The following is a 115,343-nucleotide window of genomic DNA, read 5'->3' as shown; positions in this document are numbered from 1 at the left end:
TTCGTCAAGGACTGCATTATCGGTAAGACGCTCAGCGTGGAACAACTGGAAGAGGAAGGATTCAAGGGCATATTCGTAGCTTCCGGAGCAGGACTGCCCAACTTTATGAATATCCCCGGCGAGAACTCCATCAATATCCTCTCGTCCAATGAATACCTGACCCGTGTCAATCTGATGGATGCCGCCAGTGAAGACTCCGATACTCCGGTTCCTTTCGGCAAATGCGTAGCCGTGATAGGTGGTGGAAATACAGCCATGGACTCCGTACGTACCGCACGCCGTCTCGGTGCAGAGCGTGCCATGATTATCTACCGTCGTTCGGAAGAAGAAATGCCGGCACGTATCGAGGAGGTGAAACATGCCAAGGAAGAAGGTGTAGAATTCCTGACCCTCCACAACCCAATCGAATACATTGCCGACGAACAAGGAAAAGTGAAACAAGTGGTGCTTCAGAAAATGGAACTGGGTGAACCGGATGCCAGCGGACGCCGCAGTCCCGTACCCATTCCCGGAGCCACGGAAACCATCGACATCGACCTTGCCATCGTCAGCGTAGGTGTATCTCCCAACCCGATTGTCCCAAGCTCCATCAAGGGATTGGAATTGGGCCGGAAGGGAACGATTGCCGTCAATGATAACATGCAGTCGTCCATCCCGACCATCTTTGCCGGAGGCGACATTGTCCGCGGAGGTGCCACCGTAATCCTTGCCATGGGAGACGGACGAAAGGCAGCAGCAGCGATGAACGAGCAGCTAAAAAAATAAGAATCTGTCATGAAAGGTGGAGACATACGAACTCCACCTTTTTTATTCTACTACAACCTCTCCCTCTACTTTCCCCTTCTAGCATACAATTTAAATATTTCAAGAATATGAAACGTATTTATCTATCCCTCCTTCCCTGTCTGGCTTACCTATTGGCAAGCGCCCAAGAGCCCCTAAACGGGGATTCCCTTGCCTCAGACTTTCGGTATCTGGTAAAAGAACTGGCAGCAACCCATCCCGACCCTTACAGCGGCTTCGGAGGAAAAGTATTCTTCTACGAACAAGCTTTCCATCTGGAGAACGAGTTACGCCGGACTCCCGGTACGAAACAGACCTTTTTTGACAAGGTAAGCATTTTCCTATCCAATCTGCAAGACGGACATACCTACCTTTTACCTCCCACAGCCAATCAACAAGCAAATCAGCGTTACCTGGCACTGGAAGTACGCACCATCCCCGACGGCATTATACTTCAAGGAATCCCTGAAACGTACAAAGACTTGTTAGGTAGCCGTATCACAACCATCAACGGAGATTCTTTAGAAGAGGTACTGGCCCGCACTGCCGCTATCCAAGCCAGTGAAAACCTATATGACCGTTATGCCAATCTATGCAGGTCCATGCCTACGGAACATTTCTTGAGACAGCTTTTCCCTGAAATGAAAGACAACCTTCACCTCTCACTTCTTACTCCCGACGGCAAATCAAGAGGATTAACCCTTCCCTTATTGTCAAGGCAGGAAGTGCAAAACACACCCATGCAACACAATAACAGTTGGAAAGCTTATACAGACAAACAACTGGCCTATCAGTTCATAGACAACGACAAGCAAATAATGCTCATCAATATCAACAGTATCATGGCACGGGATAATTTTGAGTATATGCAAAAACAAGGGCTGAAAGATTTATACCGGCAAATAGGATTCTATTATCGGGATATCCTGAAACAAGATATGCCCGCCGATACCCTGCAAGCCATTCGGCAACTCCCGTCCCTTTCCGAAGTTTTCGCCCATATGCTGAAAGAGATGAAGAAGGAAGCCTCCTCCACCCTCATCATAGATTTGCGCAACAATAGCGGTGGCTGGACTCCAATTGTCCTACCCACACTTTACCAACTGTTCGGCGACCACTTCCTGCAAACGGATATGGATATAGAATTCTATCGTATCATCTCTCCCCTCTACATGCAAAAACTACAGACAAACTTACAGGATTTCAACCAAGCATACGGAACAGACTATGCCTACGGTGACTACACTTTTAGTACGGACGAAGCAGACACCACAAACATAGAACAGCGACGGACCGACTTCATCAAGAACTGTATGTCCAGTGTGCCGGAAGAACTGAGAAAGCAACAAGGAAAGGCGCTCTATACTCCGGAACACATTTACGTCATTACCAACGAACGTACCTTCAGTGCAGCTTTCCACTACACTTTCTATCTGTGGAAAATGGGTGCTACCCTTGTAGGAATACCCAGCGGACAAGCCCCCAATACCTACATGGAACAAACCTTATTCCGGCTACCCTATACCGGTATGCAAGGCTCTATCTCCAACTCCATACAAATATGCTTTCCGGGCAAAGACCGGTGTGCCCACACACTTTATCCAGACTTGATGCCCACCTATCAGGATTACCAAAGATATAATTTCGATGTCCAAACTGAGATTCTGTATTTACTCGACAAGATTAAATCGGCTCCTCATTCTCATACGAACCCTGCGGAGAAGAATCAGAAGTAAAACAAAGCCCCGTTTACAAATAAATTGCAAACAGGGCTTTATTTCCATATTTCAATAAAGAGACTACTTCACCACCTTGTTCGTTGCCGGGTCGGGGAAAATCACCGTCGGCTTGAACGACTTGGCTTCTTCAAAGTCCATCAGCGCGTAGGACATGATAATAACGATGTCATCAGGTTGCACCTTGCGGGCTGCCGCACCGTTCAGGCAAATTTTGCCAGAGCCACGCTCGCCTTTAATAATGTAGGTTTCAAAACGTTCACCGTTATTATTGTCGGCTATATACACCTTCTCGCCGGCAATCATGTTGGCGGCATCCATCAAATCTTCATCAATCGTAATGCTTCCCATATAGTTCAGGTTCGCTTCCGTGACGCGGGCACAATGGATTTTCGACTTCAACACTTCAATCATCATATCTTTATAAATTACGAATTACTAATTATAAATTACAAGGCAGCAGGCTCTTTGTACTTGATATTATCAATCAGACGAACTTCCCCACAGAATACTGTGATGCAACCCACAGCATAAGAAGTTTCCTCCCAATCGGTAATCTTCTGTAAGGTATTGCCATCCACCAGCTCAAAGTATTCCAAACGCAATCCGGGGGCGGCTGCGATGGTGTCTTCCACAAACTTCTGTGTCTCAGCTACCGTATGTGAAGCTCCAAAGGTACGACTTTCAAATAAAGTCTGCGAAATTTTCAGTGCATTTTTACGTTCTTCGGCAGATAAACGGGCATTGCGACTGCTCAGAGCCAACCCGTCTTCCTCACGCACAATCGGACACCCTACAATTTCCAAAGGATATTTCATCTGGCGGACCATCTCGCGAATAATTGCCAGCTGCTGGAAATCTTTCTCGCCAAAGTAGGCACGATCCGGCTGCACAGCATCAAACAGTTTGCTCACAATCTGGCAGACACCGTTAAAATGTCCCGGACGGAATGCTCCTTCCATCACTGTGTCCAGCGGCGCATAGCTGAAACGGCGGGCATCCGGTTCCGGATACATCTCCTCCACTGAAGGTGCAAAGACAAATGCCGCTCCACACTCCTCCAGCAAACGGCAATCAGCCTCCGGCGTACGGGGATATTTCACTAAATCATTCTTGTCATTAAACTGGGTCGGATTTACAAAAACGCTTACTACGGCAGCGTCATTTTCTGCCACACAACGTTTCACCAATGAGGCATGACCGGCATGCAAAGCACCCATCGTAGGCACCAGACCTACCTTCTTTCCCTGGGCTCTCAAAGCCGAAAGTCCGGCCTGCAAGTCCTTGATAGTATGTACTATTTCCATTTTAATTGGTTATATAATAACTTGGTTGTTCGCAAAAGCGGTGCAAAATAAACCATTATTTAGCATATAAAGAAGAAATATCGCAAATTAATGCAAAACTCAGTACACTTTCCGGCAATTCCAGAAGCAGCTGTCTCACTGAATAACAAGCAGTTAACAATTCATAAGGAATTATAGACGGGCTCCGTTTGCTTTATTGCCCGATTTTTTTTATATCTTTGCAGAATAATTGAGAACATTGTTATTATGACAAAGGCGAACAAGGTTTTATTTATAACCCAAGAAATTACCCCTTACGTTTCAGAATCCGAAATGTCCCTCGTAGGCAGAAACCTACCTCAGGCTATTCAAGAAAAAGGCAGAGAAATCAGAACGTTTATGCCCAAATGGGGAAATATCAACGAACGCAGAAACCAGCTGCATGAGGTGATACGACTCTCCGGCATGAACCTCATCATTGACGATACCGATCACCCGCTCATCATCAAGGTTGCCTCTATCCAGTCTGCACGTATGCAAGTATACTTCATCGACAACGATGACTACTTCCAGAACCGCTTGCAGGTAACAGACGAAAATGGTGAAGAGTATGAAGACAATGATGCCCGTGCCATCTTCTATGCCCGCGGCGTACTGGAAACGGTGAAGAAACTGCGTTGGTGTCCCGACATCATCCACTGCCACGGCTGGATGACCGCTTTAGCGCCTCTGTACATCAAAAAAGTCTATAAAGACGAACCTTCCTTCAGAGATGCCAAGGTCATATTTTCCCTTTATGAAAATGACTTCAAACAACCTTTCCACGCAGACTTCTCTAACAAGCTATTGTTGAAAGGCATCGCCAAGAAAGATATTGCAGGATTGAAGGAACCCATTGACTACACAGCACTTTGCAAACTGGCTGCTGACTTCTCCGACGGCATTATCCAGCAAAGCGAACACGTCAATGAGGAAGTACTGAACTATGCCCGCGAATCCGGAAAACCGGTATTGGAATATCAATCTCCCGAGAACTTTGCTGAAGCCTGCAATGACTTCTACGACAAGGTATGGGAAACAGAACAAAAATAAAATCGATTTAGACAGTTAAAACTATGAAAATAAGATACCTGGGAACATTGCTTTTGGCAGTCCTGACTTTCTTTGGATGCGATGACAACACCGGAACATTAGGTCTGGGTATGTTGCCCGATTCTGACGGCATGTCAGCGCATACTACTACTTTTAATGTAACAACACGTTCATTTGCCGTTGATTCTGTATTTGCCAAAACGAGTACCGGCTATATAGGCAAGTTTTCCGACCCGGAATTCGGTTATTACGAAACAAGTTTCCTTACGGAGCTGAACTGTACGGAAAACTTCTCCCTTCCGGAAGTGTATAAAGTGACCGAACGGGACAGTGAAGGAAATCCAATCAAGGCAACTGGTACAATGACTGCCGACTCGGTAGTTTCAGTGCAACTTGCAGTCTATTATTCCAGTTGGTTCGGCGACTCCCTGAATGCATGCCGGATGAGTATCTATGAATTGGACAAGAAGCTGGACAAAAATCGCTATACCAATATCAATCCGGAAGAGTACTACAACAAGTACGACCCCAAGTCCCTGCTCGGACGTAAGGCTTATTCAGCTTTCGATACGTCTGTTCCGGACTCTGTGAGATTTGAAAAAGACAATAACGGTTATTACACTTTCTATCCCAATGTGACGTTCCCATTGGACAAGAAAACTTTCGGCGAAGACAGAATATTGAAGGTTTATCGCGAGCATCCCGAATACTTTAAAGACGCCGCAACTTTCATAGACAAGATTTTCAAAGGAGTATATGTAAAGAGCGATTACGGAGATGGAACCATCCTCTATGTGGATTATGTGGCTTTAAATATGCAATTCCGTTTCCACCACGTAAATGATACTACCGGTGTAGCACTGAAGAAAAAAGATGGTACAGACTCTTTGTTCTATAGCATGCAGACTGTATTTGCCTCTACCAAAGAGGTTATCCAGGCAAACCAGTTCATGAATTCTGATTTGATAAAGGAAAAGGCTGCCGAACCCCAACACACTTATATCAAATCTCCTGCCGGTATCTTCACCGAAGCTATCATGCCATACGATTCAATATACAACAAACTGACCAATGACACCCTGAATGCCGTGAAGCTGACTTTCACGAATTACAATATAAACAGTGACTACGAATATAGCATGAGTGCTCCCAATGACGTGCTGTTGATACGTAAACAGGACTTGAAGAGCTTCTTTGAAGAGAACAAAGTCAGGGATAATATTACCTCATTTACAACCACCCACAATGCATTTGCTACTAATCAATATGTATTCAGCAACATAGCCCGTTTGGTTACCACTTGCATCAACGAAAAACAAGCTGCCAAGAAAGCCGCCAAAGACAAAGCCGGCAGTTCTTGGAATGAGACAGAGTGGGAGAAAACTTGGAACAAAGAAAATGAAGACTGGGATAAGGTATTGCTGATTCCGGTTTCCATTACCTATGACAACAGTACAAGTAGTAGCGGTAACAAAACCATGACCGGTATCCAAAACGACCTTAAGCCGGGATATGCCAAACTAAAAGGCGGCCCGAAAGAGAATGCAAAAGGTGAAGTGGAATCTCCGCTGAAAATAGAAGTTACATACACCAGTTTCAACAAGTAACTGACAGATATTCCATAAAAAAGCCTTCCACTCATTGTTGAGCGGAAGGCTTTTTTGATTGATGGGACAAGCTGCCGATATTATTCAGCAGCCTTTTTAGTTGTTTTCTTTGCGGCAGGCTTTTTGGCAGGAGCCTTGGTCTTTGCCGGTTTTTCTGCGGCAGATTTAGCTGTAGCCTTGCTCTCTTTCTTTTCTGCAGCCTTTATCTTCTCTAACTTGGCCTGTGCTTTCTCCAATTCCTTATGCAGTTCCTCTATCTCGGCACCTTGGTTCTGGATAGTGGTCAGCAATGCATTCAGTTCTTCATTATCTATATCCACCGGATAGAGAGAATCGACACGTTTGATAAAGTCACCAAGAATATTCATATAATTGGTAAAAGCATCAAAAGGAGATTCATAAATGCCACGGTTCAAACCGACACCGCTTTGCTTGGTAGTCATGAAACGGAAGTTGTTACTTGCCTGCAGATAATCCCAGTCTTGCTTGATACGGCGGTCATCACAGAGATGGACACGTTCGGCAACACTATACAGCTTGTTGAATGCTTCACGCTGCATCACATTACCCAGCCAACAGCTGGTATCTCTTTCTTCGTCCACCCAAGACATCGGGTATGGAACATCCAACTGGGAAACAGATTTCAGTTTGGTAACGATTTCCGTCGGTGTGGAGAAAGTAATCCCCTTTTCCTTGGCACAGTATGGAAGAGCCTTCAGGAATTCCAGAATATTGGAAGACAACGGCTGTGCCATACCCAGAGCAGAGAGTTCCATAAAGACATTGATGACCTGCTCTTCCTGCGGCAGAGCGTCAATCCAGTTGATGTACTTGTCGGCAAACAAAGGATACTCGTTCCACTCGGAGTTGGAGAAGCGCAGGCTGATGTCGTCAGACAGCTTAAAATCACGCAACAGTAACTTCAAGTTAGGATTCATAGAGCAATGGTATACATAGTGCGGACTCTTCCAACCCAGAACATGCTTGGCTCCTTCCGTCAGCATACCCTTGAATCCCAAAGCTGCCACCATCGCACCAATCTCATCATTATAAATCAGGCTGGAATTACGGAACACCTTCGGCGCCTTACCGAACATTTGCTTCATCTTAGCGCTCTGACGCATCACCTCTTCCTTGAAGCAATCCTCGTTGGCCAGAGAAGAAAGGCCATGGGAATAAGGCTCGGCAAGGAACTCACAGCAACCGGTATCATTCAGCTGGTGCAACAAGTCGATGACAGCCGGTGCATATATTTCCAACTGCTCCAGCGCAACCCCCGAGATGGAGAAAGCCACTTTAAACGCACCTCCGGAATTCTTCACCATTTCAATCAAGGTGTTCAATGCCGGGATATAAGAGCGTTCGGCTACATCATTGATACTGGTTTCATTGGCATAATCATCGTAGTAATAATGATCGGTACCTATATCAAAGAAACGGTAACGTTTCAGATGAATGATTTGATGTATTTCAAAATAAAGACAGATAGTTCTCATTTCTATTATTGTTTTTGTTATTTACCATAGTTTCTTAACACATCCTCGTAGAGGGCGCGGATTCTCAAGCCTACTTTTTCCCACGTGATTCCATCCACTTCTTTCCTGCCTTCCTCCTGCAGATATTGGAAGAGAGCGGGATTAGTGCAGAGGGAATAAATGGCATCGGCCATTGCATGAATGTCCCAATAATCGGTCTTAATGACCTTATCAAGAATTTCACCGCATCCCGACTGCTTGGAAATGATGGAAGGAGTCCCACACTGCATGGCTTCCAGCGGAGCGATACCGAAAGGCTCGGAAACGGAAGGCATAACGAATACATCACTGTTCTTGTAAACCTCATATACCTGCTTTCCCTTCATGAAGCCCGGGAAGTGGAACCGGTCGGCGATGCCCCGCTCGGCTGCCAGATTAATCATGGCATCCATCATATCTCCCGAACCGGCCATAACAAAGCGGATGTTGCGGGCACGCTGCAATACCAGCGAAGCTGCTTCCACAAAGTATTCCGGTCCCTTCTGCATGGTGATACGGCCCAGGAATGTCACAATCTTCTCTTTGGAATGGTCGGGACGTGGAATGTCCTGGTATTCCTGCGAGAGAGGATAGACGGCATTGTGCATGGCAAACACCTTCTTGGGGTTCTGATGGTACTGCTCAATAACCGTGCGGCGGGTCAGTTCGGACACGCACATGATGCAGTCGGCATAATCCATACCGTTCTTCTCCATAGAATAGACGGTAGGATTGACTTTTCCACGTGAACGGTCAAAGTCAGTAGCATGGACATGGATGCAGAGCGGCTTTCCGCTCACCATCTTGGCATGCACTCCGGCGGGATACGTCAGCCAGTCGTGGGCATGAATAATATCAAATTCCTGCTGGCGAGCCACTACTCCGGCAATCACCGAGAAGTTGTTTATCTCTTCGTGCAGGTTGCCGGGATAACCGCCGGCAAAGTCCATGCAGCCTATGTCATTGACGTGCATATAAGAGAAATCCGAATAGATATGGTCACGAAAAGAATAATAATCTTCCGGCGTCATGTTGCGCGTCAGCCTCGACTTCAAATAATTGTAATCGACATCACGCCACACGATAGGCACCTGGTTCATGCCCACTATCTTCAAGAAGTCCTCTTCTTCGCCCGTCGGCTTGGGCATGCAGAAAGTAGTTTCCACATCACCCTGCAAACTTAATCCCTTAGTTATTCCATAAGAAGCAACCGCAAGACCACCATATATTTTGGGAGGAAATTCCCATCCAAACATTAAAACTTTCATCTTCGTTCCTCCTATTATAAATTATACTTAGACAATAACTTCAAGATACGCAGGATTTCCGCCGTATTCATGGCAAATGACACCGCCCCTCTTCCAACAAACGGAGGATTACCATCGAAGAGTTCGGGCAATGCGCCAATACAGTGGGAAGTCATTTCATCTTCCATACCGATGAGGTATCTCTCTACAAACGACACGCCACTCACTTTATAGATACGCAGATATGCTTCCATGTAGAAACCCATCAGCCACGGCCATGCCGTACCCTGATGATAGGCATAATCTCTTTGAATCTGAGGACCTACATAATTCGGATTGTATCCGCCACTCTTGGGGCTCAGTGTACGCAAGCCCTTCGGAGTCAACAGTTCTTTCGTCACAATATCAAGCACCTGTTTCTTCTGGGCCCTATCCAACGGAGAATAGTCAAAGGCAACGGTAAATATCATGTTGGGACGTACGCTCCAGTCCATCATATAACCATCCACATAGTCGAACAGATAGCCATACTCATTGCGGAAGACGTCTACGAAAGACTTTCCGGTGATTTCTGCCTGAGCGTCCAGTGTATCGGCAAGAATTTCATTGCCCCCCTCCCGAACCATATCGGCTACAAAACGCAGGGCATTGTACCACAGTGCATTCACTTCTACAATGTAGCCCGTACGTGGAATAACCGGGCGGCCATTGGCGGTAGAGTTCATCCAGGTAACCGCTTTCTCGGTGCCATTGGTATACAACAGTCCGTTTTCGTGCAGGAAGAGATTGTCATGCCTGCGTTCATGGATATAGTCAACAATCTCCTCGAGAAGATTACCGTACATCTGCCGGCAATTTTCACGCGAAGTCTCCTTGGCATACTGCTGTAAAGCCCAGACAGCCCACAGCAGCACATCCGGATGCTCCATCTCGTATATCTTATAGGAGGAAGGTTCTCCATTGATAAACTCACGGATAGCCTTTTCGGCTGTTTTCATCACGTCTTCAAATTCATCTTGCTCGCCTAAGGCCAAAGTAAGACCCGGCAGGGAGATGAACAAGTCACGGGCGCGACACTTGAACCAAGGATAGCCTGCAAGCACATAATGCTCCTCCCCCTGCTTGTTGTGAAACTGGTGCGCCGAGTTTTTCAGACAGTGGTAAAAACTGTCACGCGGAGTGCGGTCGGCCACCTCGGACTCAAAAGTCTGCTTCAGCTTGCGGGGAGAAATCTCGGAGATACCGGCGGAGAAGACAACGCTTTCCCCTTTCTTTATATCCACTTCAAAATATCCCGGCACATAAAGGTCTTCGTTGAAGTCATATCCGCGTTCCTGTTCTTTGGGATACTCGATACCACGATACCAGTCAGGCTGGAAGTGGAACTCATTCTTTTTGTTGAGCTGCATGAACAACTCCGGATAACCGGGATACATGCAGGTTTTAATGCCATTCTCTACCAACTGGTAGTCGCGGCTTGCCTGCGCATTTTCGTGCGTGTACTCGCGCACACTGCGGAATGCCAGGAAAGGGCGGAAACGAAGTGTGGTTGCCGAATGGGCATCGACCAAGGTATAACGAATCAGAATCCGATTTTCATGGTGTACGAAAATCTTTTCCTTACGAAGGATGACGCCTCCTACACGATAGGTAGTTGTGGGGATATTTTCACAGTCAAACTCTCGGATATACTTGTGCCCGTTAGGACTGAAGTGGTTTCCTTGATACTTATGCAACCCCAGGTTGAACTCCGCACCGTGCTGAATTACAGTTTCATCCAAAGAAGACAGCAGCACATGGTTTTCATCATCGAGGTTGGGGACCGGTATCACCAACAGACCGTGATATTTGCGTGTGTTACAATCTACAATTGTTGTACAATGATAGGCTCCCGACCTATTCGTCCGCAATATCTCCCTTGGCAAAGATTCTTGCAGATTAATCATCAGGGTCTTGTCAAATCGTAAATAACTCATAGTTGTGCATTATTTAAAGGTTAATTATTTCGGTATATGCGCTACAAGCCATGTAGCGATGCCCAAAAATACGAATTAAAGCTTATAGGCAAAATAAAAAGTCAGTTTTTTTTCGGTTTTCGTCAAATATTCCGTAGTATTGTACAAAAATAGCAATCACTGTACGAAATATGAAGCATGATATACGCAGAATGGCATTGGCGGCGGTTATACCCCTATTCCTGCTATTCATTTTATACATTTTAAAGTTTTTGGAGACAGGCATGGATTGGAACTTCACACGACTGGGAGTATATCCGATGGAACAGCGGGGCGTGTTCGGAATTTTCGCACATCCACTGGTACACAGCAGTTTCAAGCATCTGTTCGCCAATACGATTCCACTCTTTTTCCTGATGTGGTGTCTGTTCTATTTCTACCGGCATATAGCCCCCTACATCTTCTTTGCCATTTGGATAGGATGCGGTGCGCTTACCTTTCTTATAGGGAAACCGGGATGGCATATCGGAGCCAGCGGCATCATATACGGACTGGCTTTTTTTCTGTTCTTCAGCGGCATTCTGCGCAAACATGTACCGCTTATCGCCATTTCACTGTTGATAACGTTCCTATATGGCGGCCTGGTATGGAATATGTTCCCACAATTTGCCAAAGCCACCACTTCCTGGGAAGGACACCTTAGCGGAGCCATAGCAGGCACGCTATGCGCCATAGGCTTTATGGAATACGGTCCCCAACGGCCCGATCCGTTTGCCGGAGAGGAAGACGAAGAGGAAGACGAAGATGAGGAAAACAATGAGGATGAGGACGATAAGAAGGAAGAGGAGAAGGATGAGGATTCGTCTACAAGGATTGAATAGCACGTTTAAGAAACAATAAAAAAAACAAAAAGAGGGGCAAAGAGTTTACAGTACACCTTGATAATATCTACTTTTGTTTCAAAACAAGAAGAAAAAGCATTATGAATACAATGTTTGATACATTACTGCAACTGCCACTCTTTCAAGGACTCGCACAAGAAGACTTTACCAATATCCTGGGGAAAGTCAAGCTGAGCTTTACAAAGCATAAAGCCGGCGAAGTTATCGTGAAAGCCGGTGACACATGCAGTCAACTGATATTCGTATTGAAAGGTGAAATCTCCTCATGTACTTCATCTGCGAATACATCATACAGCTCCACGGAATATTTTCAGGCACCTTATGTCATCGAGCCACAATCTCTGTTCGGGATGAGCACCTCCTACGTCTCGGCCTATACCGCCCAAACCGAGACCCACACAGTGAGCATCAGCAAGGCTTTCGTCATGAGCGAATTGTTCAAATATGACATATTCCGCCTGAATTACATGAATATCATCAGCAACCGCGCCCAAAGCCTAAACAGCCGTCTTTGGGCAGAAAGCACCGACAACCTTGAGAAACGTATCGGCAACTTTATCCTGACACATATCGAACGTCCGTCAGGCAGGAAAATACTGAAAATAAAAATGGAAGAATTGGCTCAGGTGGTCAATGATACCCGTATGGGAGTATCAAGAGCGTTGAACAGCATGCAGGAGAAAGGCCTGCTCGAACTGCACAGAGGCGAGATGATGATTCCCGACGCAGAAAAGCTCTTATAGGCCACCTGAACCGAGATTTCCTACAACACCTTGTCTATCGCTTTCTTTATCAAGGCTTCCATCACTTTATACCCTTCTAGAGTGGGGTGTACCCCATCCCGGGTATACGAGGAGTTCAGAGCCTTATTGTCGCCTTCCACCATCTCACTGTAATAGTCGACATAAGGAATCTTGTTTTCCTGGGCATACTTCCGGATTCTGGCATTCAGCTGCATTATCTTTTGCGGAGCATCCTTCACCGAAGGATTCCAGCCAAAGGCAGCGGCAGGCAACACAGACGTCAAAATCACCTTTATCTTATTGGCCCGTGCCAGCTCTACCATAGACACTATATTTCCAAAAGTGTATTCTTCATTATAAGCGCCTGCATTTTCCGCAATGTCATTGGTACCTGCATTTATCACGACCAGCGCCGGAGCAAGCTTGATGACATCTTCGCGAAAACGGAGCAGGAAATGGGAAGAAGTCTGCCCGCCTATACCACGGCCCACATAACCGTTGTCTTCAAAGAAAGCGGCATCGTTTGCCACCCATCCTTCCGTGATGGAGTTGCCCATAAAAACCACCCGGTCCTTCTGTTTTCCCTTCCGTACCAGTTCCTTGTTTGCCTCTGCATAGCGTTTCAAATTTCCCCAGTCCTGCTTCTGTGCGTCAGAGGCTACCCAGGGGATGCACAAAAAGACAGCAATCATACATAAAAGTTTCATTGTTCTATTCTTTGTTGTTTTGTTATAAAAAAAACAGCCCCACCGTTTTTAAGGTGAGGCTATCATTATCATTGGTCAATCTCACTCCCACTCGATAGTCGCATTGGGTTTCGGAGACATATCATAACAAACGCGATTGACGGTTTTCACTTCCTTGAGAATACGGTCGGTAATCTTCATTAGGATGGGCCAGTCCACCGGCTCAATGGTAGCGGTCATGGCATCCACTGTGTTGACGGCACGGATAATGACGGGCCAGTCGAACGAACGTGCATTGTCGCGTACACCCACAGATTTGAAATCGGGCACCACAGTGAAATACTGCCATACCTTCTTATCCAGGCCTGCCAGTTGGAATTCCTCACGCAGAATGGCATCCGACTCGCGTACAGCCTCCAAGCGGTCACGGGTAATGGCTCCCAGACAACGTACTCCCAATCCGGGACCGGGGAACGGCTGACGGTAAACCATCTCGTACGGCAATCCAAGCTCTACACCGCATGCACGTACTTCGTCCTTGAACAGCTGGCGCAACGGCTCCACCAATTCAAACTGCAAATCCTCGGGCAGACCGCCTACGTTGTGATGAGACTTCACCATCTTGGCTGTTTTTGTGCCACTCTCTACAATATCGGGATAGATGGTACCTTGTCCCAGGAAGTCGATACCGTCCAGCTTGCGGGCTTCTTCCTCAAAGACACGGATAAACTCTCCGCCGATAATCTTGCGCTTTTCTTCCGGGTCAGCCACGTTTTCCAGCTTGGAGAGGAAACGGTCTGTAGCATCCACGTATATCAAGTTAGCTTTCAGCTCCTTGCCAAAGATTTCCACCACGGCTTCCGATTCGCCCTTACGCATCAGTCCGTGGTTCACGTGTACGCAAACCAGCTTGTCTCCGATGGCTTTCAGCAGCAAAGCGGCCACCACGGAGCTATCCACACCACCGGACAGTGCCAGCAGCACCTTACGGTCGCCCACCTGACGACGTATCAACTCCACCTGGTCGTTGACGAAATTCGTCATGTTCCAGTTCGCCTCAGCCTTGCAAGTATCGAATACGAAAGATTTCACAGCCTCCTTGATGGCTTCCACATCATCCGTAAACTGCGGCAGCTTCACTTCGCACAGCGCCTTGTCGTGTCCGGCAGCCATTACGGGGAATCCCGCTTCGTAAATCTCGGGCAACACGTCGATGGACACCCCGTCAACCACATTGTTGGGGCCGCCGTTGATGATGATGCCTTTCACATTCGGCAAGGCCTTCAGTTCGGCGGCAGTAATGTCGTGCGGGTAGATTTCGCTATATACTCCCAACGCACGAATCGCCCGGGCAAGCACTGTGTTCTCATGGCTTCCCAAATCCAGAATCACAATCATATCCTGCTTCATTCTTCTATATTGTTTTTAAGTTAATAATTTCAGTAGGTCTTATTCCCATTCTATTGTGCTGGGTGGTTTTGAAGAGATGTCATAGGTCACGCGGTTCACACCTTTCACCTTATTTATAATGTCGTTGGACACCTTACCCAGGAATTCGTAGGGCAGATGCGCCCAGTCGGCTGTCATGGCATCGGTGGAAGTGACGGCACGCAAGGCCACTGCACGTTCATAGGTGCGTTCGTCGCCCATCACGCCCACACTCTGTACGGGCAGAAGAATGACGCCCGCCTGCCAGACCTGATGGTAGAGCGATGTCTCGTTGCCGTCGGCATCCTGCACTTTCCAGTCACGCAAGCCCTGAATGAAAATATCGTCGGCTTCCTGCAAAGTATGCACCTTCTCCGGTGTTATATCCCCCAGGATGCGGACAGCCAGTCCCGGACCGGGGAAAGGATGACGGGTAATCAAATGTTCGGGCATTCCCAATTCGCGTCCCACGCGGCGTACTTCGTCCTTGAACAGCCACTGCAACGGTTCGCACAGACGGAGGTTCATCTCCTCGGGCAGACCGCCCACGTTGTGATGGCTCTTGATGGTCTTGCCCGTAATGTTTAGGCTCTCGATGCGGTCGGGATAAATGGTGCCTTGTGCCAACCAACGGGCATCGGTTATCTTGTGCGCTTCGGCATCGAAGACCTCGATAAAATCGCGGCCGATGATTTTACGCTTTTGCTCAGGCTCGGTCACTCCCTCCAAATCCTTGAAGAACTTCTCGCTGGCATCCACGCCAATCACGTTCAGTCCCAGGCATTCGTAGTCGTGCATCACATTCTTGAACTCATTCTTGCGAAGCAGTCCGTGGTCCACAAAGATACAGGTCAAGTTCTTGCCAATGGCACGATGCAGCAACACGGCGGCTACCGAAGAATCCACACCGCCACTCAGTCCCAGGATAACTCGGTCGTTGCCAAGCTGCTCCTTCAGTTCGGCCACAGTAGTATCTACAAACGATGCGGCGCTCCAGCTCTGGCTGCAACCGCATACGTCCACCACGAAGTTGCGCAGCATCTGCGTACCGTCCTCGCTATGAAATACTTCCGGATGGAACTGCACTCCCCACATCTCCTCGCCGGACACCTGGTAAGCAGCAATCGCTACCTTGTCCGTAGAAGCTATAATCTTGAAGTTGTCGGGAATGGCTGTAATCGTGTCTCCATGGCTCATCCATACTTGGGTATTCTTCCTTACCCCTTTGAAAAGGACATTCTCCGAATCGAAAGAACCGAGATGGGCACGTCCGTACTCGCGGGTTCCTGCCGGCTCCACCCGTCCACCGTTGCTGTAGGAGATAAACTGCGCACCGTAGCAGATACCCAGAATGGGGTATTTCCCACGAATCCCGCTCAAATCTACCTTGAATGCACTCTTATCATAAACAGAAAAGGGGCTACCCGAAAGGATAACTCCTTTTACACTCTCATCTCCGTATGGAAATTTGTTGTAAGGTACAATCTCGCAATAGACATTCAATTCGCGCAGCCGGCGGCCGATGAGCTGCGTGGTTTGCGAACCGAAATCAAGAATAATAATCTTCTCTTGCATATAAATCCGTATAGACTTTAATAAATGATTTGCAAAAGTAGAAAAAGTAAAGGAATTATCAGGGATAATGTGACAGAAAAACGTTTTTTTACTAAAAACAGCTTTAATTTCAGGCTAGAACTATCCACAAGGATACTAAAAGCTATTCTTACTACAACCGTGCTGTTTTCTTACCACAGCTATGCAACTTGCTTACCACAGCAATGTTATTTTCTTACCACGGCTGTGGTAAGATTACTGCTTAGTATAAAAAGGGACAGTTTCCGGCGGTACCGGGGAGAGTTAAATGCATTAGGGAATGTATCAAAAGCCATGAACGCTTTCATCATGTTATAATATTAGGCGCGGAATTCTAAGACCTACGCAAGTTTCCTGTGCAAAAACTTGTGTAGGTCTTAGAATTCCGCGCCTAAAAAAAGCGTCAAGAGGGTTTTGACATCCCTATGAAGTTCCGCTTCGATATTACTTTTCTTTCAGCAAATCACGGATTTCGGTCAGCAGCACCTCTTCCTTGCTCGGGGCAGGGGGAGCCGGAGGAGCGGCAGGCGCCTCTTCTTTCTTCTTTTCAGTCAGCTTGGTCAACAACTTTATGAACATGAAGATAGAGAATGCTATAATCAGGAAGTCGAAGGTGACCTGCAAGAAATTACCGTAATTCAGGGTCACGGCAGCAATTTCTTTTCCGTCCACCATTTCGGCAGGTTTCAGCACCCACTTCAAGTCTGTAAAGTTGACACCGCCCACCAGCAGCCCGATAGGAGGCATAATCACATCTGCCACAATGGAGGAGACGATTTTTCCGAATGCCCCACCGATAATCACACCGACGGCCATGTCTATCACATTGCCCTTCATGGCAAAAGCCTTAAATTCCTGTAAAAATGAACTTTTTCCCATCTTTTCAATTATTTAATTATGATTTTGGTTACGAATATAAAAACATTTTCTTACTTTTGCACCGCAAATCAGAAAGAATTGCAATTAGTAAGCGAAAGTTTATTTTTAAACATTATAAAACCCTTAAAAGTTTAAACAAAATGATTAAAGTAGGTATTAATGGATTCGGACGTATCGGACGTTTCGTATTCCGCGCTGCAATGAAGAGAAACGATATTCAGATCGTAGGTATCAACGACCTTTGCCCGGTAGATTACTTGGCTTACATGCTGAAGTATGACACTATGCACGGCCAGTTCGACGGTACTATCGAAGCTGATGTTGAAAACAGCAAGCTGATCGTTAACGGTCAGGCTATCCGCATCACTGCAGAAAGAAACCCGGCTGACTTGAAATGGAACGAAGTAGAGGCAGAATACGTTGTTGAATCTACTGGCTTGTTCTTGAGCAAAGACAAAGCTCAAGCTCACATCGAAGCCGGCGCAAAATATGTTGTAATGTCTGCACCTTCTAAGGACGACACTCCGATGTTCGTTTGCGGTGTTAACGAAAAGACTTACGTTAAGGGTACTCAATTCGTATCTAACGCTTCTTGTACTACCAACTGCTTGGCTCCTATCGCTAAGGTATTGAACGACAAATGGGGTATCACTGACGGTTTGATGACTACTGTTCACTCTACAACTGCTACTCAGAAGACAGTTGACGGTCCTTCTATGAAAGACTGGAGAGGTGGTCGTGCTGCTTCCGGCAACATTATCCCGTCTTCTACCGGTGCTGCTAAGGCTGTAGGTAAAGTTATCCCGGCATTGAACGGCAAACTGACTGGTATGTCTATGCGTGTTCCGACTTTGGACGTATCTGTAGTTGACTTGACAGTTAACTTGGCTAAGCCCGCTACTTACGCTGAAATCTGCGCTGCCATGAAGGAAGCTTCTGAAGGCGAATTGAAGGGTGTTCTGGGTTACACTGAAGATGCAGTTGTTTCTTCTGACTTCTTGGGTGACACTCGCACTTCTATCTTCGACGCTAAGGCTGGTATCGCTTTGACTGATACTTTCGTTAAGGTTGTATCTTGGTATGATAACGAAATCGGTTATTCTAATAAGGTTCTTGACTTGATTGCTCACATGGCATCAGTTAACTGCTAATATACAGTTAGAAAATAATAAAAAATAGGTGACTTCTGCAGAAGTCGCCTATTTTTTTTGCAATTTTGCAGCTAGTTCGTTTTTTATCAGACCCTTTAAACATGATGAAGATTATACTAACTCTAATATTGCTTTGCTTTATGAACACTATATCGTCTCAAAATCCTTTTTTTGAAACATACTCCACGCTGCACGGCACTGTCCCGTTCGACAAGATTAAGACCGGAGATTACGTACCCGCCATCCGCGAAGGCATCCGCCGCCAAAATGCGGAAATAGAGGCCATCATCCGCAATCCGGAAGTCCCGACATTTGCCAACACAGTGTTGGCCTACGAGAAGTCCGGTGAGATGCTCCACCGTGTCAGCACTGTATTCGGCAATCTGCTCAGTGCCGAAACGGACGATGACCTACAGGAACTGGCCAAAGAAATCATGCCGATGATGAGCGAGCATGAAAACAACATCAGCCTGAACGAAGAGCTGTTTGCACGTATCAAAGCTGTTTACGAACAGCAAGACAAAGAAACATTGAGCCCGGAACAGCACAAACTGCTGGAAGACATTTATAACGGCTTTGTACGCAACGGTGCCAACCTCCTGGGAGAAGATAAGGAGAAATACCGGGCTTTATGCAAAGAGCTCAGCCTGCTGACGCTGCAGTTCAGCGAAAACAACCTGAAAGAAACGAACGACTACAAGCTTGTCATCACCGACAAGTCACAACTGGCCGGGCTGCCCGAGAGCGCGGTAGAAGCCGCTGCAGAGACAGCCGGGGAAAAAGGCGTCGAAGGCTGGGTATTCACCCTGCAGGCTCCCAGCTATGGCCCTTTTCTGACCTACGCAGACAGCCGTGACCTGCGCCGTGAGCTATATATGGCCTACAATACGAAGTGTACGCATGACAACGCCAGCAATAACCTGGAAATTGTAAAGAAACTGGCCAATGTCCGTATGGAGATTGCCCAACTCCTAGGCTATGACAACTTCGCCGAATACAACCTCCAGAAGCGCATGGCACAAAACAGTGAGTCCGTGTATAAGCTGCTGGACCAACTGCTGGAGGCTTACACGCCTACCGCCAAACAAGAATATGCAGAAGTGCAAGCCCTGGCACGCCAAGCGGAAGGAGAAGACTTCGTCCTGATGCCGTGGGACTGGGCGTACTATTCCCATAAACTGAAAGACCGGAAGTTCAATATCGACGATGAGCTGCTCCGCCCTTACTTTGAGCTGAACAACGTGAAGCAAGGCGTATTCGGCCTGGCAACCAGGCTGTATGGCATCACCTTCAAGAAGAATCCGGATATTCCCGTTTATCATAAGGATGTGGATGCCTACGAAGTCTTCGACAAAGACGGGAAATTCCTTGCCGTGTTCTATACCGACTTCCACCCCAGAGCAGGCAAGCGCTCGGGAGCCTGGATGACCAGCTACAAGGAACAGTGGATTGACGAAAAGACCGGTGAGAACAGCCGTCCCCACATATCCATTGTGATGAACTTCACCAAACCGACACAGGACAAACCTGCTTTGTTGACCTTCGGCGAGGTAGAAACCTTCCTGCACGAATTCGGACACAGCCTGCATGGTATGTTTGCCAATTCCACCTACGGAAGCCTAAGCGGGACCAATGTGTATTGGGACTTTGTGGAACTCCCCTCCCAATTCATGGAGAACTTTGCCATCGAAAAGGAATTCCTGCATACGTTTGCCCGCCATTACCAAACCGGAGAACTGATACCGGACGAACTGGTACAGCGCATTGTGGATTCCTCCAACTTCAACGCGGCATACGCCTGCCTCCGCCAGGTTAGCTTCGGCCTGCTCGATATGGCTTGGTACACACGTAACACCCCGTTTGAAGGTGACGTGAAAGCCTATGAAAAGAAGGCTTGGGAAAAAGCACAGATTCTGCCTTCTGTGGCAGAAACCTGCATGAGCACACAATTCTCCCATATCTTTGCCGGAGGATATTCTGCCGGATACTATAGTTATAAATGGGCAGAGGTGCTGGATGCAGATGCTTTCTCGCTATTCAAGCAGACGGGCATCTTCAACCCGGAGACTGCCGCCTCCTTCCGAGAGAATATCCTTTCCAAAGGCGGAACGGAACATCCGATGACGCTCTATAAACGCTTCCGCGGACAAGAGCCTACAATCGACGCATTATTAATCAGAAATGGAATAAAGAAATGAAGAGACTTATAAGGAACATCTTTTGCATGTTGCTCATGTTTTCGCTGCTCCCCCTGCTAAGCGGTTGCGACAACGAGGACGATGTTATCGGAATATTCACCGGGAAGACATGGAAGCTCAGCCGACTCACCAATAAAGGCAGCAATGCCCAATTCTATCCAAACCTTTGGAACAACAATGAGGAAGAGATGAAGAAGAGTCTGGACAAGCTATATAATCAGAAAAGCACCTTCACCCTCAATTTTGAAGGTACTGAACTGGATGGAGAACTGATGGGCACCACCGTCAACGGACAAGGCATCAACTCAAGCGTCAACGGCACTTGGAAAGCCGACGGAGCTTCAGGCTCGCTCAGCATCAGTGTGAAGGTTACGGGGGCTGCAGAAAGCGATGCACTGGCCAAGGCATTCATCTCCGGATTGCAAAACGTGTACAAGTATGAAGGGGATGCCAATTCACTGACCCTCTATTTTAAAGACGGACCGACAACCAGAGTCATGGGATTCACCCCGCAACGATAAAGCATAAATATGATGGACGATTCTACAAAAGACAAACAAGAAGCATTGGATAGGCGTTATATACGTATGGCAAGCATTTGGGCCGAAAATTCGTATTGCCAACGCCGCCAGGTCGGTGTACTGATTGTAAAAGACAAGATGATTATCTCTGACGGCTACAACGGTACCCCTTCCGGTTTTGAGAATGTATGCGAAGATGAGAATAACGTCACCAAACCATACGTGCTCCATGCCGAAGCAAACGCCATTACCAAAATAGCCCGTTCAAACAACAGCAGTAACGGTGCCACCATGTACGTCACTGCCTCCCCCTGCATAGAATGCTCCAAACTGATTATCCAGGCAGGCATCAAACGGGTAGTCTACTCCGAGAAATACCGCCTGGAAGATGGTATCGAACTTTTGAAACGGGCAGGCATCGAGGTAGTGTTTATTTCAATGGATAATGAAAAGTTGAAAATGGAAAGTTGAAAGTTGCATGCGCAGCCAAATAGTCAATTGTAAATAGTCTAATAGTAAATAAACATCATGAGTACAAAAAATACTTCCCGCTTTATGCCGCTCATCATCGCAATCAGCGTAGTCGCGGGAATCCTTATCGGAACGTTTTATGCCAGGCATTTTGCCGGTAATAAACTGGGAATCATCAATAGCTCGTCCAACAAGCTGAATGCCTTGCTGCGTGTTATTGATGACCAGTATGTGGATACCGTCAACATGACCGATTTGGTAGAGAAGGCCATGCCACAGATATTGGCGGAACTCGACCCCCACTCCACCTACATCCCCGCACAGAAGCTGGAAGAGGTAAACTCCGAACTTGAAGGCAGCTTCAGCGGTATAGGCATCCAGTTCACTATTCAAGAAGACACGATACACGTAAACAGCGTGATTCCCGGCGGACCGTCCGAGAAAGTGGGCCTGATGGCAGGCGACCGCATTGTGATGGTCAACGACAGTCTTTTTGCAGGCAAAGGTCTGACAAACGAAAAGGCCATGCGCAACCTGAAAGGTCCGAAAGGAAGCCAAGTGAAGTTAGGCGTCAAGCGTGCCACGGAAAAGGAGTTGCTCGACTTCACCATCACACGCGGTGACATCCCGCAAAACACCATTGACGCAGCCTATATGCTCGACGATGACTACGGATATATACAAATCAGCAAATTCGGACGTACCACACACGTGGAGCTGCTGAATGCGATTGCCCAACTGAGCCACGAGAAGTGCAAAGGCCTGATTATCGACCTGCGCGACAATACCGGAGGATACATGGAAGCCGCCACACGCATGGTGAACGAATTCCTGCCAGAAGGGAAGTTGATTGTATATACCCACGGCCGCAAATATCCCCGCATGGAGGAATATGCCAACGGTACCGGCAGTTGCCAGAAGCTGCCGCTGGTGGTATTGGTAAACGAGAGTTCCGCTTCGGCCAGCGAAATCTTTGCGGGCGCCATTCAGGACAATGACCGCGGAACCATTGTAGGACGCCGTTCCTTCGGCAAGGGACTCGTACAGCAACCCATCGACTTCAGTGACGGTTCCGCCATCCGCCTGACCATTGCCCGCTATTATACCCCATCGGGCCGTTGCATCCAGCGCCCCTACGAGAACGGCAAGGACAGTAAATACGAAATGGACTGGATTACCCGTTACGAACACGGCGAGTTCTTCTCCAAAGACAGCATCAAACTGGACGAAAACCTGCGTTACTCTACCGGCTTGGGCAGACCCGTATACGGCGGCGGTGGCATTATGCCGGACGTATTCGTTCCGCAAGACACCACCGGAGTATCTTCTTACCTGATAGAAGTGAGCAACAAGGGATTGATTCTGCAATTCAGCTTCCAGTATACCGACCGCAACCGCGCGAAATTGAGTGAATACGACAATGAAGAAGACTTGTTGAAGTACCTTCGCCACCAAGGTATCGTGGAGCAGTTTGTACGTTTTGCAGACTCCAAGGGAGTAAAGCGGCGCAACCTACTTATCCACAAGTCCTACAAGCTACTGGAAAGAAGCCTTTACGGCAACATTATCTATAACATACTGGGAAGGGAGCAATACATCCGCTACATCAACCAGAGCGATACTACCGTCAAGAAAGCATTGGATATTCTGGAACGTGGCGAGGCATTCCCCAAAGCCCCGGAAGCGACACCAATCATAGAGGATACAAAAGATGATGGAAAGGAAAAAAGAACTGCGCAGGCAGGTAGCTTTGTTGAAGACCCGACACAGCTCTTCCACTACGCGTCAGTCTGCTGAAATACTTGCCGCCCTCGAGGCACACCCTGCTTTCAGGGCGGCAACCACCGTACTGCTTTACCACTCTCTCAAAGACGAAGTGGACACACACGAATTTATCCGGAAGTGGAGCCGCGAAAAGCGGATACTGCTTCCGGTAGTTGTAGGTGACGACCTGGAACTGCGGCTGTACACCGGACCCGAAGACTTGAAACCTGGCGCATACGGCATCGAAGAACCAACCGGCGAGCTATTTACCGACTATGCAGACATAGACTTCATAGTGGTTCCCGGCGTGGCATTCGACCGTAACGGCAACCGCCTGGGGCGCGGTAAAGGTTACTATGACCGGCTTCTGCCCCGCATCCCATCAGCCCACAAAGCCGGCATCTGCTTCCCGTTTCAACTCGTAGAAGAAGTTCCTGCGGAACCGTTTGATATACGCATGGATGAAATCATTACGCAATGAAAACTAATTATCATACACACACCACACGCTGCATGCATGCCACCGGAGATGACGAAGACTATGTGCTCAGTGCCATCAAAGGCGGTTACCGGATACTCGGGTTTTCAGACCATACTCCCTGGAAATACCGAACCGACTACGTAGCCGACATGCGGATGCTCCCCGAGGAGCTCCCCGGCTACGTGGAGAGTCTCAAGACGCTCCGTGAGAAATACCACGACCGGATAGACATCAGAATAGGACTTGAATGTGAATACTTCCCCCAATATATCCATTGGCTGAAAGAGCAAACCAAGAAGTACCAACTGGACTATATCATCTTCGGAAACCATCACTACCACACCGATGAAAAGTTCCCCTACTTCGGCCATCATACAGACAGCCGCGACATGCTCGAACTTTACGAAGAGAGCGCCATCGAAGGTATGGAAAGCGGATTATTCTCCTGCCTTGCCCATCCGGACTTGTTCATGCGCTCCTATCCGAAGTTCGACCACCATTGCACTACCATCAGCCGGCACATCTGCCGTACTGCTGCACGCCTGAATGTCCCGTTGGAATACAATATAGGCTATGTAGCCTACAATGAAGCGCACGGCTTATCCACCTACCCGTGCCCGGAGTTCTGGCGAATCGCTGCCAATGAAGGCTGTACAGCTATCATCGGACTGGATGCGCATGACAACAAGGATTTGGAAACTCCGATGTATTATGACCGGGCAGTCCGGGAATTAAAGGAACTGAAGATTGAAAGAATAGATGAGCTGAGGATGCTCATCTGAATATGATATTCGTTATGACCTGGGCCCCCACATGACGATTCAAGTTGCGCACCAGCAACTCGCGCCCCATCATCAGTTCCTGGCGCAAAGCAGCAGAAGTGAGGTGCACATAAAGCACCTGGTTCTTTATATAAAGTTCACGGGTGTAGGAGGCAATGGTAGGCCCCAGCACTTCGGGCCACGCACTGATAAGCCGCCGTTCATTCAGCGGAGACTCCAGACTTTCCTGCCTGAGGTAATGACGGATAAGTTCACCTATCTGTTCGGCATTATTGCGCTTCATGCCTCTTCCTCCTTCATTTCGGCAACCGTTCCCTGCTCCACACGGAACATCTTATAATCACTGCCCACTTTATGCAGAATACGGTCCAGGTGTTCGCGGTTGGTATCGGTTATAAAAATCTGTCCAAAACTGTCGCCTGCCACCAACTTGATGATTTGCTCCACACGCGAGGCATCCAGCTTGTCAAAGATATCGTCCAACAACAACAAGGGAACAGTGGTCCCGGTACGTTTCAGGAAATCAAACTGTGCCAGCTTCAACGCTACCAGATAAGTCTTGTTCTGTCCCTGCGACCCTTCACGCTTGATGGGGAAATCTCCCAAAAGCATATTCAGCTCGTCCTTGTGCACACCGCGCAACGAATAGCCCATAATCTGGTCGCGAGCACGGCTTTCCTTCAGCACTTCCAGCAAAGAGGCATCGCGGGCATGAGAGTCATAGCTTAATCCCACCTTCTCCCTATCTTGCGAAATGAATGAATAGAAAGACTGGAAAATAGGAATAAACTCACGGATAAAGGCCTCACGTTTGCGGAACACCACTTCACCGGCTTGTGCCATCATCTCCTCCCAGACCAGAAAGAGCTCTTCCTCCACCGGCTGTTCACTCTTCAGTAAGGTATTCCGCTGCACCAAAGCTTTATTGTATCGTATCAAAGCATCCAGATACTCTTTGTCGTACTGCGAGATAACCACATCCATAAAACGTCGGCGTTCATCACTGCCTCCTGCTATCAACTCCGAATCGGCAGGCGAGACCATGACCAAAGGCAGGAAGCCGATATGGTCCGACAAACGCGTATACTCCTTCTTGTTTCGCTTGAACTGTTTCTTCTGGCGCCTCTTCATACCACAGTAGATTTCCTCAGGAGTCCCATCGGCAGCCTCATAAAACCCTTGAATAACAAAGAAGTCGGCATCATGGCAGATATTCTGGGAATCAATGGGATTACCGGCACTTTTACAGAAAGACAAAAAATACACCGCATCCAGCAGGTTCGTTTTCCCCATGCCGTTCTGTCCGAAAAAGCAGTTTAACTTGGGCGAGAATGAAAGCTCCACCTGCTCCAAGTTCTTATAATTGAGTATAGATATACGTTTCAGTATCATTATAGTAACGATGAGTTCGGTTACAAAGATAATGCAAAACCGAAAGCAGTACAAAATAAGCCTGCTTATTTTTAATACAGAGGTGAAGCCCGGCTTATTGAAAAGTAGAAATAATTTCGGTGTTTTCTGATACAAAACAAAAAAAGATGCCGCTAAATTTCGTTGATAGCTATAAAAAACTTACTTTTGCGGGTCGAAATAGATAAATAAGAATAATAACAAAAAGATTATATAAAAATGGCAGAACAAAAAAAGACGAATGAAGCCTTAAACGTGGAGGATGCACTGACACAATCGGAGGCCTTTTTCATTAAGAACAAAAAAGCAATCATCGGCACTGTAGTAGCAGTAATCATCATCATTGCCGGTGTAGTGATGTACAAGAACCTTTATGCAGACCCCCGTGAAGAAAAAGCACAAGCTGCCTTATTCAAAGGGCAAGAATACTTCGAAGCAGACGCTTATGCACAAGCACTGAACGGTGATAGTATCGGTTTTGCCGGATTTGTAAAAGTGGCAGACGAATACAGCGGCACAAAAGCAGCCAATCTTGCAAAAGCCTATATGGGTCTCTGCTATGCACACCTCGGTAAATATGACGAAGCAGTGAAAGCATTGGACAGCTTTGACGGAGACGACCAAATGGTAGCTCCTGCCATGAAAGGTGCTATGGGTAACTGCTATGCGCAGCTCGGCCAACTGGACAAAGCCGCTTCCATGCTGCTGAAAGCCGCCAACGAAGCCGACAACAACTCCCTCAGCCCCATCTACCTGCTGCAAGCTGGAGAAATCCTGGTAAAGCAAGGTAAGTATGACGATGCAATCCAGGCGTATACCACTATCAAGGATAAATACTTCCGTTCATACCAGGCAATGGATATCGATAAGTATATCGAACAAGCCAAACTATTGAAGAAGTAATATACCTTATTATAAAAATATCTCAGGCACGGATTACACGGAAAACACGGAAAGACACAATAGCCGTGAATCCGTGTAGTCCGTGCCTCTTTTATCTCTCCTCTCCCTTTAATTTTCAATTATTAATTCTTAATTCCTTATTTATGGCAACAGCTTATCACAATCTTTCAGACTACGATTTCAGTTCTGTACCCAGCGCGGAAAAAATGAAATTCGGCATCGTTGTATCTGAGTGGAATTATAATATTACCGGCGCTCTCCTAAAAGGTGCCATAGACACCTTAAAAAAACATGGAGCCAAAGATGAAAATATTCTGGTAAAAACAGTACCCGGCAGTTTTGAACTGACTTTCGGCGCCAACCAACTTATCGAATACAGCGAAGTCGATGCAGTTATTGCAATTGGTTGTGTAGTCAGAGGAGATACTCCACATTTTGACTATGTTTGCATGGGTGCTACCCAAGGAATTACCCAATTAAACGCAAGTGGCGATGTACCAGTAATTTACGGATTAATTACTACCAATACTATGGAGCAAGCAGAAGACCGCGCCGGTGGCAAGCTGGGTAATAAAGGAGACGAATGTGCAATTACTGCAATAAAAATGATAGATTTTGCTTGGAGTTTACAAAAATAGTCGTATCTTTGCACCGCAATTGAGAAACAAACCTACTCAATGAGAGAATTGAGATAGAATCTTAAGTGCAAAAGGGCAAATACCAGAGTGGCCAAATGGGGCAGACTGTAAATCTGCTGGCTTACGCCTTCGGTGGTTCGAATCCATCTTTGCCCACAAAAAATTGCGGAAGTAGCTCAGTTGATAGAGCATTAGCCTTCCAAGCTGAGGGTCGCGGGTTTGAGCCCCGTCTTCCGCTCTTCTGAAAATCAGATAGTTATCGTAAGATTTCTATCTGATTTTTATTTTTAGAGAATGCTGAATTTAGTGTGGTTTAACCGAGTGAGTTAAACCAGGAAGTCAACCGAATGACGCAAAGCACAAATTCATGGTTATTTAAATAAGATATTTCTGAGAATATCATCTAACCACGGCTCTTTCATCTTTTCCACAAAAACATCATTCTTTAGTTGAAAAGCCTTTTTGTAAACACTCTGCATTTTCAAATTATAGCGCACCGTATCATAGCGGACTACTGACTGGTAAAATCTGGTATCAACAGCGACAATTTCATTTTCTATTCTCAATGTATCCTCAGCTGTATCGGAAACTCTTCCAGTCTCCATCTGTGCGAATGAAATGCAGCTACCTCCGATTAGAGCCAATAATGTTACCAATATTTTATTCATACGCTACTGTTTTCTACAAAGATACAATATTCAAAGAACAAACATCTCTTTTACAAAAAAAATTCCATTATACCATAAACGCTTATAAGGCAACGCACACATTTGTATATCAAAGTTCAGTTTTAGTTAATAAAATTATGTAAGTTTGTAAACGAATAAAAAGCTCCCCTCCAATGAACAACATCATTCATAAAATCAGGCAGATTTATCCGGTTTCCGAAGAAGCTCTTCAGGCATTGCTGATGAATATGCAGGTAAGACACTACCCTAAAGGAACTTATATAGTACAAGCAGGAGTGACAGACCGTTTGGTTTATTTCATTGAGGAAGGGGTCACCCGTTCCGTATTTCATCACGACGGACAAGATACCACCACTTGGTTCAGCCAGGAAGGTGATGTAACCTTCGGAATGGATTCACTGTACTATCAGCAGCCGTCAGTAGAAAGCATTGAAACTCTTTCGGACTGCAAAATCTACGTCATCCACATAGACAAGTTAAATGCTCTCTACGAAACATATATTGATATAGCCAACTGGGGCAGAATACTGCATCAGAACGTAAACAAAGAGCTCAGTCATATGTTTGTGGAAAGGCTCCAACTGCCTCCCAAAGAGCGGTATGAACAATTTAACCGCCGTTACCCCAGACTGATAAATCGGGTGAAGCTAAAATATGTGGCAGCCTTCTTGGGTATTTCCATCTATACTCTCAGCCGGGTACGCGCAAAAAAATAGAAGATTGCCGTTCTTTTTTGCTTTTAAGCAAAAGAACTTCGCTTCGCATGGCGTATCTTTGAGATCCGAAAACATTAACCAAACAACAGAAAAAAAACAGATGTCGCACATTTCATCTTCTGCCTTTTCAGACACCAAAGCACATTATGACCTTCTCGACGGGCTCCGTGGCGTAGCAGCCTTGATGGTTATATGGTATCATATATTCGAAGGCTATGCTTTTGCCGGTGGTAGCATTATCGAAACCTTCAACCACGGCTATTTAGCTGTAGATTTCTTCTTTATACTATCGGGATTCGTTATCGGGTATGCTTATGACGACCGTTGGGGCAGGAACCTCACAATGAAAAACTTCTTTAAACGGCGCCTGATACGTCTCCATCCGATGGTCATTATGGGAGCTGTCCTGGGTGCCATTACTTTCTGTCTTCAAGGATGCGTACAATGGGACGGAACACATATTGCCCTCTCCATGATTATGCTGTCCCTTCTTTGCACTATATTTTTTATTCCCGCAATGCCAGGTGCAGGTTATGAAGTCCGTGGTAATGGCGAAATGTTTCCTTTGAATGGTCCATGCTGGTCCTTGTTTTTTGAATATTTAGGCAACATCCTTTATGCCTTGTTTATCCACCGCTTATCAAACAAAGCCCTTGCCGTACTGACAATATTGCTGGGAGTGGCATTGGCATCATTCGCCATTTTCGACATCTCCGGATACGGAAATATGGGGGTAGGCTGGACACTGGACGGAATAAACTTTGGCGGCGGATTGCTGAGGATGCTTTTTCCTTTCTCCATGGGCATGCTTTTGTCGCGCAACTTCAAGCCTATCAAGGTGAAAGGTGCTTTCTGGATATGTGCCATTGCATTGGTTGCCTTGTTTTCAGTGCCCTACTTGGAAGGTGCAACACCGGTCTGTACAAATGGCATTTATGAAGCGTTCTGTGTAATCATCGCTTTTCCGGTTCTCGTCTGGTTAGGAGCTTCCGGTACCACAACGGATAAAAAATCGACCCAGATATGCAAGTTCCTGGGAGATATATCCTATCCAGTCTATGTGATACATTATCCATTTATGTACTTGTTCTATGCATGGCTCATCAAGAACCAGCTCTTCACGTTGGAGCAGACTTGGCAGGTTGCCTTATGCGTTTATGCATGGAATATATTGTTAGCCTATCTATGCCTGAAATTCTATGATGAACCGGTACGGAAATATCTGGCCAGACGCTTCTTGAGCAAAAAACAATAAACAGTCCGTCACGGAGATTATGCTGATTCGCACAGATACAAATTCCCGATATAAATTCAATCTGCGCAAATCAGTATGATCTTTGTGGCGAACTGTTATTCCAGATAAAGCGGTTCCACTACTTCCATCACATTCTCATGGAACCACTCATCCAATTTTGCCTCTACCTTATCCTTTATCTGTGGAGTGATGTATTTCTTCATTTTCTTATAAGCATAGATTGCAGCAAATCCCTTCCCTACCATAAAGACTTGTCCCAAGAGGTCTTCTATACCGGCAGGAAACACAATGGCCACCAAAGCAATCATGATATTTGTCCTTTCACTCTCTGGAGTAGAATCAGCAGTCAGGACATAATAAGCTGTCAGTACGGGACGACCAGCTGCCCGACTACCTTTCTTTATATACTCCTCTACTTTAAGACGAATCTCGTCCATAGAAAAATTCATTTTCATATTCATAATCTCCTCTTTTTATTTATTAGACGCAGAAAGATGAAGTTTGGTTGCAAAAATCTGCAAATAACATAAAAATAGTTCTGTGGAACAATCACAGCCCCACAGAACTCTCATAAAACCATCTAATCTATACATGTAAATCTTACAATACTACAAATTTCACAATTTGTATATAATCAAGAACCTTATCCAAACTATAATTGAATTTCCTTACCGGAAACGATACATTTCTGTACATCTATTACCCCATATTTCACATCTATAAACGGCTTTCCTTCCTTAAGTCCAACATTACCAAAACCCGTTTCCGTAGACAAGAATGAAGTGAAATCATCTCCAATCCGCGAATCTATATACAAAATTTTGTCTACTGCATCATAGCGTATTCCCGTAAGGCCTTCTAGCATAGCATAACTGGCCATTGCACGAGCATACCATGCTCCACACTCATATTCATTAAACGGATTACGAACACGACCATTATAACGATCACGGCAAGTTCTCACTATTTCAAGCCCTTTTTCCACTTCTCCTTCAAACATAAGATGAGCAGCCACTTGATATTCAATTCCAGTCCACACTTCGTTACTGTATACAAAAGGCAATTTTAGCTTACCACCTTTCGGCCAGGTACAAAGTAATAATCCCCCATCCTCTCCCAATGCAAAGGTGGAACGTTGAGGGTTGACATGGTTACTTAAGCTCTTTTTAAAGTTATACTTATGGACAGAAATCAAATGACTTTTTACTTTCAGACGATCGACCACCTCCGGCATTCCACATACCAATGTCATCCAAGAGCCCAATATTCCGTCAGACAAACAACCTTTACCATACTGATATTTCGGACCTTCTTCTTGTAGGATTTTTAAAGCTTCTGGCGTATAATGGGTCACAAACGATTGGGCATCAACTGGGTCTGGAGCGTCCAATCCAGTCCATTGAATGTTCTGAATAAAATACTCTCCATCAAAAAGTTTGCTCTCCAAATATGCTTTACTTTTATTCATCAATTCTTCATAACGGGAAATATCATCGCCTACCGTTTTACCCATCAAGCAAATAGCTTGTAATGCTCCTACATAAAAACTGGTAATCATCCCATTCGCGCCCCAAAACTCTATATCATACGTATTATGGTGAGGTTCTTCAACAGCTCCAACCTCTCTCGGATCCCAAGTACGGATACAATAATCCATACTTTTCTTCACAGCTGGATACATCATCTTCAGCCAATTTATATCACCCATAATTCTCCATTCACGATATACCTTCATTATACCTCCTAATTGCCCATCTGCCGCCGAATGAAAATCATGGACAGTAGGACTGATAGGCAGATTCGTACGGAACACTTGATGTCCCCTTTTATCCTGGCTCACAAAAAATTCTGTTTCACGTAATGTACGTTCTAATTTTGGGAAAAGATGAGATACAGCTTGCGCATAATTCCAAACATGCGTGCATGAACCATGACAAGAGCCCCAATTATCATGACTTCCCTCCCAATTCCACATACGCCCATCGTATTGGCGAAGTACTGTAGTAGATTTCAATATACTCAAATTAGCAGCAACAGCCTCCTTAACTTCAGGTGGAAGAGTAGAATCATAGAAAGCATCAGTGAACAACTGAGTATTCTTTTTCAATGCATCATAATTATCCAACCAGTAGTTTGCAACATCTTGTATACTGCCAAACCTACTGCTATACCAAGGGCGGTAATTCCCTTCAAAATTATTCTCATAAGTATAACAGTTACTCAATTCATCTGGACAAACTGGTGCATCAGGGATATCAGTATCTGTACGTGGGATTCCACCTATTCGTTCTTGTGAATAAGGGACATACCAAGCCATGTACAACCTTATATTACGAGTCTCACCAGGTGCTAAAGTAAACGGCACATATAACGAAGCTCCCACTGCTCCTTCCAAGCCTGCTGGATTCTCTTCCATTCTGCCCTCTTCCAAGTTATCCCAACAAATGCTCAATGGGTCGAACCAACCTCCACGAAACCAGTTATGATTAACTACTGTCTGGGGATTGTCAGTATAAATCATAAAATCACCTTGACAGAAAGGTTCATTCTCTGTGCCTGTCTGTCTTAGAATGAATCCATTCTTTGCTGCATCTATATACGCTTTACCCCTACCCGGAGTTTGCATAAAATTCATACTATTATATGAAAAGACGGCTTGTACTTCCTCATTACTGGTATTATGAAACTCATATTCAAACCCAGCAACCGGTAGACTTGAATTATCTTCATCCGTTGGTATAAATGGATTCCAGGCAACCAGTTTCACATCTATAGGGACATTCTGATCTGCCAACTCTACCTCCGCAAAAGGGAAACGTGACTGGAAACTATACTCCTTAAACCGGGGCATTCCCCATGAGCCGCCGTCTCCACGGCTGGAATTAGGAGCACCAAATTTTTTCCATTCTGGAACCGGCCCTTCCAGAATTCGTGTACCATGCTCATAACCTTTCACATGAATTGCAGCAAACATCGTTGGTTCATTGAAAACATTCGGTCTATGACGTATAGACATATTACTCAATGCTCCTGTTCCTTCAATACAGAACATGCCCGTGCCTATACCTCCTATAGGGAAAGCTATTTTACGCGTATATTCACCTATATACTTCTCATTATAGCCACGTTCAACCGCACTCTCATGATGCCAGCACCCTTGAAAAATCAGTGCACAAACTACCAGACATACTAATAAATATTTCGTCATAAATACTGTATTTATTATCAATTTTTTATTTTGTATCAGGAGCTACAACTGTATAGACAGCACTACTTCTACCGGAAGGAAGGCGGAGATAACATTTTATATTTACTCCACTGAAAGATAAAGGTAACTGCAATGTATCCGTATAGAGTTTTCCATATAAACGAGGATCGGTACCATCTGTGGTATAATATATATCAGCACCCTCTACTGACGGCTTCAAATCCACTATCGCGTTACCGCCTCTAACAATAGCTTTATCCCAACCAATCGGTTCGGGAATACGGAAAGTAACCCCTTGTCTATCCAGTTCAGCCAAACATCCCGCTAATCTTTCACGGAAATCTGCATAATTCTTCTTTTCCGCAGGTGACCAACCTATTTCTGAAAGGGCCATAGCCCGAGGATATGCCATATAGTTCACTTTATCAGGATGATGTATAAATTCTCCCCAAACATTGGCTTGTACCCCCATTATATAACCACATTGCTCTTTTGTAAGCTTAGGCGTATAAGGTTCATAGCTGTAGATATGTTCCAACGTAACCAGTCCTCCTATATTTAAAGGCTCATTAGTACAATCCTCACTCTGATAATAATCAATATACATATAGTTATTGGGAGCCATCACCACTTTATGCCCCATTTCCGCTGCAGCAATTCCACCGTTTTCTCCTCTCCAGCTCATTACAGCAGCATTCGGTGCCAGACCACCTTCTAAGATTTCATCCCAACCAATGATTTTTCGCCCCTTCCCCGTTACAAATTCATCCAAATGATGGATGAAGTAGCTTTGTAATTCATGTTCATCTTTCAATTTATTTTCCTTAATGCGTCGTTGACACTTCGGACATTCTTTCCAACGTCTTTTAGGTGCCTCATCACCGCCTATATGAATATACTCACCGGGAAACAAATCTATCACCTCGGATAAAACATCTTCTACAAACCGATAGGTTTCATCATTACCGAGACAAAGAACTTCCTCCTTAATACCCCAAGTTTCCGGTATCCGAAATGGTCCGCCCGTGCAAGACAGCTCCGGATATGTAGCTAAAACAGACATTGTATGTCCTGGTAAATCGATCTCCGGAACAATAGTGATGTACCTATCTGCCGCATATTGGATAATCTCCTTAATCTGCTCCTGAGTATAGAATCCTCCATGTGGAATACGATCTTGTTCTGTCGGATTATGCCCCCACTGAGTACTATTACGCCATGCCCCAATTTTGGTCAATTCTGGATACTTTTTTATTTCAATACGCCACCCGGCATCTTCTGTCAAATGCCAATGGAATCTATTTATTTTATAACGAGCCATTAAATCTATATACTCTTTTACATATTCCACTGAGTAAAAATAACGTGCAACATCCAACATCAAACCACGATAACCAAAACGGGGTTCATCATTTATCATAATATACGGAAGCTGTATGCATCCATTTCCCTGATCAACAAGTAACTGCTGCAATGTCTGAATTCCATAAAATATTCCAGCTTCACTTCCCTTGATTGTTACTCCCTTATCATCCACAACTAATGAATATGCCTCTAAAGGCATTTTCTTGTCTATCTGCAAATGAATGGCATTCTTTCCTTTCGATCCTTTCTTCAAAGTCACCCCAAACCGTCCATCTAAATAATTATTAAAGAGACTGACTGTTTTGGTAAGCGCATCATTACTGTAATTTATACGTGTATCGGCAGATACATCCCAAGAACCTTCTCCCATCACCATTTCTTTTGGCATAGGAATTACTGACTGTGCATTACAAGGTAACGTACCGAGAATAATACATATTACCAATATGTATTCCCATCTGATTTCGTGTTTAATCATGACTGTAATTCAATTTTATATCTATATCCTTTTGTTTATTCACCTTGATATTTACTGTCTCGAATCCTTTGGCAGAAATCGTTAGCACATCGTTTTCTACAGTCAGAATGGAATATCTTCCGCCTTCCTTACTTATAACCGTTCTACCAGAATAATTAGATTTGATTTCAATTCCACTTATAGGGGTTGCTTGTACATCTCTGACACAACCAGCAACCTTTATCTTTCTTCCTGGATTCTTCACAATTTCATCCATGCAGAAGTCGTTATGACCAAGACTATTACTAGTCACCGGCTGTCTGCCAACAAAGATTGTCCTTCGTAATCTGATATCATCTGAGGCTGTTCCTATCTGTATTTCATACTCCCCTTCTTCTACTACTTTTTTCATGCTCAAATCATATAAGGCCAATTCTTGTATTGGTAGCTTCAAAACAACTGTCTGCATTTCGCCTGGTTGTAAGAATGGTTTTGAGAATGCCTTCAGTTGCTTGACTGGAGTCACAACCGAACTGACCACATCTCGAACATAAAGCTGTACTACCTCCTTTCCCGCTACACTACCCGTATTCTTCAAAGATACACTGACAATCAAGGTATCAGATGGATGTAATAACTCTGCAGAATAATGAGCATTCAAATACTCAAATGTAGTATAACTCAATCCATGCCCAAAAGACCATAACGGAGCTGGTGAAGAAAAAACATAATCACGTCCAGGTTCATTTGGTCTACCAGGACGACGATAGAATCCTTTGTCCGTTGGCAAATGATTATAAAAAACCGGTAAATGTCCTACGCTCTGCGGAAACGAGAATGGAAGTTTGGCTGAAGGATTAATATTTCCCAATAACATATCAGCTATTGCATCTCCAGCTTTCTCACCACCGTACCATTGTACAACTATGGCTGGAATATGTTCTTTTATCCAAGAAATAGAAAAAGGCTTACCTGTAACCAATACAACTATAACAGGTTTTCCTATTGCATAGATTTCTTCCACCAATTCTTCTTGTACACCTGTCAGATCCAGAGAAGAGAGGTCAAACCCCTCCCCACATGTAGCATCTGAATAGTCACGTGCCAGTGAAGCACTAGAAGAACCAACAAATACAACAGCCATGTCACTCGCTTTTACAGCAGCTACAGCTTCATCAAATCCGGATTTATTATCTGTAATAAGATCACATCCTGCCGCATAATTTATTTTTATCTTATTTCCAACTCGTTTCTTTAGGCCTTCAAGTGGAGTAACCCCATCTTTATTACTCCGGCTCCATGTATAATCCCCGAACTGTACTTGATTAGCATTCGGCCCAATCACTGCTAATGATTTTATTTTATTCAAATTTAAGGGTAAAAGAGTATTTTCATTCTTCAATAAAACAATCGATTCATCAGCTACTCTGCGCGATAGCTCCACCGCTTCTTTAGTACGCATGGCTACTCCCGGCATGTCAGCGCCCTGATATGGATTCTCGAACAATCCTAATTCAAATTTAACACGTAAGATACGTCCAACAGCCAAATCCACATATTTTTCATCAAACCTGCCTTGCTCTATCAATTGATCCAAAGCCCAATAGCAATTACTGGAAGCTTCCAAGTCCACCCCCGCAGTCAAGGCTTGGATAGCCGCTTCACTATCATCCTTAGCTGTATGCTGAAAATCCTTCAACATAGCCACTGCCCCCCAATCGGAATATACATATCCTTTGAATCCCCATTCATTGCGTAAAATATTCGTCAGTAAATAAGAAGAAGCAGAATTAGGGATGCCATTCCAGGAATTATAGGAGGTCATCACCGCCTTCACTTCCGTATTCCGAACAGCCATCTCATACGGCTTGATATGGATATTACGTATATCCCGTTCTCCACTCTCAACTGAAGCCAAGTTCAGCCCTCCCAAAGGAGCTCCTCCCGGTCCAAAAGGTTTCAACATTGGAGATATTCCTCCGTCAATATAACCTTTCACTTGTGCAATCCCCATCTGTCCCACTAGCCAAGGATCTTCACCAAACGATTCCTCAACACGCCCCCATCGCAAATCCCGAACAACATCCAATCCTGGTGAAAGAGTCTGAATTACCCCTTGGGACCTTAATTCTGTAGCAATTGCTTTAGTCATCTGATAAGCCAAATCTAAATTAAAAGTACTACCAACGGCTACAGATTGAGGAAAAATGGTAGAACCATCATGTACCGAGCCATGTAAAGACTCAGTTACTGTAAAAACTGGGATTCCCAAGCGTGTCTCTTCAACCATATATTTCTGAATTGCATGAAATGCTTTCCGCACATTTTCACCAGTAAGATTGAATCCCTCAATACAGCCGTAACTAATATCACCAGCTGCATCTCTTAATTTTTGGTAATCCACCTCTTGACCATTGTATAATTGATAACCATGCAAATGACTTAATTGTGCTATTTTTTCTCGTAATGTCATTCTGCCCAATAAATCTGTAACCCGTCGTTCAACAGACATACTAGAATCCTTGTACACCGGAATGCATTGAGCTATGGAATCTACGGCAATAAGAACCGACAATATAAAAGGTAATAACCATTTTTTCAAAATTCTATCTTCAAGTAACATATTTCAGTAATTCAAAAAGTAAATATAAATATCAATCTTATGGTATAGCTTGATGGTCTGTATCACGCATTCTATACCAATCAACCAACTTTTCTTTCTCTGGTAATTTGAACGCCAGAGGTACAGCTTTGTCTTGATACCAGAAAGCCGCCGAAGAGAATTTAAAGGGCCGGGTCTGCTCCGGTTTACGGGGATTTATAAAATCAAAAATAAAACTTTCATTGAAACAGATTGCATCTTGCTCATGATAACGATACATACTCACCATCGAACGGAGCGGATCCTTTATAGGAACTCCATGCAACTCTCCACAGAATTCACCTTCCCTAAAATACCAGCCACCATTAAAATAATCTTCAAGTCCAGAACCAACTATAGTCGGTACACTTTTGTCTTCCGTATCGATATAAATAAACTCGGGTGCTTCCAAATATCCCAAGTAGTTTGGAAGCCAACTCTGCATGGACAAGGAACAGCCAATAAAATGTCCATGTCCTTTAGTCTGCAATATGGTTAATGGTTCATAACCAGGATTGGTACCAGCATTATATAAACAATGGAATCGTCCCATATCCTCAGGTAAACTCTCCAATTGATCATAATTGGCATTTAAGAAAACGCTTGTAGTCAAACGGTGATGAAGATTTTCCACTTCTATCCTTACCTTTTTAAATGGCATCGGAAAATAACAATAGAAACCTCCACTGGACATACCTATATATTTGGACATATAATGCTTATATTCACAATGCCCTATACCAAAGAAGTCACCAATCGGACATTCTACAGAAGGATAGTCCTCACCATCCCAATAAATACGCAAAATCAGCATTTTCAAAATAGTAGGATCAGGCCACCGCTCCTTACTTAAATCCCAATTTTCCCAAAACCAACCATTAATAGTAAACCACATACGGGTAATTACACCAGGAGAAGTGTGATCTACCAGTACGGATTTCTCACCCGGTCCAACCAAATGGGCTTTAATCTTAGTATTCAAGTCAAAAGTCGTAAACTGACGAGATACAGCGTTACGCATAGTATGGATAGATGTAAAAGCAGAGGTTTGAATGTCTCTCCGTTCTTTCTTGATGGGATTCAATGCATGCCCTACACCAGGTAATGCTGCCAATCCTACGGCACCTGCCATAGTAGCCAATGCTTTACGACGAGACATCTTTTGAGGGCTGGAATCCATATTGCCCGGAATTTGTTTTCTCTTCATCATATTATGTATTAACAATTATCCTTGCGGTTCAATCTCTAAAATAGAGCCTTGTATATGTCTAGTACCTTTGGCTCTGTCAAAGTTTATATAGTATACCACCAATACCCTCTTCTCATCCAGCTGTACAGCCCATGTATATCCGACATCTCCATCATCCGCATCATCTCTTATGATAATCTCAGGAGCCGTGGCAAAATCTGTACATTCTGCATTAAGAATTCTGGCTCTAACTCCACAAGGTTCATGACGATAACCATATGTCAACAAAACTCTATTGTCTGGCAGCCTCATTGCCTGGAGAGGATGTCCTTTGAACCCCATACTTTTCCATTCACCAAATGTTTTCCCACCATCTATGGACCGTGCAATACAAGCTTGGTCACCAAACGCTTCCGAACGCATAAAAGCAATCAAATCCCCATTAGGCGTTTCATACATGGAAGTCTCATTAAACGAGACCTTTTTATCTTTAGCAATTTTCGTACCGTATTCCCATGTTTTTCCTTTATCTTTGGATATAAGCAAATAGACCGACGTATTTCTTAAAGCTTCTGTATCAGAAGCTACTACTGCCCAAAAAATACGTCCATCTTTTCCTTCATACAAAGCGCCACGATTATAAGCCGGCAATTTACCTCCCAATCCACTATAATTTATTTCAGACGGAACGCTACAAGGTATAATCAAATCATTCCAAGTTCTACCATCATCATAAGAACGGAGCAAATATCCTCCTGCAAAAACAGCGTCTGTATTCTGTACGAACAGTTTCTTAAGAACAGCTAAACCATCCGGACGAATAAATGTCCACAAATAACTAGCACATAGCAGTGTTCCATCTTTCAACTTCAACAAACATGGATCTTGTGAGCCTCCAAACGGATGGGCATAAAGCAGTTCCGGTTCCTTGGTCCAATGTTCGCCATCTTTGGATCTCACTACTACCAGATAACTATTCGGGTCCAAATGATTATTCTTCTTCTCCTTAAAGACTTTACGGTCTGGAGCTCTTCTGAACGATACCAGTATCTCTCCATTCGATAATCTTACAGCTGAAGGAAAAGCGGAGTAAAACATGGTATCCTTATATATTATTACATCCTTTATTTTCTTGACACCTGGTATCAAAACGTCATTCTGTTGAGCAAACAATGTTGTCGCAGAACACAAGTAAGCAAGCAGACAATAAAAGAGAAATATAGATTTCTTCATATATTTTATTATGTTCGTTTATCAATCTTTCCAATATGCTGTAAAGTTACAACATATTGGAAAGATTTCAATAATATACTTCATTTATCCCAACCAGGATTTTGAGTAACTATATCAAACAATATACAACAACTATTCCCCATGTTCACTAATACATAGATTAATATTTTTATCAAATATGATTTCATCTACAATAATATTATTTGTCATATCCTGGATTTTGGCCATTTTCCCAATTATCCGGCCCACCATTCTGTTCAAGAATTTTGGGATTTTGGTCCAATACTTGACGTGGAACTGGAAATACATAATTTTTCGATTCAAATTTCCTCTTCCCATCAGGAGCTTGTATTACTGTATATTTTAATCTTCCATTCACTTCCTCTATTCTCATAGCTTGCAACCCTTGACTATACACTTCTTCAGCTATTTTCCATCTTAAAAGATCAAATCTGCGTTTATCTTCAAATGCTAGTTCTACTCTACGTTCACGGCGTATAGCTTTCCTCATCTCATCTTTGCTTAATCCCTCCTTCAATTTAGGCAAATATGGCTCTTCAGGATTTCGTTCTCTTACAGCATTCACTGCATCATAAACAGAAACATCTGGGCCAACCGACTCATTACGAGCTTCTGCATAGTTCAAAAGCACTTCTGCATATCTAAATAAATAATAATTTTGGCTACTTGTTGCCCCATCCCAATTTGCTGCCCCTAAAGCAATATTTGGATTCATTCGCTTACGCAAATTATAACCTGTATTAGTGGCATCACTAGCATCTGATAGGTCCAACTCATTCAAACTATTCATTCCTAAACGAGTATAAATAGTAGTATTATACCAATAAGAACCATCATACACAATTGTTTCATAAAATCTCTTCTCTCTATTCAGATAGGGATTTTGTTCATCATAACCAGAATCAGGTTCATCAATTGTTTTGCCATTACTCATTGCATAATCTGCAACTAAATTATGCGTCGGATTGACAGCTCCCCAACTCGTATGTCCTCCATTTCCTGTATAGGGAGTTGACATATAACTAGACTCCCTTCCCCCTTTAGCTCCTGGATAATATTGGCGGTAGAAAATACCTTCCTCATTAACGTTTCCCTCAGGTAAAAATAATTTACCATAATCAGGATATAAATGATACACGGCTAAATCCATTATCTCTTGATTAGTCGCTGCCGCTTGTTCCCACCTTCTTAAGTCATTATCTGGATTATGCAAAGGACTTGCAAAATACAATTCAATCCAGCCTTTTAATGCTAATGCAGCTCCTTTTGAAACTCGTCCAGGCTCTTTTGTTATTGACAAGTCAACAGCGGCCAATCTCAGCTCATCAATTAAAAAATCTGCAGTCTCCTCTACAGTAGATCTAGATACAAAAATTTCATCTCCTTGAGTTATACGATCTAAAGGTTCAGTAATCAATGGTACCCCCCCATAATTCATCCACAATATGTGGTAGAAAAAAGCGCGTAGAAAGCGTGCTTCAGCTATTCTTTCTTTTTTATAATTATCTGACAAGTTAGATTTTGAAACCTCTTTAATGAATATATTACACTTTCTTATAAAAGAATAATTTGTATCCCAATAAATATTTAAAGTTATACCTCCATCAGGATAAGCATAAGGAGTATAAGACGATTCTCTCTCCAAACTTCTAGAAGGAGCCCATGAAAAACCATTCATAGAATTGTCACTAAAATTTTCAAATGGATCTTGATAGTTATTTCCATCTGGTAATTTGTCATAGATATCATTTAGAAATAAATCTGCAGAACTTTCATCAGCCCAGATATTTCCATCTGACAAACGATCCCTAGGAATTACATCAAGCAAACTATCATCACAAGCCGTTAAAGCAGTACAAATAGCAACTACAAAATAATACAACTTTTTCATAACTAATTTCATTTTAATGTATTAAAATTTAATATCCACACCAATAGAAATTACTTTTTGTTGAGGATAATAGATACCATTTTGATCACTAATTTCCGGATCAAAATTTTTAATTTTACTCCATGTGAAAATATTCTGACCAGACACATATATTCTTGCTGATTTGATCCCAACCATATCGGCTAAAGACTTGGGGATCGTATATCCTAACTCTCCCGTCTTTAATCTTAGATAATTCCCATTATGTAACCACCAAGATGAATACTGAGTATTATTTGTAGCAGGAATTGTTGTCACACGAGGATTTCTAGCATTTGGATTATTAGGAGTCCATACATCCAATGCAGTTTTTGGCACAGATGAATTATTTGTAAATGGCCATGCTCCAACATCTCCAATCCAGAAATCTCGTTTTGCAGCACCCTGAAACAACAAAAGCAAATCAAATCCTTTATATCTAATACTAGGAGAAAATCCATATACAATTTGTGGAATATTAGAAAGTCCAATAGGCACCATATCATCTTCAGTAATTGAACCGTCTTTATTAGTATCCTGATACTTTAAGTCACCGGGATGCACTGTTCCCCAAGGCTGTTTTACATTATACTCATCTGAATCAATAATACCATTCCCATTCAAATCATCCGAAAGTTGAAAGTACCCTAAAGCTTTATAACCGAATTTTTGTCCCAGTGGTCTACCTGTTTGCCTCCGATATGGATTATTATAAGTAGCTGGAGTCTCAAATATCTCAACAATCTTATTTTTAGCATAAGTAAAATTCACTTGAAGTCCTGCGGAAAAATCTTTTGTAAATTGATTAGATGCATTTAAACTAAATTCAATGCCTCTATTTTTCATTTTACCTTTATTTTCCTGGGCTATCCCAATACCATACTCAAATGGTACAGTAACTTGAGGCTTTACCAACATATTACTTCTATATTCAGAGAAATAATCTATCGAAAATGATATTTGATTATTAAGTAGTCCCAAATCAAAACCTATATCCATCTTTCTAGCCTTCTCCCAAGTTATATATTTATTAGGCTCTAATAACTCAGACAAACCTTGTGTTGGTTTACCATTCAAAACAGCAGAATTACTATACAGATTATAAGAGCTGAGATACTGGAACGGATCTGCCGCCAAAGCACCAGATTCTCCATACGAAGCTCTCAATTTCAAATTACTCAGCCAATTAAAACGCCCTTTCAAAAAGTTTTCTTCTGAAATACGCCACCCTATTGAGGCAGATGGGAAAAAGCCAAACCGATGATCTGGAGCAAAATAATAACTACCGTCATAACGAGCAGAAGTTTCAAATAAATATTTACCATCATATGCATAATTTACACGATATATGATAGAGCGCTGTTTCGTTTTAGAGGAATTACCACTATTTTTTATATCTGCGGGATCAGAACTTCCATTATTCAACTCTGGTATATTAACATTATAATTCAATCTAGAGGCCTCAAAGGAATCTCCTTGCGTATTTCTCATCTCAAAGACCACTAGCCCTCCCACTTCGTGTTTACCAAAAGTATTATTATATTGAATTTGTCCTTGCAAGGTGAGACTTTGATTTTCAGAATAATTCTGAGTATATGTAGGTTTTTCTGGTCCGTCACTACCTGCTTGTACATATTCAGGACTACCACTTGACATGTCAACAGTGTAATAAGGCATAGGAGTTTTCCAAATCTTTTTATGAATAGGCTTCAAATCGTATGCTATAACTCCTTTCAGTTTCAATCCTCTAACAAACGGCAAGTCTTGTTCTATAACCATTTGGTTATACATAACATAGTTACGATATTTATTAAATCCACTTTGATAAATTTGACCATATACAGTGCGGCCTTCAAATTCTCCAGCCAATCCACCTGGGTAAACCAATGGAGCAATCGGAGGAGTACGAAAAGCTTGAGAAAAAATATTCCCTGCACCGCCAGAAGCTACTCCAGGATAATTATACTGTTCAATCCGTCCAGTAACAGCCAATTCTATTTTAGTTGTTTTTGTAGCCTGAGCCTGTATTTTGGACATTAAACTATATTTATGCATATTAGTTGTTTCCCACATACCACCCTGATACAAATAATTTAAACTTATATAATAGTTAAATTTCTCACTCCCACCAGACAACTGAACATTATGACTTGTTATCGGTGAATTTGATTTAATCAATTCTTTTAATACATTGTGATTAGGATAATTTATCGGATCTTTCCCTGATTTATACATTTCCAAATCATAATCTGAAAAACGATGAGGTTGTCCCTGATTATCATTTGCCTGATTAAATAAACAGGCATATTCATAAGAATCGGCAAATTCAGTCAAAACTGTTGGATTTTGCCACCCTACATACCCATTATAAGAGAATTGAGGAGCACCAGAATTTCCTTGTTTCGTTGTTACTAAAATTACCCCATTCGCTCCTGCCATACCATAAGGAGCTACCGCTGCCGCATCCTTTAAAACAGTAATAGAAGAAATACTATTAGGATCAAGACGAGATAATTCACGCTGAATTCCATCAACTATAACCAAAGGGGCACTATTTCCTGTCGTACTTACACCACGAATCATTATATCAGATAAATCTGAACCAGGTTCTCCACTTTTTTGTGTAAATATCACACCCGCCATTCTACCGCCTAAAGTATTAGAAACATCTGCTACTGGTTGTTGGCTTATAATCTTACCATCCACAGAAGAAACAGCTGCTGTAAGTGATGTTTTCTTTTGAGTTCCATAGCCAACTACCACTACTTCCGATAATAATTCACTATCTTCTTTTAGAATAATCTTCATAGTTTTCTCAGCTTTAACTTCATATGTCTGATAACCAACATAAGAAACTTTTAAGACAGTTCCAGTCTTTACATTCAATGTAAACTTACCATCAAGATCAGTTATATCACCATTGGCTGTTCCTTTTTCTACAACACTAGCACCTACTATAGGTTCACCATTAACATCTAATACTACTCCTGTCACAATCTGAATCTGATATTGCTCTTTCTTCTCATCTATTACAAATTCACTAGCCAACGAGTAATTTTGTAAAATACTTATCAGAGCAAAAGTGACAACAGCACAAATTCTACAAGAAAATGTCATTTTCATAATACTACATTTTAAAATTAATTAAAGAATTTATATCACTTTACTTTTAATTTTTTCTCCATTTCTGTTCAATCTCCTCCAATGATAACCCTTTTGTCTCCGGCAAGAATAAATACCCCCATACCAAACCCAACACGGCAATAAATCCATAAAGAAAAAATGCACCTGCCGGATTCTCAGAAGTCGTTTGTCCAACAACAATTTCGGTACCTGGTATAGAAAAAAAATCTATAATCTTAAAGAAAGTAAAGGAGACGATGCAATTAAATATCCATACAGCCAATGAACCTATCGAAGTCCCCAATCCCCGTACTTTCTGCGGAAATATCTCGGAAATGACCAACCATCCCAAAGGTCCAATACTAATTGCAAAAAATGCAACATATCCAAACATAAAAACGACCATTAACCACCTTCCGATTTCGCCCAACTGATTAGCATAAATAAAACAAGCACTAAGGCACAAAACAGAAAAGGCAATTCCTGACAGACCAATAAAATACAACTTTCGTCGTCCGATTCTATCCACTAAATAAAGAGAAATCACTGTAAATACAACATTTACAATTCCAATACCTACAGAAGCCCAAATAGCAGAGAGTGTACTTTCAAATCCTGCCATCAGGAAAATCTTCGGACTATAATAAATAACTGTGTTAATACCTACAAACTGTTGAAAAAACATAATACAAACAGCAATCATTAGAGGAGTTCTCAACCAAGGCTGCATCAAATATCGCCATCCTACCGCACTATTCCTATCTTTCTCTATTTCCACCTCCATTTGTCCAATTAAATCATTTACTGTATTTTCCGGTTCTATTTTCTGCAACACTTTCCTACATTCTTTCAACCGTCCTTTACTCAACAGCCACCGAGGTGTTTCAGGCACAAAACACATACCTACCAGTAATACCAAAGCCGGTACGACACCTGCCCAAAACATCCATCTCCAACAATCCAACTTGTTTTCATCAGCCCAAAAGGTATCTGACATGTATGAAAGTAAAATACCTATTGTAACCATTAACTGAAACATTGAAACCAGACGTCCCCTGGATTTAGCTGGAGCAATTTCTGCTATATACAATGGAACAGTAAATGATGCCACACCTATAGCTATACCAAGAAACAGACGAGAAAAAACCAAGCTCGTCAAATCCGTTGCCAGTCCTGACCATAACGCTCCCACTGCAAATATCACAGCAGAAACCAATATGATTTTTCTTCTTCCAAATATATCAGATAAACGCCCACAACATACAGCCCCCAACATAGCTCCCAACAAACCAGCCGCCGTAATCCATTCAACATCATTATTATCTATTCCCCAATCTGACTGAAGAAATGGAATCGCTCCTGAAATTACCCCAGTATCAAAGCCGAAAAGCAATCCTCCTGTTGCTACAACTGTAGCTATTAAAAATATTATATGTCTGTTTTTCATATTAAACTTATATTTTAGGGTTCAAAACTTATCCAAACTTCCTTTTTCACTGACGGATTCGGAACATATAAGAAAGTATCCGGAGCATCTTCAAAAATTTTATAAATGGATTTACCTTTCCCAATACCTAAATCATGATACTCTCTTGGAGCCTTTCTTACCAGTTCCGAAAAATGATAGTTTGTATTTCTGATCCACTTCAATCCATCACCCTCAAAAACAGGATACCATGCAATACCTTTATGACGACGAATCTCAGCATATTCAAAACCATATTCACGGTCACACCATGCACCAAACACAAGAGATTCATCTGCATTCGTACTAATGGTAGCATGTACCCAATATGGAGGGACCACCACCACATCGCCAGGCTGTGCATAAACAGCATAACACCTCCCCGGTTCATCTGTAGCCGACTCTTGCATGTAAATGACCGCCTCTCCATTCCATATCTCATAAACCTCTGGAGTGGACCATTGACTAAAAGGTGAGACCTTATGAATATGTCCCTGACTGCGAATGGGTTCCATTCCCAAACTTCCTTTGGCATAAGCCACTACTCCAAAAAGCAAATGCTGTTTTTGCAAAAGCGCTTTATGAACAGTCTTACCCACATCCATAGCTATAGAATAGACAATATCCGGTCCTTCACATTTCGGATCCAACAAACTAGACCGGATATCATCCAACCGCCGGTTTTCTACTGTCGGGCCAAAAACGTCCTTACCATAAATAAAACCTAACGGATTTTCTGTTATCCCTATATCAATCCCCTTATCAAAATTATCTTTATGCATGATGTCTTACAAAAGCTTTAATTGTTCCACATTCCATTCCTTCAGACTCCCCATAAGGTTTTATTGTATATTCCTTTATGGCAGCAGGAATAATAAAAGTTTCCGCATAATGGACAACAAACGGAGAAAATTGTCCTATAGGACTTTCCACTATCACCGAACGTCCCTCAATCAGATTCAGAACATTAACACCCGACTCATTCTTATGCAAAACTTTGTCCGTGAACCAATGTCTTCTTGTTTCTATAAATTCCCATTCATGAAGTCCCGTCTTTTCTTCACGCCAAGAATCTCCTTCGCCAATAACAGAGACCTTGTTTATCAGTTCTTCTTTCACCCAAGACTCCGTTCTATTCCATTGTATCACATTAGCCCCATGAGCTATATTAATCGGACGCGGTCTGCCATCCAGTCCCATCCGTCCCCAATCCCACAACTTAAATGTAAAGATGTATGGGGTTGCACTAATCTCAAGTACCATGCTATTCCTTCCCGAACAATGTACCGTACCAGCCGGAATTAAAAAATGATCATGCTTCTTTGCCGGATAAATACCTACATACTTCTCCACTTCAAATTCACCAATCCTTTGCGATTTTTCCAATTCATCAAGCATCTCCTCCGGTTTAATATTATCCTTCAAACCCAAATATACAGTTGCCCCCTCCTTAGCATCCAAAATATAGTAGCTCTCATCCTGCGTATAATGCATCCCAAATTTCTGTTGTATATATTCAGTCAAAGGATGAACTTGTAAGCTTAGATTGCCGCCTTCTATCGTATCAAGAAAGTCAAACCGTATTGGAAACTCATCACCAAACCTGCCATACACAGCATCACCCAATAACTGTCGGGGATAAGCAAAAATCAAATCAATTGACGGTATTTCCACTTTCTCATCCCCAAAGGCCAACAACAGACTGTTTTCTTCAGGTACACAGTCAAAACACCAAGCATAATTAGGCATCGTCCGTTCTAAATCGCAAACATCTTTCATCCACTGTCCTCCCCAAGGCCCCGGATCAAAAAAGGGAACTACACGAAACGGACCATTTACCGCTTTCTCCAATCCCTCAAACATCGCTTTGCCTGTAATCATCTTAGGATGATTGCGCCGGTTCGTATCCAAAACATAATCCACCTTTGCCATCAGCATCTTTTTGTGCCTATCGCATATTCTCCAATCTACGAAAAAAGCTCTTTTATACTGCAAGGAGGTTCGTTCTTCTTTATTGTTGACACCTATATTTGATATTTCATTTTTACGGAATCTGGACTGTATCTCCCATCTTGCCATATCGGCATAAATCAACAAATCAGGATGTTCACAAAGATAGGCCGCACCAACCCCATAGACTATTACAATACCAGACTGCAAATCTTCTATCTGTTGCCGGATACCAGTAACTTTATCGAAATCAAAAAAACATTCCATTGTATACCGGGTCAGATAGCCGAATAATTCATCATCGGTAATATCAGGATAGAAAAAATCATTGATTTTCTCTTCCGGCAACATCGCACTATCTGTATGAACAAATAAAGCATTATTGAACCTACCGGCAAAAGCATTACGTATATCATTCTCAAACACTCCTTGATAGCACTCAATCGCAACCACTTTCAACGGCTTCTCCAGTACCTTCAAACGTTCACTGATACTATCGGTAATGGCAAACCAACCGGAAATACAGTCATCCGAATTATAGGACACCTGCACAAAAGGATATTTATCGTAATTAGCAGAATACTTCATCTTTTATCTTTTTTCTTAAACAATATTCCAAACCATACAAAGCTGCATAATCTCCCAAGCTAGAAACTACCACAGATACTTTTGCACTCGGAGTCCAGGCAAACTTTGACACCCGTTCCTCGATATAAGGCACTATCACTTTATGGCTATTCATGATTCCCCCTCCAAGTATCACCACTTCAGGATCATAAGCATGAATAAAATTTATAACAGCAGCTCCCCATATTTCAATGCATTCATTTCGTACCAATAACGCGTCTCTATTTCCTTGTTCCGCCAATTGGAAGATTTCTTTAAAATCATAATTCTGAGATGACATTTTAAACGAAGGAGACAGGCAAGCATGATCCTTTATAATTTTATGAAGGAAGAATGAAGAGGACAAAGCCTCCACACACCCCTTGTTTCCACAAGAGCATAACCTTCCTTTGTAGTCTACTACAAAATGGCCACCCAACGAACCTGCTTGAAAGTGCTTTCCATACATTACCTCACCATTCATAATGACTCCCGATCCTATGCCCGTACCAATAGTCATCATAACAACGCTATCATATCCTCTGCCGCTCCCATATTGCCATTCTCCAATTGCTGCAAGCCGTGCGTCATTATCAATGTAAAAGGGGGCTCCCCAATGTTCATCCGCCCATCTATCCAAATCAAGCTCCACTCCATCATCATATTTTTCATTCGTAGATATAATAATGCTTTTTTTATTATTTACTAGCCCTGGAAAAGCTATACCCACTCCAAAGAGGCGCTTCACACCATTTGAATTTAGCAGGAAATCAATTGCATTTTCAATCTCCGGCAAACTTGCTGTCATATCCAAATCTTGACGAGAAGGCATTTTTACATAGTCTACCAGTTCTCCATTGCGTAAGAGACCGACTTTTGTAATGGTTCCTCCCAAATCTACAGCTATGATATACTTCATATTCATATTTCTATCAATTGGGGATTGCCATTCACACACTGTAAAGATGCAGAAAACCCGTTCTCCAAAATCACTTGATAATCATGTCCTGCGTCCGAAGGCCAACAAGCAGCGAATGACAGAACAGAATATCCTATATTTGCCACACGATGGGCCACCCCTCCAGGTATATAATGAAGACTACCCGGAAACATCCGCTCACTCCAAACCCTTCGGTTCTGATCCATCATAATCAATCTGCCTTCACCTTCCACTCCCCAATAGTACTCCCCACGATTCATATTGGCATGAAAATGTCCTTTGGTCATGAAATACTCATCACCAACCTTACCTGGATAAATTCTCGTGATTCCGAAATAGAGTCCCCCTGGCGTTCCTTCTTCAACCGGCAGATGACAAGTCACCTCATACAATAAAGTATCAGGAGACATCTGTTCATAAGCCTCACAATTATGAAAAACACCTCGTAAATCAGCCAAAGTCTTCAAACTCCTCTTCACATTTTCACCGATCAAAGAATCCTTTATAAAGAGCAAAGGCGACTCATTTGTTCTCTTATCATTCATCAGCATCATACTTTTAAAATCTTATATTGCAAAAGTACGCTGATATGGAACTCGCTCTTTCCTCTATATTTTCCGATAATTATGGTATTTTACCATTATTCGCAGCAAATGGATAAAACCTTGCAAAAAAAGTAGAAAACCAAGGCTCTAACCACCAAATATTCAATGATAAAATAGTAGAATCAAATGGCTTGTTTAGCCTTTACTCCAAACTGCTTTTGGAACTGCGACGGGGACATTCCTGTCACTTTTTTAAATTGGGATATAAAATTAGATAAGTTAGGGAATCCGACTTCCCCACTGATAGTAGAAATCTTCATTTTGTTTTCCAGTAATAGTTTTTTCGAATAACCGATACGCATTTCGTTCAAATATTCTACAAAGGTTTTCTTGGTCCTCTCCTTGAAATAACGGCAAAAAGCTGTCGGGGTCAATCCAACCAAAGTCGAAACTTCTTCCAACCTAATGGAAGTCGCAAAGTTCTTGACGAGAAACTTGTATACCTTATTAAATCTCTCAAAATCTTCTGAATTTACAGAATTCGTAAATCCCACTGAGGCCAGTAACTCATACTCAGTCGATGTGGCCATCAGCTCAAGAAGTGTTAAAAGATTCGTTACCTTCCGAACCCCTACATCATTCACCGAACTCCTTATAAACCGGGTTATCTCTAATTTCGAATTTCCGGTAAACTTCAGTCCACGCCGTGATCTCTCTATCAAATCACGAATATTATTCATTTCTGGTAATCTGATAAAATTCGGATCAAATATCTCACGTTTAAAGAACAGACAGATACACGTAGCACGCAAACCAGACTCCTTATCAAAATAAGCATCATCATTACGCCATTCATGAGGGAGATTAGGGCCAATCATACATACATCCCCCTCCTCATACTGTTCTATGCAATCCCCGACAAAACGAGTTCCTATACCTCTAGTTATATACATTATCTCTATGGCCGGATGATAATGCCAAGGTACAATGAAGTGCGGCAAGTCTTCTATATAATAATGTATATGACTGTCTATTGGGAATGGCAGATCTTGGTAAAGTGGTTTCATAGTCATCTAAGTCAATAATCACCGTTAATTATAAAAGCGAATATAGATAATTATTTTATCAAAGCAAGCTATTGTATGTTAAAACTCATAGTAACATCAAAATATAAATATCAATCTTATACTCAAACAAACAAATGATATCTTTTGTATCTTTGTCCCCGCATTTTCACAACCACATAAAATTATAATGAAAACAATAGTAAATGTTCCCTCCCGACAGAACACCATGCGCGAACTGCGGGATTATCTGATGATTGCCCTGGGTATGGTCTTATATGGTATCGGCTGGACAGTCTTCCTGCTTCCCAACGATATTACTACCGGTGGCGTACCGGGCATTGCATCCATCGTATATTTTGCCACTGGATTTCCCGTCCAATATACGTACTTCGCCATCAATTTTCTGCTTCTATTGCTTGCCCTACGTGTGTTGGGATGGAAGTTCAGCGTAAAGACAATCTTTGCCGTATTCACCCTGACCTTTTTCCTTTCCATTATCCAGAAACTGACCGAGGGTGTTGTCCTCCTGCACGACCAGCCTTTCATGGCTTGTGTCATCGGTGCCTCCTTCTGCGGTAGCGGCATCGGCATCGCCTTTTCCAACAACGGCAGTACTGGCGGCACGGACATCATTGCCGCCGTAATCAACAAGTACCGCGACATCACGCTGGGCAGAGTCATGTTGATATGTGACCTTATCATCATCTCGTCCAGTTACTTTGTTCTAAAAGATTGGGAAAAGGTGGTGTATGGCTACGTTACTCTATACATATGCAGCTTCGTGCTCGACCAAGTGGTGAACAGTGCCCGCCAGTCCGTACAATTCTTTATTATCAGCGATAAATATGAGGAGATAGCCAAGCACATCCAGGTATATCCTCACAGAGGTGCAACGGTCATCAACGCCTCGGGCTTCTATACGGGAAAAGAGATAAAAATGCTGTTCGTGCTGGCCAAGAAGCGGGAGTCCACCATCATTTTCCGGCTCATAAAAGACATAGACCCCAATGCCTTTGTATCACAAAGTGCAGTCATCGGAGTCTATGGAGAGGGATTCGACAGAATCAAAGTGAAGTAGAGGATTTCTCGAACTTCCCTTGATTCCAAGTATAAACAATAGGACGGCGGACAAACGGTTTCAGTTTCTCCGCCGCTTCTTTACCCATGTAATCGGTCGTGGTAAAAGTGAATGCCAACGTGGCATCCTTCGCAGAAAGGTCCGCTTTCATCAGCAGCATGTCGGCCTGGCGACGGGCATCCTGATACTCATAGACATCCACCGTATCCGCGGCCTCAGCGATAAAATCATCCAGAACGGGCAATGCCGGCAGGTAGGACGAAGCAACCAGCTCCTTCCAGTCTGTCGTATAGAACTTGACATGGCTGTCGCAAGCCGGAGCACAAACCGTAGATACCACACAAACCACTTTCGTGCTGTCGTTGACAGGCAAGAGCTTCATCTGCCACGAGCTCTGGGGAGTCATCTTCACATGTATATAATCCGGGGCAAGTTCCGTCATTTCCGATTTACCACCAAAGCTGTTGGTCACCTCAGCTTTCATCTTACTTTCCAGAAAGTCTATAAAATCCGCACGGTTCACGGCACTAAGCAACGGACATATAGAATCCGGCATATTCTTAAAACACGTCTTGGCTTCCTGGGCCTGCAAATACCCCCATCCGATGAAAGCCAAAAACAAAAAAGCACTCAGTTTTCTTATCATAACATTTTAATCATTTCTTCAAGGAAACGGGCATCTGTTTCATCAAAACTGCCCAAATCATCACTGTCAATATCCAATACTCCCCACACTTCACCGTCCTCACGCTTCAGCGGAATCACGATCTCCGAACGCGACAGCGAGCTGCAGGCTATATGTCCGGGAAATGCATCCACATCGGGCACAACCAACGTCTCGGCTCTATCCCATGCCGCGCCGCAAACACCGCGGCCTTTCCTGATGCGCGTACAAGCTATCGGCCCCTGGAAAGGCCCTAATACCAATTCTTCACCTTTCACCAAATAAAAGCCTACCCAAAAGAAATGGAAAGTCTCTTTCAGCGCTGCCGAAACATTCGCCAGATTGGCTATCAAGTCGTCCTCACCTGCCAGCAGATTTTTCAGTTGAGGAAGCAAAGCGCGATATTTCTCTGTCTTGCCACCAGCATTTATATACAGGTCTTCTGCCATATATCTCTTGTTTATTTACTCCCCAAATATAGGAAGAACATTCCAATCAACACCAAAATGAGGTCGACAGCCTTGCTTTTTAAATTCTTTTCACGGAAGAAAAGCGCACCGAAAAGGAAGGAAACTACAACGCTGCCACGACGCACCATCGAAACGATGGAAATCATGGAGTCCTCATAGCTCAGGGCATAAAAATAGACAAAGTCTGCCGCACAAAGGAAAATGGAGATACAGATAATGGTCCAGTCCCAACGAAACGGGGTACTTTCTTTTCGCTTGGGGTACCACAACAGCAGGATGATGGGGCACATGATAAAGACTTGGTAGACATTATACCACGACTGCACCAGCATCGGGTTGAGCTGCTTCATCAGATATTTGTCATACAGCCCGCTGACAGCTCCGGCAACGGCAGCCAGCACGATGAAAAGAATCCATTTGTTATGCTTGAAGTCGATTCCCTCTTTCTTGCCCGAACGGCTCAGCATGAAGAAGGACACTATGGCAAGCAGCACGCCAATCCATTGATAAAGGTTCAAGCGTTCGCCAAACACAACCATGGCACCTACAAGCACCATTACGGGACGCGTCGCATTAATCGGTCCCACGATGGTCAGCGGCAGATGCTTCATCCCGAAATAACCGAATATCCAGGAAGAGAGCACGATAAACGACTTGACAATAATGAACTTATGCACCTCCCACCCCACCACGGGAACATCAAACATCGTACCTCCCAACACCGACGGCGCAAAGGCAGATACCAGAATGAAAGGAAGAAATATCAGGCTCGAGAACAGCGTGTTCAGGAAAAGCACCGGCAGTACGGCATTGTCACGAAGCGACTTCTTCTTGAAGACATCGTAAAATCCCAATAAGGCAGCAGAGAGGAAAGCAAGTAATAACCACATAGAGTCAATTAAAAATTAAGAATTAAAAATTAAAGGGAGGGGCCTACGTTTTTGTAGTACATCCCTCTTTTATTCTAAAAAAGTAGTTTCCGGATAGGCTACGTCCACCAGAAACAATGCATTTCCGGGAACGGAAGTTCCTGCCTGGCAACGGTCCTTCTGTTCGACGACGCGTCGGAAACCTTCAACAGAAAGTTTTCCGCGACCCACTTCGAGCAGAGTGCCGACAATGGCACGTACCATGTTCCGCAGGAACCGGTCGGCCTGGATGGTGAATACCCAAGTCACATCGTCTACCCGGGTCCAGGCGGCATGCATAATCTTGCAATTATTGGTTTTGACATCCGTATGGAGTTTGCTGAAGCTGGTAAAGTCCGTATAGTCAAACAAGGTTTGGGCAGCCTCATTCATCCGCTCAAAGTCCGGCGTTTGGAACAGACGGCAGCGATATTGGCGGTTGAAAGGAGACTTGGCGGTAGTGACATAATATTTATACATACGCGCCGTAGCATCAAAGCGGGCATGTGCATCGGACTTCACGGCCCGCAAGCGGTATACGGAAATATCGGGAGGAAGCAGACGATTCAGCTTATCCGTCATAAAAACAGTGTCCAGAGGAGAATCACTGTCAAAGTGAGCTACCATCAGTGAGGCATGCACCCCGGCATCGGTACGCCCCGCTCCCACGACTTCCACCTCACGACGCAGCAAGGTACTCAGCGCCTTCATCAAACACTCCTGCACACTCACTCCATTCGGCTGGATTTGCCAGCCGTGATAAGCGGTGCCATCATAAGCCAGGTATATAAAATATCGTTGCACGGTCTTTTTTGTGTGCAAAGATAGTGCAAACTTAAGAAGGTTTGAATTATCTTTGCAAGGTTTTCACCACAGATTACACAGATTAACGCAGATTTTTCACAGACATAGTACATTTATAAGATGAGATATTCTTCCAGAATCCTACCTATACTGATAATTGTCGCAGCTGCCGCAACATTCACCTTTGCCGGCTGTAAGAAGAAGGACATGTCGCTCAAGTTGAACGAACCGCGCAACATTCGGGGTGTTGTCAGCTACAAGCGCTCGTTCGGAGACTTGAATGAGAAACATCTCAATGTAGCCCAAGCCATCGGCATACGTGTACTTTCATCCCGCGAGGAAGCAGAAAAGATGAGAGAGCAACTGCAACCTATCACGACAAACGAGCTCTATGCCGTGGATTCACTGACGCATTCCATCCCTTATCTCATTCCGGGCGCCGCCAGCCTGCTGGACACCATCGGACACAACTTCCTTGATTCACTGACCGCCAAGGGGCTGAATCCAAACAAGATAATTGTGACTTCCGTACTCCGCACCCAAGACGACGTAAAACGCCTGCGCCGCCGTAACGGCAATGCTTCTCCAAACTCGGCACATTTTTACGGAACGACATTCGATGTCAGTTGGAAGCGCTTTCAGAAAATAGAAGACGAGGATGGACGTCCTTTGCAGGATGTCAGCGCAGATACCTTAAAACTGGTTCTTTCGGAAGTGCTCCGTGACCTGCGGAAAGCCGATAAATGCTACATCAAGTACGAGTTGAAGCAAGGATGCTTCCACATTACGACAAGAGAGAAATAAGCGGAAAAGAATTAGCGTTAATAGTATTTTTCAATCCCGCCAAACCCTATTATTATTTTGTTCTCTTTCGTTTTACAGATAAAGTTATTTAATCGCCTTTCAAATTCTTCCGGTCGTTTCCTCGCCGCTTCAATGTATGCGATTCGGATACGTTTATAGGGGTCAGAGAAACTCTGATAATTCTTCCATATTCTTTCATCCTCTTTCAATCTGTCGATTATATCATTTGGAAAAACAAAAGGAACCGACAAGACAGTTCGTATTTTATCCTCAAATTCAAGATGTATCATTTTATGCTCCAGCAACCATTTCAACCTTTCTTTGTTGGCTTGCGAATAGGTACTTTTAGGATTCCTGGGCGTGAAACGCTGAATTTTATGTTCTTTGTCAAGTGACTTTATCGTGCTGTCAATCCACCCGAAACAAAGGGCCTCTTCAACAGCGTCATTATATACAATACTTTTCTCGCTTGAAGATTTAGTAGGAAACACAAACCAGACTCCATCGGCAGTATCAAAATTGTCAGCCAGCCACTTCCGCCAATCTTTTCTGTTTTCAAAATATCTTATTTCTGTTGACATGACAAGCCATCCAAATTACACTTCTCTCCTTATTCTTCCAGCATCTTCCACGCTAGCGGCAGGCAGGCAACTATATCCCCCACCGTCATCCCCACTGCCCCCTGCTTCTTGCAGGCAACATCTCCCGCCAGTCCGTGCACATACGTGGCCAGGCAGGCAGCCTTCTCCGGCTCATAGCCTTGGGCAAGCAAGGCAAGCACCACTCCCGTCAGCACATCACCGCTGCCTCCCGTTGCCATACCCGGATTGCCGGTAGGGTTGAAAAAACATTTCCCGGCAGGAGTGACAATGGCAGAATAAGCACCTTTCAAGATGATATGCACTCCGGCGCTCTTCGCCAGCTCGCGAGCCTTCATCAGGCGTTCGTACGAATTCTGGCATTTGCCTACAAGACGCTCCAGCTCCTTGGGGTGCGGAGTCAGAATACTCCCTTTGGGCAGACGCCCTATATAGTTACGCTTCTCGCCCAGCAAGTTCAGGGCATCAGCATCCACCACCATCGGAGTCTGGCATGTCTCTATCTGCTCCAGCAGAGCCGCCTCGGTCTCCGCCGCCTTTCCCAGTCCCGGGCCTATCGCCACGGCCTGGTAATCGTCCGTATCGGTAGCGGCGGCAAAGCAGGTGTCGCTGATATCCAGCTCCGTCATGGCTTCGGGCACGGAAGTCTGCACAATGAAGTTGTTGCAGAACGGCACATGTACCGTCAGCAGCCCCACACCTGAACGCAGACACGCACGCGCAGCCAGCACCGAGGCCCCCGCCATCCCCTGCGAACCGGCTATCAGCAGTGCGCGGCCGAAGTTCCCCTTATGGGCAAACCGGCTGCGCGGCTTCAGCAGGGCAGACACGTCTTCATGCTCCAGCAAGCGGAAGTCCGTTTCCATGTCATGGATGGCATCCTCGCTGAGCCCGATGTCCAGCAACTGCCATTCGCCCACATACGGCTCGTTCTCGGCAAAGAGAAATGCCAGTTTCGGCAGTTGCAGGCTCAGCGTCAGATGGGCACGGACGATATTCGTATGTACGTTGTAGGTGTTGTCCTCACCCATCAGTCCCGACGGGATGTCGATGGACACCACCGTGGCGGGCGAGGCGTTGATGTACTTCACTACGGCTGCAAAACCGCCGCTCAGAGCCTTGTTCAGACCGCTGCCGAAGAGGCCGTCTATCACCACATGGTCTGCCGTCAGCACGGGAGGCACAAACTGAGTGGTCACTTCGTGGAAGTCCACGCCCGGCACGTCGGCCAGCCGCTCCTTGTTCGTCTCGCAGTCCGGCGAAAGCGTCCCTTTCGTATTGAAGAGATACACCTCGAGCCGGTAGCCCTTCCCGGCCAGCAGTCGCGCCAGGGCAAGCGCATCGCCACCGTTGTTCCCCGGTCCGGCAAAAACGGTGAGCGGCGTGTCCGGCTCCCAACGCTCGGCAATGGCACGGGCCAATGCGCGTGAGGCACGTTCCATCAGGTCGATGGAGGCAATCGGTTCATTCTTTATGGTATCTGCATCCAGTTGCTTGATGCTTGTAGTAGGAAATATCTTCATAATAGGATTATCTTAAAATCGTAGAGCAAAGATAGGGCTTTGATTTCAACTGTACAAAGAGAAGACGTTTTTTATCAAGTTGCTTTGTCACCGGGGAAAAAATATCTGCTCCGTAAGGAAAAGTTGTCTTCAATGCAAAGGATTCTTAGAACAAAGCCTTTATTCTTAGAAACAAAAGCTCTATTTCTACAAACAAAAGCTTTATTTACAGAAACACAAGTTCTGTTTTAAGTTTGCGTAGGCTTACGGACAAGTTTGTACAGGCTTGTCGGCAAGTTCCCGCAGGCTTGTCGGCAAGTTTCTAATTATACCCATTAACTTACGCAAAATAATGACTAATTTTGTACCCTCGACATCTAATAAAAGCCAAAACAATAAAAGCATATTCAATGAGTACATCACGACACCCGAAAGGTCTTTACCTTATCTTCGCTACCAGCACGGCAGAGCGTTTCAGCTACTACGGCATGCGTGCCATCTTCATTCTGTTCCTCACCCAGGCACTCCTTTTCGACAAGGAGCACGCCGCCTCCATCTACGGCAGCTACACCGGACTGGTGTACCTGACGCCCTTAATCGGAGGCTACATCGCCGACAAATACTGGGGCATCCGCCGTTCCGTCTTCTGGGGGGCCATGATGATGGCAGTCGGCCAGTTCCTGATGTTTGCCAGCGCCTCGATGCTGGAGGCGCGTGAGCTTTCGCATTGGCTGATGTACGGCGGACTGACTTTCCTTATATTGGGCAACGGCTGCTTCAAGCCCACCGTCTCCTCCCTGGTGGGGCAGCTCTACGAGCCGGGCGACAAACGGCTGGATTCCGCCTACACTATCTTCTATATGGGTGTCAACGTGGGTTCCTTCCTCGCCCCGCTGGTCTGCGGCTATTTTGGCGAGACGGGCAACCCTCACGACTTCCGATGGGGCTTCCTCATTGCCGCCATCGTCACCGTGCTGACGGTCGTCCTCTTCGAAACCCAGAAGAACAAGTACCTCATCGGCCCCGACGGCAAGCCCCTCGGCATCATCCCCGACGCCCGCAAGGAACGGCCCCAGGCAGACAACACCGCCCGGAAGAGTGCCCATGCCAACGGACGGACCATGCGCAACTACCTGCTGCTCGCCCTGCTCGCCATCGCGCTTGCCGGTTTCTTCTACTGGTGCTTCGGGGACGATTGGATAAGCATCGGCATCTTCACCGCCTGCATCGTGTTTCCCGTCAGCATCCTGCTGGAAGGCTCGCTCACCAAGACGGAGCGCGACCGCATCTTCGTCATCTACATCATCGCCTTCTTCGTCATTTTCTTCTGGGCGGCCTACGAGCAGGCAGGCGCCTCGCTCACGCTTTTCGCCTCCGAGCAGACCGACCGCGTCATCCTGGGGTGGGAAATGCCCGCCTCCTGGATTCAGTCCTTCAACCCCTTCTTTGTGGTGATACTTGCCGCCATCATGCCGGGCGTATGGGGCGCCCTGGGCAAGCGGGGCATGGAGCCCGCCTCGCCCACCAAGCAAGCCATCGGCCTGCTACTGCTTTCACTGGGCTATCTCGTCATCTGCCTTGGGGTGAAAGATGTTCAGCCGGGCATCAAGGTGAGTCTCATTTGGCTGACGGGGCTCTACTTCATCCATACCATGGGCGAAATCTGCCTCTCGCCCATCGGACTCTCCATGGTGAACAAGCTCACGCCCATCCGCTTCGCCTCGCTGATGATGGGGATATGGTACCTCTCCACCGCCACTGCCAATAAGTTTGCAGGCACGCTGAGCGGGCTCTACCCCGAAGCCGGAAAGGTAAAGACGCTACTGGGCTATCGCATCGAGACGATGTACGATTTCTTCATGGTGTTCGTCGTCATGTCTGCCACGGCATCGCTTATCCTCTTCCTGCTTTCAAAGAAATTACAGAAGATGATGCATGGATAACCCCATAAGAGGAACAACAGCAATTCCACAAAAAATTCTGTTTATATCCAGAACAGACACTGTTTTGCCACGACGCAATTCTATGAACAATGCAAAGTCCATCATAAGTGGTACCACATTGACCGGATATGAAAACATGGCGAATATCAGCCAAGCAGCCAATGCGGCCTTCAATGTCCTTTCATCAGAAAAGACAAACGGTGACACCACCAGCAGGAACAATACAAGCCCGCACATTCCGGTTTCCACTGCAATATGCAACAGTTCATTATAGGGATAAGTCACGTTGTCAGCTACATCCAGAAAAGCGAATTGAGGATGATTTCTGAAATAATCCGCCTGATAGAACATGTATTCCTTTTCAAAAGAGAAAGCATACAATAAAACAGCAACAACCAGTCCCACAACAAGATACCCGCCCAGCGGTCCCGGATTATTGAAAGTGCCCGTCACATCAAACAGAGGATGGCAACTCGACAAAAAGCGTTCCTTTATGATTCACCTTTCGCGCCAAAATAGCAAGAGGACTAACAGTATCTTCTGTTTCAGTGTTTTCAGAGGCATTCTTGTTTTAGCAATGATAAAAAATGGTATCTAACAATCAACTTATTTCCATTTCTTCACTCCTTCCATATTTTCCGGTGTAGCTTCTATCAGGCTCAAGGCAAATCCACCGCTACGTGCCAGCTTCACATTCATCTTGTTCTTGCTCGTCACGATGCCCTTCTTAATCTGATAAGCGGTAGCATTTTTTTCAAAATCAGCATCTTTGGCATCGGCATAAAGCGTGGCTATGTACTGCTTGCCCGGCTCCAGGAAGTCGAGAACAAAAGCTGAAGTGCGTGCATGCTCATCGGTGATGCCTCCCACAAACCAATTCTCCGTACCCTTGGCTTTACGGGCCACGGTAATATAGTCTCCCGGCTCCGCTTCAAGGTACTTACTGTCGTCCCAGTCTACTGCTACGTCCTTGATGAACTGGAAAGCATCCAAATGGGGTTCATAATTCTCCGGCAAATCGGCAGCCATCTGCAGTGGGCTGTAGAGGGTGACGTATAATGCCAGTTGCTTTGCCAGCGTGGAATGAATCTGCCCGTGATTGTCATGATTCATAAAATTCAGATAAATGTCAAAGATGCCCGGGGTATAATCCATCGGACCACCTATCAAGCGAGTGAAGGGGAGCACAGTAGTGTGGGAAGGCTTGTTGCCGTCATAAGGCTCGAATTCCGTGCCACGGGCTGATTCATTGCCAATCAAGTTGGGATAGGTGCGGCACAAACCTGTAGGACGTACTGCCTCGTGCGCATTCACACAAATCTTATATTCGGCAGCTTTTTGTATGGCATAGAGGTAATGATTGTTCATCCATTGTCCATAGTGATGTTCTCCGCGAGGAATTATATCGCCCACATAACCACTCTTTACAGAGTTATAGCCATTATCCGCCATAAACTGATAGGCTTTGTCCAGATGACGTTCATAATTGCGTACCGAAGCAGAAGACTCATGATGCATCATCAGCCTGACCCCTTTACTGTGTGCATAGGCATTCAGCATCTTTACGTCAAAGTCGGGATAGGCAGTCACAAAGTCGAACACAAAATCGCGCGAACTTCCACCCCAGCTTTCCCATCCTTCATTCCAGCCTTCTACCAATACTTGGTCGAAACCATGTTCGGCGGCAAAATCTATATAGCGTTTCACTCTTTCATTAGTGGCTCCATGCCGACCGTTCGGCTTGATTTTCGTATAGTCGTTTTCTCCAAAACGCATGGCAATCAGTTCATCTGTATAACTCCACGACTTCTGACCGGTAATCATCTCCCACCATACGCCTACATACTTCACCGGTTTAATCCACGAAACATCTTCATAGGCACAAGGTTCGTTCAGGTTCAAGGTAAGTTTGGAGGCAAGCATATCACGGGCGTCATCGCTCACCATGATGGTACGCCACGGAGTCTTCCCGGGAGCTTGCATATATGCCTTGTTTCCCAAAACATCCGGGGTCAACCACGATTCAAAAACCAAGTTCTTTTCATCCAGATTGAGATGCATACAAGAATAGTCCACCAAAGCCGCTTCATGCAAGTTGATGTATAGACCATCGTCCGTCCTCATCTGCAAGGAGGTTTGCACACCCGTGGGCGAGAAAACGAACTGGGAAGCATTCACCGTCACCGCCTTATCCATTAAACCGCGAATTTCGGACAAACGGGACTCTGTATAGTCATACTCCTGCGTGTCATAGTCACCGGGAATCCAGAAAGCGGTATGGTCTCCGGTCATGGCAAACTGGGTATACTCCTCTTTTACCGTAAAATAGTGCAGAGTTCTTTGTAAAGGAAACTCATAACGGAATCCCAAACCGTCATCGTAAAGACGGAAACGGATAACGATATGGCGGTTCTGCTCCTTCTGGTCCAACGTCACAGCCAGCTCATTGTAATGATTCCGTATCTGCGACACTTCTCCCCACACAGGTTTCCATGTTTCATCGAAAGTTGAAGCCCCGGCTTCCACAAGTGTAAAACCATTCATCAAGCCCGGGTCACCCACCAATTCCAAGCCCAGTTTCGATGGATTAACCACGGCTTTCTCTTTGTAAAACAACTGATAGACCGGCTCTCCCAAAGCATTTACGGTAAACTCAAGACGGAGATTTCCATCAGGCGAAGTGATACCTTCGGCCATCGCCACCTTTCCTACTACCACGAAAAGCAGAAAGCAAATCCACTTCACAGATGCATAATGCATGTTCTTCATATTTTTTTATTAATGGTTTCTAAATCTATCATTACTGTTTAGGAGTCAACTTCAGCAACACGACACCGTGTGCAGGAATATCAAACTGCATCTTATCCTTGGTACTTCCGATGTCCTTATGTTTCCATAAGTCGCGTACTTTGTATTCTTTCTCCCAGAAGCGGACATCTGCAAAAGAGAGGTTTTCTTTCTGCAAAACGGTTTCCACATTCCAGGGTTGTTCATCGCGGTTAAAGAAACATACTGCGGCTTCACCATTGGACAACTGCTTCACCCAAATTTCATGCTCACCCACTTTCATGTATCGTCCACCTTGTTTGCCAAGCTTGTCCTGATTTACTGCAATCACTTCTTTATTTGTCAAAATTCCAAGTGTCTCCTTGTCCATTTTACGAATATCATTACCCGCGAGCAAAGGGGCAGCAAGCATACACCACATCGTGAAATGAGAGCGATTCTCTTCCATCGTCAGCACACCATTACCCACCTGAAGCATGTCCGGGTCGTTCCAATGTCCCGGTCCGGCGTATTTGTGCAAGTCGGCATTCTTGTCAATGATTTCTACGACACCGCATCCTCCCCAATAATTAATACCTTTAAAAGCATTGATAATGTCACCGGTAGTCCTCCAAAGATGTCCGATGCCTTTTGCCCATGTCCAAGGCTGGCTGTTTCCCCACTCGCAAATAGAGAATACGATAGGACGCCCGGAAGCCTTCAGGGCATCACTCATTGTTTTGTAGGCAGCTTGAGGATTCTGGCCTTCATCAAAACACCAGTCATACTTCAAATAATCCACTCCCCATTCCGCATAAGTGCGTGCATCCTGAAACTGATAGCCACGGCTTCCCGGTCGTCCGGCACAAGTCAGCGTTCCCGCACATGAATAAATACCGAATTTAAGTCCTTTGGAGTGTATGTAATCTGCCAAAGCCTTGATGCCGGAAGGAAAATTCTTTTCATCAACCAGAATGTTTCCTTCATTATCCCGGCCTACCTGCCAACAATCATCTATATTGAGATACTCATATCCTGCATCCTTCATGCCGGTAGACACCATCAAGTCTGCAATCTCACGAATCTGTTTTTCATTAATGTTACAACTGAAGCAATTCCAACTATTCCACCCCATAGGAGGAGTCAAAGCCAAAGAATCGGTACTGTTTGCACGGGCAGAAATGACAGTGCAAACTACAAATAATAAACATAAAAATCTGTTTTTCATAATACAATTGTTTTTCAAGGAATAATTAAATATTTCAAGTTTCGCAAGTTACCTTTGCGCTTTCAAAACAATCTCAACGCTCTTCCTCCGAGAGAGAGCATTAAGATACAACAGTTCATCAACAATCTGAAAAATTTGAGAAACTTCAGTTATTATAAAACACAAAATCAATGGTTCCTTAAATATCAGATTATCGGTCTTATAAAACCACTATCGCAATGATGCTATATCAATCACCAACCGGCTATCATCCGTGATGTGTGTAGTAGTAAACTTTACTTTATCATCCAGCCTTACCTTAATCTCTACTGTAGCATTGCCAAGGATAGTACCAGCCTTGTTGTCCAGTAGAATTTCAAAGTTCAATGTCGACTTGTTCGTCACTTTCACCAGAGCCTGATTGCCTTTCACCTCCTTCACTTCATAAGAGAGGCACGCCTTGACCAGAGATAGCAGGTTCTTCTCAGAGCCTATCAGTATATCCCCGAACTTCACTACCGAACGCCCGGCAAGGAGAGCTTCTTTCACTCCTTCCTGAGAACGTTCTTTGGCAAATACAATCGTCATCGGTCCACTTTGTTTGTCCGTACGATACGTTTGCTTATAAACGCCATGTATATCGGTATTTCCCATATATGTCAGGCCGTATTCCTTACAGTAATTAAAAGCTTTCGGATAGTACTCAAAGCCGTTCACCACCTCTATTCCATGTATCTTTTTTTGCTTAATCAAATCTTTATGGACATTATATAAAGTGCTTGTGTCGTTAGGCCACCCCGGATGATTCCACATAATGAAGGCCCCTTGCTCCAAAGCGTTGTCAACAGCTCTCAGAGGATCTTCCACGTCCAGCGCATTGGCATCCGTCAAGAAGAGAGCATTGATGTGCCCTATCGGCTTGGAACGGGTTATCTCGGCTCCCTGAATTACTATCAGATTGGAAGCTTTCTCTACAGTCTTTGCCCTTTTGTAAGATTCGTTATGGTCGGCCTTGATATAGTCTTTATTGGGGCGATATTCTATATGGTCGGTAATGGCTATCACATCCAGCCCGCGAATAGCAGCTTCCCACACCCGATTTTCAGGTTTTATATCTCCATCGGAGAAGATGGTGTGGGTATGAAAATCACACTTCAGAGTTTTATATCCTTCCACATCGGGGATATAAATATATTCGCCCGAATAAGGCTGCTGTGCTTCCGGTACCTTCACTACTTCCAGGCCCTGCAACTGTGCAGAGCCCCGAAGTGTGAAAGCCGATAAAAAAAACAAAGATAAAATTAACTTTTTCATTCGTCTCTCTATTTTATAGTTTGCTATTTTGCAGGAGTAATCTTCACGAAGGTGACACCGTGATAGGGAACTTCCGTCCGGAAGATGCCGTTCACCTCTCCCAAGTCTTTCTGTCGCCACAAGTCACGAACCATTGCTTTTCCTTCAATGCCAAGCTGTTTCAAATCAAAATCAAAAGCATACTCTCTCATCTGCATAGCTTCAGCATCCTCCTGATCCCAAAGAATGAAATAAGGGTCTACATGGAAGAAGCCCACCGCATAAGAACCGTCGTACAGTTTTTTACTCCATACTTGGCCGTTCTCTACCATCATCTTCTTGGCGGGAGCCACCATGGGGTCTTGGCTGACTGCTATCACTTCGTTGTTGGTCAGCAGATTCAGCGTAAAATCGTCCATATTTGCCATGTCGCAACCTATGAGCAAAGGAGAAGAAAGAAGGCACCACAAAGAAATATGAGAGTACTGTTCGTCTGCCGTAAGATATGAATCGTGCACTTTGCTTCCCCAGCCTTGACCAAGCTTGCCAACAACCAGCATGTCGGGGTCATTGTTTCTGCCCGGAGCCGTAGCATCCGCACAAACATCCTGGAAAGTACCTATAGCTGTCACAACATTCCATTCGTCCGTGATGTCGCGAGTAGTGCGCCATTGGTTTCCTCCTGCTTCCGGTGCCCAGTTCCACACATTGGGAGCGCCATAACCCACACAGTAAACAATGTCACGGTTCACCTTATCCAATGCCTTGCGCATCACGATATAGGGTTCCTGAATAGTCTTCTCTTCCGAATCTTTTTCTATCTCCAAATATCCGCAATAGTCATATTTCAAATAATCCACTCCCCAGCGTTCCCATGTCTTGGCATCAATTTCTTCGTGCTGGTAGCTGCCCACATGTCCGCCACAAGTGATATGTCCCGGTGAGGAATAAATACCGAACTTCAAGCCCAATCCATGAATATAGTCTGTCAATGCCTTGAAATCGGGGAATTTATCGTTTGAAAGTATCTCGCCCTGCTTGGTACGCGACGCAGCTTCCCAACCATCATCTATATTCACGTATTCCCATCCGTAGGCATGCAGTTTTTCGTTCATCATGCGGGCTGCGTCACGCACTTTCTCGTCGTTCACAGAAAGCCCCCAACAGTTCCAACTGTTCCATCCCATAGAAGGAGTCAAGGCTATGGCATCTCCTATTTTAACAGTTACCTCTTTCTGGGCCGTACCTTTGTCATTGGTGGCTTTGAGCGTTACCTTATACTCTCCCTCTACTGTGGCTTTACCCGTAATGCGACCGGTAACAGCATCCAATTTCACACCAGCCGGAAGCCCTTCGGCCTCAAACTTCATGGGGCGGTTGCCGGTAGCCATCACAGACCATAGGAACGGATTACCCGGACGTGCGCCATAGACCAGCGGATTGTTGATGACCGGACTTTCGGGAGCAGGAGGCGTAAGGATATACTTCTCCTTTGCCACCGGTTTTGCCCACGCAGGAACAGGTTTCACATCGCCACGAGTCGTTATCTTCACATTGAGCCAGTCGGCATGGTCGTACATAATGCCGTCACCACATTCTTCTACCAATAGCAGCACTTTGTCCACCCCTTTCAGGTTTACATTAAACTCTTTTACTGGGTCTCCTTTCTGCATCACTCCACTCTTCCAGAGTTCCTTCTTGTCACCGAGAATCTTGAACTGAAGTTTGCCTGCAAACAAGTTCTTGTCATCAGCTCCTGCCAAACCGGAGATCGAAACGGCCTTTCCATCCAAATCGTACAGCAGGCGGCTGATGGAATGGGCACCAAGTCCACGTTCATAAACAACTCCATTCACTGTAAGCGGAGTATGTACTACGGAACGGTTGACTTCAAGCATTCCCCAGTCCTGAACATAACAGGAATCTTGACCGAATTCATCCAGCCACACTTCTTTAGTAGGCCCGTTGTCGCAAGACTGCAAGCTCCAAGCGCCCATCAACATTGCAGCCATAAGTGCTGCACATTTTTTAATTTTCATTTCTTTGTGTTTTTTGTAAAATCAAGTGAGATTATACTCGCCTGCAAGATCCAATTTATTGTAAATAATCCCTACCAGCATGCGATGTTTTTAAAAAGCCCCTCCAGGGCACACTCTGAGAGGGGCTATAATCAGTATACGACTGAATAGGGTTCACTTCGGAACACAATTCGCGAATCCCCAAAAGCGGCCATTATCCGTAATGATCAATTACCACATCAATCAATCGCCTTTTCTACAAATACGAATATTATCGAATGCAAAATTACGGGCTATCTCAGGATCTATCTCCAAACGCATATTGAAGCTTGTGTACGAACCTGGATGGTAGTCCGGATAATCCTCTGACAAATATACATTAAACGGCAACGTAATTGTCTCCCAACGGTTGAAGTTCTGTATATTAAAGTCTGTAGCAACCCAATCGCATGTGGGAGCAGCCCAATAAAGATAATTACAGAACCTTATTCTGTCCTTGATGAATTGATTGGATGTGCGGAATTCACATTTCACCACATAATTCTTACATGATTCAAGTCCTAACATATCATCAGTATAAGGTATATCGCCTCTTTCTGCAATATACCACCAAGAGCTATATTCAGATTTATCATCTATTCTCAAGAAGTTACCGCTCAACCGTTGTGGATCTTTCTCATCAGTCACCACATTTGTCATAGAACTGGGCAAATATTCGTCAAAGTCCATAATCATAAAATCACAATCGTAGTAACGTCCGGGGCATACCGCCTCAACATTATACTTCACCCCTTTCACTTTAATTTTTATGTTCTTATCTACATCAACCGGTACTTTAGCAGTCAGATAATTATTAGCCGATTTAATGACCGGAGATACCTTTCCATTGAAATCGACAACAGCATTGAGCGAATCTATTTCATAGAGGTTGAAGAAATCTCCATAAATCATAATCGTATCACCCGGTGCCGTATATTCATTGAACATGCGGGAAAGCTTTAAATTGGGCGCTACCGTTTTAAAAGGAATTTCAAAACAACCGGCCGTATTATAAATACTTATTTTATCGGTTTTCTTGGTTGCCAGCTTTACCGGTATCTTTATAAACAGAATATCATCTTCTGTATATACCTCTTGCATATCCAGCTTAATGTCATCAATCAAAATAGAATCGATATTATGAACATCCAAACCGGTTCCATGAACAGCTATAAAATCCCCCAAAGCAGCTTCTTCAATGGTGGTATTCATATCAGCAATGGTGGTCACATTGGTCAGTTCAATAGGAAGTGCAACTCCGTTATCGTCAGAGCAAGATGTCCAAGAAATTCCCATAAGAAGAGCACCGACGAGATACATCTTCCTAAAACTCAATATCTTTTTCATTGTATTTTTCATCATATAGTTAATAAATAGGATTACCATCCGGGATTATTTTTCTCAATATAAGGGTTACCGTTAATTTCATCGGGCGGAAGGGGCATCAGCCAATGCTTCTCCTCACGTCTCTTCAAATTACCGTTTTCATCCATACCGATAGCATTCATTACCGATAAATAAATACCCCAACGAATCAAATCGGTACGACGATTCCCCTCAACTGCAAACTCTTTAGCACGCTCTTCCAAGATAAACGAACGGAAAGTTTCTTTCGTAAACGGAATCTTCTCATGACGCTTGCTTACCAGCGTACTATTGTTACGCTTATTCAACAATTCAATCTTAGAGAATGCATCTTGGGTAGGTCCATTCAATTCATTATCAGCTTCCGCATACAGTAACAGCACTTCTGCGTAACGCATAAAAGGCCAGTTAAAGTCTTTACGATTACCGTCAATTTCACCCGTCACTGCCGTAAACTTAGTAAAACGAGAACCGTAATAAGCACCATACGTAGGCTGGTCGGTCTTCTGATAAGCTCCAATACCCTGGTCGGCATACGGAGCCTCTTCACGGTTCACGTATACACTGTCACGCAACGGGTAGTAACGCCAGGTATAAATGCCCAGTTCTTCGTTATAAGAATCGGGGTAACGGTGCAGAATGCCCCATGTAATACGTTCATCTTTCCAATCATCGAACATCTGTAGCCAGTGATCGCGATAAGTATAATAACCAGAACCCAGAGTTCTATCCTCTTTCCAATAGCCGTAATACGATTCGCTGATATAGTTTCCGGCAAGATTATCCCCTTCGGGATAAGTCTGTAATGTAAACAGGAATTCCGGCCCGTTCTTATTGTCGATTTTCCATAATTCTTTCTGACTAGAAGCCAACACACACTCTCCTTCTGCAATCACTTCGGCTGCTTTCTCTTTGGCCAGTTTGTAATACTCCTGAGAATTGAACTCTTCATATCCCGGAAGACGAATCTTGTTATGCCAGATTTCCTGAGGCATCAATGCCGATTCTGTTCCATCCGGATTCGTAACCTTGCCGGGACCACCCTTTACCATGACTTTGCCACTCTCCATCGAAGCAGAACCAATCGTAGCATAGACTAAAGCCAACAGCGACTTGGCTGACGCACGAAATACATGCCCTTTCTTATAATCCGAGTCTGTACGAGGCATCAGCAACGTTTCAGCCTCCTTTAAATTGGCTATAATGTCCTCATACACTTCCTTGACGGAAGCTCTGGGCTGGTAACTGCTGTTACCTTCACCAATAGAAGTTTTAAACAAAGGAATACCACCAAAACGACGTACTAATTCAAACTCCGACCATGCCTTGAGAAAACGAAGTTCACCCAACGCATTATTCTTGGCTTTCTCAGGTACATTGGTCATCTTGTCAATCAGATAATAGTGGTAATTGGCACGATGAATGGCGGTTGAATAATATGCAAACACATTATTTATACTACCATTGTTATAAAAGTTACCGGTACCGGTTTCTTTAAAAGCCCAACCCGGCCCTGTCTGATAGTCATTATCATAATTAGTAGCAGAATCATAACTACCCCATTCAAACATCCAGGCCAACGGTTGGTAAGCGCCATTTACCAACAGTTCATACTCACCATCAGCAGACAAGTCTTCACCTGAAATAAATGTATATACTTCTTCATCCAACGTACAAGAAGTCATCAACATGGAGCCTAAGCCCAATGCCATTAATATATTCTTAAATTTCATAGTCATCATTATTTAAAATCCAATTTGAACACCAAAATTAAATGTACGGGCACTTGGATAAGAAGCCATATCCACACCTCTGCGTTTAGGGTCACTACCAAATGAATTCACATCAGGGTCCATCCAACTATAACCGGAAATTGTAAATAGATTGGAAACGCTGGCAACCAAATTAATACTCTCCACAAACTTCATCGGATGGCGGAAACGGTAGCTCAAGCTGACATTCTTGCAACGCAAGTAAGATCCATCCTCAATGTAACGGTCAGATGCCCTCATAGAACGTGTACTGGTTCTATTGGCACGCGGCCATTTGGCATTTGCCCTATTTTCGGCAGTCCAACGATTGTTATAAATAAAATAAGGCATATTATCCACGCTGGCCATATCAAATTTCTTAAGATTGACATTCAACACGTCATTACCTTGTGTACCCTGCAAGAAGAAACTGAATGTCCAGTTCTTCCATTCCAATGTATTGGTTATACCATATTGGTAATCCGGGTTGGTATTACCTATAATCTGACGGTCTCGATTATCAATTACAGGATCGTCATCAAGATTCTTGTATTTCACTTCACCTACCATGCTTTTAACCTTAGAGTCCGTCTCATTTCTATACAACGGATCTGCACGGACTTCGGCCTCATTGTCATAAAAGCCATCTTCCACATACCCATATAGAGTACCGATAGGCTCACCATTACGTACCAAGAACATGTTCTCAATACCCCAAGCCACATCAGAATATTGGTCGGCATCCAAACCACCCACCTTATTACGGTTGAATGAAATATTGGCATCTATAGACCACAAGAAATTACGTGCCTTTACAGGAATGAAATGACCGGAAATTTCCAACCCTTTATTTGTTACATTACCATAGTTTGCCTGAATACGGCTAAAACCGGAACTCATAGGAATAAGCTTATCCAACAATAGGTCTTTTGTCTTCTTATAATAGGCATCTACTGTCAAATTAACACGGTTATTCAAGAAAGCAATGTCCAAACCTATGTCAAACTGATTGGTTGTCTCCCATTTCAGAAGAGCTGCTGCAGGTCCTCCCCAGCGGGATTCTGCCATACCACTCTGCAATGAACCACCCATACCGTAGTTAGAAACAACAAAACGGGAACGGGTAGCATAGGCACTGACCCCCTGACCTCCGGTCTGTCCGGCACTGACACGCAATTTCAAGTCATCGAAGAAATTCAGCTGCTTTACAAAAGACTCATCAGACAAACGCCAAGCAACGGCTCCCGAATAGAAGTTATTCCAACGATTTAACTCTGACAATTTACTGGAACCGTCACGACGCATAGAAAAAGTGAATAAATAACGGTCCAGCAAATTATAATTGGCTCTGAACAGATAGGACATCAGCTGAGACTTTCCACGACTACTTTCCATACGACGGTCCTTAGTTCCTGCTTCAATGACGTTGTCTTCAGTCATATCGTTCGGGAAATTAGATGCAGCCATCCACTTACTATGCCACATGCTGTTTTCATAAGTCATACCAAGCACAGCATTAATGCCATGAACTCCAAACTTCTTGTTGAAAGTCAACAAAGACTCTGTCGAAATGCTTTCATAAGCATCATCTGACTTCGTTGCATAACCATTTGTAGGAGCTATACCCGCACCGGTCCAACGGTTATTATAGGTATTACGTTCATAATAGCTATAACCGTAACCAAAATTCTGACGGAATTTCAACCAGTCGGTAAACTTCAATTCACCAAAGCTTGAGATAAATACATTCAACGTCTCTTGGATATTCTTCTCCGTATGTACAGTCAAATAAGGATTAGCCAAACCGGTAGAGAAATCTTCCGAAAAGCCAGAGTCTTTATTGGGATCGAATACCGGACGAGTAGGATTAAACGAAATAGCTGCAGGAATTACACCATACGTTTCACTATTGGTACGTGCCAAACGATTATCGGAAGTTGCAAAACTGATGTTAGTACCTAACTCTAAAAAATCATTGATTTTACGGCTGTTGTTAGCTCTCGCTGTATAACGTCTATAATAAGAATTAACAATCACACCCTGCTGGTCAGTATAACCACCGGAATACATATAGTTACCTTTCTTATCACCACCCGATACTGTAACATTATAATCTTGGCTTATTGCTGTCTGAAAAATTTCATCCTGCCAATTTGTTCCATAACGTACCGGTCCTCCTTCTTTTTCGACAAAACCCTTCCGGTAATCCCATGGACTTGGCTTATACTCCTGACCTACTACAACCATTTCTCCTGTAATAGGATCCGGAGCTTTCACCGGAGCCCAATATCCCACCAAAGGATATTCCAATTGGCTGTCTGCCTCAGAGTAACCGTCATACAAGAGACCATTCGTGATACGTTCATTACGGTACAAAGCGTAATCACAAGCATCGAGCACATCAATACGTTTTACCGGATTAGAGATGCTAAGGTTAGCAGAAAGCTGAACTTTTGCCTTTCCCTCAGCACCGGATTTAGTAGTAATAAGCACAACACCATTGGCAGCACGAGAACCATAAATAGCGGTAGCAGATGCATCTTTTAAAACTTCAATAGATAATATATCTTGTGGACTAATGGTACTCAATGGATTATTACTCTGTTTCATACCATAATCCGTTGTACGTCCTTCACCCATAGAATACGGCATACCGTCGACTACATACAAAGGCTCTGTACTGGTAGTAAACGAATTGGCACCACGAATTTGGATATTTATACCGGCACCCGGGGCTCCGTCAGACTGGGACACATTTACACCTGCCATTTTGCCTTGCAAACCTTGATTCACACTCACAGGGTTTGTTTTCAGCAAATCTTCGCTCTTTAAAGAAGATACAGATCCCGTTAAATCTCTTTTAGGAACAGCACCATAACCAATAACAACTGTTTCTTCCAACATTTGGCTGTCCTCTTTCAAAGTTACATTAACAGTAGTCCTACCCTTAACAGCTACCTCTTGTGTTCTATAGCCAATAAAAGAAAAAACCAATGTCGCATTTTTAGTAGCATTTACAGAGTAACGTCCATTAACATCTGTTACAGCGCCATTCTGTGCATTCTTCACACGAACAGTAGCACCGATTATCGGCTCGCCGAAATCGTCAATTACTACACCCGTAATTTTAGAAGTTTGAAGCATTTCTGCCGTCTCAGCTTTCAAACCACTTGGAACCATCATAAGTGCCATTAAAAGCACTCCGACAATTCGATTCATAGTTTTGTGTAATCTTTTCATAGATTCATTTTTGGATTAATAAATTAAGATTTTTTTCATTGTATTGTTTTTTATATCGCACTTTATTATATTAATGAAATGCGATAATTGACGTTTCTATTAGCCTGAAATCATACTTTTTCTACTTAGACATATCTGTTTAAGATGGCTGCATCTTCCATATCCGGGCGGCTTCATTCCCATATAATATCAATTCATCTCAAACTATATTTCATATTTTCCGGATGACCCTATTATTCCTTCATTATATTACCCGGTTAACGAATACTTGGATTTACAAAAATCTCATCCATATACACATTTTCCAAAGCGTCAAAAGCAACTTTCACATAACGTGTCTTTTCTTTTAAATTATCAATCAAGACTGCGTCAATCCAAGCATCATGCTTGTTGTTAGGAAAATACGGAGCATCCTTTATTGAAGCCAGATTATAAGTCTGACCATCCTGGGAAGTGTAAACATAAACCTTCAAAGGAGCGCCTATCTTTTCCTGATTATAGTTCAAAGTACGTACCAGCACCTTTTGAAGCGAAGTATTCTTTTGCAAATCAATCACTACCTCATGATGACCTTTTTCAAACCTTACCCAACGGCTGTCCCCACTATCCTCTTCGGCTACCCGGCCATCTGCCAGTGCCTTCATATCAACTTTACCAATCATTTCCGATTTGGCTGAATTGACCAACTTGTCAAGCAAAGTAGCTTCAAATAATTTCCAAAAACTGTCACCTTCTTTCCAAGCCATATAATTGTTGTATAAATTATTAGACCACACAGGTTGTCCCAATTGATAAGCAGACTTTGGGTCTTCGATAATTCCACCGAACATAAACGAAATTATTTTGTCGACACCAGCAACCGAAGCCGCTACCTGCTGTGACAGCAAACGGGAATAAGCAGCCGGAATCAAAGCAGATTGGCGGTCATTGGTTCCCTCTTCCCAAGTAAAGGTTTCGCAGTTCGCCCACATCTCAATATTCAGGCGATTGTGAATATCGCGCATCCTTTGCCAATTCTTTTTCAAGCGAGGAAGAGTAAATTTGTCACGTACACACCCCACCTCATCTTGATAAGCAATAATATCGACTTTCAATTTTGCCATCTGCTTCTCAAAATCAGGATGATCAAATTCGGACAGACCAATACCATACGGAGAAATCAAGGTCTTCTTTCCGGGAGTCAAAGAATGAGCCTTCTCTGTCAATGCATTTACTGACTGAACAGCATGCTCGGCAAAGATAGGGCAAAGACAATCTTCAACCGGAAGATACCAGCCATAGAAAGCTTTATGGTTTTTATAGAGAGATGCCAATTCCTCCATAATCTGAAGCTGACGCTCCTTAATCACTGGATCAAGCAGATTATCATCCTGATCTTTTGCCCAACCGGTACTCATAAAAACCTTCATGCCATGTTTGGCAGCTTCGTCAAGAATCGCATCAACGGGGCTTTGCAATTTATCATTATATAACCACGGCATCAACTTTGACGGATAATATGCTTTCCCTTCATTAGCAACCTCCATGAACACCAAATATTCAATCCCCATGTTAGCCAATTCACGCACTTTAGCAGTCCATAATTTAGGATCCATATTATCGAAATGTTGTGGATTAGTATACTTATTCCGCACATCCTTGTAGGCTAAATTAATCCATGTACCCGTAATAGGCTGTACCACAGAAACCGATTGGACCATTTTTTCTTTTCGAGATTCGTCAGAACCCTTATTTCCCGCACATGCAGAAATTATTGGTAATACAGCCAACAATCCCAATAGTCCCAACATTTTCATTTGTTTTTTTTGTCTCATAGTATATTATTTAAAATAAAGAATTTAATTACCACCAGATATAATTATCAACCCCAAGCCTGAAAGGAAAAGTATCAGCATAAATACAAGCAGCAAATTTATTGACTTAGATGCGCCCTTGAATTCTTTCCAGATAAATATTCCCCATAAGGCAGCAACCATAGTGGCACCTTGTCCCAAAGCATAGGAGATAGCTGCACCAGCTTTCCCTGCAGCAATATAACTACAAGCAGTCCCCAATGCCCAGATGGTTCCTCCCAGAATTCCAACAAGATGCGTCTTCACATTTCCACTGAAATAGTCACTATACGCAATCGGCTTGCCGACAAAGGGTTTCTTCATGACCAATGTATTGAAGAAAAAATTGCTGACAAAAATACCCACTGCAAATACAAACAATGCTGAATAAGGAGTCATCATACCCACAGTCGGTGCTTCCAGATTCTCTAAATCCATAGCTGCCGCTACAAAACGATAGAAAAATGCCATTAATATACCTGCACACACAGCTATAATAATCCCTTTTTTCCTCATTGCCTGGTCTGTTCCTCCTTTAGCAACTTTCCCAGAAGCTATACCATTAAAAATAATAGCAAGTACAATCAGAAATACTCCAGAAAACAGAACAGTTGCATCACCTTGAGGAGCACTAAAGTAATTTATAAATACACCCAATACCAGAGCTAACCCAACGCCTACGGGGAAAGCGACAGACATACCAGCCAATGACATGGAAGAAGATAACAAAATGTTGGATGCATTAAAAATGACACCTCCCAAAAACGCACTCACCAAATTAGAGATATCAACCTGAAGCAAATCATCGACAAAGCCCCTACCTGCTTCGCCCGTACTTCCCAGAGTAAATCCCCATATCAAAGAGAAGAGAAGAATACCAACGACATAATCCCAATAAAAAAGTTCATACCGCCAAGTTTTCGCTGCCAGCTTTTGAGTATTTCCCCAAGAACCCCAGCAAAGCATGGTAACCCAACAAAGAGCTACTGCCAATCCATAATTTTCAACTATATACATTACAATTAATTATTTATAGGTTAATTGATTGGGCTGGCTGGAATAAATAACCGCCTCACCTAAATAAACTTGTGCATCCGTACGAGGATTCAACCATTTCAAAACAACCGTGTGCGCTGTATCAGGCAACTGGTATTTATGAAACGAATCAACCCTTCTGTCATCTATAGAAGTAGATTTAGCAACGGGAAGATTGGCAGTTTCTGCTAAAGCACCATCTATATACATCGCAACACTCGCAACATACGATTCATCAGCACACTTCACATATCCTTTCAAAACAAATCCGTTACCATCAAACATAAACTCTGTAGCATCCTGTAACAAAAGGTTAACAGCTTTCTTCTCTGCCGGATAATGACCTTCAAAAGCTTTCTCATACTTTACAGCAACCGGCTGTTGCGTTTTAATAACAACCTGCTCTCCCTGAACAGAACCTCCTTCTTGCTCTATCACCTGCAAAGCTTGTTTCAGACTTAACTCATAAAGCTTATTCAGCGAAACTTCCGTATAGGCAAATGGGATGTCCTCTACTTCGTAAAGACTTTCTTTCCATAATTCCGGAATATTACTATATCCAAGCATTGTACCCAATATACCGGCAGCAGTAGCCGCATTACAATCAGAATCTTGCCCACAACGTGCCGAAATATCAATAGTCTGATAAAAATCTTTCTTGCCATATAACAGACCTATAGCCACATAGGCACTATTTATCTTGGCATCAATATTAAACGGAACAAAAACGCCATCGGGACACCCCACTTCCGAAGTCCACTTCTTCTGGCATTCAAACCAAGTCTGTTTCCAGTCATCTGGATATTGCCGATACCAACCAATCACATCTTTTATGCAAGCATAAAAATCACTTTGCTCGGGAATTGTATTCAATGCCTCTTCTACCACATACTCCATATCATCTGAAACAAAAGCCATGGAATATAGAGCGCCCACATACACACCACCATACCAGCCGTCGCCATACGTAAAGATGTGACCGATTTTATCTGAAATTTCAGAAGCAGTATTAGGCATGCCCGGTGACATTAGACCTGCAAAATCTGCTTCTATCTGATAGTCAATATCATCTGCATGAGGATTATTCAACCAATGTCCGGATATGGGGGGCATAATGCCTTGCTTAATATTATATTTTGCAACTTGGTTGGCATGCCACAAAGGAAATCCGGCATCAGCAAACGAAACAGCAAAAGAATCGGCCGGTGCCTCTAAACCCAAACGGTCGAACACATTCACAAATACAATATCCACATATATATCATCATACAATCCGGGAAATGTATCATAATAATATTTCACTCTATCTTTGGACCATTTTATGGGAGTATAGTCTTGAATCATAGTACCATTATGCAGAAATTCAACCGGTCCTCCATAGGTACAACCAATGGTTTTCGCTGCCCAACCACCTTTCACTTTATCAGCCAATTGTTTTTTAGTCATAGAGACTTCATCTTGCACAACTGAAGTGGAAGAACTGCATCCTGCACACAGTACAACAAAAGCCCAAATAATAAAAGTTACATTCTTCATATTTATCAATTTTACAATTGTTATTCAGCTTTTACTTTAGCAGATTCTTTACCAATCACATTATAAACAGCTACTTCATAAACATTATCTACTGTACCTTCTGCATCAACAAAAGTTCTCGGAAGTTGTCCGTCACGTATTTGTAATTTCATAATCAACTGCCCATCACGATAGATACTATATCCGTCAACTGCTTTCATTTCATTCGGTATCCAAGAAACTTCAATTCCCTTAGCCACCTTTCGTACAGCAGCATTCTTCACTTTTTCAGGAATATCCATTATAGGCAAACATCCCGTCCGGCAATATTGAAGATATGCCTGATGATACGCCGGATTAACTACAAACGGGCTATTGTAATGATTGTATGCAAAACAAATCAAATTGCCAACATAGCCATTTACAATCTCTAACTGTTTTTGAACCCTTTCTAAAGGAGCGCTAGTCCAAAAGCGCTGATCGAATGTCTCTACATTTCCCCAAAACTTCAGCCCAGGTTTAGTATTGACAGCCTTCTTCAAATTAGAAAACCATTCCCACAAATTATCCAAATTCAGTCCACCTGCACCGACACAATCCTGAGGAGCGAATATATCTCCCGGACGGAAGTCGGTTTGCGCAAAGACGTTCGTCCACATCTTGCCACATTCTTCAGCATTTCCACCTACCTTGTAATTCATAAACGGAGACAACATAAGGGGCATTTCCGGAGCAATCTCAGAAAGATGATTCAAATTCGTATTCAATGCCTCTGCCAAAATTGATTGACGCTCAGAAGTCATACAGTTCAAGTTGTCTACCTCCCAAACCCAATACCAACCATACATGGCATCCGGATACTTTTCTTTATACAAAACAACAAGCTCATCTGCCACCTTATTACCCATTTCCATTTGCTCCAGTAACCAGCGAGCATCATAATCCACTTTCCACCAACGTTCATTAAAGTTTAATCCTACAAATACTTTAATGCCATTTTTTTGCGCACTTTGCAAACACTTTTCAAGCGTTCTATTGCCTTGCTTCTTCTTCGTCAGAGCAGACGGATAATTTGTAGTTGTTTTCCCCTTTTCATCTACCAGCAATGCAGGTGCATAAATCAAGTACTTCATGCCAGCTTCTTTCAGCATATCCATTTCCTGATTCCAACGTTCGTTGTCCCAATTTGCTACCAAAAACTCTTGCACAAAGGAACCACTGAAACGAGGAATATTACTGCCCTTATTTTTCTGCTCAAATTGATAATGAAAATAAGTTCCTTTCAAATCTCTTATATAAGTATCAAAAACCGATTCGTCTTCATGCAGATTAATGACACGTACCCCTCGGCTAAGCGTTTCATTATAGGCAGAAGGATAACCCGTCTTCCGACCATAGGCCAAAGTTATGTTACCGTCTAAATCAACCATATAGTCATTATTATGGTCATGACCTACAAACACCCCAATAACATCCCTCTTTTCTATAAACGAAGAGTATAATCCGGTATTTACACTTGGAGCACAAACACCCTCCTGCTTCTCGCCAAACTCCCGGCATGTCCACCTTGCCGTTTCATGCTCTGGCAGAGGAATATGGAAGAAAGCCAAGGAAGGCAATATGCGCTTGTTGCGAGCGGTAACCCGACTGCTACTTTTCCTATACCACTCTATCTGATTATGCTTAATCCAATCATAATAACCAAAAGAACGGTCTTTGGTATTATTGTGAGAATCGAAGAAATAGAGTACCCATTTTTCAGATGTAGCATCAGAAGAACGGACGGTCAACATGCAATTGCCCGAGCCCGAAAGTCCTTTTTCAGCATCATAAGTCAGGTTATAAGGTCGTGTACACAGATAGTCCAATATCTGAGCATTGTTCATATCCGTTTCTTCATCATGATTACCAAAGGTCACAACAAAAGGAGTTTTGGTTTCCCCAAATATTTTGGTCAATTTCTCCCATCCTTTCTTAGCATTCCAGGAAACTACTACATCACCTGTAAGAACAACCAAATCGGGATCTTCTATACGAATAACTTCACGAATCAAATGACAAGTGCTGTCATTCTTCAATTTATAAGAATCACTCTCTACCCAATGCAGGTCTGTCAACTGAACAATCTTGAACTTCCCGTCACGAAACTTCAAATCAGAAGCTTGAGAAAAAGCAGAGAAGCAAATAAAACAACAAATTAAATATAATAAAGACTTTTTCATTTTTTACGATCTGTTCTAAATGGAGCCAAAGGCAATCCGTTACTATCAAATAAATTAGGCATAGCATCATTGGAAAAACAATAACGTACTCCTACCGGTTCCTTCACCTTATCGGCAATGACACTGATATCTCCATTCTTTAATATAGAAGCCTTAGCCGGATGCAAATTACCCTCTTTATCCACGACCTCAAAGTGACGAATGACCTTATCCTTGCAAGCAAGTTTGCCAATAGCGGTAGTTGTTACTATTACTTTACGACCATCTACTCTAAAGGATTTTAGCATAGGCGAATACGGTTGTATATCCTCTTTATGATAACTATTTTTCAAAGCCATATTAGCTAATCGTTCTCCTACTTGTCTCTTCAGACTCGGATGAATATCTGTTAGGTCGTTTACTAAGTCTCCCGCCACAACCATACCAGTATTTCTCAATGTAGCAGCCACATCGGCTTGTTGTTCACGCAAATATGCAGCATTTTTATCCGCATAACCACTCCAAGGAGTTATCTGGACAAAATAGAAAGGCAAATAATGATGAAAAGCATTACGCCAACCTCTAATCATAGCATCAAACATAACTCCATAATCCTGATGCCTTTCATTATTGGCTTCTCCTTGATACCAGACAACCCCGGCAATAGTGTAGTTTATAATGGGATGAATCATTGCATTGTAAAGAGAAGAATTTGCAGTCGGTGCCCATCCGGCAGTCAATGCTTTAGTCTTTTCTTCCAATTTCTCATGACGCAATGTAAATTCGTCCATCCAAGGCTCAATGGCTGTACCTCCCCAATAAGAGCCTATCAACCCGATAGGAAGATTACCCAATTCTTCATTCAGCCTTTTTCCAAAGCAAAAAGCCACTACGCTAAAATCTTCTGCAATTTCGGGAGAACAAATTTCCCACTTTCCCTGAATTCTTTCAACCGGATACGCGGAGGATGACTTAGCCACCTTGAAAAAACGAATCTTTTTATTGTCAAACAGTGTACTTCTATCGGTGATGTCATCTACACGCCACTTAAAGCAATACTCCATATTTGACTGACCGGAACAAAGCCAAGTTTCTCCCATCAGAATGTCTTTCACTTCTGCGCAAAGTTTACCTTCCCAACCATAAAACCGAATGGCGTGCGGTCCTTCGGCTTTGGGAGTGTTTATATAAGTTTCCCAATACTTATATTTATCAGAAGATACATGAACCGTATCATTGGGAGCCCAACTACATACAATCTTCAAATCCCAAACACTGGGACACCATCCCCAAAGCTTTACTTCGGCATCACGTTGCATCACTGCATGATCACTTATAATAGATGGAAGAACAAAATCAGCAGGATCTTGTGCTGCCAGTTTGGTAAATCCCAACAGAGAAACTAAAAAGTATACAATTCTTTTCATATCATTCCTATTCATTTAAAATTTTGTTTGTTATACCAATCCATATATTGATTATATAACCTTACCGTCTCTCCTCTTAATCCGGCATGAGCCTTAGATTGGGGTTTGTTCATGATTCCAAGATATTGGTAAACCAAAATTTTGTCCACGAAAGGTGAAATAGCTTCCATTTGATGAATTATTCTATTGTTAAAGTCCGCTGGAAGTAAACTGCCATGAGTGGTCTGTTCAAAGTAAAACAACTCCATATCAGCCCATATTCTGGAACGCCCTGCCTTTTGATGCGCTTTCGACAAATTCTCATAATAACGGGCAGAATCTTCCAATCTGGTTGCACCTACTCCCACTCCATCCTGATAGGCCACGATTTCCACATTGAGTTGTTCAAGCTGTCTCACAAAATAATCATCACATTTTTCTTTCTTTATATTGTATGGAGCTATTATATTCACACAGTTAGCATTCAACGACTTAGCCACTTGCGCACACTCATTGACATAAGGTATCACAAAATCGCAAAAATAAGGATCTAACCACGATTCATTAGGGAAATACCACCCATAAAAGCTCTTGTGATGCCCATATTTCTTATAGATTTCTTCCATTGATTGATTCCTTTTCTTACCCAGTTCCCTATCTGTCATCATCCGATGAGCATCAAGATCCGGTCCCCAATAATCATTGCTCACAAAGAACTTCACACCAAACTCATCTGCCGCAGAAAGGACTGTTTCAATAGGATCTTCACAACCCATTTCAAATTTAGGAGCCAATTTCGTATCAAAAAAAGCTTTGCCGTGAGCAGCCACATTCATCATCACCAAATATTCCATACCGGTCTCACTGATTTCACGAATTTTTTCTCTCCACTGGGCAGCAGTAAACTGTCTTAAGTCTTTGTCCCAATATACTCCTTCTTTACCTCCCGGATGCTGAAATTCAAACCAAGAACCGGAAATAGGTTTTATATTCGGATTGGCAGCTGCTTGCTTTAAAATATCTGCTTGAGCTACTCCCGGCAGAGCCAAACCAACTGCTCCCAGACCTAACATTGATAAAAAATGACGTCTATCCACAATATTCTTCTTTTAACAGATTAAACTAAATTATTCATATCCAACTCTTTCCGATAAGGAATAGATGATTGAGCCCCCATTCTTGTAACAGAAATAGAAGAAGCTTTAGATGCAAACAATACTGCTTGTTCCAAGCTCATCCCTTCGGAAACACCCACGCAAACAGCTCCATTGAAAGTATCTCCTGCGGCCGTAGTATCAACCGGAACCACTTTGTAGGCATCTACATAATAAGTTTTTTCTCCTTCTCTTACAAAGCTTCCTTCGCTACCCAAAGTTATTATTATATTTTTCACACCTTTCCGATACAAGACACCAGCCGCCATAGCCACGTCTTCTTTGCTGTTTATCTTAACTCCGGTCAGCATTTCAGCCTCTATCCGATTGGGAGTTATCATATATAAATATTGGAACAAAGATTCCGGCAAAGAACAGGCAGGAGCAGGATTCAATACAACTTTCACTCCCTTTTCATAAGCCTTCCGTGCAGCATATTCTACAGTTGAAAGAGGAATTTCCAGTTGCATCAATAATATATCTCCAACCAACATCTCTTTTTCCATACTGTCAATATCCTCTTGTCCAAGTAACATATTAGCCCCCGAAGCCACAACAATACAATTTTCAGCATATTGGTCCACGCTTATCAACGCAACTCCGGATGGAGTTTCATTATCTAAAGCAATATAGCTTGTTTCTATGCCTTCATTTTGAAAAACACGCAAGGTCTGCTGTCCCAAAACATCATTGCCCACTCTCGCCACAAATAACAAGTCACCCCCCAATCGCTTCACTGCAACTGCCTGATTTGCTCCTTTACCACCCTGATTCATAAGAAACTTACCACCAAGGATTGTCTCTCCCGGTGCTGGTAAATGGGAGGTATGCACTACCATATCCGTATTTGAACTGCCTACTACTATGATTTTGCTCATACAGATTCTATTTATGAATTTGCTATTTCCTCCAAAACAGTCCAACACTGATACAATCCTCTGGGAACATGGAAACATCCTTTCCATTTTCCACCTTTCAGCGGAAGCAAAACTTCACCTCTTCTATTCAGGTATCCAAACCATTCAGGATGTTCTGTATCTTTAAAATGAGTCCATGTATAATCATGCACTTTATTAAACCACTCCAAACATTGCTGGTCGCCAGTCAAATGATACCCTTTCAATAGAGAAATCAGAGTCTCGATATGTACCCACCAAAGCTTCTGATCCCACTCCAATTGTTGAGGAGGACAACCTTTACGATCCATAAAATAATAAATACCTCCGAACTCTTTATCCCAGCCGTAATCGAGCATAGTCAAAGTGGTATTTTTCGCCTTTTCTATCAAGTCCAAACGCCCCAAACGTTTCCCTAAGTCCATGATAAACCACATGGCTTCAATTGCATGTCCGGGAGTAATTTGTCTTCCCTCGAACGAATCGGAAAGCTGTCCGTCCATTTGTATGTTTTCAACAATAATACCTCCTAATTCCAGACGATAAAATTCTTCCATAACCTCATGGATACAGACTTCCATGGTCTTTTCCAGATAATCCTCATCCAGCAAATGTTCTATCTCCAAAGCCAAATTGCATAAAATCATTGGCAATGCAAAGTTCTTCAAATCACGTGTACCTGCATGCAACTTATTCCAATGCCCTTTGGGATTATCAACCTTCGACAAGATTATATCAAACGTTTTCTTGGCAATTTCTGCATACTCTTCATTCCCTGTGGCTAAGCTTAACTGCCCAAATGCCATCGTAGCAAACGTATATGAAAAAATATTATAAGGCTCAACTAATGGATTTCCTTGTCTGTCCAATGAGAAATACCAGTTATAGTTACCATCGTGACCATACTTTTTCAAGAATTCTCCTCCTTGAATGGCACAATCTAACCACTCTTGACGCTTCTCTACCTTATTATAAAGCATCGAAAACATCCATACCTCACGTCCCTGCAACCAAATAAATTTATCCGTATCAAATACATTGCCTTGACGATCCAAGCATGTAAAATATCCACCATATTCATGATCTTGAGAACATTCAAGCCAAAAAGGAAGAATATGATTCATCAGTTCATCCTTATACTGTGTTGCTAATTTTTTAAAGTCCATATTTTTTTTATATTTTAGTTCATAAGGTCAATTTATTTCATACGTGTCCAATACCGTTCTATCTCTTCCAAAGATTTGCCAGTCGTTTCCGGTACAAGTTTCCATACAATGAGCATATAAGGCACACACATTGCAGCAAACAAGAAGAATGTTCCGGCGGGGGTAAGATTCTGGAGCATCCAAGGAGTCAACTGCCCAATTAAATATGTTCCAATCCAAAGAGAAAATCCTGCTATAGACATAGCCAAACCACGTACTTTGGTAGGATACATTTCTGAAAGAAGCACAAATACCACTGCACAAATAGATACAGCACAACAAAACACATAAGACAAGAAGCAAACCAACAAGAAAAGACTTGACAACCCCAAACTCTCTTCCCACAAAAAGTAAATACCGATAAGCAACAAAGAAAGAACCATCCCTGAAACGCCATAATATACCAACTTCTTACGTCCCACTCTATCAATAATAGCAAGTGCCAAGACAGTAGTCAACGTATTAACCAAGCCAACCAACACTTGATAAAACAAAGAATCACCACCGGAAAGCCCAGCTTTTTCAAAAATAGAAGGACCATAATACAATACGGCATTCACACCCATGAACTGTCCCAATATGGCAATGGCAACACCGATTATCACAGCTTTCAGAATGCCAGGCTGCAACAATAATGCCCACTCGGATTTAGTTTCTGATACAACAGATTTGGTTTCGTTCATCTGGTTCATAGCCTCCTCAGCCGAGTTGTAAATTCGTTGCAAAACATTAAGACCACGTTCTTCTCTACCTTTCAAAATCAACCAACGAGGGCTTTCGGGAATAAAAAAGATAATGGTAAAAAACAAAAGAGCTGGTAGTGTTTCCATCCCCAACATGCCACGCCATACTTCAGCTACAAAGATTTTTTCAAATAAACCTATACCTGAAACGACATGACTTTCTGAATATCCAAGCAACTGGAAATTTACCAAATAAGCGCCCAAAAATCCTACTGTAACGGCCAATTGGTACAAAGAGACTAAACGTCCTCTGTATTGGGCCACAGAAACTTCTGAGATATACAAAGGAGATATAATAGAAACAACACCAATACCCACACCACCAATAATACGATATACAACCAACTCATCGAAATTAGCACAAATGGCACAGCCTATGGCCGAAGTGGAAAACAACACAGCAGAAAGAACCATCGTCAGTTTACGACCGAACTTATCGCTCAACACGCCAGCAAAAAGTACACCCACAATAGAGCCTATCAGCGCACAACCCACATACCATCCCTGCTGCAAGGTATCCAAATGAAAAAGTACAGTCACTTGGGCAATGGTACCAGAAATCACAGCAGTATCATAGCCAAAGAGAAAACCTCCTAAGGCTGCAACAAAGGACAGAAATACTAAATATCCGATATTTACATTTTTCTTCATCATTGTTTATAGTTTAACTTTATATACATTACCAAAACGGTCTGTCACACACACCTCCATTGAAGCACTACCATTTTTAGGTAAAGCACGAAACATGTGTTCTGTTTTTATCGGAGAAATCCAATCATACTCTACGCGCTTTTTATCCGAGCAAATGGCTTTTGCTTCCGGATCAAAGCCCGTGAAATGCTCCATTTCACCCATACATTTCCCATTCTCATACCACTCTACCTTCCAGTTTTCATCCCAATTCCATACATTCGCAAGAATATACTCAGGGTAATCCTCTGAAACTCCTACCGGATAAGCCCTGAATTGATGTTCAATGGGATACCCCGCACTCTTATAACGCCAAGTCAGCTTGTTTCCATCAACTTCATATACACCATAACCAGCGGGAGTGCCATCGGTGCAAATATCAGCCTTCCAAAAAGTACCGCATACAGCTGCTGTGTTATGTTCCATCAAGCTATCATTGAATACAACATTACCGTTGTTATGGGTATGACCAGTCAGCAAATGTGCCTCGTACCCTTTCAAGAGGTCATACAAGCTTGAAGCATTACTGGTCTCATCAGGAAGTAGCGCATTAAATTCCAGCTCCTTAGTAGAACTGGAAGGGATATGCATGGAAACAAACACCAAATGGTCCTTCGGCACAAAGGCCAAATCCTTCTCAATCCATTGCAAAGTACGCTCATCAATATAACCGATGTAGCGGTAATGCCTATTGATATAGTAACAGTTATCAAGCACGATATAATGAGCCTTTCCACGGTTAAAGGAATAATAAATAGGGCCGAAATTCTCTTCATAGGATTTATACGAATGCTCGTAAGAACGTACTCCATATTCCATATCATGATTTCCAATCACTCGATACATAGGGACATCCAACACGTCCGATGCTTTTTTATATGAGGAAAAAAGCGACAAGGCATTACCTACAATATCACCACAATCCAGCATAAATAAATCATATTTCGAACATTTGTCGACAAATTCCTTCACATCCCTCAGATATTCTGAATAAGCAGTAACATCTTCGTCTTTTCCAAGCTGAACATCGGCCTGAACCAAGAAAAGATGCTTGTCATCATTCTTAGAATTTTTGACTAAAGAAAAATCATATACAGAAGTCCCTTTAGTAATGCGTTGATAAAACAAAGGGAGGCTACCATCCCGTTGGGGCAAATAACCTGCTGGAGTAGTAACATATACAAAACGGGCATCACGATGATAAGGAATAGTATATTTGCCGGCAACATCGGTCGAAACACAATCGAAACCATTTGTAACCACTACATTCGCAACTCCACGTCCCTGACATTTAACCTGTCCCGTTATAACAGGTAGAGTTTGTGCCGCCAAATTTAAGCTGACGACAAAAACAAAAAATACCAATAACTGTCTTATTATGTTTTTCATGTCATCTTATATTAAAATATTCTTTATACCTATTATATAAATGCCCTGCCTGCAAATACGCCGATTGCGGACTCATAAAATGAGAAAATTCAAAAGTGATAGCTTTGTCATAACCTGCCCGTTTGGCAGCTTCCAATTTCATACGCAACTTATCAAACTTAATAGGCAAGAAATCAATGGGCATATCACGGTCAAAAGTTTCGGCATTTGTCCAGCACTGCATACCATATTTATCAGCCAATTTCTTATTTACAGCAAAAAAAGCATCCAGTTCATCATAATCAATATGTCCATCTTGGAAGGCACAAGCGTCAACCACATCATGAACGCCATCGAAAATTTCATTCCATTCCCTTTCATGTTCCTGAACAGAGACAGCATCTTCTTTTGTTAGCTTGCCTGTTCCCATAACAGCCTTTTTCCCATCAATCCATGGAGAAATAAAAGTCGGTAAACCTCCGGATACATCTTTGCATTGTTTACCCATTGTACGAAAGGCATCAATAGCGCCTTTCGTCTTACGGCTTATTTCACCACTAATATACCAGCCACCAAAACTCTTATATTTTTCACCGTATTTATCCCACACTTCATCAATCACATACTTATTATCCTCAATCTCCCACGACAAATCACCGGTATCCCAATACTTACCAGAGTCATATAAACCAAAATAAAACTTCATGTGATATTTTTCTGCCAGTCGAAGAAACATATCCAACAAATCAACAGAAGGCATATAACAACCCTTGCTTAACAAGTGCTTCGAAGGGTAAGTAATGAATTTACGATAACCGGAACGAATCATAATAACCGTATCAATCCCAACATCCCGCATATACCGGAAATCCCGATCCCATTCTATTTCTCCCCAATTCTGATGGGGAATATCATGAGATATCTCATCTAAAAATGTACCGGTAATTTTAAGTGCATCACCCATGGGAACCAGCATGGAAGAGGTAGTCTCCCGAGAAAAAGAACAATTCCCATCACTCTCTTGCCCCAACAATGAAGGGGGCATGAATGCAGATGCACCAAACAAAGCGGTCTTTTTTAAAAAATCCCTGCGTGTTTTCATCATTAATAAAATTAAGATCAACCATTATATATTAAAAGCCCTATTGAATGCATATTTTAGAAAAAAATCCAATTATGTTTTTCATCGTTATGGACATTAACCATTATTATTCAATTATCACGTCACAAATATAGATATATTTATTATCTTTGCAATACTTAATAAAGTATTTAATTAATATATACCATATATTTAACATATATTAACCGGTTATTACTAAATAAATTGCAAAACAATAGACAGAATACAATAATATTAACCCATATACTTTAGTATACCAATATATAAAATAAAAATAAGGCGAATAATTTAAAAATATACACTAATGAAGCAGGATTTATTAAAAGAAATGGAAACCGGGAGCAAGAATGCACTCTTAAAAAAAAGGATCATCACACATTATATATATAATGGAAGCTCCACTATTACTGATTTGGCCAAGGAACTTGACCTAAGTGTGCCCACAATTACCAAATTTATCAATGAAATGTGTGAGGACAACTATATAAATGACTATGGAAAACTGGAGACTAGTAGCGGCCGTCACCCAAGCCTATACGGACTCAACCCAGAATCAGGATACTTCATTGGGGTGGACATTAAAAAATTTGCCATAAACATAGGACTAATCAATTTCAAGGGAGATATGGTGGAAATCAGGATGAACATACCGTACAAGTTCGAAAATACACAAGAGGCTTTGGAAGAACTATGTGCACTCATTCGAGGCTTCATAAAGGAAACAGAAATCAATGACAAGAAGATAATGAACATCTGCATCAACATCTCTGGAAGAGTAAATCCGGAATCAGGATACAGTTTCAGTATGTTCAACTTTTCAGAGCGTCCTTTGGCAGATGTGCTGAATGAAAAAATAGGGTACCCAGTCTGTATAGACAACGACACAAGGGCCATGACCTATGGAGAACATATGCAAGGATGCGTCAAAGGGGAAAAAGACATCATCTTTGTCAATATAAGCTGGGGACTTGGAATTGGCATCATCATAGACGGGAAGGTATACACGGGAAAATCCGGATTTTCCGGAGAATTCGGGCACGTCAATGTATTCGACAATGAAATACTGTGCCATTGCGGCAAAAAAGGATGCCTGGAAACGGAAGCCTCAGGTTCGGCACTGCACCGCATCCTATTGGAAAGAATCGGTAAAGGAGAAAGTTCCATACTGTCAAAACGAACTATAGAAAATCCACCCACATTGGACGAAATCATCACTGCAGTCAATAAAGAGGATTTGCTATGTATTGAGATAGTGGAAGAAATAGGCCAAAAGTTGGGAAGGCAAATAGCAGGACTGATCAGCATATTCAATCCGGAACTGGTAATAATCGGAGGCACATTATCATCGACGGGAGACTATATAGTACAGCCAATCAAAACGGCAATAAGGAAATACTCATTGAATCTGGTCAACAAAGACGCCACGGTGACTGTTTCCAAGTTAAAAGACAAGGCTGGTGTAGTTGGAGCCTGCATGCTGGCACGGAGCAGAATGTTCGAAATTTAAGACGACCGTTGCCATCATAATGGAAATGACAAGACTTACACCAAAAACACAATTATTATATATAAAAAAGCGAATCTGTAATTGGTTACTGATAAAAAGACAGAATAAATTAGTATCATGATAACCGATTTCCAGTATTGCCCTACATTGAATTCAAGAATGCAAATAATTAAACTATCAATTAAAGAGAAGATGGAATCTATAGGGTATACTCGGAGATATTACGAGCATAACGAAGATTAGGAAAGTTACACTTCTAGAGTAGGAACAGAAAAGCAGAAAGAAGAATCGGCTAATCCCGAATTCTCCAACATAAAAAATAAAAAGTCGAAAGAAAGCTGTCTCAAATAAAATGTACTCCAAAGGTTAGATAAAAAACTTTTGGAGTACATTTTTCAACATATTTCTCTTTGTTTTCTTACTCCTAAGCATTGTTTTTTTCTGTCATTAGTGCATCAACCATACATAACCAATCAGAAATAGCAGTATCGACACAAGATTCTGACAAAACCTAGTCAAGAAAGAAGTAACGACAGATGCTATCTTCAAGAGGTCTTCCGCTACCATTATCTGGCATAGCATCTTATCAATCAATGAAAATCTGTAATATTTTCACCATAAACACTGTTCCTTCGAAGGATATTGCAGATACATAATTTTCGGATCCGACATCTACAGAAGACCTATAGACAAGTTTACATGCAATGGGAGCTTGTACTGGAAGAAAAATCATAAGAAGCTGAAGAAATCGAAATTCTATAACCATAATCGGTGGGAGCACCGTCTTGGCTTAATAAAATTACAAGAAAGTCCAGCGTCGGGAACTATGGCATTACAAATATTCGAGCTGAATATCGTCTTACTCCGGAGTTACAATATCTCCAGAAACTGAGAAATAAGAGTTTCCTAAAGTTATTGACATAGCTGTCTGGTTCTGTCAGCCGACAACCGACACACACCACTTATTTTTTACATTTCACTATTCTAGACTGTTCTCTACTCCAGTGGAAAGTTTTATCTGTCTATTCCTGACGCGTACTACAAAAAAGTTCTGTCAGTTTCTCGGATTTGAATTTTCCAAGGTTGAAATTGCATCCGATTCCGTTGATGAAAACCATGCATTCATAAACTGGTTTTTAGTAACGGATCCAACTAATTCATAGCCCTTTGAGAATATACTAGAACAAAACTTTTCACTTTCAAACAAATATCGTATTTTTGCCCCAACTTTCTAAAAACATCCCATCTATGGATACCATACAAATAAAAGACAAGATGTTCACAGTCTCCATCAAGGAGCAGGACATACTGAAAGAAGTAACCCGTGTAGCGAACGAAATCAACCGCGACCTGGCAGGAAAGAATCCTCTATTCCTCAGCGTACTGAACGGTTCGTTCATGTTTACCTCCGATTTGCTGAAACGAATCACGATTCCCTGCGAAATTTCGTTTGTCAAATTGGCATCTTATCAAGGAGTATCCTCTACCGGGGTAATCAAGGAAGTAATAGGCATCAATGAAGACCTCACAGACCGTACAGTGGTCATTGTAGAGGATATCGTAGATACGGGACTCACCATGCAACGCTTACTGGACACCCTCGGCACTCGCGGTCCCAGGGAGATTCATATTGCCTCTCTACTGGTGAAACCCGATAAGCTGAAAGTTGATTTGAACATAGAATATGTGGCCATGAATATTCCGAACGATTTCATCGTGGGCTACGGGTTGGATTATGACGGCTTCGGGCGCAACTATCCCGACATTTATACTGTAGTAGACTGATACAGACATAATATAGTAAATCATTAAATAATAACTAAGCAAATGTTGAACATTGTAATTTTTGGTGCTCCCGGTTCAGGTAAGGGAACACAAAGTGAAAAGATTGTAGAAAAGTATGGCATCAACCACATCTCTACCGGAGACGTGCTCCGTGCTGAAATGAAAAACGGTACAGAACTGGGCAAGACTGCTAAAGGTTATATCGACCAGGGCCAGTTGATTCCCGATGAGTTGATGATTGATATTCTGGCAAGCGTATTCGACAGCTTCAAGGATAGCAAAGGCGTGATTTTCGACGGCTTCCCCAGAACAATCGCCCAGGCTGAAGCATTAAAGAAGATGCTCGCCGAACGCGGACAGGAAGTCAGCGTAATGCTCGACCTCGACGTGCCCGAAGAAGAACTGATGAAACGCCTTATCAAGCGCGGACAAGAATCAGGACGTGCAGACGACAATGAAGAGACAATCAAGAAGCGTCTGGTGGTTTACCACTCACAGACAGCTCCGCTGATTGACTGGTACAAGCAGGACGGCAAATACCAACACATCCAGGGCTTCGGCGTATTGGAAGAAATCTTTGCCGATGTTTGCAAGGCTATTGACGCAGTGAAATAACAATAAAACAGAATATGGCTGAATCGAATTTTGTTGACTACGTAAAAATATATTGCCGCTCCGGAAAGGGCGGACGAGGTTCTACGCATATGCGGCGTGAGAAATACATACCCAACGGAGGCCCCGACGGAGGTGACGGAGGACGAGGAGGCCATGTCATCCTGCGGGGTAACCGCAACTACTGGACGCTACTCCATCTGAAGTACGATCGCCACATCCTGGCAGGTCACGGAGAATCCGGTTCCAAGAACCGCAGTTTCGGGAAAGACGGAGCGGACAAGGTGATTGAAGTGCCCTGCGGCACGGTGGTGTACAACGCCGAAACGGGTGAATATATCTGCGACGTCACCGAGCACGAACAAGAAGTCATCCTGCTGAAAGGCGGACGCGGAGGTCTGGGCAACTGGCACTTCAAAACCGCCACACGCCAGGCTCCCCGCTTTGCACAACCGGGCGAACCGATGCAGGAGTTGACGGTAATCATGGAACTGAAGCTGCTGGCAGACGTCGGTCTGGTAGGTTTCCCCAATGCAGGAAAATCTACTTTACTGGCATCCGTTTCTGCGGCGAAGCCCAAAATCGCCAATTATCCGTTTACAACGCTGGAACCCAATCTGGGCATCGTGTCCTATCGCGACAGCAAATCGTTTGTGATGGCGGACATTCCCGGAATCATCGAAGGAGCCAGTGCGGGCAAAGGATTGGGATTGCGCTTCCTGCGACACATCGAGCGCAACTCCCTGTTGCTGTTCATGGTGCCTGCCGACAGCGACGACATCCGCAAGGAGTACGACATACTCCTGAACGAGCTCCGCACCTTCAACCCCGAAATGCTGGACAAACAACGCGTGCTTGCCATCACCAAATGTGACATGCTGGACCAGGAGCTGATGGACGAGATAGAGCCGACACTGCCCGAAGGTATTCCTCATATCTTTATCTCTGCCGTGGCAGGCATGGGCATCTCCACGCTGAAAGACATCCTTTGGGAAGAGCTGAACAAGGAAAGCAATAAGATAGAAGGCAAAGTGGACAGCATTGCCCACCGCGCCAAAGACCTCAGCCACCTGCAGGAAGAATTGAAAGAAGAGGGTGAGGACGAGGACCTCAGCTATGAATACGTCAACGACGACGAGGACATAGAGGACCTCGAGGACTTTGAATACGAAGAAGATTGGGAGGAAGATAAAAAATGATTCCTCTTACAGAAGATAGGAAAATGTTGGGATATGAGCTGCTTGCCTCATATCCCGGCATTTCTTGTTTTGTAACCACCCGCCACGGTGGATGCAGCCAAGGTAACTATGCCTTCCTCAACTGTACACCTTACACGGGAGACGAAGCCGAAGCTGTACGCCGCAACCAGGAAATAGTATGTTCTTCCCTGCCCCAACGCCCCCAAGAACTGGTCATCCCGTTTCAGACCCACGGGACAAAGGCACTTGTCATTGACGGAACTTACCTGCAAGCAACAGCAGAAGAACGCCACTCCATGTTGCAGGGCATTGATGCACTGATAACCCGTGAACCGGGCTACTGCATCTGTATCTCTACGGCAGACTGCATTCCCATCCTGCTCTACGACCGGAAGAATGCCGTGATAGCCGCTGTTCATGCCGGATGGCGCGGCACTGTGAATTACATCCTCGGCCACACACTCGACAAGATGCGTGCCCGCTATGGTACAGAGGGCAAAGAAGTGATAGCCTGCATCGGCCCCGGCATCTCCCTTTCCGCCTTCGAGGTAGGCGACGAAGTCTATGAAGCATTCCGCAAGAACGGTTTCCAGATGGATTACATCTCCGAATGGAAACCCGCCACCCACAAATACCATATCGACCTATGGGCTGCCAACCGACTGCAACTGCTGGACTTCGGAGTACCTTCCGCACAAGTGGAGACAGCCAATATATGTACTTTTACCCAATATGAAGAGTTCTTCTCGGCACGCCGGATGGGTATCAAATCCGGAAGGATATTGTCGGGAATCATGTTAACCCATTCAAACGGATTGCATTAATGTATCATATCGCACTTTCTAAAGAAATCAAGCAGAATTGCCCCGAATTCCGCGGTGCAGCCGTATTTGCCGAAGTGACAAATACCCCATATTGCGAAGGGTTGTGGCAGGAAATCGCAACTTTCACCCAAGAGCTAAGAGCCCGTGAAACCACGGACAGCATCAAGTACCAACCCGTCATTGCCGCCACCCGCGAAGCCTACAAACGTTGCGGCAAGGATCCCAGCCGCTACCGTCCCTCGGCCGAAGCACTGAGACGGCGACTGCTGCGCGGATTGGAACTCTATCAGATAGATACGTTGGTAGACCTTATCAACCTTGTCTCCCTACGTACGGGCCACTCTATCGGCGGATTTGATGCCGACGAGATACAAGGAAGCGACCTTGAGCTGGGCATAGGACGTGCCGAGGAATCGTTCGAGGGTATAGGCCGCGGCATGCTGAACATAGAAGGGCTGCCCGTCTACCGCGACCGTATAGGCGGTATCGGTACCCCGACCAGCGACCACGAACGCACCAAGATGAAACTTGAAACCCGCCATATCCTTGCCATTGTCAACGGCTACAACGGGCAGGAAGGTCTGAAAGAAGCAGCCGAAATGATATTGGAACTGTTGGAGAAATATGCTTCCTCTACCGGTGGGAGTATACAATATTTTGAATAAATGAAAATCCGTATTCTTGTCCCTCTCCTGCTCATAGCCCTTGGTGCCACGGCACAAGGGAAGAAAACGGTCTTTTCCGCCATGGAAACCAACCATATTCGCGTTGCCACTCCGGGACTGTTTTCGCAAAGAGAACTGATAGAGCTACCTTTGGAGGACATTCCGGACACGGAATACTCCTTTCCCCTGCCTGGAGGAAAAGTCATCTCCCCTTACGGACGGGGGCGGGGACGCCACAGCGGCATAGACATCAAGACCTGCGCCAAAGACACCATACGGAGTGCCTTCAACGGCGTAGTACGGATGTCCAAGCCTTATAGCGCCTACGGCAATGTCGTCGTCGTACGCCATGACTTCGGACTGGAAACGATATACAGCCACAACTTCAAAAACCTTGTACATTGTGGCGACACAGTCAAAGCCGGACAGCCCATCGCACTGACCGGACGCACCGGACGCGCCTCTACTGAGCATCTGCACTTCGAGACACGCGTCAACGGGCAGCACTTCGACCCCAATATCATCTTCAACATGAAGGAACAGACGCTGAACCGACAACGTATCGGATGCTCAAAAAAAGGAAACGGCATCGTCGTGCAACAATTACCGACAATCTACCCGAAGCCACTGCAAAAAAAATACCCAATGGAACTGTTTAAGTATCCAAACGTTTCACTACATTTGCAGAACGTTTCACTAAAAGAACGAATTGAACTTAAAACATATCAATGATAGAAAAACTGATTGTTCTTGAAGATATTGACCCGGTAATATTTTATGGCGTAAACAACGCCAACATGCAGCTGATAAAAGCCTTGTATCCCAAGCTCCGCATTGTTGCCCGCGGCAATGTCATCAAAGTATTGGGTGATGAGGAGGAAATGTGTGCATTTGAGGAAAACATCACCAAACTGGAGAAATACTGTGCCGAATACAATTCTTTGAAAGAAGAGGTCATTATAGACATCATCAAAGGCAATGCCCCGCAAGCGGAAAAGTCGGGCAATGTCATTGTATTCAGCGTAACCGGAAAGCCGATTATCCCGCGCAGCGAGAACCAGCTGAAGCTGGTAGAGGCATTTGCCAAGAATGACATGCTGTTTGCCATCGGTCCTGCCGGTTCAGGAAAAACCTATACTGCCATCGCGCTTGCCGTGCGGGCACTAAAGAATAAGGAGATAAAGAAAATCATTCTCAGCCGCCCCGCCGTAGAAGCCGGAGAAAAGCTCGGTTTCCTGCCCGGCGACATGAAGGACAAGATAGACCCGTATCTGCAACCACTCTATGACGCCCTGCAGGACATGATACCTGCCGCCAAGCTGAAAGAGTATATGGAGCTGAACATCATCCAGATTGCCCCTCTCGCCTTTATGCGCGGACGTACACTGAACGATGCCGTTGTCATTCTGGATGAAGCGCAGAACACGACCACCCAGCAAATCAAGATGTTCCTCACCCGCATGGGCATGAACACCAAGATGATTGTCACGGGGGACATGACGCAGATTGACTTGCCTTCTTCCCAGACTTCCGGTCTGGTGCAGGCACTGAAGATTCTGAAAGGCGTAAAAGGCATCAGTTTTGTGGAGCTGAACAAGAAAGACATCGTACGCCACAAGTTGGTAACTCAGATTGTGGAGGCCTACGAGAAGTTCGACAAGGAAGCGAAAGCGGAGCGTGAACGACGCAAAGCCGAACAAGCTGATAGCAAGATTGAACAGAAACAGTAAATTCTCAAATCGTAAATATTACAAAGATGAAAGCATTAACAGCAACTGAATTTAACTTTCCCGGACAGAAAAGCGTGTACCACGGAAAAGTTCGTGATGTGTACAACATCAATGGTGAAAAGTTGGTCATGGTAGCTACCGACCGCATCTCAGCCTTCGACGTAGTATTGCCGAAAGGTATTCCCTTCAAAGGACAAATGCTGAACCAGATTGCAGCAAAATTCCTGGATGCCACAACCGACATCTGTCCCAACTGGAAAATGGCTACGCCCGACCCGATGGTGACGGTAGGTGTGATGTGCGAGGGATTCCCCGTAGAAATGATTGTACGCGGTTATCTCTGCGGCAGCGCATGGCGTGCCTACAAGAGCGGCGTACGTGAAATCTGCGGCGTGAAACTGCCCGAAGGGATGAAGGAAAACCAGAAATTCCCCGAACCCATCATCACCCCGACCACAAAGGCCGAGATTGGCGAACACGATGCCGACATCTCCAAAGAAGAAATCCTGGCACAAGGTCTGGCTACACCCGAAGAATATGCCGTATTGGAGCAATATACCATGGCCCTCTTCAAACGCGGCACCGAGATTGCAGCTGAACGCGGATTGATTCTGGTAGATACCAAATACGAATTCGGCAAGCACGACGGCAAGATTTACCTGATGGACGAAATCCATACGCCCGACTCCAGCCGCTACTTCTACTCCGAAGGCTACGAAGAACGTTTTGCCAACGGCGAACCGCAAAAGCAACTCTCCAAGGAGTTTGTACGCGAATGGCTGATGGACAACGGCTTCCAAGGTAAAGAAGGACAGCAAGTACCGGAAATGACAGACGAAATCGTTACTTCAATCAGTGAACGTTACATCGAACTGTACGAACACATCACCGGCGAGAAGTTTGTAAAGGAAGATACCAGCAACATTGCCGAACGCATTGAAAAGAATGTAACTAATTACTTAATGTGATAATATGCCAATGTGCTAATGACCTTGCGGCATAATAGCGCAGCCAATTAGCACATTGGCATATCAGCACATTAGCACATTAAAAAATCATGGATTACCCCCAAGAACACATCAAGCCCTACGGCAATGACGGCAAGAAGAGCGAACAAGTGGAAGAAATGTTCGACAACATCGCTCCTGCCTACGACAAGCTGAATCACACTCTATCCATGGGTATTGACCGCAGCTGGCGTAGGAAAGCAATCAAGTACCTACGTCCTTTCCGCCCCCGGCGCATTATGGACGTAGCTACCGGCACCGGCGATTTCGCCATCCTTGCATGCCGCGAACTGCAACCCGATAGCCTGATTGGCACCGACATCTCGGAAGGCATGATGAACGTGGGACGTGAAAAAGTAAAGCAGGCGCACCTCTCGGACAAGATTTCATTTGCCCGGGAGGACTGCACCTCCCTCTCGTTTGCCGACGAAAGCTTCGACGCCGTGACCGTAGCGTTCGGCATCCGCAACTTCGAAGGGCTGGACAAAGGACTGTCTGAGATGTGCCGCGTACTAAAGACCGGCGGACATCTCGTCATACTGGAACTCTCTACACCGGACCGCTTCCCGATGAAACAACTGTTCACCATCTACTCCAAAGTCGTTATCCCCCTGCTCGGTAAATGTATTTCGAAAGACAACAGCGCCTATACCTATCTACCGGAAAGTATTCGCGCCTTCCCGCAAGGAGAAGTGATGCAGGGAGTTATCCGCAAGGCAGGCTTCAGCGAAGTGCACTTCAAGCGGCTGACTTTCGGGATATGTACACTTTATGTGGCAACTAAATAAAAAGAAGAAACTTATATAAGAAAGAGACCTTATGAAAGCTACACACACCCTCTATTTATTATTTATTTCCCTCCTTTGCGTTGCCGGTTTCACAGCTTGCGATGATTCGGGAAGTGATGATATGATATGGGATTTTGCTCCTATCGAACTGCATATCGCAGTACAAGATGTTCAAGGTAATGATTTGTTGAATCCTAAAACTCCCGGCAACATTGCCAAGCAAGGAATCAAGGCAATCTATAATGGAAAAATTTATGAAAAGGACGTTCCTATAAACCAAACCAAAGCTTACCTTGCACACTTCAACGGTCTGCAAACAATGAAATTTGAAACTGGCAAATACTTTCTCACTTTTGGAGAATTCAATGGCGACGATACATTCGATAACGAAAAAGTGATAATAGACTGGAACGATGGTACTCAAGACGTCATCACCTTCTCTAGCAAACTGACCTGGAAATCAAAAAATAAACCCGTATTCGACAGAAAGTTCTGTTTGAACGGAAAAGACAACGGATTGCAATTCGGAGGTTTTGTTATCATCAAAGAACCGGTAATCACCTCCTCAACTACTTCCGACCAATAATGTACTCCATAAACAAACGAATATAGTTCAATCAATAACTAAAATATTATGCAGAAATACGGTTTAATAGGTTACCCGTTGAAACATTCCTTTTCTATCGGATATTTCAATGAGAAATTCAAGGCAGAAAATATTGATGCAGAATATGTAAACTTCGAAATTCCACGTATCGAGGATTTCATGGAAGTTATCGAGGAAAATCCCAACCTCTGTGGACTGAATGTGACTATCCCTTACAAGGAGCAAGTCATCCCCTACCTGGACGAACTGGACAAAGACACGGCCAAGATAGGCGCCGTCAATGTCATTAAGATTATCCGCCTTCCCAAAGGCAAAGTGAAACTGGTTGGCTACAACTCCGACATCATAGGATTTACACAATCCATAGAACCACTTTTGCAACCACATCACAAAAAAGCCTTGATTCTGGGCACCGGCGGCGCATCGAAAGCCGTATATCGCGGGCTGGAGAACCTGGGTATAAAAAGTACCTTCGTATCACGCGCCAAGAAAGAGGATAAATACCTCACTTATGAGGAACTGACACCGGAAATCATGCAAGAGTACACAGTGATTGTCAACTGTACCCCAGTAGGCATGTATCCCAAAGTGGACTTCTGCCCCAACATTCCTTACGAGCTACTGACTCCCAACCATTTGCTCTACGATTTGTTATATAATCCAAACGAAACCCTCTTCATGAAGAAAGGCCAGGCACAAGGAGCCGTCACCAAGAACGGACTGGAGATGTTGCTGCTGCAGGCCTTTGCTGCATGGGAAATTTGGAATAAATAATGAAGAAAGCCATAAAATATTCGATTCTCGGTCTGGCTGCCCTCTGCACCGTACTGTTGTGCGGAGGGTACTATATGCTGGGCTATTCCCTGAAACCGGACGACCTCGTTTCACGCAGCCGCAACATAGCCGCATCCTACGATTTCATGTACGAGCGCTATCCCGAACTGCACCCCTGGGTGGATAGCCTGATGACCGCAGGAGCACTGAAGGACTTCTACATCGAGAACGACCGCGGAGAGACGCTGCATGCAGTCTACGTTGCCGCCGCCCACCCCACCCTCAAAACAGCAGTCATCGTACACGGATATACGGATAATGCCGTGCGCATGCTGATGATAGGCTATCTGTACAGCAAGGAGATGGGGTTCAACATCCTGCTGCCCGACCTTTACGGACACGGGATGAGCGAAGGGAACCATGTACAGATGGGCTGGAAAGACCGGCTCGACGTGTTGCAATGGACCGAGACCGCCGATGAGCTTTTCGGACGCAACCATGCGGACAGCATAGCGTCCCGCAGTACAAAGATGGTAGTACACGGCATCTCCATGGGAGCCGCCACCACCATGATGGTATCCGGCGAAGTGGAACACGGACAATACCAACAGCCATTCATCAAGTGTTTTGTGGAAGACTGCGGTTACACAAGCGTATGGGATGAGTTTCGCGGGGAGTTGAAAGAACAGTTCGGACTGCCCGCTTTCCCCCTACTGCATACTGCAAGCTGGCTTTGCCGGCAGGAGTACGGGTGGGACTTCCGCGAAGCTTCTGCCCTGGAGCAAGTAAAGAAATGTACTTTGCCGATGCTCTTCATCCACGGTGATGCCGACACCTTTGTACCGACGTGGATGGTTTATCCCCTCTATGAAGCCAAGCCCGAACCCAAAGAATTATGGATTGTACCCGGTGCCACACATGCCATGTCTTACAAGGATTATCCGCAGGAATACACCGAGCATGTAAAGAAATTCGTAGGGAAATACATACATTGACGTGATTTTTCCTATCTTCGCCGCAACAAATATTGGTAGTATGAGACGATTTATTTCTATAGCATCCTTCTTATGCCTGCTCTTATCCTTGCAGGCACAAGAAGTCTACACCACTAAGAATATTCCTAAAGTACACCTTCAGGACAAGACACGCTATGTGTGCAACCCAGCCGGAATCCTATCAACGGAGGCATGTGACAATATAGACCGTATGCTCTATGCATTGGAGCAGCAGACTGGTATTGAAACGGTAGTTGCCGTTGTTCCCTCCATCGGACAAGAAGACTGTTTTGATTTCTCACATCAGCTGCTCAATGAATGGGGAGTAGGGAAAAAAGAGAAAAACAACGGTTTGGTCATTCTGCTGGTAACCGACCAACGCTGCATCCAGTTTTATACGGGATACGGCTTGGAAGGGGACCTTCCTGATGCCATCTGCAAACGCATACAGACCAAATACATGATTCCCTATCTGAAAGACGGTAATTGGGATGCCGGAATGGTAGCGGGTGTAAAGGCAGTCTGTTCACGTCTTGACGGCACTATGGTGAATGACACGGAAGAGGAGGATGACCTCTCCGTAGGAGGTATCCTACTGGGGCTTATCGGTTTCCTCGCAGTGGCATCTATTATAGGTATCCTTGCCCAACGCGCTGCCAACAAATGCCCCAACTGCGGACAACATAAATTGCAACGTAGCAGCAGCGTACTCATCTCACGCCGCAATGGAGTGAAAACGGAAGATGTGACCTACACCTGCCGCAATTGCGGACATAAAGTAGTGCGCCGCCAGCAGTCATACGATGAAAATTACCGGGGAGGAGGCGGAGGTGGTCCGGTCATCTTCGGTGGTGGAGGTCTCTTCGGCGGAGGTGGCGGAGGAGGCTTCAGCGGCGGCAGCTTCGGAGGCGGTATGGGAGGTGGCGGTGGAGCCGGTTCCCGGTTCTAACGCCGAGGATGTGTCATCTGTGTGCCATCAACCGTTTTGACACACCTTCGAGGATACTGGAAGAAAATAAAACGTTTACATAGAATATAATTAAATGATTAATAACTGCCTTCCCCTCCTCCCCTCTCTCTATCGGAGAGGAATCGGAGGTGAGGCCTAAAAATGAAAAGTATGAAGAAATCAACCATTATCATTATCGTTGTTATAGCTCTTCTCGCCATTTGGGGGGTAACTGGCTATAACGGACTCGTAACCATGGACGAAAATGTCAGCGGACAATGGTCGAACGTAGAAACCCAATACCAACGCCGTGCCGACCTGATTCCGAACTTGGTGAATACCGTGAAAGGATATGCCACGCACGAGAAGGAAACACTGGAAGGTGTAGTAGAAGCCCGCAGCAAAGCCACTCAAATCAAAGTGGATGCTGCAGACCTTACTCCGGAAAAGCTGGCTGAATATCAGAAAGCACAAGGTGCGGTGACTTCCGCCCTCGGTAAATTGCTTGCCATCACGGAGAACTATCCGGACTTGAAAGCAAATCAGAATTTCCTGGAACTGCAGGCACAGCTGGAAGGTACGGAAAACCGTATCAACGTAGCACGTACCAACTTCAACAATGCAGCCAAGAACTTCAATACAGCCATTCGCCGTTTCCCCAAGAATATCCTTGCCGGTCTCTTCGGTTTTGAGAAACGAGCTTATTTCGAAGCGGCAGAAGGAGCGGAACAAGCTCCCCAGGTACAATTCTGATAAATACACAACTCTATAGCGAGGCACAAAGGCGAGAAACTTTGTGCCTCGCTTTGTGTTGTAGAAGATTAGATGTATCTTTGCACATTCAATTGAACAAACCTATTATCTCATGAGTAATCAACGATACATGATGCGAGGCGTCAGCGCATCAAAGGAAGATGTGCACAACGCCATCAAGAATATCGACAAAGGTATTTTCCCGCAGGCTTTCTGCAAAATTATCCCCGACATTTTGGGCGGTGACCCGGAGTATTGCAACATTATGCATGCCGATGGAGCAGGCACCAAGTCCAGTCTTGCCTATATGTACTGGAAGGAAACCGGCGACCTGGGTGTGTGGAAAGGCATTGCACAAGATGCACTGATTATGAACATCGACGACCTGCTTTGTGTGGGTGCGGTAGACAACATTCTGGTATCTTCCACCATCGGACGCAACAAGCTGCTCATTCCCGGCGAAGTAATCTCCGCCATCATCAACGGTACGGACGAACTGCTTGCCGAACTCCGTGAAATGGGTGTAGGCGTTTATGCCACCGGTGGCGAAACAGCCGACGTGGGCGACCTTGTACGTACCATTATCGTAGACTCGACAGTGACCTGCCGCATGAAGCGCTCAGATGTTATAGACAATGCCAATATCCGTCCGGGCGATGTGATTGTAGGTCTGGCATCTTACGGAAAGGCTACTTATGAGAAAGAATACAATGGCGGTATGGGCAGTAACGGACTGACCAGCGCACGCCACGATGTATTCTCCAAATACCTGGCAGAGAAATACCCTGAAAGCTATGACAAGGCTGTACCCGAAGAGCTGGTATACAGTGGCAAGCTAAAACTGACAGACAGTGTCGAAGACAGTCCGCTGGATGCAGGAAAGCTGGTACTTTCCCCCACCCGCACCTACGCACCGGTAGTTAAGAAGCTGCTCGATGCGCTCCGTCCCCAAATCCACGGTATGGTACACTGCTCGGGCGGCGCACAAACCAAGGTACTGCACTTTGTGGGAGACAACTGCCGTGTCATCAAAGACAATCTCTTCCCCGTTCCACCGTTGTTCAAGACCATCAAGGAGCAGAGCGATACGGACTGGAGCGAAATGTACAAGGTGTTCAATATGGGGCATCGCCTGGAAGTGTACCTCTCTCCCGAACATGCAGAAGAGGTGATTGCTATTTCGAAGAGTTTCAACATCGATGCACAGATTGTAGGCCGCGTGGAAGAAAGCGACAAGAAAGAACTGATTATCAAGAGCGAATTCGGAGAGTTCAAGTATTAAATATATGGCAGACAACAATACCATACTCGAAAAGCTGGAAGGGCTTGTCGCCCGCTTCGAAGAAGTGTCGACCTTGATTACAGACCCGGCAGTGATTGCGGACCAGAAGCGTTACGTCAAGCTCACCAAAGAATATAAAGAACTGGGCGACCTGATGAATGCCCGCAAAGAGTACATGCAAGTACTGGGCGGCATAGAAGAAGCCAAAGAAATTATCGCCAACGAAACAGACCAGGAGATGCGGGAAATGGCACGCGAAGAGCTGGATGCCTGCCAAGCCCGCCAACCGGAACTGGAAGAGCAGATAAAGCTGCTGCTCGTCCCCGCCGACCCGCAGGATGGCCGTAATGCCATCCTCGAAATTCGTGGCGGCACGGGTGGTGACGAAGCGGCAATCTTTGCCGGCGACCTCTTCCGCATGTACACCAAGTATTGCGAATCCAAGGGATGGAAAATGGAGATATCCAGCGCCAACGAAGGTGCAGCCGGCGGTTTCAAGGAAATTGTCTGCTCCGTGACGGGCGACAATGTATACGGCACACTGAAATATGAATCGGGCGTGCACCGCGTGCAGCGCGTACCGGCCACAGAAACGCAAGGACGGGTACACACCTCAGCCGCCAGCGTAGCCGTGCTTCCCGAAGCCGAAGAGTTCGACGTAGTTATCAACGAAGGTGAAATCAAGTGGGACACCTTCCGAAGCGGTGGTGCCGGCGGTCAGAACGTGAACAAGGTGGAATCCGGCGTGCGCCTGCGCTACAACTGGAAGAATCCCAACACAGGCATAGTCGAAGAAATCCTCATCGAATGTACCGAGACGCGCGACCAGCCCAAGAACAAGGAACGCGCCCTCTCGCGCTTGCGTACCTTCATCTACGATAAGGAACACCAGAAGTACATCGACGACATCGCCTCCAAGCGTAAGACGATGGTCAGCACTGGCGACCGCTCCGCCAAGATACGCACCTACAACTATCCGCAAGGACGCATCACGGACCACCGCATCAACTACACCATCTACAATCTCGCCGCCTTCATGGACGGAGACATCCAAGACTGCATCGACCACCTGATTGTGGCGGAAAATGCAGAAAGACTGAAAGAGAGCGAACTGTAAGGCAGTGATAAGTAACCCGTAACTAAAAAATAATATGAACAAACAGCAATTATTCGAGAACATCAAGCGCAAGAAGTCATTCCTTTGCGTAGGTCTTGACACCGACATCAAGAAAATACCCGAACATCTTCTGAAAGAGGAAGACCCTATATTCGCTTTCAACAAAGCCATCATCGACGCTACTGCCGACCTCTGCATCGCCTACAAGCCCAATCTGGCATTTTATGAGAGCATGGGCGTGAAAGGCTGGATAGCTTTCGAGAAAACCGTAAACTACATCAAGCAGAACTATCCCGACCAATTCATCATCGCCGACGCCAAACGCGGTGACATCGGGAACACCTCTGCCATGTATGCCCGTACCTTCTTCGAAGAGCTGGATATAGATTCCGTAACCGTAGCTCCCTACATGGGCGAAGACAGTGTGACCCCGTTCCTTACGTACGAAGGCAAATGGGTAATCCTGCTTGCGTTGACCAGCAACAAAGGCTCGCACGACTTCCAGCTGACGGAAGACACCAACGGCGAACGCCTCTTCGAAAAAGTGCTCCGCAAATCCCAGGAGTGGGCCAGTGACGAACAGATGATGTACGTAGTAGGCGCCACACAAGGCCGCGCCTTCGAAGATATCCGCAAGATTGTTCCCGAACACTTCCTATTGGTTCCCGGCGTAGGCGCACAAGGCGGCTCCCTGGAAGAAGTCTGCAAGTATGGCATGAACAAGACTTGCGGCCTGATTGTCAACTCCAGCCGTGGCATCATCTACGTGGACAAGACAGAGAACTTCGCCGCCGCCAGCCGAAAAGCAGCCCAAGAAGTGCAGGCACAGATGGCGGAAGAGTTGAAAAAAGTGATTAACGACTAACGCTTAATGTTCGAAAGAAAGATTATCAACGACCCTGTCTTCGGGTTCATCAACATACCAAAGGGGTTGTTGTACGATGTTGTACGACATCCTCTTTTGCAACGTCTAAACCGTATCAAGCAACTGGGGTTGTCCTCTGTCGTATATCCCGGTGCGCAGCATACACGGTTCCAACACTCTTTGGGAGCCTTCTACCTGATGAGTGAGGCCATCCAGCAACTTGCCACCAAAGGAAACTTTATCTTCGACAGCGAAGCCGAAGCTGTGGAAGCCGCTATCCTGATGCACGACATCGGCCACGGCCCCTTCTCCCACGTACTGGAAAATACCATCGTGCAGGGCGTCTCCCACGAAGACATCTCCTTGATGCTGATGGAACGTATCAACAAGGAAATGAACGGACAGTTGACACTCGCCATTCAAATTTTCAAGGATGAATACCCCAAGCGCTTCCTGCACCAACTGGTAAGCGGGCAACTGGATATGGACCGCCTGGACTACCTGCGCCGCGACAGCTTCTATACCGGAGTGACCGAAGGCAACATTGGCTCCGCCCGCATTATCAAGATGCTGGATGTAAAGGATGACCACCTGGTAGTAGAGTCCAAAGGCATCTATTCTATTGAGAACTTCCTCACTGCCCGCCGCCTGATGTACTGGCAAGTCTATCTGCACAAAACCTCCGTTGCCTACGAGAAAATGCTGATTAGCACCCTGCTCCGCGCCAAGGAACTGGCAAGCCGCGGCATAGACCTCTTTGCCTCACCCGCCTTGAAATTCTTTCTATACAACGACATCAGCCGGGAGGCATTCTACAACAATCCCGAATGTTTGGAGAATTTCATTCAGTTGGACGATAATGACATCTGGACTGCCCTCAAGGTATGGAGCCGCCATTCGGACAAGGTTTTGTCCACCTTGAGCGCCGGCATGATTAACCGAAACATCTTCAAAGTCGAGATTTCTACCGAACCTATTAGTGAGGAACGGAAAAAAGAACTAACTTTGCAAATCAGTGAACAACTGAACATCCCTCTCTCCGAAGCGAGATATTTCATCTCTACCCCCAGCATCGAGAAGAATATGTACGACGAGGCAGATGACAGTATTGACATCCTCTACAACGACGGCAGCATCAAGAATATTGCCGAAGCATCGGATATGCTCAATATCTCTCTTCTGTCCAAGAAAGTAAAAAAGTACTACTTATGCTACCAACGTTTGCATAGATAAGTATAAAATATTCACCTCAGGACAAGGAAATATAAAAAAAAAGTCCGTTATTTGCGTTTTGAAACCATCTAACAAGAATAAGACATGGAGTTCTCTGCTAAACAAATTGCAACATTTATCCAAGGAGAAATTGTTGGAGACGAGAATGCTACCGTTCACACCTTTGCGAAAATCGAAGAGGGAATACCGGGAGCCATCTCCTTTCTATCCAACCCCAAATATACCCCCTACATATACGAAACCCAATCAAGCATTGTTCTGGTAAACAAGGACTTTGTTCCGGAACAAGAAGTGAAAGCCACCCTGATTAAAGTGGACAATGCGTATGAAAGTCTTGCTAAATTGCTAAATCTTTATGAGCAAAGCAAGCCAAAGCGGGTGGGAATTGACTCTCTGGCCTTTGTTGCCGAGACAGCTAAAATTGGCAAGGATGTTTACATTGCGCCTTTTGCCTGCATTGGCGAATACGCAGAGGTGGGAGACAATACGGTCATTCATCCGCACGTCACGATTGGCAGCGGTGCCAAAGTGGGCAATGACTGTATTATTTACGCTAACTCCACCATCTACCACGATTGCCGGGTAGGAAACCACTGCATCCTGCACTCCGGTTGCGTTATCGGTGCAGACGGTTTCGGCTTCGCCCCCACTTCCGAGGGCTATGAAAAAATACCGCAAATAGGTATCACTATCCTGGAAGACCATGTGGAAATCGGTGCCAACACGTGTGTGGACCGTGCTACTATGGGAGCCACCATCGTACATAGCGGTGTGAAACTGGATAATTTGATTCAGGTGGCACACAATGATGAAATAGGCTCCCACACCGTAATGGCGGCGCAAGTAGGTGTAGCAGGTTCTACCAAGATAGGAGAATGGTGCATGTTCGGCGGGCAGGTAGGCATTGCAGGTCATATTCATATTGGCAACAAAGTGAACCTTGGCGCACAGTCTGGTGTTCCCAGTAGCATAAAGGACGGTAGCCAGCTTATCGGTACCCCTCCTATGGAGCTGAAACAATATTTCAAGGCATCCATCGCACAAAGAAGTTTGCCGGAAATGCAAGTGGAACTGCGCCAGCTCCGCAAAGAATTGAATGAACTTAAACAACTATTAAATAAGTAACCAATGTTAAAACAAAAGACTCTAAAAGATAGCTTTTCGCTTAGTGGAAAAGGTCTTCATACGGGACTTGACCTAACCGTTACTTTCAATCCTGCTCCGGATAACCATGGATACAAAATCCAACGTATCGACTTGGAAGGACAGCCTACCTTCGATGCCGTTGCAGACAACGTATCCGAAACTACCCGTGGAACTGTAATCTCCAAAAACGGAGTAAAGGTGAGCACAGTGGAGCATGGTATGGCAGCCCTCTATGCATTGGGTATCGATAACTGCTTGATACAGGTAAACGGACCGGAATTTCCCATTCTGGACGGAAGCGCCCAATATTATGTCAACGAAATAGAGCGCGTAGGCACTGTAGAACAAAATGCCGTAAAAGATTTCTATATCATCAAGTCCAAAATTGAATTCCGTGACGAAACAACCGGCTCTTCCATCATCGTGTTGCCGGACGAGAACTTCAGCTTGAATGTATTGGTATCATACGATTCCAACATCCTCCCCAACCAGTTTGCAACGCTGGAGGACATGACGAAGTTCAAGGATGAAATCGCCGCAAGCCGTACTTTCGTGTTTGTACGCGAAATTGAGCCGTTGCTGCAAGCCGGTCTTATCAAGGGCGGCGACCTTGACAATGCGATTGTTATTTACGAACGCGAAATGTCCCAGGAGAACTATGACAAGCTGGCCGACGTGATGGGTGTTCCTCATATGGACGCCAAACAATTGGGATATATCAACCACAAACCTTTGGTGTGGCCCAATGAATGCGCCCGCCACAAGTTACTTGATGTCATCGGTGACCTGGCCTTGATAGGCAAGCCCATCAAGGGCCGTATCATCGCTACCCGCCCGGGACACACTATCAACAATAAGTTCGCCCGCCAGATGCGCAAGGAAATCCGTTTGCACGAAATACAAGCCCCTACCTACGACTGCAACCGCGAACCGATTATGGATGTAAACCGCATCCGCGAACTTCTGCCTCACCGTTACCCGATGCAATTGGTGGACAAAGTCATAGAAATAGGTGCCAACTACATTGTAGGTGTCAAGAACGTAACTTCCAACGAACCTTTCTTTCAGGGACACTTCCCGCAGGAACCCGTAATGCCCGGTGTGTTGCAGATAGAGGCAATGGCACAGACGGGAGGTTTGCTTGTACTGAATTCAGTGGATGAACCGGAACGTTACTCCACCTACTTCATGAAGATTGACGGTGTGAAATTCCGCCAGAAAGTGGTACCTGGAGATACCCTCATCTTCCGTGTAGAGCTGATGGCCCCCATACGCCGCGGCATCTCTACCATGAAAGGCTATGTGTTTGTAGGCGAAAAAGTTGTCTGCGAAGCAGAGTTTATGGCGCAAATAGTTAAGAACAAATAATAAAATTTACGATTAGACTATTTACGATTTACGATTCAAATTATTCGTGAGAATTATCACATTCGGATAAAATCGTATATACAGTAAATCGCAAGTATTCTCAATCGTAAATCGTAAATAGCTAAATCGTAAATAATATGATAAGTCCCTTAGCGTATATTCATCCCGAAGCCAAAATCGGGGAAAACGTAGAGATTGCTCCTTTTGTTTTCATTGACAAGAATGTGGTAATCGGTGATAACAACAAGATTATGGCAAATGTCAACATTCTGTACGGTGCACGCATCGGCAATGGAAACACCATTTTCCCGGGAGCCGTTATCGGTGCTATTCCCCAGGATTTAAAGTTCAGAGGGGAGGAAAGCACTGCTGAAATCGGAGACAACAATATCATACGTGAAAACGTAACTGTCAACCGCGGTACAGCTGCCAAAGGCAGAACCATCGTCGGTAACAACAATCTCCTGATGGAAAGTGTACACGTGGCCCACGATGCTCTGATAGGCAACAGCTGTATCATTGGCAACTCTACAAAAATGGCGGGTGAAATTGTCATCGACGATTATTCCATCATCAGCGCCAATGTACTGATGCACCAATTCTGCCATGTGGGCGGTTATGGAATGATACAAGGCGGCTGCCGTTTCAGCAAGGACATCCCACCGTACATCATTGCCGGACGCGAGCCTATCTGCTATGCGGGAATCAATGTGGTAGGGTTACGCCGCCGTGGCTTCTCCAACGAGACCATTGAGAAAATCCATGATGCCTATCGTATTATCTATCAAGGCGGTCTGAACAATACGGATGCCTTGAAGAAAATCGAGGATGAAATGGAAATGACACCGGAAATAAGCTATATCGTAAACTTTATACGTGAATCAGCCCGCGGCATTATCCCCGCAGGAAAATGAAAAACGTATGATTTACACAAAGTCAGAAATCATAAATTATAAATCATCATGATCTACAGATTTACAATCATCTCTGATGAGGTGGACGATTTTGTCAGAGAAATACAGATAGACCCGGAAGCTACCTTTTATGACTTCCATGAAGCGATTCTAAAGTCGGCAGGCTACACTAACGACCAGATGACTTCTTTCTTCATTTGCGATGATGACTGGGAGAAAGAGAAAGAAATTACGCTGGAAGAAATGGATGACAATCCGGAAATGGACAGTTGGGTGATGAAAGAGACCCAGCTGAGCGAACTGGTTGAAGACGAGAAGCAGAAACTTCTCTATGTATTCGATTATATGACTGAGCGCTGCTTCTTCATCGAGCTTTCTGAAATCATTACCGGAAAGGAAATGAAAGGAGCCAAATGCACCAAGAAAGCAGGTGAAGCTCCCAAGCAGACCATTGATTTTGAAGAGATGGCAGCTGCTGGCGGTTCCCTTGATTTGGACGAAAACTTTTACGGCGACCAGGACTTCGATATGGAAGATTTCGACAAAGAGGGTTTCGGCGGTTTGGACGAAGCCGGAAACTCCTTTGAAGAAGAGAAATATTAAACAGACATACCATACAGACTTCTTTTAGGCACGGATTACACGGAAACACACGGTTGTTATTGAATATTCCGTGTAATCCGCGTAATCCGTGCCTATTTTTTTACCCGCATGCACACCCTAATCGTACTTATCGGTCCCACCGGAGTAGGCAAAACAGAGCTCAGCCTCCGATTGGCAGAACATTTCCATACTTGTATCGTCTCAGCCGATTCGAGACAACTCTATGCAGATTTAAAGATAGGCACGGCTGCCCCTACACCGGAGCAACTGCAACGGGTACAGCATCACTTCGTCGGTACCCTGAAGCTGACAGACTATTACAGTGCCGCCCAATACGAAGCGGAAGTGATGAAGCTGCTGGAAGACCTGTTTACAAAGCATAACACCGTACTGCTGACCGGAGGCTCAATGATGTATGTAGATGCAGTCTGTAAAGGAATTGACGACATTCCGACCGTAGATGCCGATACACGCCAGCTCATGCTGCACAAATACGAAACAGAAGGTCTGGAAAGACTTTGTGCGGAACTTAAGCTGTTGGATCCGGAATATTACAAAATAGTAGATTTGAAGAATCCCAAACGCGTAGTCCATGCTTTGGAAATCTGCTACATGACGGGAAAGGCCTACACTTCCTTCCGCACTCAACAAAAGAAAGAACGCCCCTTCCGTATCATCAAAATAGGATTAACACGTAACCGGGAAGAGCTTTATGAACGCATCAACTGCCGGGTGGACCAAATGGTGGAAGAGGGTTTAGTGGAAGAAGCGCGCATGGTCTACCCGCATAAAAGTCTAAATTCCCTAAATACAGTAGGCTACAAAGAAATATTCAAGTACCTGGATGGTGAATGGACATTACCCTTTGCCATCGAAAAGATAAAGCAGAACTCACGCATCTATTCCCGTAAGCAAATGACCTGGTTCAAACGAGACGAGGAAATCCACTGGTTCCACCCGGAGCAGGAAGGGGAAATACTGGAATACTGTCATTGTTCCATCAAAGGCGTATAAGCCTTTCGGACAAGTGCTTCCACATCTTGATAAAGCTTCTGCATTTCTTGAGAATCAATGCTTCCTTGCTGTCTCCAGCTGTCCAACAATAGGCATGTACGGCGAAACACCTCTGCCTCTACCGTAACAAGCTGCTGCATATAGCCATTATTCTCCATATTGTACAGTTTTTCCCAATTCAGATAACGATTGGTTCCCATCCCCTGATTATAACAAAAGACATTGTTGGAAAGCCGGAGTGACCAATCACTGAGCGGAGCGGCGGCACACGCCTTGTCCCAACATACCATCGGAGGCAGAAGTCTATCCGCATCCTTCACCCAAAGCGGCACGGCAATACCCGTAGGAGGATATCCCAGCATTGTCCACATCGTAGTAAGTTCCACCTTCTCACCCGGTTTTACGCCCTGCACCACAATGGAACAAGAAGTACTGTTACGGGGAATAAAATCCTGGTCGACAAACCAACCGGAACCTTGCGGGCGATTAAATTTCCCGTTCTTCAAATCAATATCAAGCATGCCGTTGCGAAACGAACGTGAAAGATCATTAAATATACCCTGCGGTGTGATCCCTCCCGTTGCAGAAGCCCTCATCAGTACCCTGTCTGCCTCCATATAGCGTACATAACCTGCCCCCCGATTTGCTTCACCGGCAAAAGAGAAGTTGGTACGGGCAATGTAGCCGTAAGGAGCATCTTTGGGATTATTGGCATCATACATCGTATATTTATAATAATCCACCTCAAACATGGCGGCAGCGCCTTGAGCGTCGATTACGCCAAAATTGGCCTCTATCAAGCTGGGCTTGGAAATGGTATCGAGGAAATGGCAGAAATCCTCCACCGTGGCACAAACCTCCAAGGCACGGTAGATAATCCTCCCGTTGGCTGCCCCCCGTTCTTCCCCATCTTTCACTTCCACCAGATTGTAGGATTGGGTGTTCATCAAGGCAAAACCAACGGAGTTTGTACCCATCCATGCCTCTTTCAAGGCAGGAAAGTTAGCACTATTCACATCGGCAATGAAGTTATACTTCTCCCCTTTTATATAAGCAACATGATTTCGCAGATAGTCCGTATCACGGTTTTTCCATAGCAACGGACGGCCGTCAGGAGTAACCTTTCCAGAAACGACGGCAGATGTACAAGCCAGAACCGGCTCAGCAGTGAGTGCCGCAAGCAGTCCCCATATTAAAAAAAGATGTTTTATCATAACCTTGCCTTCCTTAGATTTATATTCGCAAAGGTATGATAATCTGTGAAAGGGCAAAAGAAATCCTCTGAAATCCTTATCCCCTATTCATCAGGAAAGAATTATTCGCTGACAAGTTTCTGCAACTTATCCTGCATATACCGAAGTTTCGCAGTTCCAGTACCTTGTTCTATATGACGGATAATGCCTTTCTTATCCACCAGTATAGTGACCGGCATACCACTCACATGAAAGGTCTCGAAGAAAAACAAGTCATCGGCTATCTGGGTAAAGAGGAAAGGACGGCTCTCTACAATTTTCTTTATTTGTACAGCACTGTCAAAAGTCGTAGCAAGATAGGTTACATCAGGATAGACTTCTATCCATTTGTTCAGCTCCGACATTTCACGGATACAAGGACCACAGCCGGTATACCAGAAGTTCAAGACCATAGGACGTCCCGTCACATCGGCCTTGCTCCATTCCTGTCCTTCTGTGTCTTTCACTTTGAATTCCGGAAAAGCCTTTCCTATCCATTCTTCCTTCTTCAAAGTCTGTACGGCACCGCCTATCGGCAACTTCTTCCCCGTTCCTCCACGGTAACTCATCAAGAAAGCTTCCGCACCAGGCACCTCGTCGGCAGGA

The 115,343-nt window shown here is 44.3% G+C and carries 97 protein-coding genes and 2 tRNA genes (2 of these 99 cut by a window edge); 46 read left to right on the top strand and 53 right to left on the bottom strand.

What is annotated here, in order from left to right:
* Positions 1-765, top strand: the 3' portion of a protein-coding gene (locus tag DW039_RS03855) for a bifunctional dihydroorotate dehydrogenase B NAD binding subunit/NADPH-dependent glutamate synthase (protein ID WP_005823564.1). It extends 1,542 nt beyond the left edge of the window; only the last 765 of its 2,307 coding nucleotides appear in the window; its start codon lies beyond the left edge, outside the window; it ends in the stop codon at positions 763-765.
* A 107-nt stretch (positions 766-872) separates the two neighbouring features.
* Positions 873-2,519, top strand: coding sequence for a S41 family peptidase (locus tag DW039_RS03850; protein ID WP_120381712.1), 1,647 nt, complete (start codon positions 873-875; stop codon positions 2,517-2,519).
* Positions 2,520-2,582: 63 nt separating this feature from the next.
* On the opposite strand, the gene panD is transcribed toward DW039_RS03850, so the two are convergent.
* Both panD and panC read right to left on the bottom strand, forming a co-directional pair.
* The gene (gene panD / locus DW039_RS03845; protein ID WP_005823568.1) at positions 2,583-2,936 is read right to left on the bottom strand and encodes an aspartate 1-decarboxylase; all 354 of its coding nucleotides are present in this window, start codon (positions 2,934-2,936) and stop codon (positions 2,583-2,585) included.
* A gap of 32 nt (positions 2,937-2,968) precedes the next feature.
* Positions 2,969-3,826 (bottom strand): pantoate--beta-alanine ligase, encoded by an 858-nt coding sequence (gene panC / locus DW039_RS03840; RefSeq protein WP_044469131.1) that lies wholly within the window; start codon positions 3,824-3,826, stop codon positions 2,969-2,971.
* Positions 3,827-4,072: 246 nt separating this feature from the next.
* Between panC and DW039_RS03835 the strand changes: the two genes are divergently transcribed.
* Together DW039_RS03835 and DW039_RS03830 are read left to right on the top strand one after the other, a co-directional pair.
* Complete coding sequence (locus DW039_RS03835; RefSeq protein WP_120381711.1) at positions 4,073-4,897, top strand: glycogen/starch synthase; 825 nt, start codon at positions 4,073-4,075, stop codon at positions 4,895-4,897.
* Positions 4,898-4,920: 23 nt separating this feature from the next.
* The gene (locus DW039_RS03830) at positions 4,921-6,504 is read left to right on the top strand and encodes a DUF4270 domain-containing protein (RefSeq protein WP_035449965.1); all 1,584 of its coding nucleotides are present in this window, start codon (positions 4,921-4,923) and stop codon (positions 6,502-6,504) included.
* 80 nt (positions 6,505-6,584) lie between these two features.
* Here the strand turns inward: DW039_RS03830 and DW039_RS03825 are convergent, their stop codons facing one another.
* Genes DW039_RS03825 through DW039_RS03815 form a run of 3 tightly spaced genes read right to left on the bottom strand, consistent with a single transcriptional unit; the run spans position 6,585 to position 11,241 of the window.
* Positions 6,585-8,000 carry a glycoside hydrolase family 57 protein gene (locus DW039_RS03825; protein ID WP_005823576.1) on the bottom strand — a complete coding sequence of 472 codons (1,416 nt, stop codon included), beginning with the start codon at positions 7,998-8,000 and terminating at the stop codon, positions 6,585-6,587.
* Between the two features lie 17 nt (positions 8,001-8,017).
* A complete protein-coding gene (locus DW039_RS03820; protein ID WP_005823578.1) occupies positions 8,018-9,286 on the bottom strand; it encodes a glycosyltransferase family 4 protein in 1,269 nt (422 codons plus the stop codon).
* 14 nt (positions 9,287-9,300) lie between these two features.
* Positions 9,301-11,241 (bottom strand): glycogen debranching enzyme N-terminal domain-containing protein, encoded by a 1,941-nt coding sequence (locus DW039_RS03815; protein ID WP_005823580.1) that lies wholly within the window; start codon positions 11,239-11,241, stop codon positions 9,301-9,303.
* 170 nt (positions 11,242-11,411) lie between these two features.
* Between DW039_RS03815 and DW039_RS03810 the strand changes: the two genes are divergently transcribed.
* Both DW039_RS03810 and DW039_RS03805 read left to right on the top strand, forming a co-directional pair.
* Positions 11,412-12,101: a rhomboid family intramembrane serine protease gene (locus DW039_RS03810; protein ID WP_005823585.1), complete on the top strand. Its 690-nt coding sequence runs from the start codon at positions 11,412-11,414 to the stop codon at positions 12,099-12,101.
* A 101-nt stretch (positions 12,102-12,202) separates the two neighbouring features.
* Positions 12,203-12,865: a Crp/Fnr family transcriptional regulator gene (locus DW039_RS03805; protein ID WP_005823588.1), complete on the top strand. Its 663-nt coding sequence runs from the start codon at positions 12,203-12,205 to the stop codon at positions 12,863-12,865.
* A 20-nt stretch (positions 12,866-12,885) separates the two neighbouring features.
* Here DW039_RS03805 and DW039_RS03800 read toward each other — a convergent pair whose 3' ends face one another.
* The 4 genes from DW039_RS03800 to mscL form a co-directional block, all read right to left on the bottom strand.
* The gene (locus DW039_RS03800; protein ID WP_005823589.1) at positions 12,886-13,572 is read right to left on the bottom strand and encodes an SGNH/GDSL hydrolase family protein; all 687 of its coding nucleotides are present in this window, start codon (positions 13,570-13,572) and stop codon (positions 12,886-12,888) included.
* An 81-nt stretch (positions 13,573-13,653) separates the two neighbouring features.
* Positions 13,654-14,961 carry a glutamine-hydrolyzing GMP synthase gene (gene guaA, locus DW039_RS03795; RefSeq protein WP_005823591.1) on the bottom strand — a complete coding sequence of 436 codons (1,308 nt, stop codon included), beginning with the start codon at positions 14,959-14,961 and terminating at the stop codon, positions 13,654-13,656.
* 39 nt (positions 14,962-15,000) lie between these two features.
* On the bottom strand, positions 15,001-16,554 hold the full coding sequence (gene guaA, locus DW039_RS03790) for a glutamine-hydrolyzing GMP synthase (protein ID WP_005823593.1): 1,554 nt from the start codon (positions 16,552-16,554) through the stop codon (positions 15,001-15,003).
* A gap of 462 nt (positions 16,555-17,016) precedes the next feature.
* Positions 17,017-17,451, bottom strand: a complete 435-nt coding sequence (gene mscL, locus DW039_RS03780) for a large-conductance mechanosensitive channel protein MscL (RefSeq protein WP_005835461.1) — start codon at positions 17,449-17,451, stop codon at positions 17,017-17,019.
* A gap of 140 nt (positions 17,452-17,591) precedes the next feature.
* Between mscL and gap the strand changes: the two genes are divergently transcribed.
* The 7 genes from gap (at position 17,592) to DW039_RS03745 (ending at position 24,819) form a co-directional block, all read left to right on the top strand.
* Positions 17,592-18,602, top strand: coding sequence for a type I glyceraldehyde-3-phosphate dehydrogenase (gene gap, locus DW039_RS03775; protein ID WP_005835458.1), 1,011 nt, complete (start codon positions 17,592-17,594; stop codon positions 18,600-18,602).
* Between the two features lie 140 nt (positions 18,603-18,742).
* A complete protein-coding gene (locus tag DW039_RS03770; protein ID WP_120381710.1) occupies positions 18,743-20,800 on the top strand; it encodes a M3 family metallopeptidase in 2,058 nt (685 codons plus the stop codon).
* Complete coding sequence (locus DW039_RS03765) at positions 20,797-21,321, top strand: DUF4847 family protein (protein WP_009037063.1); 525 nt, start codon at positions 20,797-20,799, stop codon at positions 21,319-21,321. Before DW039_RS03770 ends, DW039_RS03765 begins: the two co-directional genes overlap by 4 nt.
* A 12-nt stretch (positions 21,322-21,333) precedes the next feature.
* Positions 21,334-21,792 (top strand): dCMP deaminase family protein, encoded by a 459-nt coding sequence (locus DW039_RS03760; protein WP_120381727.1) that lies wholly within the window; start codon positions 21,334-21,336, stop codon positions 21,790-21,792.
* 57 nt (positions 21,793-21,849) lie between these two features.
* Positions 21,850-23,589, top strand: coding sequence for a S41 family peptidase (locus tag DW039_RS03755; protein WP_120381709.1), 1,740 nt, complete (start codon positions 21,850-21,852; stop codon positions 23,587-23,589).
* Positions 23,507-24,037, top strand: a complete 531-nt coding sequence (locus DW039_RS03750; RefSeq protein ID WP_117703452.1) for a 5-formyltetrahydrofolate cyclo-ligase — start codon at positions 23,507-23,509, stop codon at positions 24,035-24,037. The genes DW039_RS03755 and DW039_RS03750 overlap by 83 nt, the downstream gene beginning before the upstream one ends.
* Complete coding sequence (locus DW039_RS03745; protein WP_005835445.1) at positions 24,034-24,819, top strand: histidinol-phosphatase; 786 nt, start codon at positions 24,034-24,036, stop codon at positions 24,817-24,819. Before DW039_RS03750 ends, DW039_RS03745 begins: the two co-directional genes overlap by 4 nt.
* Here DW039_RS03745 and DW039_RS03740 read toward each other — a convergent pair.
* Positions 24,812-25,102 (bottom strand): DUF721 domain-containing protein, encoded by a 291-nt coding sequence (locus DW039_RS03740; protein ID WP_005823615.1) that lies wholly within the window; start codon positions 25,100-25,102, stop codon positions 24,812-24,814. The genes DW039_RS03745 and DW039_RS03740 overlap by 8 nt on opposite strands.
* A complete protein-coding gene (locus DW039_RS03735) occupies positions 25,099-26,211 on the bottom strand; it encodes a DNA replication/repair protein RecF (protein ID WP_005823617.1) in 1,113 nt (370 codons plus the stop codon). Before DW039_RS03735 ends, DW039_RS03740 begins: the two co-directional genes overlap by 4 nt.
* Before the next feature lie 237 nt (positions 26,212-26,448).
* Between DW039_RS03735 and DW039_RS03730 the strand changes: the two genes are divergently transcribed.
* The 4 genes from DW039_RS03730 to DW039_RS03715 all read left to right on the top strand — a co-directional run bounded on the left by DW039_RS03730 (position 26,449) and on the right by DW039_RS03715 (position 28,008).
* Positions 26,449-27,132 (top strand): tetratricopeptide repeat protein, encoded by a 684-nt coding sequence (locus DW039_RS03730; protein WP_005823621.1) that lies wholly within the window; start codon positions 26,449-26,451, stop codon positions 27,130-27,132.
* 143 nt (positions 27,133-27,275) lie between these two features.
* A complete protein-coding gene (gene ribH / locus DW039_RS03725) occupies positions 27,276-27,770 on the top strand; it encodes a 6,7-dimethyl-8-ribityllumazine synthase (protein WP_005823623.1) in 495 nt (164 codons plus the stop codon).
* A 73-nt stretch (positions 27,771-27,843) separates the two neighbouring features.
* Positions 27,844-27,926 (top strand) — tRNA-Tyr (locus DW039_RS03720).
* Positions 27,927-27,935: 9 nt separating this feature from the next.
* Positions 27,936-28,008: transfer RNA gene (locus DW039_RS03715), tRNA-Gly, on the top strand.
* A gap of 133 nt (positions 28,009-28,141) precedes the next feature.
* Here DW039_RS03715 and DW039_RS03710 read toward each other — a convergent pair.
* The gene (locus tag DW039_RS03710; protein WP_120381708.1) at positions 28,142-28,438 is read right to left on the bottom strand and encodes a hypothetical protein; all 297 of its coding nucleotides are present in this window, start codon (positions 28,436-28,438) and stop codon (positions 28,142-28,144) included.
* 173 nt (positions 28,439-28,611) lie between these two features.
* Between DW039_RS03710 and DW039_RS03705 the strand changes: the two genes are divergently transcribed.
* Positions 28,612-29,175 carry a Crp/Fnr family transcriptional regulator gene (locus DW039_RS03705; protein ID WP_005823628.1) on the top strand — a complete coding sequence of 188 codons (564 nt, stop codon included), beginning with the start codon at positions 28,612-28,614 and terminating at the stop codon, positions 29,173-29,175.
* A 100-nt stretch (positions 29,176-29,275) separates the two neighbouring features.
* Positions 29,276-30,430 (top strand): acyltransferase, encoded by a 1,155-nt coding sequence (locus DW039_RS03700; protein WP_009037076.1) that lies wholly within the window; start codon positions 29,276-29,278, stop codon positions 30,428-30,430.
* A 95-nt stretch (positions 30,431-30,525) separates the two neighbouring features.
* Here DW039_RS03700 and DW039_RS03695 read toward each other — a convergent pair whose 3' ends face one another.
* From DW039_RS03695 to DW039_RS03630, 14 genes are all read right to left on the bottom strand, one after another.
* Complete coding sequence (locus DW039_RS03695; protein ID WP_005823632.1) at positions 30,526-30,891, bottom strand: hypothetical protein; 366 nt, start codon at positions 30,889-30,891, stop codon at positions 30,526-30,528.
* 191 nt (positions 30,892-31,082) lie between these two features.
* Positions 31,083-33,638 carry a GH116 family glycosyl hydrolase gene (locus tag DW039_RS03690; protein WP_117703453.1) on the bottom strand — a complete coding sequence of 852 codons (2,556 nt, stop codon included), beginning with the start codon at positions 33,636-33,638 and terminating at the stop codon, positions 31,083-31,085.
* Positions 33,639-33,663: 25 nt separating this feature from the next.
* On the bottom strand, positions 33,664-35,481 hold the full coding sequence (locus DW039_RS03685) for a family 20 glycosylhydrolase (RefSeq protein WP_120381707.1): 1,818 nt from the start codon (positions 35,479-35,481) through the stop codon (positions 33,664-33,666).
* Positions 35,474-38,083 carry a glycoside hydrolase family 3 N-terminal domain-containing protein gene (locus tag DW039_RS03680; RefSeq protein ID WP_120381706.1) on the bottom strand — a complete coding sequence of 870 codons (2,610 nt, stop codon included), beginning with the start codon at positions 38,081-38,083 and terminating at the stop codon, positions 35,474-35,476. The genes DW039_RS03685 and DW039_RS03680 overlap by 8 nt, the downstream gene beginning before the upstream one ends.
* A gap of 37 nt (positions 38,084-38,120) precedes the next feature.
* Positions 38,121-39,311, bottom strand: a complete 1,191-nt coding sequence (locus DW039_RS03675; protein ID WP_120381705.1) for a glycoside hydrolase family 172 protein — start codon at positions 39,309-39,311, stop codon at positions 38,121-38,123.
* Positions 39,312-39,326: 15 nt separating this feature from the next.
* The gene (locus DW039_RS03670) at positions 39,327-40,523 is read right to left on the bottom strand and encodes a sialidase family protein (protein ID WP_120381704.1); all 1,197 of its coding nucleotides are present in this window, start codon (positions 40,521-40,523) and stop codon (positions 39,327-39,329) included.
* 199 nt (positions 40,524-40,722) lie between these two features.
* Positions 40,723-42,435 carry a RagB/SusD family nutrient uptake outer membrane protein gene (locus DW039_RS03665; RefSeq protein WP_165853097.1) on the bottom strand — a complete coding sequence of 571 codons (1,713 nt, stop codon included), beginning with the start codon at positions 42,433-42,435 and terminating at the stop codon, positions 40,723-40,725.
* A gap of 21 nt (positions 42,436-42,456) precedes the next feature.
* Positions 42,457-45,576, bottom strand: a complete 3,120-nt coding sequence (locus DW039_RS03660) for a TonB-dependent receptor (protein ID WP_119958220.1) — start codon at positions 45,574-45,576, stop codon at positions 42,457-42,459.
* A gap of 46 nt (positions 45,577-45,622) precedes the next feature.
* Positions 45,623-47,023: a sugar porter family MFS transporter gene (locus tag DW039_RS03655; protein WP_120381702.1), complete on the bottom strand. Its 1,401-nt coding sequence runs from the start codon at positions 47,021-47,023 to the stop codon at positions 45,623-45,625.
* Positions 47,024-47,037: 14 nt separating this feature from the next.
* Entirely contained in the window at positions 47,038-47,823 is a 786-nt protein-coding gene (locus DW039_RS03650) for a glucose-6-phosphate isomerase family protein (RefSeq protein ID WP_057088399.1), read from the bottom strand.
* Positions 47,816-49,579 (bottom strand): class I mannose-6-phosphate isomerase, encoded by a 1,764-nt coding sequence (locus tag DW039_RS03645; RefSeq protein WP_120381701.1) that lies wholly within the window; start codon positions 49,577-49,579, stop codon positions 47,816-47,818. Before DW039_RS03645 ends, DW039_RS03650 begins: the two co-directional genes overlap by 8 nt.
* Positions 49,563-50,522, bottom strand: coding sequence for an ROK family protein (locus tag DW039_RS03640; RefSeq protein ID WP_005823650.1), 960 nt, complete (start codon positions 50,520-50,522; stop codon positions 49,563-49,565). The genes DW039_RS03645 and DW039_RS03640 overlap by 17 nt, the downstream gene beginning before the upstream one ends.
* Positions 50,519-51,082, bottom strand: a complete 564-nt coding sequence (locus tag DW039_RS03635) for a glucose-6-phosphate isomerase family protein (protein ID WP_009037083.1) — start codon at positions 51,080-51,082, stop codon at positions 50,519-50,521. Before DW039_RS03635 ends, DW039_RS03640 begins: the two co-directional genes overlap by 4 nt.
* 182 nt (positions 51,083-51,264) lie before the next feature.
* Positions 51,265-52,149: an AraC family transcriptional regulator gene (locus tag DW039_RS03630; RefSeq protein WP_016272606.1), complete on the bottom strand. Its 885-nt coding sequence runs from the start codon at positions 52,147-52,149 to the stop codon at positions 51,265-51,267.
* A gap of 187 nt (positions 52,150-52,336) precedes the next feature.
* On the opposite strand from DW039_RS03630, the gene DW039_RS03625 reads away from it, so the two are divergent.
* The gene (locus tag DW039_RS03625) at positions 52,337-53,227 is read left to right on the top strand and encodes a YitT family protein (protein ID WP_005823655.1); all 891 of its coding nucleotides are present in this window, start codon (positions 52,337-52,339) and stop codon (positions 53,225-53,227) included.
* Here the strand turns inward: DW039_RS03625 and DW039_RS03620 are convergent.
* The 4 genes from DW039_RS03620 to truA form a co-directional block, all read right to left on the bottom strand.
* Positions 53,214-53,873, bottom strand: coding sequence for a DUF3256 family protein (locus DW039_RS03620; RefSeq protein ID WP_120381700.1), 660 nt, complete (start codon positions 53,871-53,873; stop codon positions 53,214-53,216). The two genes, DW039_RS03625 and DW039_RS03620, sit on opposite strands and share 14 nt — an antisense overlap.
* Complete coding sequence (locus tag DW039_RS03615) at positions 53,870-54,340, bottom strand: GAF domain-containing protein (protein WP_120381699.1); 471 nt, start codon at positions 54,338-54,340, stop codon at positions 53,870-53,872. The genes DW039_RS03620 and DW039_RS03615 overlap by 4 nt, the downstream gene beginning before the upstream one ends.
* An 11-nt stretch (positions 54,341-54,351) precedes the next feature.
* The gene (locus DW039_RS03610) at positions 54,352-55,251 is read right to left on the bottom strand and encodes a DMT family transporter (RefSeq protein WP_087332973.1); all 900 of its coding nucleotides are present in this window, start codon (positions 55,249-55,251) and stop codon (positions 54,352-54,354) included.
* A gap of 69 nt (positions 55,252-55,320) precedes the next feature.
* On the bottom strand, positions 55,321-56,073 hold the full coding sequence (gene truA, locus DW039_RS03605; protein WP_087333006.1) for a tRNA pseudouridine(38-40) synthase TruA: 753 nt from the start codon (positions 56,071-56,073) through the stop codon (positions 55,321-55,323).
* 120 nt (positions 56,074-56,193) lie between these two features.
* Here truA and DW039_RS03600 point away from each other — a divergent pair, with 120 nt between their 5' ends.
* Positions 56,194-56,877 carry a DUF5715 family protein gene (locus tag DW039_RS03600; protein ID WP_005823664.1) on the top strand — a complete coding sequence of 228 codons (684 nt, stop codon included), beginning with the start codon at positions 56,194-56,196 and terminating at the stop codon, positions 56,875-56,877.
* Between the two features lie 17 nt (positions 56,878-56,894).
* Here the strand turns inward: DW039_RS03600 and DW039_RS03595 are convergent, their stop codons facing one another.
* Both DW039_RS03595 and DW039_RS03590 read right to left on the bottom strand, forming a co-directional pair.
* The gene (locus tag DW039_RS03595) at positions 56,895-57,458 is read right to left on the bottom strand and encodes a YdeI family protein (RefSeq protein WP_005823665.1); all 564 of its coding nucleotides are present in this window, start codon (positions 57,456-57,458) and stop codon (positions 56,895-56,897) included.
* 29 nt (positions 57,459-57,487) lie between these two features.
* Positions 57,488-58,999: a bifunctional ADP-dependent NAD(P)H-hydrate dehydratase/NAD(P)H-hydrate epimerase gene (locus DW039_RS03590; RefSeq protein WP_008665510.1), complete on the bottom strand. Its 1,512-nt coding sequence runs from the start codon at positions 58,997-58,999 to the stop codon at positions 57,488-57,490.
* Between the two features lie 389 nt (positions 59,000-59,388).
* On the opposite strand from DW039_RS03590, the gene DW039_RS03585 reads away from it, so the two are divergent.
* Positions 59,389-60,921, top strand: coding sequence for a peptide MFS transporter (locus tag DW039_RS03585; RefSeq protein WP_120381698.1), 1,533 nt, complete (start codon positions 59,389-59,391; stop codon positions 60,919-60,921).
* Here the strand turns inward: DW039_RS03585 and DW039_RS03580 are convergent.
* The 19 genes from DW039_RS03580 to DW039_RS03490 form a co-directional block, all read right to left on the bottom strand.
* Positions 60,898-61,401, bottom strand: a complete 504-nt coding sequence (locus DW039_RS03580; RefSeq protein WP_120381697.1) for a hypothetical protein — start codon at positions 61,399-61,401, stop codon at positions 60,898-60,900. The genes DW039_RS03585 and DW039_RS03580 overlap by 24 nt on opposite strands.
* A gap of 126 nt (positions 61,402-61,527) precedes the next feature.
* Positions 61,528-63,690 (bottom strand): glycoside hydrolase family 97 protein, encoded by a 2,163-nt coding sequence (locus DW039_RS03575; protein ID WP_009037087.1) that lies wholly within the window; start codon positions 63,688-63,690, stop codon positions 61,528-61,530.
* A 31-nt stretch (positions 63,691-63,721) separates the two neighbouring features.
* On the bottom strand, positions 63,722-64,915 hold the full coding sequence (locus DW039_RS03570) for a glycoside hydrolase family 27 protein (RefSeq protein WP_005835417.1): 1,194 nt from the start codon (positions 64,913-64,915) through the stop codon (positions 63,722-63,724).
* A 210-nt stretch (positions 64,916-65,125) separates the two neighbouring features.
* Positions 65,126-66,208, bottom strand: a complete 1,083-nt coding sequence (locus DW039_RS03565; protein WP_005835416.1) for a CehA/McbA family metallohydrolase — start codon at positions 66,206-66,208, stop codon at positions 65,126-65,128.
* Positions 66,209-66,231: 23 nt separating this feature from the next.
* Entirely contained in the window at positions 66,232-68,199 is a 1,968-nt protein-coding gene (locus DW039_RS03560) for an NPCBM/NEW2 domain-containing protein (RefSeq protein ID WP_016272602.1), read from the bottom strand.
* 249 nt (positions 68,200-68,448) lie between these two features.
* Positions 68,449-69,591 carry a glycan-binding surface protein gene (locus DW039_RS03555; protein ID WP_034523353.1) on the bottom strand — a complete coding sequence of 381 codons (1,143 nt, stop codon included), beginning with the start codon at positions 69,589-69,591 and terminating at the stop codon, positions 68,449-68,451.
* Positions 69,592-69,623: 32 nt separating this feature from the next.
* The gene (locus DW039_RS03550; RefSeq protein ID WP_009037091.1) at positions 69,624-71,342 is read right to left on the bottom strand and encodes a RagB/SusD family nutrient uptake outer membrane protein; all 1,719 of its coding nucleotides are present in this window, start codon (positions 71,340-71,342) and stop codon (positions 69,624-69,626) included.
* 12 nt (positions 71,343-71,354) lie between these two features.
* Positions 71,355-74,600 carry a TonB-dependent receptor gene (locus DW039_RS03545; protein WP_034528820.1) on the bottom strand — a complete coding sequence of 1,082 codons (3,246 nt, stop codon included), beginning with the start codon at positions 74,598-74,600 and terminating at the stop codon, positions 71,355-71,357.
* A gap of 257 nt (positions 74,601-74,857) precedes the next feature.
* Positions 74,858-76,414: a DUF4434 domain-containing protein gene (locus tag DW039_RS03540; RefSeq protein WP_035457588.1), complete on the bottom strand. Its 1,557-nt coding sequence runs from the start codon at positions 76,412-76,414 to the stop codon at positions 74,858-74,860.
* Between the two features lie 24 nt (positions 76,415-76,438).
* Positions 76,439-77,449 carry a GRP family sugar transporter gene (locus DW039_RS03535; protein ID WP_044468844.1) on the bottom strand — a complete coding sequence of 337 codons (1,011 nt, stop codon included), beginning with the start codon at positions 77,447-77,449 and terminating at the stop codon, positions 76,439-76,441.
* A 9-nt stretch (positions 77,450-77,458) separates the two neighbouring features.
* Positions 77,459-79,003 (bottom strand): ADP-ribosylglycohydrolase family protein, encoded by a 1,545-nt coding sequence (locus DW039_RS03530; protein ID WP_057097203.1) that lies wholly within the window; start codon positions 79,001-79,003, stop codon positions 77,459-77,461.
* A 20-nt stretch (positions 79,004-79,023) separates the two neighbouring features.
* Positions 79,024-81,204 (bottom strand): DUF4434 domain-containing protein, encoded by a 2,181-nt coding sequence (locus DW039_RS03525; RefSeq protein WP_016272598.1) that lies wholly within the window; start codon positions 81,202-81,204, stop codon positions 79,024-79,026.
* Positions 81,201-82,625, bottom strand: a complete 1,425-nt coding sequence (locus tag DW039_RS03520; protein ID WP_016272597.1) for a sialate O-acetylesterase — start codon at positions 82,623-82,625, stop codon at positions 81,201-81,203. Before DW039_RS03520 ends, DW039_RS03525 begins: the two co-directional genes overlap by 4 nt.
* Positions 82,622-83,686: a DUF4434 domain-containing protein gene (locus DW039_RS03515; protein ID WP_016272596.1), complete on the bottom strand. Its 1,065-nt coding sequence runs from the start codon at positions 83,684-83,686 to the stop codon at positions 82,622-82,624. Before DW039_RS03515 ends, DW039_RS03520 begins: the two co-directional genes overlap by 4 nt.
* 20 nt (positions 83,687-83,706) lie before the next feature.
* Positions 83,707-84,621 carry a ribokinase gene (rbsK, locus tag DW039_RS03510; RefSeq protein WP_005835391.1) on the bottom strand — a complete coding sequence of 305 codons (915 nt, stop codon included), beginning with the start codon at positions 84,619-84,621 and terminating at the stop codon, positions 83,707-83,709.
* 11 nt (positions 84,622-84,632) lie between these two features.
* Positions 84,633-85,805, bottom strand: a complete 1,173-nt coding sequence (locus tag DW039_RS03505; protein WP_016272595.1) for an AGE family epimerase/isomerase — start codon at positions 85,803-85,805, stop codon at positions 84,633-84,635.
* A 32-nt stretch (positions 85,806-85,837) separates the two neighbouring features.
* Positions 85,838-87,238, bottom strand: a complete 1,401-nt coding sequence (locus DW039_RS03500; RefSeq protein WP_005835387.1) for a sugar porter family MFS transporter — start codon at positions 87,236-87,238, stop codon at positions 85,838-85,840.
* 6 nt (positions 87,239-87,244) lie between these two features.
* Positions 87,245-88,666 carry a calcineurin-like phosphoesterase family protein gene (locus DW039_RS03495; protein ID WP_005835384.1) on the bottom strand — a complete coding sequence of 474 codons (1,422 nt, stop codon included), beginning with the start codon at positions 88,664-88,666 and terminating at the stop codon, positions 87,245-87,247.
* A 1-nt stretch (position 88,667) separates the two neighbouring features.
* Positions 88,668-89,747 (bottom strand): DUF4434 domain-containing protein, encoded by a 1,080-nt coding sequence (locus DW039_RS03490; RefSeq protein WP_005835383.1) that lies wholly within the window; start codon positions 89,745-89,747, stop codon positions 88,668-88,670.
* A 325-nt stretch (positions 89,748-90,072) separates the two neighbouring features.
* Here DW039_RS03490 and DW039_RS03485 point away from each other — a divergent pair, with 325 nt between their 5' ends.
* From DW039_RS03485 to miaA, 24 genes are all read left to right on the top strand, one after another.
* Entirely contained in the window at positions 90,073-91,275 is a 1,203-nt protein-coding gene (locus DW039_RS03485) for an ROK family transcriptional regulator (protein ID WP_005835379.1), read from the top strand.
* A gap of 1,248 nt (positions 91,276-92,523) precedes the next feature.
* The gene (gene hpt / locus DW039_RS03475) at positions 92,524-93,060 is read left to right on the top strand and encodes a hypoxanthine phosphoribosyltransferase (RefSeq protein ID WP_005835372.1); all 537 of its coding nucleotides are present in this window, start codon (positions 92,524-92,526) and stop codon (positions 93,058-93,060) included.
* A gap of 42 nt (positions 93,061-93,102) precedes the next feature.
* Positions 93,103-93,675, top strand: coding sequence for an adenylate kinase (locus tag DW039_RS03470; protein ID WP_005823672.1), 573 nt, complete (start codon positions 93,103-93,105; stop codon positions 93,673-93,675).
* 14 nt (positions 93,676-93,689) lie between these two features.
* Positions 93,690-94,871: a GTPase ObgE gene (obgE, locus tag DW039_RS03465; protein ID WP_044468571.1), complete on the top strand. Its 1,182-nt coding sequence runs from the start codon at positions 93,690-93,692 to the stop codon at positions 94,869-94,871.
* A complete protein-coding gene (pgeF, locus tag DW039_RS03460; protein ID WP_044468572.1) occupies positions 94,868-95,695 on the top strand; it encodes a peptidoglycan editing factor PgeF in 828 nt (275 codons plus the stop codon). The genes obgE and pgeF overlap by 4 nt, the downstream gene beginning before the upstream one ends.
* Positions 95,695-96,360 carry a B3/4 domain-containing protein gene (locus DW039_RS03455; RefSeq protein WP_044468573.1) on the top strand — a complete coding sequence of 222 codons (666 nt, stop codon included), beginning with the start codon at positions 95,695-95,697 and terminating at the stop codon, positions 96,358-96,360. Before pgeF ends, DW039_RS03455 begins: the two co-directional genes overlap by 1 nt.
* Positions 96,361-97,092: a M23 family metallopeptidase gene (locus tag DW039_RS03450; RefSeq protein WP_044468574.1), complete on the top strand. Its 732-nt coding sequence runs from the start codon at positions 96,361-96,363 to the stop codon at positions 97,090-97,092.
* A complete protein-coding gene (locus DW039_RS03445) occupies positions 97,089-98,090 on the top strand; it encodes a PhoH family protein (RefSeq protein ID WP_005823681.1) in 1,002 nt (333 codons plus the stop codon). Before DW039_RS03450 ends, DW039_RS03445 begins: the two co-directional genes overlap by 4 nt.
* Positions 98,091-98,116: 26 nt before the next feature.
* A complete protein-coding gene (locus DW039_RS03440; protein WP_022401720.1) occupies positions 98,117-99,058 on the top strand; it encodes a phosphoribosylaminoimidazolesuccinocarboxamide synthase in 942 nt (313 codons plus the stop codon).
* Positions 99,059-99,147: 89 nt separating this feature from the next.
* Entirely contained in the window at positions 99,148-99,885 is a 738-nt protein-coding gene (gene ubiE / locus DW039_RS03435; RefSeq protein ID WP_022401721.1) for a bifunctional demethylmenaquinone methyltransferase/2-methoxy-6-polyprenyl-1,4-benzoquinol methylase UbiE, read from the top strand.
* A gap of 31 nt (positions 99,886-99,916) precedes the next feature.
* The gene (locus DW039_RS03430; protein ID WP_022401722.1) at positions 99,917-100,471 is read left to right on the top strand and encodes a hypothetical protein; all 555 of its coding nucleotides are present in this window, start codon (positions 99,917-99,919) and stop codon (positions 100,469-100,471) included.
* Between the two features lie 48 nt (positions 100,472-100,519).
* A complete protein-coding gene (locus DW039_RS03425; RefSeq protein ID WP_022401723.1) occupies positions 100,520-101,266 on the top strand; it encodes a shikimate dehydrogenase in 747 nt (248 codons plus the stop codon).
* Positions 101,266-102,261: an alpha/beta hydrolase gene (locus DW039_RS03420; RefSeq protein ID WP_120381695.1), complete on the top strand. Its 996-nt coding sequence runs from the start codon at positions 101,266-101,268 to the stop codon at positions 102,259-102,261. Before DW039_RS03425 ends, DW039_RS03420 begins: the two co-directional genes overlap by 1 nt.
* Before the next feature lie 40 nt (positions 102,262-102,301).
* Positions 102,302-103,210, top strand: coding sequence for a YgcG family protein (locus DW039_RS03415; protein WP_016272585.1), 909 nt, complete (start codon positions 102,302-102,304; stop codon positions 103,208-103,210).
* 171 nt (positions 103,211-103,381) lie between these two features.
* Complete coding sequence (locus DW039_RS03410) at positions 103,382-103,963, top strand: LemA family protein (protein ID WP_005835359.1); 582 nt, start codon at positions 103,382-103,384, stop codon at positions 103,961-103,963.
* A 112-nt stretch (positions 103,964-104,075) separates the two neighbouring features.
* Positions 104,076-105,245, top strand: a complete 1,170-nt coding sequence (locus tag DW039_RS03405; protein ID WP_005835357.1) for an AIR synthase-related protein — start codon at positions 104,076-104,078, stop codon at positions 105,243-105,245.
* 4 nt (positions 105,246-105,249) lie between these two features.
* The gene (gene prfA, locus DW039_RS03400; RefSeq protein WP_016272584.1) at positions 105,250-106,362 is read left to right on the top strand and encodes a peptide chain release factor 1; all 1,113 of its coding nucleotides are present in this window, start codon (positions 105,250-105,252) and stop codon (positions 106,360-106,362) included.
* 34 nt (positions 106,363-106,396) lie between these two features.
* Positions 106,397-107,227, top strand: coding sequence for an orotidine-5'-phosphate decarboxylase (gene pyrF / locus DW039_RS03395; RefSeq protein ID WP_005835353.1), 831 nt, complete (start codon positions 106,397-106,399; stop codon positions 107,225-107,227).
* A gap of 6 nt (positions 107,228-107,233) precedes the next feature.
* Positions 107,234-108,460, top strand: coding sequence for an HD domain-containing protein (locus DW039_RS03390; protein WP_005835351.1), 1,227 nt, complete (start codon positions 107,234-107,236; stop codon positions 108,458-108,460).
* A gap of 84 nt (positions 108,461-108,544) precedes the next feature.
* Positions 108,545-109,585 carry a UDP-3-O-(3-hydroxymyristoyl)glucosamine N-acyltransferase gene (lpxD, locus tag DW039_RS03385; protein WP_005823705.1) on the top strand — a complete coding sequence of 347 codons (1,041 nt, stop codon included), beginning with the start codon at positions 108,545-108,547 and terminating at the stop codon, positions 109,583-109,585.
* A 3-nt stretch (positions 109,586-109,588) separates the two neighbouring features.
* Positions 109,589-110,974 carry a bifunctional UDP-3-O-[3-hydroxymyristoyl] N-acetylglucosamine deacetylase/3-hydroxyacyl-ACP dehydratase gene (locus tag DW039_RS03380; protein WP_005823709.1) on the top strand — a complete coding sequence of 462 codons (1,386 nt, stop codon included), beginning with the start codon at positions 109,589-109,591 and terminating at the stop codon, positions 110,972-110,974.
* Between the two features lie 137 nt (positions 110,975-111,111).
* Positions 111,112-111,888, top strand: a complete 777-nt coding sequence (gene lpxA / locus DW039_RS03375) for an acyl-ACP--UDP-N-acetylglucosamine O-acyltransferase (RefSeq protein ID WP_005823711.1) — start codon at positions 111,112-111,114, stop codon at positions 111,886-111,888.
* Positions 111,889-111,936: 48 nt separating this feature from the next.
* Positions 111,937-112,491, top strand: a complete 555-nt coding sequence (locus DW039_RS03370) for a hypothetical protein (RefSeq protein WP_005823714.1) — start codon at positions 111,937-111,939, stop codon at positions 112,489-112,491.
* 108 nt (positions 112,492-112,599) lie between these two features.
* The gene (gene miaA / locus DW039_RS03365) at positions 112,600-113,505 is read left to right on the top strand and encodes a tRNA (adenosine(37)-N6)-dimethylallyltransferase MiaA (RefSeq protein ID WP_005823716.1); all 906 of its coding nucleotides are present in this window, start codon (positions 112,600-112,602) and stop codon (positions 113,503-113,505) included.
* On the opposite strand, the gene DW039_RS03360 is transcribed toward miaA, so the two are convergent.
* Both DW039_RS03360 and DW039_RS03355 read right to left on the bottom strand, forming a co-directional pair.
* Positions 113,481-114,719 (bottom strand): carcinine hydrolase/isopenicillin-N N-acyltransferase family protein, encoded by a 1,239-nt coding sequence (locus DW039_RS03360; RefSeq protein WP_005835346.1) that lies wholly within the window; start codon positions 114,717-114,719, stop codon positions 113,481-113,483. The two genes, miaA and DW039_RS03360, sit on opposite strands and share 25 nt — an antisense overlap.
* A 101-nt stretch (positions 114,720-114,820) precedes the next feature.
* On the bottom strand, positions 114,821-115,343 hold the 3' portion of the coding sequence (locus tag DW039_RS03355; RefSeq protein WP_022401726.1) for a TlpA disulfide reductase family protein. The gene runs 248 nt beyond the window's last position; 523 of the gene's 771 nt are visible here — the last part of the coding sequence; the start codon falls outside the window, past its right edge; its stop codon occupies positions 114,821-114,823.

Origin of the sequence: Bacteroides sp. AF39-16AC (assembly GCF_003602735.1) — a bacterium.
In the GTDB taxonomy this organism is placed as follows: Bacteria; Bacteroidota; Bacteroidia; order Bacteroidales; family Bacteroidaceae; genus Bacteroides; species Bacteroides uniformis.
This window is presented reverse-complemented; position numbering and strand designations above follow the sequence as displayed.

Bases quoted from the DNA above. Each gene is read 5' to 3' on its own strand.
- ubiE (WP_022401721.1), top strand. From the start codon at position 99,148: ATGGATTACCCCCAAGAACACATCAAGCCCTACGGCAATGACGGCAAG.
- DW039_RS03835 (WP_120381711.1), top strand. From the start codon at position 4,073: ATGACAAAGGCGAACAAGGTTTTATTTATAACCCAAGAAATTACCCCT.
- pyrF (WP_005835353.1), top strand. From the start codon at position 106,397: ATGAACAAACAGCAATTATTCGAGAACATCAAGCGCAAGAAGTCATTC.
- ribH (WP_005823623.1), top strand. From the start codon at position 27,276: ATGGCAACAGCTTATCACAATCTTTCAGACTACGATTTCAGTTCTGTA.
- DW039_RS03405 (WP_005835357.1), top strand. From the start codon at position 104,076: ATGAGTAATCAACGATACATGATGCGAGGCGTCAGCGCATCAAAGGAA.
- DW039_RS03650 (WP_057088399.1), bottom strand. From the start codon at position 47,823: ATGCATAAAGATAATTTTGATAAGGGGATTGATATAGGGATAACAGAA.
- DW039_RS03810 (WP_005823585.1), top strand. From the start codon at position 11,412: ATGAAGCATGATATACGCAGAATGGCATTGGCGGCGGTTATACCCCTA.
- DW039_RS03445 (WP_005823681.1), top strand. From the start codon at position 97,089: ATGATAGAAAAACTGATTGTTCTTGAAGATATTGACCCGGTAATATTT.
- lpxA (WP_005823711.1), top strand. From the start codon at position 111,112: ATGATAAGTCCCTTAGCGTATATTCATCCCGAAGCCAAAATCGGGGAA.
- miaA (WP_005823716.1), top strand. From the start codon at position 112,600: ATGCACACCCTAATCGTACTTATCGGTCCCACCGGAGTAGGCAAAACA.
- DW039_RS03820 (WP_005823578.1), bottom strand. From the start codon at position 9,286: ATGAAAGTTTTAATGTTTGGATGGGAATTTCCTCCCAAAATATATGGT.
- DW039_RS03530 (WP_057097203.1), bottom strand. From the start codon at position 79,003: ATGAAGAATGTAACTTTTATTATTTGGGCTTTTGTTGTACTGTGTGCA.
- DW039_RS03450 (WP_044468574.1), top strand. From the start codon at position 96,361: ATGAAAATCCGTATTCTTGTCCCTCTCCTGCTCATAGCCCTTGGTGCC.
- DW039_RS03555 (WP_034523353.1), bottom strand. From the start codon at position 69,591: ATGAAAAAGATATTGAGTTTTAGGAAGATGTATCTCGTCGGTGCTCTT.
- prfA (WP_016272584.1), top strand. From the start codon at position 105,250: ATGGCAGACAACAATACCATACTCGAAAAGCTGGAAGGGCTTGTCGCC.
- mscL (WP_005835461.1), bottom strand. From the start codon at position 17,451: ATGGGAAAAAGTTCATTTTTACAGGAATTTAAGGCTTTTGCCATGAAG.
- pgeF (WP_044468572.1), top strand. From the start codon at position 94,868: ATGATTCCTCTTACAGAAGATAGGAAAATGTTGGGATATGAGCTGCTT.
- gap (WP_005835458.1), top strand. From the start codon at position 17,592: ATGATTAAAGTAGGTATTAATGGATTCGGACGTATCGGACGTTTCGTA.
- rbsK (WP_005835391.1), bottom strand. From the start codon at position 84,621: ATGAGCAAAATCATAGTAGTAGGCAGTTCAAATACGGATATGGTAGTG.
- DW039_RS03360 (WP_005835346.1), bottom strand. From the start codon at position 114,719: ATGATAAAACATCTTTTTTTAATATGGGGACTGCTTGCGGCACTCACT.
- DW039_RS03380 (WP_005823709.1), top strand. From the start codon at position 109,589: ATGTTAAAACAAAAGACTCTAAAAGATAGCTTTTCGCTTAGTGGAAAA.
- DW039_RS03535 (WP_044468844.1), bottom strand. From the start codon at position 77,449: ATGTATATAGTTGAAAATTATGGATTGGCAGTAGCTCTTTGTTGGGTT.
- DW039_RS03575 (WP_009037087.1), bottom strand. From the start codon at position 63,690: ATGAAGAACATGCATTATGCATCTGTGAAGTGGATTTGCTTTCTGCTT.
- lpxD (WP_005823705.1), top strand. From the start codon at position 108,545: ATGGAGTTCTCTGCTAAACAAATTGCAACATTTATCCAAGGAGAAATT.
- DW039_RS03565 (WP_005835416.1), bottom strand. From the start codon at position 66,208: ATGAAAAAGTTAATTTTATCTTTGTTTTTTTTATCGGCTTTCACACTT.
- DW039_RS03520 (WP_016272597.1), bottom strand. From the start codon at position 82,625: ATGAATAGGAATGATATGAAAAGAATTGTATACTTTTTAGTTTCTCTG.
- DW039_RS03570 (WP_005835417.1), bottom strand. From the start codon at position 64,915: ATGAAAAACAGATTTTTATGTTTATTATTTGTAGTTTGCACTGTCATT.
- DW039_RS03695 (WP_005823632.1), bottom strand. From the start codon at position 30,891: ATGAATATGAAAATGAATTTTTCTATGGACGAGATTCGTCTTAAAGTA.
- DW039_RS03425 (WP_022401723.1), top strand. From the start codon at position 100,520: ATGCAGAAATACGGTTTAATAGGTTACCCGTTGAAACATTCCTTTTCT.
- DW039_RS03440 (WP_022401720.1), top strand. From the start codon at position 98,117: ATGAAAGCATTAACAGCAACTGAATTTAACTTTCCCGGACAGAAAAGC.
- DW039_RS03760 (WP_120381727.1), top strand. From the start codon at position 21,334: ATGGACGATTCTACAAAAGACAAACAAGAAGCATTGGATAGGCGTTAT.
- DW039_RS03470 (WP_005823672.1), top strand. From the start codon at position 93,103: ATGTTGAACATTGTAATTTTTGGTGCTCCCGGTTCAGGTAAGGGAACA.
- DW039_RS03805 (WP_005823588.1), top strand. From the start codon at position 12,203: ATGAATACAATGTTTGATACATTACTGCAACTGCCACTCTTTCAAGGA.
- DW039_RS03615 (WP_120381699.1), bottom strand. From the start codon at position 54,340: ATGGCAGAAGACCTGTATATAAATGCTGGTGGCAAGACAGAGAAATAT.
- DW039_RS03730 (WP_005823621.1), top strand. From the start codon at position 26,449: ATGGCAGAACAAAAAAAGACGAATGAAGCCTTAAACGTGGAGGATGCA.
- DW039_RS03610 (WP_087332973.1), bottom strand. From the start codon at position 55,251: ATGTGGTTATTACTTGCTTTCCTCTCTGCTGCCTTATTGGGATTTTAC.
- DW039_RS03710 (WP_120381708.1), bottom strand. From the start codon at position 28,438: ATGAATAAAATATTGGTAACATTATTGGCTCTAATCGGAGGTAGCTGC.
- DW039_RS03685 (WP_120381707.1), bottom strand. From the start codon at position 35,481: ATGATTAAACACGAAATCAGATGGGAATACATATTGGTAATATGTATT.
- DW039_RS03545 (WP_034528820.1), bottom strand. From the start codon at position 74,600: ATGAAAAGATTACACAAAACTATGAATCGAATTGTCGGAGTGCTTTTA.
- DW039_RS03635 (WP_009037083.1), bottom strand. From the start codon at position 51,082: ATGAATGATAAGAGAACAAATGAGTCGCCTTTGCTCTTTATAAAGGAT.
- DW039_RS03645 (WP_120381701.1), bottom strand. From the start codon at position 49,579: ATGAAGTATTCTGCTAATTACGATAAATATCCTTTTGTGCAGGTGTCC.
- DW039_RS03705 (WP_005823628.1), top strand. From the start codon at position 28,612: ATGAACAACATCATTCATAAAATCAGGCAGATTTATCCGGTTTCCGAA.
- DW039_RS03765 (WP_009037063.1), top strand. From the start codon at position 20,797: ATGAAGAGACTTATAAGGAACATCTTTTGCATGTTGCTCATGTTTTCG.
- DW039_RS03595 (WP_005823665.1), bottom strand. From the start codon at position 57,458: ATGTCAACAGAAATAAGATATTTTGAAAACAGAAAAGATTGGCGGAAG.
- DW039_RS03655 (WP_120381702.1), bottom strand. From the start codon at position 47,023: ATGAAAAACAGACATATAATATTTTTAATAGCTACAGTTGTAGCAACA.
- DW039_RS03815 (WP_005823580.1), bottom strand. From the start codon at position 11,241: ATGAGTTATTTACGATTTGACAAGACCCTGATGATTAATCTGCAAGAA.
- DW039_RS03550 (WP_009037091.1), bottom strand. From the start codon at position 71,342: ATGAAATTTAAGAATATATTAATGGCATTGGGCTTAGGCTCCATGTTG.
- DW039_RS03750 (WP_117703452.1), top strand. From the start codon at position 23,507: ATGGAAAGGAAAAAAGAACTGCGCAGGCAGGTAGCTTTGTTGAAGACC.
- DW039_RS03490 (WP_005835383.1), bottom strand. From the start codon at position 89,747: ATGAAAACACGCAGGGATTTTTTAAAAAAGACCGCTTTGTTTGGTGCA.
- DW039_RS03430 (WP_022401722.1), top strand. From the start codon at position 99,917: ATGAAAGCTACACACACCCTCTATTTATTATTTATTTCCCTCCTTTGC.
- DW039_RS03390 (WP_005835351.1), top strand. From the start codon at position 107,234: ATGTTCGAAAGAAAGATTATCAACGACCCTGTCTTCGGGTTCATCAAC.
- DW039_RS03410 (WP_005835359.1), top strand. From the start codon at position 103,382: ATGAAGAAATCAACCATTATCATTATCGTTGTTATAGCTCTTCTCGCC.
- DW039_RS03850 (WP_120381712.1), top strand. From the start codon at position 873: ATGAAACGTATTTATCTATCCCTCCTTCCCTGTCTGGCTTACCTATTG.
- DW039_RS03640 (WP_005823650.1), bottom strand. From the start codon at position 50,522: ATGAATATGAAGTATATCATAGCTGTAGATTTGGGAGGAACCATTACA.
- DW039_RS03770 (WP_120381710.1), top strand. From the start codon at position 18,743: ATGAACACTATATCGTCTCAAAATCCTTTTTTTGAAACATACTCCACG.
- DW039_RS03505 (WP_016272595.1), bottom strand. From the start codon at position 85,805: ATGGACTTTAAAAAATTAGCAACACAGTATAAGGATGAACTGATGAAT.
- DW039_RS03735 (WP_005823617.1), bottom strand. From the start codon at position 26,211: ATGATACTGAAACGTATATCTATACTCAATTATAAGAACTTGGAGCAG.
- DW039_RS03630 (WP_016272606.1), bottom strand. From the start codon at position 52,149: ATGAAACCACTTTACCAAGATCTGCCATTCCCAATAGACAGTCATATA.
- DW039_RS03600 (WP_005823664.1), top strand. From the start codon at position 56,194: ATGAGATATTCTTCCAGAATCCTACCTATACTGATAATTGTCGCAGCT.
- DW039_RS03525 (WP_016272598.1), bottom strand. From the start codon at position 81,204: ATGAAAAAGTCTTTATTATATTTAATTTGTTGTTTTATTTGCTTCTCT.
- DW039_RS03620 (WP_120381700.1), bottom strand. From the start codon at position 53,873: ATGATAAGAAAACTGAGTGCTTTTTTGTTTTTGGCTTTCATCGGATGG.
- DW039_RS03420 (WP_120381695.1), top strand. From the start codon at position 101,266: ATGAAGAAAGCCATAAAATATTCGATTCTCGGTCTGGCTGCCCTCTGC.
- panC (WP_044469131.1), bottom strand. From the start codon at position 3,826: ATGGAAATAGTACATACTATCAAGGACTTGCAGGCCGGACTTTCGGCT.
- DW039_RS03560 (WP_016272602.1), bottom strand. From the start codon at position 68,199: ATGGCTGCAATGTTGATGGGCGCTTGGAGCTTGCAGTCTTGCGACAAC.
- DW039_RS03625 (WP_005823655.1), top strand. From the start codon at position 52,337: ATGAAAACAATAGTAAATGTTCCCTCCCGACAGAACACCATGCGCGAA.
- hpt (WP_005835372.1), top strand. From the start codon at position 92,524: ATGGATACCATACAAATAAAAGACAAGATGTTCACAGTCTCCATCAAG.
- DW039_RS03455 (WP_044468573.1), top strand. From the start codon at position 95,695: ATGTATCATATCGCACTTTCTAAAGAAATCAAGCAGAATTGCCCCGAA.
- DW039_RS03825 (WP_005823576.1), bottom strand. From the start codon at position 8,000: ATGAGAACTATCTGTCTTTATTTTGAAATACATCAAATCATTCATCTG.
- DW039_RS03680 (WP_120381706.1), bottom strand. From the start codon at position 38,083: ATGTTACTTGAAGATAGAATTTTGAAAAAATGGTTATTACCTTTTATA.
- DW039_RS03740 (WP_005823615.1), bottom strand. From the start codon at position 25,102: ATGAAGCGCAATAATGCCGAACAGATAGGTGAACTTATCCGTCATTAC.
- DW039_RS03495 (WP_005835384.1), bottom strand. From the start codon at position 88,666: ATGAAAAACATAATAAGACAGTTATTGGTATTTTTTGTTTTTGTCGTC.
- DW039_RS03690 (WP_117703453.1), bottom strand. From the start codon at position 33,638: ATGACGAAATATTTATTAGTATGTCTGGTAGTTTGTGCACTGATTTTT.
- DW039_RS03500 (WP_005835387.1), bottom strand. From the start codon at position 87,238: ATGAAGAAAAATGTAAATATCGGATATTTAGTATTTCTGTCCTTTGTT.
- DW039_RS03585 (WP_120381698.1), top strand. From the start codon at position 59,389: ATGAGTACATCACGACACCCGAAAGGTCTTTACCTTATCTTCGCTACC.
- DW039_RS03830 (WP_035449965.1), top strand. From the start codon at position 4,921: ATGAAAATAAGATACCTGGGAACATTGCTTTTGGCAGTCCTGACTTTC.
- DW039_RS03700 (WP_009037076.1), top strand. From the start codon at position 29,276: ATGTCGCACATTTCATCTTCTGCCTTTTCAGACACCAAAGCACATTAT.
- DW039_RS03800 (WP_005823589.1), bottom strand. From the start codon at position 13,572: ATGAAACTTTTATGTATGATTGCTGTCTTTTTGTGCATCCCCTGGGTA.
- DW039_RS03590 (WP_008665510.1), bottom strand. From the start codon at position 58,999: ATGAAGATATTTCCTACTACAAGCATCAAGCAACTGGATGCAGATACC.
- DW039_RS03670 (WP_120381704.1), bottom strand. From the start codon at position 40,523: ATGAAGAAATCTATATTTCTCTTTTATTGTCTGCTTGCTTACTTGTGT.
- DW039_RS03660 (WP_119958220.1), bottom strand. From the start codon at position 45,576: ATGAAAATGACATTTTCTTGTAGAATTTGTGCTGTTGTCACTTTTGCT.
- DW039_RS03485 (WP_005835379.1), top strand. From the start codon at position 90,073: ATGAAGCAGGATTTATTAAAAGAAATGGAAACCGGGAGCAAGAATGCA.
- DW039_RS03755 (WP_120381709.1), top strand. From the start codon at position 21,850: ATGAGTACAAAAAATACTTCCCGCTTTATGCCGCTCATCATCGCAATC.
- DW039_RS03370 (WP_005823714.1), top strand. From the start codon at position 111,937: ATGATCTACAGATTTACAATCATCTCTGATGAGGTGGACGATTTTGTC.
- guaA (WP_005823591.1), bottom strand. From the start codon at position 14,961: ATGAAGCAGGATATGATTGTGATTCTGGATTTGGGAAGCCATGAGAAC.
- DW039_RS03675 (WP_120381705.1), bottom strand. From the start codon at position 39,311: ATGATGAAGAGAAAACAAATTCCGGGCAATATGGATTCCAGCCCTCAA.
- DW039_RS03745 (WP_005835445.1), top strand. From the start codon at position 24,034: ATGAAAACTAATTATCATACACACACCACACGCTGCATGCATGCCACC.
- DW039_RS03415 (WP_016272585.1), top strand. From the start codon at position 102,302: ATGAGACGATTTATTTCTATAGCATCCTTCTTATGCCTGCTCTTATCC.
- guaA (WP_005823593.1), bottom strand. From the start codon at position 16,554: ATGCAAGAGAAGATTATTATTCTTGATTTCGGTTCGCAAACCACGCAG.
- obgE (WP_044468571.1), top strand. From the start codon at position 93,690: ATGGCTGAATCGAATTTTGTTGACTACGTAAAAATATATTGCCGCTCC.
- DW039_RS03540 (WP_035457588.1), bottom strand. From the start codon at position 76,414: ATGAGACAAAAAAAACAAATGAAAATGTTGGGACTATTGGGATTGTTG.
- DW039_RS03665 (WP_165853097.1), bottom strand. From the start codon at position 42,435: ATGAAAAAGTTGTATTATTTTGTAGTTGCTATTTGTACTGCTTTAACG.
- panD (WP_005823568.1), bottom strand. From the start codon at position 2,936: ATGATGATTGAAGTGTTGAAGTCGAAAATCCATTGTGCCCGCGTCACG.